This window comes from Marinobacter denitrificans, from assembly GCF_008795955.1.
Taxonomy (GTDB): domain Bacteria; phylum Pseudomonadota; class Gammaproteobacteria; order Pseudomonadales; family Oleiphilaceae; genus Marinobacter; species Marinobacter denitrificans.
The window spans coordinates 1-107,324 of sequence record NZ_VMHN01000012.1; the positions used below are offsets into that span (position 1 = coordinate 1).

General features: G+C 57.2%; 109 protein-coding genes and 1 pseudogene. 44 read left to right on the forward strand and 66 right to left on the reverse strand.

Going from position 1 to position 107,324, the window contains the following annotated elements; genetic code table 11:
- Positions 1 to 134: 134 nt before the first annotated feature.
- The 3 genes from FO268_RS20840 (at position 135) to FO268_RS20850 (ending at position 2,693) form a co-directional block, all read left to right on the forward strand.
- Entirely contained in the window at positions 135 to 1,100 is a 966-nt protein-coding gene (locus FO268_RS20840) for a helix-turn-helix transcriptional regulator (RefSeq protein WP_225316949.1), read from the forward strand.
- A 32-nt stretch (positions 1,101 to 1,132) separates the two neighbouring features.
- Positions 1,133 to 2,293, forward strand: a complete 1,161-nt coding sequence (locus FO268_RS20845) for an NAD(P)/FAD-dependent oxidoreductase (protein WP_041654924.1) — start codon at positions 1,133 to 1,135, stop codon at positions 2,291 to 2,293.
- A gap of 133 nt (positions 2,294 to 2,426) precedes the next feature.
- On the forward strand, positions 2,427 to 2,693 hold the full coding sequence (locus FO268_RS20850) for an EAL domain-containing protein (protein WP_081496573.1): 267 nt from the start codon (positions 2,427 to 2,429) through the stop codon (positions 2,691 to 2,693).
- A gap of 193 nt (positions 2,694 to 2,886) precedes the next feature.
- On the opposite strand, the gene FO268_RS20855 is transcribed toward FO268_RS20850, so the two are convergent.
- Positions 2,887 to 5,994 (reverse strand): P-loop NTPase, encoded by a 3,108-nt coding sequence (locus FO268_RS20855; RefSeq protein ID WP_150995140.1) that lies wholly within the window; start codon positions 5,992 to 5,994, stop codon positions 2,887 to 2,889.
- A 262-nt stretch (positions 5,995 to 6,256) separates the two neighbouring features.
- On the opposite strand from FO268_RS20855, the pseudogene FO268_RS20860 reads away from it, so the two are divergent.
- The 3 genes and pseudogenes from FO268_RS20860 to FO268_RS20870 all read left to right on the forward strand — a co-directional run.
- Positions 6,257 to 6,439 (forward strand): annotated as a pseudogene (locus tag FO268_RS20860) (NAD(P)/FAD-dependent oxidoreductase); the annotation flags it as partial.
- A 139-nt stretch (positions 6,440 to 6,578) separates the two neighbouring features.
- Positions 6,579 to 7,337 carry a glutaredoxin family protein gene (locus FO268_RS20865; protein WP_202336728.1) on the forward strand — a complete coding sequence of 253 codons (759 nt, stop codon included), beginning with the start codon at positions 6,579 to 6,581 and terminating at the stop codon, positions 7,335 to 7,337.
- Positions 7,338 to 7,462: 125 nt separating this feature from the next.
- Positions 7,463 to 8,008, forward strand: coding sequence for a PRC-barrel domain-containing protein (locus FO268_RS20870; RefSeq protein ID WP_150995141.1), 546 nt, complete (start codon positions 7,463 to 7,465; stop codon positions 8,006 to 8,008).
- Between the two features lie 41 nt (positions 8,009 to 8,049).
- On the opposite strand, the gene FO268_RS20875 is transcribed toward FO268_RS20870, so the two are convergent.
- From FO268_RS20875 to FO268_RS20890, 4 genes are all read right to left on the reverse strand, one after another.
- Positions 8,050 to 9,621, reverse strand: a complete 1,572-nt coding sequence (locus tag FO268_RS20875; protein WP_150995142.1) for a phospholipase D family protein — start codon at positions 9,619 to 9,621, stop codon at positions 8,050 to 8,052.
- Positions 9,621 to 10,547 (reverse strand): universal stress protein, encoded by a 927-nt coding sequence (locus FO268_RS20880; RefSeq protein ID WP_150995143.1) that lies wholly within the window; start codon positions 10,545 to 10,547, stop codon positions 9,621 to 9,623. Before FO268_RS20880 ends, FO268_RS20875 begins: the two co-directional genes overlap by 1 nt.
- A 1-nt stretch (position 10,548) precedes the next feature.
- Positions 10,549 to 12,036, reverse strand: coding sequence for a SulP family inorganic anion transporter (locus FO268_RS20885; RefSeq protein WP_150995144.1), 1,488 nt, complete (start codon positions 12,034 to 12,036; stop codon positions 10,549 to 10,551).
- Between the two features lie 310 nt (positions 12,037 to 12,346).
- Positions 12,347 to 12,967 carry a LysE/ArgO family amino acid transporter gene (locus FO268_RS20890; protein ID WP_150995145.1) on the reverse strand — a complete coding sequence of 207 codons (621 nt, stop codon included), beginning with the start codon at positions 12,965 to 12,967 and terminating at the stop codon, positions 12,347 to 12,349.
- A gap of 83 nt (positions 12,968 to 13,050) precedes the next feature.
- Here FO268_RS20890 and FO268_RS20895 point away from each other — a divergent pair, with 83 nt between their 5' ends.
- A complete protein-coding gene (locus tag FO268_RS20895; protein WP_150995146.1) occupies positions 13,051 to 13,941 on the forward strand; it encodes a LysR family transcriptional regulator ArgP in 891 nt (296 codons plus the stop codon).
- Positions 13,934 to 15,214 carry an MgtC/SapB family protein gene (locus FO268_RS20900; RefSeq protein WP_150995147.1) on the forward strand — a complete coding sequence of 427 codons (1,281 nt, stop codon included), beginning with the start codon at positions 13,934 to 13,936 and terminating at the stop codon, positions 15,212 to 15,214. Before FO268_RS20895 ends, FO268_RS20900 begins: the two co-directional genes overlap by 8 nt.
- A gap of 13 nt (positions 15,215 to 15,227) precedes the next feature.
- Here the strand turns inward: FO268_RS20900 and alkB are convergent, their stop codons facing one another.
- Positions 15,228 to 15,878, reverse strand: coding sequence for a DNA oxidative demethylase AlkB (gene alkB / locus FO268_RS20905; RefSeq protein ID WP_150995148.1), 651 nt, complete (start codon positions 15,876 to 15,878; stop codon positions 15,228 to 15,230).
- A gap of 57 nt (positions 15,879 to 15,935) precedes the next feature.
- Here alkB and djlA point away from each other — a divergent pair, with 57 nt between their 5' ends.
- A complete protein-coding gene (djlA, locus tag FO268_RS20910) occupies positions 15,936 to 16,706 on the forward strand; it encodes a co-chaperone DjlA (RefSeq protein ID WP_150995149.1) in 771 nt (256 codons plus the stop codon).
- Positions 16,707 to 16,726: 20 nt separating this feature from the next.
- Here the strand turns inward: djlA and FO268_RS20915 are convergent, their stop codons facing one another.
- Positions 16,727 to 17,353, reverse strand: a complete 627-nt coding sequence (locus FO268_RS20915; protein ID WP_150995150.1) for a methyltransferase family protein — start codon at positions 17,351 to 17,353, stop codon at positions 16,727 to 16,729.
- A 177-nt stretch (positions 17,354 to 17,530) separates the two neighbouring features.
- Between FO268_RS20915 and FO268_RS20920 the strand changes: the two genes are divergently transcribed.
- Positions 17,531 to 19,000: an amidase gene (locus FO268_RS20920; protein ID WP_227716591.1), complete on the forward strand. Its 1,470-nt coding sequence runs from the start codon at positions 17,531 to 17,533 to the stop codon at positions 18,998 to 19,000.
- Here FO268_RS20920 and FO268_RS20925 read toward each other — a convergent pair.
- A complete protein-coding gene (locus FO268_RS20925; protein WP_225316950.1) occupies positions 18,973 to 20,853 on the reverse strand; it encodes a sensor domain-containing diguanylate cyclase in 1,881 nt (626 codons plus the stop codon). The genes FO268_RS20920 and FO268_RS20925 overlap by 28 nt on opposite strands.
- A gap of 243 nt (positions 20,854 to 21,096) precedes the next feature.
- Here FO268_RS20925 and FO268_RS20930 point away from each other — a divergent pair, with 243 nt between their 5' ends.
- Positions 21,097 to 22,911: a putative bifunctional diguanylate cyclase/phosphodiesterase gene (locus FO268_RS20930; RefSeq protein WP_225316951.1), complete on the forward strand. Its 1,815-nt coding sequence runs from the start codon at positions 21,097 to 21,099 to the stop codon at positions 22,909 to 22,911.
- Here FO268_RS20930 and FO268_RS20935 read toward each other — a convergent pair.
- Both FO268_RS20935 and FO268_RS20940 read right to left on the reverse strand, forming a co-directional pair.
- Positions 22,878 to 25,973, reverse strand: coding sequence for an efflux RND transporter permease subunit (locus tag FO268_RS20935; protein WP_150995152.1), 3,096 nt, complete (start codon positions 25,971 to 25,973; stop codon positions 22,878 to 22,880). The two genes, FO268_RS20930 and FO268_RS20935, sit on opposite strands and share 34 nt — an antisense overlap.
- A gap of 5 nt (positions 25,974 to 25,978) precedes the next feature.
- Positions 25,979 to 27,061: an efflux RND transporter periplasmic adaptor subunit gene (locus FO268_RS20940; protein WP_150995153.1), complete on the reverse strand. Its 1,083-nt coding sequence runs from the start codon at positions 27,059 to 27,061 to the stop codon at positions 25,979 to 25,981.
- A 326-nt stretch (positions 27,062 to 27,387) separates the two neighbouring features.
- Between FO268_RS20940 and ilvG the strand changes: the two genes are divergently transcribed.
- Positions 27,388 to 29,088: an acetolactate synthase 2 catalytic subunit gene (gene ilvG / locus FO268_RS20945; RefSeq protein WP_150995154.1), complete on the forward strand. Its 1,701-nt coding sequence runs from the start codon at positions 27,388 to 27,390 to the stop codon at positions 29,086 to 29,088.
- Positions 29,085 to 29,363: an ACT domain-containing protein gene (locus FO268_RS20950; RefSeq protein WP_150995155.1), complete on the forward strand. Its 279-nt coding sequence runs from the start codon at positions 29,085 to 29,087 to the stop codon at positions 29,361 to 29,363. Before ilvG ends, FO268_RS20950 begins: the two co-directional genes overlap by 4 nt.
- Before the next feature lie 412 nt (positions 29,364 to 29,775).
- Here the strand turns inward: FO268_RS20950 and cynS are convergent, their stop codons facing one another.
- The 5 genes from cynS to FO268_RS20975 form a co-directional block, all read right to left on the reverse strand.
- Complete coding sequence (cynS, locus tag FO268_RS20955) at positions 29,776 to 30,219, reverse strand: cyanase (protein WP_150995156.1); 444 nt, start codon at positions 30,217 to 30,219, stop codon at positions 29,776 to 29,778.
- Positions 30,220 to 30,369: 150 nt separating this feature from the next.
- Entirely contained in the window at positions 30,370 to 31,713 is a 1,344-nt protein-coding gene (locus FO268_RS20960; protein WP_150995157.1) for a sodium-dependent transporter, read from the reverse strand.
- Positions 31,710 to 32,753, reverse strand: a complete 1,044-nt coding sequence (locus FO268_RS20965) for a proline racemase family protein (protein WP_150995238.1) — start codon at positions 32,751 to 32,753, stop codon at positions 31,710 to 31,712. Before FO268_RS20965 ends, FO268_RS20960 begins: the two co-directional genes overlap by 4 nt.
- Positions 32,753 to 33,901: a zinc-binding dehydrogenase gene (locus FO268_RS20970; RefSeq protein WP_150995158.1), complete on the reverse strand. Its 1,149-nt coding sequence runs from the start codon at positions 33,899 to 33,901 to the stop codon at positions 32,753 to 32,755. Before FO268_RS20970 ends, FO268_RS20965 begins: the two co-directional genes overlap by 1 nt.
- Positions 33,902 to 33,945: 44 nt before the next feature.
- Positions 33,946 to 35,058, reverse strand: coding sequence for an AI-2E family transporter (locus FO268_RS20975; protein WP_150995159.1), 1,113 nt, complete (start codon positions 35,056 to 35,058; stop codon positions 33,946 to 33,948).
- 139 nt (positions 35,059 to 35,197) lie between these two features.
- On the opposite strand from FO268_RS20975, the gene FO268_RS20980 reads away from it, so the two are divergent.
- Complete coding sequence (locus FO268_RS20980) at positions 35,198 to 35,626, forward strand: SRPBCC family protein (protein WP_150995160.1); 429 nt, start codon at positions 35,198 to 35,200, stop codon at positions 35,624 to 35,626.
- Positions 35,627 to 35,767: 141 nt separating this feature from the next.
- Complete coding sequence (locus FO268_RS20985; protein ID WP_150995161.1) at positions 35,768 to 36,574, forward strand: oxygen-binding di-iron domain-containing protein; 807 nt, start codon at positions 35,768 to 35,770, stop codon at positions 36,572 to 36,574.
- A gap of 4 nt (positions 36,575 to 36,578) precedes the next feature.
- Here FO268_RS20985 and FO268_RS20990 read toward each other — a convergent pair whose 3' ends face one another.
- Together FO268_RS20990 and FO268_RS20995 are read right to left on the reverse strand one after the other, a co-directional pair.
- Positions 36,579 to 37,127 (reverse strand): hypothetical protein, encoded by a 549-nt coding sequence (locus tag FO268_RS20990; RefSeq protein ID WP_202336730.1) that lies wholly within the window; start codon positions 37,125 to 37,127, stop codon positions 36,579 to 36,581.
- Positions 37,128 to 37,324: 197 nt separating this feature from the next.
- On the reverse strand, positions 37,325 to 37,747 hold the full coding sequence (locus FO268_RS20995) for a tetratricopeptide repeat protein (protein ID WP_150995163.1): 423 nt from the start codon (positions 37,745 to 37,747) through the stop codon (positions 37,325 to 37,327).
- A 180-nt stretch (positions 37,748 to 37,927) separates the two neighbouring features.
- On the opposite strand from FO268_RS20995, the gene FO268_RS21000 reads away from it, so the two are divergent.
- Both FO268_RS21000 and FO268_RS21005 read left to right on the forward strand, forming a co-directional pair.
- The gene (locus FO268_RS21000; RefSeq protein ID WP_150995164.1) at positions 37,928 to 38,662 is read left to right on the forward strand and encodes a YebC/PmpR family DNA-binding transcriptional regulator; all 735 of its coding nucleotides are present in this window, start codon (positions 37,928 to 37,930) and stop codon (positions 38,660 to 38,662) included.
- Position 38,663: 1 nt separating this feature from the next.
- On the forward strand, positions 38,664 to 39,377 hold the full coding sequence (locus FO268_RS21005) for a glutamine amidotransferase (protein WP_150995165.1): 714 nt from the start codon (positions 38,664 to 38,666) through the stop codon (positions 39,375 to 39,377).
- Between the two features lie 3 nt (positions 39,378 to 39,380).
- Here the strand turns inward: FO268_RS21005 and FO268_RS21010 are convergent, their stop codons facing one another.
- Genes FO268_RS21010 through FO268_RS21020 form a run of 3 tightly spaced genes read right to left on the reverse strand, consistent with a single transcriptional unit; the run spans position 39,381 to position 42,101 of the window.
- A complete protein-coding gene (locus FO268_RS21010; protein ID WP_150995166.1) occupies positions 39,381 to 39,731 on the reverse strand; it encodes an FHA domain-containing protein in 351 nt (116 codons plus the stop codon).
- A gap of 16 nt (positions 39,732 to 39,747) precedes the next feature.
- A complete protein-coding gene (locus FO268_RS21015; protein WP_150995239.1) occupies positions 39,748 to 40,488 on the reverse strand; it encodes a PP2C family protein-serine/threonine phosphatase in 741 nt (246 codons plus the stop codon).
- Positions 40,488 to 42,101: a serine/threonine-protein kinase gene (locus tag FO268_RS21020; RefSeq protein WP_225316955.1), complete on the reverse strand. Its 1,614-nt coding sequence runs from the start codon at positions 42,099 to 42,101 to the stop codon at positions 40,488 to 40,490. The genes FO268_RS21015 and FO268_RS21020 overlap by 1 nt, the downstream gene beginning before the upstream one ends.
- Positions 42,102 to 42,363: 262 nt before the next feature.
- On the opposite strand from FO268_RS21020, the gene FO268_RS21025 reads away from it, so the two are divergent.
- Genes FO268_RS21025 through FO268_RS21040 form a run of 4 tightly spaced genes read left to right on the forward strand, consistent with a single transcriptional unit; the run spans position 42,364 to position 46,344 of the window.
- Entirely contained in the window at positions 42,364 to 43,800 is a 1,437-nt protein-coding gene (locus FO268_RS21025; RefSeq protein ID WP_150995168.1) for a phospholipase D-like domain-containing protein, read from the forward strand.
- A 19-nt stretch (positions 43,801 to 43,819) separates the two neighbouring features.
- Positions 43,820 to 44,917 carry a carboxysome shell carbonic anhydrase domain-containg protein gene (locus FO268_RS21030; RefSeq protein ID WP_150995169.1) on the forward strand — a complete coding sequence of 366 codons (1,098 nt, stop codon included), beginning with the start codon at positions 43,820 to 43,822 and terminating at the stop codon, positions 44,915 to 44,917.
- Positions 44,918 to 44,937: 20 nt separating this feature from the next.
- Positions 44,938 to 45,339 (forward strand): PA2779 family protein, encoded by a 402-nt coding sequence (locus FO268_RS21035; protein ID WP_150995170.1) that lies wholly within the window; start codon positions 44,938 to 44,940, stop codon positions 45,337 to 45,339.
- A gap of 12 nt (positions 45,340 to 45,351) precedes the next feature.
- Positions 45,352 to 46,344, forward strand: coding sequence for a PA2778 family cysteine peptidase (locus FO268_RS21040; protein WP_150995171.1), 993 nt, complete (start codon positions 45,352 to 45,354; stop codon positions 46,342 to 46,344).
- Here the strand turns inward: FO268_RS21040 and FO268_RS21045 are convergent.
- Positions 46,341 to 46,979, reverse strand: coding sequence for a class I SAM-dependent methyltransferase (locus FO268_RS21045; RefSeq protein WP_225316952.1), 639 nt, complete (start codon positions 46,977 to 46,979; stop codon positions 46,341 to 46,343). The genes FO268_RS21040 and FO268_RS21045 overlap by 4 nt on opposite strands.
- Before the next feature lie 173 nt (positions 46,980 to 47,152).
- Here FO268_RS21045 and FO268_RS21050 point away from each other — a divergent pair, with 173 nt between their 5' ends.
- From FO268_RS21050 to FO268_RS21060, 3 genes are all read left to right on the forward strand, one after another.
- A complete protein-coding gene (locus FO268_RS21050; protein WP_191967015.1) occupies positions 47,153 to 48,187 on the forward strand; it encodes an AraC family transcriptional regulator in 1,035 nt (344 codons plus the stop codon).
- Between the two features lie 268 nt (positions 48,188 to 48,455).
- Positions 48,456 to 50,267: a choice-of-anchor D domain-containing protein gene (locus FO268_RS21055; protein WP_150995172.1), complete on the forward strand. Its 1,812-nt coding sequence runs from the start codon at positions 48,456 to 48,458 to the stop codon at positions 50,265 to 50,267.
- Positions 50,268 to 50,332: 65 nt separating this feature from the next.
- Entirely contained in the window at positions 50,333 to 51,157 is an 825-nt protein-coding gene (locus FO268_RS21060; RefSeq protein WP_150995173.1) for a DUF6160 family protein, read from the forward strand.
- A 55-nt stretch (positions 51,158 to 51,212) separates the two neighbouring features.
- Here FO268_RS21060 and FO268_RS21065 read toward each other — a convergent pair whose 3' ends face one another.
- Complete coding sequence (locus FO268_RS21065; protein WP_150995174.1) at positions 51,213 to 51,530, reverse strand: putative signal transducing protein; 318 nt, start codon at positions 51,528 to 51,530, stop codon at positions 51,213 to 51,215.
- Between the two features lie 76 nt (positions 51,531 to 51,606).
- Positions 51,607 to 51,984, reverse strand: a complete 378-nt coding sequence (locus tag FO268_RS21070) for a thiol-disulfide oxidoreductase DCC family protein (RefSeq protein ID WP_150995175.1) — start codon at positions 51,982 to 51,984, stop codon at positions 51,607 to 51,609.
- A 122-nt stretch (positions 51,985 to 52,106) separates the two neighbouring features.
- Between FO268_RS21070 and FO268_RS21075 the strand changes: the two genes are divergently transcribed.
- The 3 genes from FO268_RS21075 to FO268_RS21085 all read left to right on the forward strand — a co-directional run bounded on the left by FO268_RS21075 (position 52,107) and on the right by FO268_RS21085 (position 54,143).
- Positions 52,107 to 53,333: an RNA polymerase sigma factor gene (locus FO268_RS21075; RefSeq protein ID WP_150995176.1), complete on the forward strand. Its 1,227-nt coding sequence runs from the start codon at positions 52,107 to 52,109 to the stop codon at positions 53,331 to 53,333.
- An 80-nt stretch (positions 53,334 to 53,413) separates the two neighbouring features.
- Positions 53,414 to 53,773, forward strand: a complete 360-nt coding sequence (locus tag FO268_RS21080) for a YciI family protein (RefSeq protein WP_150995177.1) — start codon at positions 53,414 to 53,416, stop codon at positions 53,771 to 53,773.
- A 16-nt stretch (positions 53,774 to 53,789) separates the two neighbouring features.
- Complete coding sequence (locus tag FO268_RS21085; protein ID WP_150995178.1) at positions 53,790 to 54,143, forward strand: DUF1428 domain-containing protein; 354 nt, start codon at positions 53,790 to 53,792, stop codon at positions 54,141 to 54,143.
- Between the two features lie 18 nt (positions 54,144 to 54,161).
- Here FO268_RS21085 and FO268_RS21090 read toward each other — a convergent pair whose 3' ends face one another.
- Positions 54,162 to 54,389 carry a hypothetical protein gene (locus FO268_RS21090; RefSeq protein WP_150995179.1) on the reverse strand — a complete coding sequence of 76 codons (228 nt, stop codon included), beginning with the start codon at positions 54,387 to 54,389 and terminating at the stop codon, positions 54,162 to 54,164.
- A gap of 65 nt (positions 54,390 to 54,454) precedes the next feature.
- Between FO268_RS21090 and soxR the strand changes: the two genes are divergently transcribed.
- The gene (gene soxR / locus FO268_RS21095) at positions 54,455 to 54,916 is read left to right on the forward strand and encodes a redox-sensitive transcriptional activator SoxR (RefSeq protein WP_150995180.1); all 462 of its coding nucleotides are present in this window, start codon (positions 54,455 to 54,457) and stop codon (positions 54,914 to 54,916) included.
- Positions 54,917 to 54,999: 83 nt separating this feature from the next.
- Here the strand turns inward: soxR and FO268_RS21100 are convergent, their stop codons facing one another.
- The gene (locus FO268_RS21100; RefSeq protein ID WP_150995181.1) at positions 55,000 to 55,509 is read right to left on the reverse strand and encodes a cupin domain-containing protein; all 510 of its coding nucleotides are present in this window, start codon (positions 55,507 to 55,509) and stop codon (positions 55,000 to 55,002) included.
- A gap of 163 nt (positions 55,510 to 55,672) precedes the next feature.
- On the opposite strand from FO268_RS21100, the gene FO268_RS21105 reads away from it, so the two are divergent.
- The 3 genes from FO268_RS21105 to FO268_RS21115 are packed head-to-tail and all read left to right on the forward strand — an operon-like array spanning position 55,673 to position 57,817.
- Complete coding sequence (locus tag FO268_RS21105; protein WP_150995182.1) at positions 55,673 to 56,323, forward strand: RNA polymerase sigma factor; 651 nt, start codon at positions 55,673 to 55,675, stop codon at positions 56,321 to 56,323.
- Complete coding sequence (locus FO268_RS21110; protein WP_150995183.1) at positions 56,320 to 56,556, forward strand: anti-sigma factor family protein; 237 nt, start codon at positions 56,320 to 56,322, stop codon at positions 56,554 to 56,556. Before FO268_RS21105 ends, FO268_RS21110 begins: the two co-directional genes overlap by 4 nt.
- Positions 56,557 to 56,587: 31 nt before the next feature.
- The gene (locus FO268_RS21115; protein WP_150995184.1) at positions 56,588 to 57,817 is read left to right on the forward strand and encodes a MerC family mercury resistance protein; all 1,230 of its coding nucleotides are present in this window, start codon (positions 56,588 to 56,590) and stop codon (positions 57,815 to 57,817) included.
- Positions 57,818 to 57,828: 11 nt separating this feature from the next.
- On the opposite strand, the gene FO268_RS21120 is transcribed toward FO268_RS21115, so the two are convergent.
- On the reverse strand, positions 57,829 to 58,149 hold the full coding sequence (locus tag FO268_RS21120) for an ArsR/SmtB family transcription factor (protein ID WP_150995185.1): 321 nt from the start codon (positions 58,147 to 58,149) through the stop codon (positions 57,829 to 57,831).
- A gap of 102 nt (positions 58,150 to 58,251) precedes the next feature.
- On the opposite strand from FO268_RS21120, the gene FO268_RS21125 reads away from it, so the two are divergent.
- Positions 58,252 to 59,268, forward strand: coding sequence for a permease (locus FO268_RS21125; protein ID WP_150995186.1), 1,017 nt, complete (start codon positions 58,252 to 58,254; stop codon positions 59,266 to 59,268).
- A gap of 4 nt (positions 59,269 to 59,272) precedes the next feature.
- Here FO268_RS21125 and arfB read toward each other — a convergent pair whose 3' ends face one another.
- Together arfB and FO268_RS21135 are read right to left on the reverse strand one after the other, a co-directional pair.
- Positions 59,273 to 59,686 carry an alternative ribosome rescue aminoacyl-tRNA hydrolase ArfB gene (gene arfB, locus FO268_RS21130; protein WP_150995187.1) on the reverse strand — a complete coding sequence of 138 codons (414 nt, stop codon included), beginning with the start codon at positions 59,684 to 59,686 and terminating at the stop codon, positions 59,273 to 59,275.
- Positions 59,680 to 60,672, reverse strand: coding sequence for a CobW family GTP-binding protein (locus tag FO268_RS21135; protein WP_150995188.1), 993 nt, complete (start codon positions 60,670 to 60,672; stop codon positions 59,680 to 59,682). The genes arfB and FO268_RS21135 overlap by 7 nt, the downstream gene beginning before the upstream one ends.
- 140 nt (positions 60,673 to 60,812) lie before the next feature.
- Between FO268_RS21135 and FO268_RS21140 the strand changes: the two genes are divergently transcribed.
- The gene (locus FO268_RS21140; protein WP_150995189.1) at positions 60,813 to 61,382 is read left to right on the forward strand and encodes a DJ-1/PfpI family protein; all 570 of its coding nucleotides are present in this window, start codon (positions 60,813 to 60,815) and stop codon (positions 61,380 to 61,382) included.
- A gap of 47 nt (positions 61,383 to 61,429) precedes the next feature.
- Complete coding sequence (locus FO268_RS21145; RefSeq protein WP_150995190.1) at positions 61,430 to 61,798, forward strand: ribbon-helix-helix domain-containing protein; 369 nt, start codon at positions 61,430 to 61,432, stop codon at positions 61,796 to 61,798.
- 15 nt (positions 61,799 to 61,813) lie between these two features.
- Here FO268_RS21145 and FO268_RS21150 read toward each other — a convergent pair whose 3' ends face one another.
- A complete protein-coding gene (locus FO268_RS21150; RefSeq protein WP_150995191.1) occupies positions 61,814 to 62,506 on the reverse strand; it encodes an SDR family oxidoreductase in 693 nt (230 codons plus the stop codon).
- Positions 62,507 to 62,681: 175 nt separating this feature from the next.
- Between FO268_RS21150 and FO268_RS21155 the strand changes: the two genes are divergently transcribed.
- Positions 62,682 to 63,542, forward strand: coding sequence for a PA4780 family RIO1-like protein kinase (locus FO268_RS21155; protein WP_150995192.1), 861 nt, complete (start codon positions 62,682 to 62,684; stop codon positions 63,540 to 63,542).
- Here the strand turns inward: FO268_RS21155 and FO268_RS21160 are convergent.
- From FO268_RS21160 to FO268_RS21190, 7 genes are all read right to left on the reverse strand, one after another.
- Complete coding sequence (locus FO268_RS21160; RefSeq protein ID WP_150995193.1) at positions 63,539 to 63,934, reverse strand: hypothetical protein; 396 nt, start codon at positions 63,932 to 63,934, stop codon at positions 63,539 to 63,541. The two genes, FO268_RS21155 and FO268_RS21160, sit on opposite strands and share 4 nt — an antisense overlap.
- A gap of 23 nt (positions 63,935 to 63,957) precedes the next feature.
- The gene (locus tag FO268_RS21165; protein ID WP_150995194.1) at positions 63,958 to 64,491 is read right to left on the reverse strand and encodes a hypothetical protein; all 534 of its coding nucleotides are present in this window, start codon (positions 64,489 to 64,491) and stop codon (positions 63,958 to 63,960) included.
- 134 nt (positions 64,492 to 64,625) lie between these two features.
- Positions 64,626 to 65,300, reverse strand: a complete 675-nt coding sequence (locus tag FO268_RS21170) for a spermidine synthase (protein ID WP_150995195.1) — start codon at positions 65,298 to 65,300, stop codon at positions 64,626 to 64,628.
- A complete protein-coding gene (locus FO268_RS21175; RefSeq protein WP_150995196.1) occupies positions 65,301 to 65,645 on the reverse strand; it encodes a YdbL family protein in 345 nt (114 codons plus the stop codon).
- Positions 65,646 to 65,674: 29 nt separating this feature from the next.
- Positions 65,675 to 65,839, reverse strand: coding sequence for a YnbE family lipoprotein (locus FO268_RS21180; RefSeq protein ID WP_191967019.1), 165 nt, complete (start codon positions 65,837 to 65,839; stop codon positions 65,675 to 65,677).
- A 69-nt stretch (positions 65,840 to 65,908) separates the two neighbouring features.
- Positions 65,909 to 67,834 carry a YdbH domain-containing protein gene (locus FO268_RS21185; RefSeq protein WP_150995198.1) on the reverse strand — a complete coding sequence of 642 codons (1,926 nt, stop codon included), beginning with the start codon at positions 67,832 to 67,834 and terminating at the stop codon, positions 65,909 to 65,911.
- A 6-nt stretch (positions 67,835 to 67,840) separates the two neighbouring features.
- The gene (locus FO268_RS21190; RefSeq protein WP_150995199.1) at positions 67,841 to 69,409 is read right to left on the reverse strand and encodes a carbon-nitrogen hydrolase family protein; all 1,569 of its coding nucleotides are present in this window, start codon (positions 69,407 to 69,409) and stop codon (positions 67,841 to 67,843) included.
- Between the two features lie 177 nt (positions 69,410 to 69,586).
- Here FO268_RS21190 and FO268_RS21195 point away from each other — a divergent pair, with 177 nt between their 5' ends.
- Positions 69,587 to 70,078 (forward strand): C40 family peptidase, encoded by a 492-nt coding sequence (locus FO268_RS21195; RefSeq protein ID WP_150995242.1) that lies wholly within the window; start codon positions 69,587 to 69,589, stop codon positions 70,076 to 70,078.
- Here FO268_RS21195 and FO268_RS21200 read toward each other — a convergent pair.
- A complete protein-coding gene (locus tag FO268_RS21200) occupies positions 70,075 to 71,115 on the reverse strand; it encodes a sodium:calcium antiporter (protein ID WP_150995200.1) in 1,041 nt (346 codons plus the stop codon). The two genes, FO268_RS21195 and FO268_RS21200, sit on opposite strands and share 4 nt — an antisense overlap.
- 81 nt (positions 71,116 to 71,196) lie before the next feature.
- Here FO268_RS21200 and ftsH point away from each other — a divergent pair, with 81 nt between their 5' ends.
- The 4 genes from ftsH (at position 71,197) to FO268_RS21220 (ending at position 78,161) form a co-directional block, all read left to right on the forward strand.
- Positions 71,197 to 73,086 carry an ATP-dependent zinc metalloprotease FtsH gene (ftsH, locus tag FO268_RS21205; protein ID WP_150995201.1) on the forward strand — a complete coding sequence of 630 codons (1,890 nt, stop codon included), beginning with the start codon at positions 71,197 to 71,199 and terminating at the stop codon, positions 73,084 to 73,086.
- 147 nt (positions 73,087 to 73,233) lie between these two features.
- Positions 73,234 to 74,352 carry a GGDEF domain-containing protein gene (locus FO268_RS21210; RefSeq protein WP_191967016.1) on the forward strand — a complete coding sequence of 373 codons (1,119 nt, stop codon included), beginning with the start codon at positions 73,234 to 73,236 and terminating at the stop codon, positions 74,350 to 74,352.
- A 45-nt stretch (positions 74,353 to 74,397) separates the two neighbouring features.
- Positions 74,398 to 75,453, forward strand: a complete 1,056-nt coding sequence (locus FO268_RS21215; RefSeq protein ID WP_150995203.1) for an alpha/beta hydrolase — start codon at positions 74,398 to 74,400, stop codon at positions 75,451 to 75,453.
- Positions 75,454 to 75,590: 137 nt separating this feature from the next.
- Positions 75,591 to 78,161, forward strand: coding sequence for a GcvT family protein (locus tag FO268_RS21220; RefSeq protein ID WP_150995204.1), 2,571 nt, complete (start codon positions 75,591 to 75,593; stop codon positions 78,159 to 78,161).
- Positions 78,162 to 78,188: 27 nt separating this feature from the next.
- Here FO268_RS21220 and FO268_RS21225 read toward each other — a convergent pair whose 3' ends face one another.
- Positions 78,189 to 79,571, reverse strand: a complete 1,383-nt coding sequence (locus tag FO268_RS21225) for an L-serine ammonia-lyase (RefSeq protein WP_150995205.1) — start codon at positions 79,569 to 79,571, stop codon at positions 78,189 to 78,191.
- Positions 79,572 to 79,838: 267 nt separating this feature from the next.
- Here FO268_RS21225 and gbdR point away from each other — a divergent pair, with 267 nt between their 5' ends.
- Positions 79,839 to 80,963 carry a choline metabolism transcriptional regulator GbdR gene (gbdR, locus tag FO268_RS21230; protein ID WP_150995206.1) on the forward strand — a complete coding sequence of 375 codons (1,125 nt, stop codon included), beginning with the start codon at positions 79,839 to 79,841 and terminating at the stop codon, positions 80,961 to 80,963.
- On the opposite strand, the gene FO268_RS21235 is transcribed toward gbdR, so the two are convergent.
- The 4 genes from FO268_RS21235 to FO268_RS21250 all read right to left on the reverse strand — a co-directional run bounded on the left by FO268_RS21235 (position 80,955) and on the right by FO268_RS21250 (position 86,468).
- Complete coding sequence (locus tag FO268_RS21235; RefSeq protein WP_150995207.1) at positions 80,955 to 82,691, reverse strand: formate--tetrahydrofolate ligase; 1,737 nt, start codon at positions 82,689 to 82,691, stop codon at positions 80,955 to 80,957. The two genes, gbdR and FO268_RS21235, sit on opposite strands and share 9 nt — an antisense overlap.
- Entirely contained in the window at positions 82,672 to 83,601 is a 930-nt protein-coding gene (locus tag FO268_RS21240; protein ID WP_150995208.1) for a methylenetetrahydrofolate reductase, read from the reverse strand. The genes FO268_RS21235 and FO268_RS21240 overlap by 20 nt, the downstream gene beginning before the upstream one ends.
- 18 nt (positions 83,602 to 83,619) lie before the next feature.
- Positions 83,620 to 84,981 (reverse strand): glycine cleavage T C-terminal barrel domain-containing protein, encoded by a 1,362-nt coding sequence (locus FO268_RS21245; RefSeq protein ID WP_150995209.1) that lies wholly within the window; start codon positions 84,979 to 84,981, stop codon positions 83,620 to 83,622.
- A gap of 137 nt (positions 84,982 to 85,118) precedes the next feature.
- On the reverse strand, positions 85,119 to 86,468 hold the full coding sequence (locus tag FO268_RS21250) for a hypothetical protein (RefSeq protein ID WP_150995210.1): 1,350 nt from the start codon (positions 86,466 to 86,468) through the stop codon (positions 85,119 to 85,121).
- Positions 86,469 to 86,625: 157 nt separating this feature from the next.
- On the opposite strand from FO268_RS21250, the gene FO268_RS21255 reads away from it, so the two are divergent.
- Entirely contained in the window at positions 86,626 to 87,078 is a 453-nt protein-coding gene (locus FO268_RS21255; protein WP_227716594.1) for a DUF2721 domain-containing protein, read from the forward strand.
- Here the strand turns inward: FO268_RS21255 and FO268_RS21260 are convergent.
- The 19 genes from FO268_RS21260 to FO268_RS21350 form a co-directional block, all read right to left on the reverse strand.
- Complete coding sequence (locus FO268_RS21260) at positions 87,017 to 88,042, reverse strand: serine hydrolase domain-containing protein (protein WP_150995212.1); 1,026 nt, start codon at positions 88,040 to 88,042, stop codon at positions 87,017 to 87,019. The two genes, FO268_RS21255 and FO268_RS21260, sit on opposite strands and share 62 nt — an antisense overlap.
- A 42-nt stretch (positions 88,043 to 88,084) precedes the next feature.
- Positions 88,085 to 88,516: a PaaI family thioesterase gene (locus FO268_RS21265; RefSeq protein ID WP_150995213.1), complete on the reverse strand. Its 432-nt coding sequence runs from the start codon at positions 88,514 to 88,516 to the stop codon at positions 88,085 to 88,087.
- Between the two features lie 33 nt (positions 88,517 to 88,549).
- Positions 88,550 to 88,945 carry an acyl-CoA thioesterase gene (locus FO268_RS21270; RefSeq protein WP_150995214.1) on the reverse strand — a complete coding sequence of 132 codons (396 nt, stop codon included), beginning with the start codon at positions 88,943 to 88,945 and terminating at the stop codon, positions 88,550 to 88,552.
- 48 nt (positions 88,946 to 88,993) lie between these two features.
- Positions 88,994 to 89,617, reverse strand: a complete 624-nt coding sequence (locus FO268_RS21275; RefSeq protein WP_150995215.1) for a diguanylate cyclase domain-containing protein — start codon at positions 89,615 to 89,617, stop codon at positions 88,994 to 88,996.
- Between the two features lie 102 nt (positions 89,618 to 89,719).
- On the reverse strand, positions 89,720 to 90,352 hold the full coding sequence (locus FO268_RS21280; RefSeq protein WP_150995216.1) for a response regulator: 633 nt from the start codon (positions 90,350 to 90,352) through the stop codon (positions 89,720 to 89,722).
- Positions 90,345 to 92,108: a PAS domain-containing sensor histidine kinase gene (locus FO268_RS21285; RefSeq protein WP_150995217.1), complete on the reverse strand. Its 1,764-nt coding sequence runs from the start codon at positions 92,106 to 92,108 to the stop codon at positions 90,345 to 90,347. The genes FO268_RS21280 and FO268_RS21285 overlap by 8 nt, the downstream gene beginning before the upstream one ends.
- Before the next feature lie 86 nt (positions 92,109 to 92,194).
- Positions 92,195 to 93,262 (reverse strand): protein-glutamate methylesterase/protein-glutamine glutaminase, encoded by a 1,068-nt coding sequence (locus FO268_RS21290; RefSeq protein ID WP_150995218.1) that lies wholly within the window; start codon positions 93,260 to 93,262, stop codon positions 92,195 to 92,197.
- Positions 93,259 to 93,777 (reverse strand): chemotaxis protein CheD, encoded by a 519-nt coding sequence (locus FO268_RS21295; protein WP_150995219.1) that lies wholly within the window; start codon positions 93,775 to 93,777, stop codon positions 93,259 to 93,261. The genes FO268_RS21290 and FO268_RS21295 overlap by 4 nt, the downstream gene beginning before the upstream one ends.
- Complete coding sequence (locus FO268_RS21300; RefSeq protein WP_150995220.1) at positions 93,774 to 94,616, reverse strand: CheR family methyltransferase; 843 nt, start codon at positions 94,614 to 94,616, stop codon at positions 93,774 to 93,776. Before FO268_RS21300 ends, FO268_RS21295 begins: the two co-directional genes overlap by 4 nt.
- Positions 94,600 to 95,154: a chemotaxis protein CheW gene (locus FO268_RS21305; RefSeq protein WP_150995221.1), complete on the reverse strand. Its 555-nt coding sequence runs from the start codon at positions 95,152 to 95,154 to the stop codon at positions 94,600 to 94,602. Before FO268_RS21305 ends, FO268_RS21300 begins: the two co-directional genes overlap by 17 nt.
- An 11-nt stretch (positions 95,155 to 95,165) precedes the next feature.
- Complete coding sequence (locus FO268_RS21310) at positions 95,166 to 96,788, reverse strand: methyl-accepting chemotaxis protein (RefSeq protein ID WP_150995222.1); 1,623 nt, start codon at positions 96,786 to 96,788, stop codon at positions 95,166 to 95,168.
- 16 nt (positions 96,789 to 96,804) lie between these two features.
- Positions 96,805 to 98,856, reverse strand: a complete 2,052-nt coding sequence (locus FO268_RS21315; protein ID WP_150995223.1) for a chemotaxis protein CheA — start codon at positions 98,854 to 98,856, stop codon at positions 96,805 to 96,807.
- Entirely contained in the window at positions 98,853 to 99,143 is a 291-nt protein-coding gene (locus tag FO268_RS21320; RefSeq protein ID WP_150995224.1) for an STAS domain-containing protein, read from the reverse strand. Before FO268_RS21320 ends, FO268_RS21315 begins: the two co-directional genes overlap by 4 nt.
- Entirely contained in the window at positions 99,140 to 99,508 is a 369-nt protein-coding gene (locus FO268_RS21325; protein WP_150995225.1) for a response regulator, read from the reverse strand. The genes FO268_RS21320 and FO268_RS21325 overlap by 4 nt, the downstream gene beginning before the upstream one ends.
- 83 nt (positions 99,509 to 99,591) lie before the next feature.
- Positions 99,592 to 100,770, reverse strand: coding sequence for a methyl-accepting chemotaxis protein (locus FO268_RS21330; RefSeq protein WP_225316953.1), 1,179 nt, complete (start codon positions 100,768 to 100,770; stop codon positions 99,592 to 99,594).
- 162 nt (positions 100,771 to 100,932) lie between these two features.
- Entirely contained in the window at positions 100,933 to 101,484 is a 552-nt protein-coding gene (gene thpR, locus FO268_RS21335) for an RNA 2',3'-cyclic phosphodiesterase (protein ID WP_150995226.1), read from the reverse strand.
- Positions 101,477 to 102,058: a CPBP family intramembrane glutamic endopeptidase gene (locus FO268_RS21340; RefSeq protein WP_191967018.1), complete on the reverse strand. Its 582-nt coding sequence runs from the start codon at positions 102,056 to 102,058 to the stop codon at positions 101,477 to 101,479. The genes thpR and FO268_RS21340 overlap by 8 nt, the downstream gene beginning before the upstream one ends.
- Positions 102,059 to 102,382 (reverse strand): antibiotic biosynthesis monooxygenase family protein, encoded by a 324-nt coding sequence (locus FO268_RS21345; protein WP_150995227.1) that lies wholly within the window; start codon positions 102,380 to 102,382, stop codon positions 102,059 to 102,061. It lies immediately after the preceding gene.
- Positions 102,382 to 103,317 (reverse strand): M23 family metallopeptidase, encoded by a 936-nt coding sequence (locus tag FO268_RS21350; protein ID WP_150995228.1) that lies wholly within the window; start codon positions 103,315 to 103,317, stop codon positions 102,382 to 102,384. The genes FO268_RS21345 and FO268_RS21350 overlap by 1 nt, the downstream gene beginning before the upstream one ends.
- A 234-nt stretch (positions 103,318 to 103,551) precedes the next feature.
- Here FO268_RS21350 and FO268_RS21355 point away from each other — a divergent pair, with 234 nt between their 5' ends.
- Complete coding sequence (locus FO268_RS21355; RefSeq protein WP_027831301.1) at positions 103,552 to 103,758, forward strand: cold-shock protein; 207 nt, start codon at positions 103,552 to 103,554, stop codon at positions 103,756 to 103,758.
- Positions 103,759 to 103,827: 69 nt separating this feature from the next.
- On the opposite strand, the gene FO268_RS21360 is transcribed toward FO268_RS21355, so the two are convergent.
- From FO268_RS21360 to FO268_RS21370, 3 genes are all read right to left on the reverse strand, one after another.
- Positions 103,828 to 104,022: a hypothetical protein gene (locus tag FO268_RS21360; protein WP_150995229.1), complete on the reverse strand. Its 195-nt coding sequence runs from the start codon at positions 104,020 to 104,022 to the stop codon at positions 103,828 to 103,830.
- Positions 104,023 to 104,118: 96 nt separating this feature from the next.
- Positions 104,119 to 104,790 carry an SDR family oxidoreductase gene (locus FO268_RS21365; protein WP_150995230.1) on the reverse strand — a complete coding sequence of 224 codons (672 nt, stop codon included), beginning with the start codon at positions 104,788 to 104,790 and terminating at the stop codon, positions 104,119 to 104,121.
- Between the two features lie 31 nt (positions 104,791 to 104,821).
- Entirely contained in the window at positions 104,822 to 105,277 is a 456-nt protein-coding gene (locus FO268_RS21370; protein WP_150995231.1) for an MgtC/SapB family protein, read from the reverse strand.
- Between the two features lie 214 nt (positions 105,278 to 105,491).
- Here FO268_RS21370 and FO268_RS21375 point away from each other — a divergent pair, with 214 nt between their 5' ends.
- Complete coding sequence (locus FO268_RS21375) at positions 105,492 to 106,322, forward strand: M90 family metallopeptidase (protein ID WP_150995232.1); 831 nt, start codon at positions 105,492 to 105,494, stop codon at positions 106,320 to 106,322.
- 16 nt (positions 106,323 to 106,338) lie between these two features.
- Here FO268_RS21375 and FO268_RS21380 read toward each other — a convergent pair whose 3' ends face one another.
- Both FO268_RS21380 and FO268_RS21385 read right to left on the reverse strand, forming a co-directional pair.
- Positions 106,339 to 106,797, reverse strand: a complete 459-nt coding sequence (locus FO268_RS21380; RefSeq protein ID WP_150995233.1) for an ion channel — start codon at positions 106,795 to 106,797, stop codon at positions 106,339 to 106,341.
- 42 nt (positions 106,798 to 106,839) lie between these two features.
- A complete protein-coding gene (locus FO268_RS21385) occupies positions 106,840 to 107,064 on the reverse strand; it encodes a hypothetical protein (protein WP_225316954.1) in 225 nt (74 codons plus the stop codon).
- Positions 107,065 to 107,324 lie beyond the last annotated feature (260 nt).

A 107,324-nucleotide genomic window follows, 5' to 3' on the forward strand; every position in this document is an offset into this window, starting at 1 on the left:
TCGGCTTGCTTGAGGATCGACAGGATCTGGCTGTCGGAAAAACGTGACTTCTTCATGCAGAATCTCCCTGCGTCTAGCTTACGGAAAATTCTACTTTTGATCACCGCTGTTTTTCGGGGGGATTACCGATTCAGGTGCCAAAAACTTTTTTAAATAAAATGTTTGGCACCCTTGAGTTACAAATCCTGCACGAACAGAACCATCACCTGGTTACCCAGGAATCTGCACAGGCTTCGTTCGATTTCGCTTTGAACTATGGCGTTACAGATATTCTGTGGGGGTGTACACAGGCCTACAGCCGTTTTCTGTACCACCAAGGGTTCCGAGATAGAGCCATGGCCTTGTTGGAACAATCCCGCTTAGCCTCCTGCGAGCGAGAGCTCTCTCGTCTAAATATCCTGACTAAAGTTCAGTTAGCTGAGTTTACTCTCCTGAACAACGAGGAATTGGGTCCACCCATACTCCCCGATGAATGTGAGCTGACGTTCCTGCCAAATCAAAACCAGGCCATTCAAGCACGTATGGCCCTGGTAACCTCAATGTATAGACTACGGCTTGGGAAACAGTTTGGTGTCGCCGAAAAATATGCCAAACAAGCACTACAAAGCGCCAGCGCAATTTCAGACGCTAGAACCAGGATCGCCGCCCACTATTGTCAGGCCCTGGCAGCGTTTGCCCTCGGCTCATCAAAATCGGCGAAGCGCATGATTCTTGATGCAAACCTACTTTCGGAACATTTGAACTGTCACTTCACACGGCTCTGGATCAAAGAAGCGCTACTTTCTCTTAGCCCCCTTGCTCAGGATCTTTTTAACGATCTGCCAGACGACTCTGAAGCTAAAGCTACGAAGGATCCCGATGTCAGAATAGAAGACTCCAGCGTGCCACCTGTGCCCGGCAATGCCCACTCAACTATCACGATAAAGCAGATTTCTCTGTTGAAATGCGTAAGCAACGGAATGACCAACAGAGAGATCGCTGAACGGCTTCTCGTGACGGAGGATACCGTCAAATGGCATATGAAGAAGATTTTCAGCGAACTTAAAGTAACCAACCGGGTTCAGGCAGTCACTGAAGCTCGACTGCGCGGACTTTTATAGTGCTACAAAAACAAAAGAGGAATCGAGCGAATATGCAAAAAATAGTTATCATTGGCGCTGGAATAGCCAGCCTGACCGCCGCAGAGGCTCTCCGCCAGAATGGATTCGACGGAACGATTACCATTTTGGGCGAGGAAAACACGCTGCCTTACCAGCGTCCCCCGTTGTCCAAAGCCTATTTGACCTCAGATGAGTTGCCCTCGCCAACTCCGATCCGTTCTCCTAATTTCTTTCGGGACAACAAAGTTGAATTTGAACAAGGCGGTAAAGTAATAGCGCTTGAACGATCGGCAAAGCAAGTAGTGATTCAAGGCGGCAGGAAAATTAAATACGACACGCTGATTTTGGCAACAGGAGCGAGGCCACGTCCTATTGATTTACCTGGTGAGAGCGCAAAAAATGTTTTCTATCTCAGGAATCTTGACCACTCCGCCGCATTACGTAATGCCCTGTTAGCCCCGGAATGCGAGAAGGTGGCCATTCTCGGCGCGGGTGTTATCGGGCTTGAAGTCGCCTCCGCTGCCAATCTACAGGGAAAACAAGTCTCTGTGTTTGAGGCCAACAGCCGAGCGATGTGTCGAGTAGCGTCACCATTAACAAGTAATTTTGTCAGAAACCGCATGGCCTCCGCCGGCGTAATGTTCTACTTCAATGCTAGCGTCAACCAGATTCTCACTGAGGGAGACCGAGTTTCCGGTATCCGTTTGTCCGACGGCACTACGAAACCCGCAGACGTCGTTGTTATCGGTATAGGAGCCATCCCCAATGCTGAACTTGCGCAAGACGCAAACCTGGATTGCGACGGTGGTATTATAGTAGACAGCGGCATGCGTAGCTCTGACCCTGACATATTTGCGATCGGAGATTGCGCTAAAGCCGTCAACGTTTCCACCAATACACCCATCCGAATAGAAACTATTCACAATGCCATGCTTCAAGCACAAATTGCGGCGGCTCATATTTGTGGTAAACCGTCTCCGCCTGCCTCTCCTCCTCGTTTTTGGTCAGATCTCAACGGCATGAAAGTCCAGTGTATTGGAATCGCCACTGGATACGACCGAATTCAGCGGCGTCCCACAGAGAGTGACAATGCCTGTGAATTCTGGCTCTTTTCCGGAGACCGGATGATCGCAGCTGAAACGGTCAATCTTCCCACCCGGCAAGCCAAGCTATCTAAAGCTCTCTCCGGGTAAGTGTAAGCGAGATGGGATGCAACTCATTCTCATCTCTGAGATTTCTATGTGTCGAGCCTCGTGACTGAGCATATCCAGCTGCAGGGGGATTCTGGCCCTCCCACAAGCTCTGCTGTAGAGCAGGAGATACAGAATCGCCCAGCCCAGCTGTGATGGCCACAGTGACCAGTCATTCACCCGGGGCTTACCTAACGACCAGGAAAGTGGAGCAATTGCCAAAGCGATTATTCAGATGGGACATAGCCTAGGACTCGATGTACTGGCCGAGGGAATTGAGACCAAAGAGCAAGAAAACCATCTCCGAATCCTTGGCTGTGATGCGGGACAAGGCTATCTATATGCTAAGCCGCTCTCAGTCAAAAGGTGCGAGGAGTACCTACAAGTTACTGACTGGGTTTAATTGGCCCGATGGTGGTCATCGAATCAATTTGGGATCACCGAACGCTTAGTGTGCGCCGGCGTTATCGCACCATCTGAACGTTCGCTTTGCGACCGAACCGTGAAATGCAGGACGGTGTAAGTGTCGGCCATTTAACTGCCATAACTGTCTCTATGCACAATCTAACCTTTAGAATAAAAGCAAACCAAACGGGCTATTCACAACGTATTTGACATGCAACCGGACCGTTAAAGCTGTAACCGAGATTAAACGAGACCCGGTCATCTTCGATAATTGCATCCCATAAGTCGTCTCGGACAGAGGAAACGGGAAAAAACACCTCATCACCCCGTCCATCCACTCGCACAAAACCGTAAGATGACCTCTTTGTCTTTATGGCGCCCGTGAAAATCTTCCGCTCAGGGCCCTCAAAATCAAAGTCGCGAATTTCAACCTTTGCATCATGAGATACCCTGGCCTTCCGAAGAGCACCGAAAATGCCTTTTGCGTCTCGCACCACCTTGCCGTCGGTAGAATTCAGCGCATACCTAGCATACCAAAACTGGGCTTGATAATTGCCGTCGCCAGGTGTGAAGGCTCGTCTGTAGAAGTACATTAGTTCTTCATGTGAAGAATCTGAATTACATCGTAAGAATTCTGCGAAATGAAAATTTAGCTTATGATCCGCGCGACGCCTATCAAGCGCCTGCCTGAAGACCTCTTCGGCTTTCTCCTTTTCGCCTTCTTTCAATAAACGACTGGCCAAACGTATAGCAAGGTGTGGCTCTCTGTCGCTCTCTTCAAAAGACTTTTCTAGCGCTGCTAATGCTCTTCCGTGATCATCTATTAGTTCAGAGAATTTTGCTTCAAGAACATGGATTTGAGACTCAGTAGGAAACTTTCTTTTATTGTCGGTAATCTCTTGCTGAACTGATCGAATGGCTTCTCTAATACTAAATTGCGTTGCTGCCTCATCATTCAATAGGTCATTCAAAGCTTCGATCGAAAGTTCAATTAATGAGGATGAGGTATATCCATCAATTCCCCATTTAGCGACCATCTGGTTAAGGTAACCTCTGGCCTCTCCTCTATATACCCTTCGCAACCTAGGATCTTGCTCGGAAATAGACTTGTCACGCCAAACAACTGACAAGCTATGGAGAATGCTGGAATCATATGGAGCTAGTTCTTTAGCTTGCTGTAACAGGTCCAAAGCTGCGTCTAAGCTTCCGTTCGGCCTAATTCGCTCGTAGTTTGCTTTCTGCTGTAGTATGTATGGGTCTTTTCCGTTCGATTCAATGGCATGCGAATATATAGCGCTGACATCTTCATACTCTGGAAATAGGTCGTGAAGTGATTTAGCCCTCAACAGTAAACGTTGCGAAGAGCGATCAGTGCTAAAAGAAACATTCAGCTTTTTCACAATATTTATGTATTCTTGGTAACGATCTTCAGCGTTGGATAAAGCCCGACGAAATACAATCTCCGCAATTTCAGAGTGTCTCGCCTGATAGTGAATGTCCTGTTCTCCATTTCCACTTACTATTACGACTCGCTCAAGGGGCTTATAGAACTGCTCCTGAAACCCAGAAAAGGAGATTTGATGAATTCTCGAAATGAGGCCCGCCCTCACAGGTATTCTCAGTCGATTGAGTACGCAGACCGTAAGATAAATTCTTTTTGCTGACTCTGGATAAATATTTTCATACTCATTGAATATTATATCCTCGAACGGCTCTCCCATTGTGGCTTCATGCAAAGCTACGAGGAGTTGGCGCCCATATATTTCGCGCAACTCGTGGCAGCGTTGGTCGTGGCTCTTATCCTTCAAGTTAGGTCCAAGTGAAGAGTGTGCCTCAAGTTGATGAACTAGGCCGTCAATCTCATTCTCGGATAGGTATCTCAACTCAAAGGTATCTGTAATTAATTCATCGAGATCTTCGCAGCGTACGTTCCATTCGTTATAACGTTCAGCAGTGAAAACAGAAACCGGCAAGTCTTTCTTTTTTAGCTTCTGTATAAATCTATTCAATTCAATCGAGTTTATGGCAGCGTCGTCCCAGAATAAATAAACGTGCTCATCCGTTTTTTCGACAATCTCTTCAATAATGTCCAAATCTGCAAAGCATCCGGGTTTTACCCATAGCGAAACACCCAGTGCAGACATGCCTATATCCCAAGCAATTTGACGGAGTAGGACTGTCTTTCCTGAACCTGCCTCTCCTTTGATTACGTAGAATTCAGATTTCTCCTCTTGCTCAACGTCTGTACTCTCTATTGCCCGCTCATTAATGTGTCGCTGTAGATTTCGAGGAATAGCGATATTTTGCGCGACCGGACTCCAACCTTGGTCGACACCCTTGAAAAATTCTGCGGGATCAGCATCAGAGACCGGAGTATCCGCATTCACCCAATCGACTTGGTTTGTTAAGAAGTCGATGAGCTCTTCTGACGGGGAAACATGTTTACTAAAAATTGCTTGGATAGGATGTGTTGACGGCGGTGTTACAATTGAGAGAAGTCTGTCAGATCTTGATACTTGAGTGTCTATATCATCAAGAAAGTCTGAAAACGTCATGTCCAAAGCAGTTATTTTCTTCTCACCCCAAAATTCTTTTTCTATATCATCAACTTTAGGCTTTAATAAGTAATGTCTCTGCCCACCTTTGCACTCTTTTTCAAGGCTTAGTAAAACAGCTCGGACATTGTGATCAAGCAAGCTATGGCCAACAAATACGATTGAGTTGTCATAGGCCAACTCGTATAAATGGTTAAAGAGTCTCTTTCTTACGTCAAAGCTTTCATTGTATTGATCAGTGGTCAGCACCAGGGGCAAATAGGAATCGTGAGTTCTTGTTACGCATCCATGCAGTTTTACATATGGCAGTAGATCATTTGTGACTCGAGTTTCATCGAAATTATCTTCATTGCTGACAATTAGAGAGAGCTTCTGCATCGGCTCCTTATTTATTGTGTAACATCGCTCAACCAACAAGTCGTAATTTGTTGTGAATATGGCCCTCCACTTAAAGCTTGGAATCTTAATGTGAAAGGCGGCCGGCTCCAGCTCCGAAAAGTAATCTCGTATATAATCCTGAACTTCAAAAATACCAGCTTGGGAAATTGCCATGGCTGCGACATGTGCAAGATCTGCTTCCTTAAAGCTGTCATTTAAAAATCGTTCACAAATAATATCCCTAAGATCATTGCCAAGAGGGATTTTTTTATTTGGTAAATTGGCGCCATAAAGTGCGCCTGAACCCAGAAACAAGACAATCTTCCCTTTTCTCACCTTATCGATTAGTGTCGGGCTGAGCGCCATTTGGATCTTTCCTTATTAGAATAGGTGCATTCTGCATATTTAGTTCGCATTCTGACTTAATAGTCGAGAGTAGAATATGTGGACCGTAATATAAAGGGTGGCCTTAGCATGACGCCCTTCCCGCCTGATTGATACTACTCGAAAGAACTGGGGCTATTCTGATGCTACCCTCGCCCTGCCAGCTTGAATTGTGCCCTAAAACTTAAGACAGCACTGGATGAGCAATCAGCGGGAAAATTGACAACATTAGGAATGTGTTCGGAAAACTGCAGAAGTGACATTGGGGGGCGTGGAGACCCGCCAGCTGTCATCCAAAACCATGGCAGTGCTGGACAGGCCTGACCTGTATTTCATTGGCGAAGTAGTGGATGTGACGGGACATCTCGGCGGACACAACTTTCAATGGGCATGGGCATCGGGAGTTGCGGCCGGGAGCTACGCCTGATATTTCACGAGCCTTATTACCACCATGTAACCTCTGTTCTCATTGTAGTCTTCCTGAACTAGTCTGATGGTTAATCCCCCCGGATCCTGTTTGTGAGCGTTATCAGGACGACCGTTCCCAAATCAAGGAGGGCAGCACTATGGCTGACAATGCCCAGGGCAAGACCGCCGAGCTTTACCGCATGGTCATGTCGGAACACCTGTGTCCGTTTGGCCTGAAGAGCAAATTTCTGCTCAAGCGCAAGGGCTACCAGGTAGAGGACCACCACCTGACGACCCGGGAAGAAACCGATGCGTTCCAGGAAAAGCACAACGTGGATACCACCCCACAGGCGTTTATCGATGGCCAGCGCATCGGCGGTTACGATGACCTTCGTGAGCATTTCGGGCTCGATGACCCGGATGACGAAACCAGTTACCAGCCGGTGATCGCCATTTTCGGCACCGCCCTGCTGATGGCCATCGCCATAATGTGGTTCTTCAACAGTTCGGTGTTCTCTCTGATGACCGTCGAGAAGTTCGTGGCCATTGCCATGATCCTGCTCGGGCTGCAGAAGCTGCAGGATGTGGAAAGCTTCAGCACCATGTTCCTCAACTATGATCTGCTCGCCCAGAAGCAGGTGGGTTACGGCTACCTCTACCCTTTCGGTGAAACCTTCGCGGGTATTCTGATGCTGGCTGGTGCGCTGATATGGCTGGCAGCTCCGGTGTCGCTGTTTATTGGCACCGTCGGCGCCATATCGGTTTTCAAGGCGGTGTACATTGACCGCCGGGAACTCAAATGTGCCTGTGTGGGGGGCAACAGCAACGTCCCCCTTGGCTTTGTATCACTCACGGAGAACCTGATCATGATGGCTATGGGGCTCTGGATGCCCTTTCGGGTATACATCATGGGGTGATTTCTATTGCAATACCGTAAGTAGATGAACAGCCCCGGCCTTGATAGCGTTATCAGTAACGTGATCGCCGTTACATCGCGTGCACACATCCACTCACAGGAGTTCAGCCAATACAGGAGTTCACTATGATGCGCACACGTTTGATAAAGGCAATGAGCACTTCTCTCCTGGCCGGTTCCATGGCCTTCAGCATATCGGCAAATGCGGCCCAGGGTCTTTATTCATCCAGCGACTTGATGGATGCGGACGTCTACGACAGTAACGGAGAAGAGATCGGCGAGGTGGAGAACATCCTCATGGACGACAATATGTCGCTCCATTCCCTGGTGATCAAGACCGGTGACGTGCTGGGCCTGGGTGGTCGCGATGTTGTTGCCGAGCGCGGCACTTTTACGTTGCGCCTGGAAGAAAATGCCGACCAGGAGTTTGACGACCACGATTACGCGGTGCATATGGAAGCAACCGGGGATGAAATCAAAGCACTGCCGGAATACGACGAAAGCTGGTGGAACCAGACCAGCAACTCCATGCGCCAGGCCTGGGAAACCACCAAGGAAACCAGCCGCAGCGCCTGGGAAGACACCAAGGAGGCCACGTCCTCTGCCTGGCAGAACGTAAAGCAGGGCGCAGAACGTTTGTCCAATGACGCCGAGGAGGAAGTCGAACAGTGACCCTCGGGGGGAGCTCAGCTCCCCCCTGCTCTTCTCCGGTACTAGAGGTACTTCTCGATCGGCAACCAAGAAAGAAAACGGGACTGTGCACGGCGCCACCAGCCAACCGTTGGTTCGCTTTCAAAGACTTCCCCGCCACTACGCCATTGCGTGTCGCCGCTTTCATCCAGAGAGACTTCCCAGCTGTTTTGCGGCTCCATAACTGACTGAATGTCTCCGGCCACCCGCTCTGCCAGCTCGGGGCTATGAATAATCAGCACCGTTTCGCCGTTCAGGTAGATTGAGCGGAGGTTGACGTTGAAGGACCCCACCACGAGAGTGCTGCGATCAAACACCACGGACTTGGAGTGCAGGCTTACCTGGCCTGTGGCGCAGAATCCGTCTGTTGCCAGCCATTGCTCACAGGCCTCAGCATCTGGTTTGAGTTCATAGATGCGAATGCCCTGCTCCAGCATATAATCACGCCAGCGCGCGTAGCCTGCGTGATTGGTCACCAGATCATTGGTTGCCAGCGAATTGGTCAGGGCCGCAACCACTAGCCCCTCGCGTTCACCAACATCCAGTAATTCCAGCTGTTCCTCGGCAAGGATCAGGTAGGCGGACTCAATCAGAATTTCCTGGTCAGTCGCCTGGACCAGCTGCTGAAGCATTCTGGCGCTCCGCCTGGGGGTTTCAGCCGGCTCGTCCATGGTTTCAAAAGGCAGATCAAACACCACTTCGCCGTTGGCAACCGTCAGTTGTTCCAACAGCCCGGTCAGCGCTGTCCTTCCCTGCGTGCGGCCGGCCGGTGCAGGCGCCGGGATGTCAGCCTGCGTTGTGGCCTGGTGGCGAAGCTCCTCAAGCGCCGCGGCCACGTCCGATTCAGCGGGAACGTCCGGATACAGGGCAGATACCGGATAGGCCCAGGGGCTGTTCCAGTAGGCCTGGAAGTTATCCGTCATTCCATCAACAACGGGACCTATTGCGAGCACATCACGGTCCCGGAAATAGCGCCCTGAATCAAACCCGAAATACTCATCACCAATGTTGCGGCCACCAACAATGCCCGCCGCCCTATCCACCACGAAGGTCTTGTTGTGCATGCGCCGGTTAATCCGGTCGAAATCCATCAGGAACGACACCCAGCGCCCCCATCCACTGCGGCTTCTGGCAGGATTAAAAATGCGGATCTGAATATTGGCGTGAGTGCCCAGCGCAGCAAAGAGTTCACCAATGCTCTCGGCATTGAAATCATCCAGTAGCAACCTGACCTGCACACCACTGTCTGCGGCGAGGAGTAGCCGGCCAGCGAGATAGCGCCCGGAGCCATCATTGCCCCAGATGTAATACTGGGCGTCGATGCTCTGTTCCGCAGACTCAATCAGAGCCGCACGGGAGAGGAACGCTTCCTGTCCGGAATTCAGAAGGTAAAAGCCGGACTGTCCGTTCGAACCGGCCAATCTCTGCCTGGACTGTCTGAATAGAAAGCTGTCATTGTTGGGCACGGCTTCCTCGACTCCGGAATGTACGACCGGTTGCAAGCCGCCCGTACAACCGGCCAACAACGTTACCAACACCAGGATCCACCCGCCTGAGGCTGAGAGCGCAAGCGGGAAAAACCGGCGCAGTGGCATTAACGCAGTATCACCAGCGGTTTCCGGGCAGTTTTCAGCATCGTCGTTGTGGTGCTGCCCACCAGGAACTGGCGGATTCGCGAATGCCCATAGGCACCCATCACCAGGATGTCGATACCATGCTCTTCCTGGTACGCATGGAGAGTAGGTTCCACATCACCGGCGCGAATGGCCAGGGTGATCTCGGAACCAAGGTCACCCAGTATCCTCTCGGCTTTCTTGAGCTGCTCCCAGCGGTCATTGGTGTCAGCCCCGATCATCACCAGGTGAATCGGCATGCCTTTAAGTACCGGGCTTCCCGCAAGCAACTCCACACCTTTGAAGGCGGTGGCGCTGCCATCGAAGGCCAGCATCGCGCTCGTCGGCTGCCGGTATTCATCCGGTACCAACAGTATCGGGCGGTGGACGCTGCGGATCACGGTTTCCAGCTGGCTGCCCACATGCACGTTCCGGTCGGAGCTGCTCTCGCCGTGAAGCCCCATCACCAGCAAACGGGTCTGGTTTTCCAGAGCCAGAAGAGATTCGGTGAGGTCGCCATGGCGCTGACGCTTGAGGACATCGTCGACGCCCAATGTCTTCACCCGGTCCTCGGCTTCATCCAGCATATGGTGGCCATGCTCCAGGGCCAGCTTCGAGCGCCTCCGGTCCAGCTCGGCCAGCTCGTCCATCAGCTGTTCGCGGCTGCCTAGCCCAATGTTACCGGCCAGGTCCGGCTCCGTCGGGTAGCGCTCTTCGTCCAACACGTGCAGCAGTGTCACAGGTGTTTCCATGTACTTGCTGGCCCAGGCGGCGTAATCACACACCGCCGGCGCAGCCCTGGAGCCGTCGATACAGGCAACTACTCGTAGCATCTCAACCTCGCCTTGGTGATTGTTATGGTTGTTATTCTGACCGGGATCGTTGTTGAATTCCTTGGCTTGCGTCATATCAGTGCCCCATCAGCTGGTCAACGGCATCGGGTTTGTCGTGCACGCCGAAACGGTCGACGATGGTGGCACTGGCTTCGTTCAGGCCAATGATCTCAACCTCGGCGCCCTCGCGGCGGAACTTGATGACCGCCTTGTCTAGAGCACCCACCGCCGTAATATCCCAGAAATGCGCCCGGGTCAGATCTATCACCACATTATCCACTGCTTCCTTGAAATCAAAGGATTCCGTGAACTTTTCCGAGGAACTGAAAAAGACCTGGCCCACCACATTGTAGGTACGGGTATCGGTGGCGTCATCAAACTCGGAGGTCACCAGCATGTAATGGCCAACCTTATTGGCGAAGAACAGCGCCGCCAGCAACACACCTGCCAGAACACCAAACGCCAGATTGTGGGTTGCGACAACCACAACAACGGTTACCACCATCACAATGTTGGTGGACAACGGGTGCTCCTTGAGGTTTTTGATAGACGCCCAACTGAAGGTACCAATCGACACCATGATCATCACAGCCACGAGCGCGGCCATGGGAATCTGCACCAGCCACTGATCCAGAACCAGTACGAGCACCAGGAGGAAAACACCTGCCGTCAGTGTTGACAGCCGGGTCCGGCCTCCGGATTTGATGTTGATGATGGACTGGCCAATCATTGCGCACCCCGCCATGCCACCTAGCAGGCCGGAACCGATGTTGGCAATCCCCTGCCCCTTGCATTCCCGGTCACGATCACTGGTGGTGTCAGTCAGATCATCAACAATCGTAGCGGTCATCATCGATTCCAGTAAGCCAACAATAGCGAGGCCCACGGAATAAGGCAGGATAATCATCAGGGTTTCCAGGTTCAGCGGCACGTCCGGCCACAGGAAAATCGGGAGCGTATCCGGTAATTGTCCCATATCACCGACAGTGCGGATGTCGATGTTGTAGATCATCGCGATGGCGGTCAGAACGACGATGCAGATCAGGGGCGACGGCAGAATGCGGCCGATCACCGGAAGCAGCGGGAACAGATAGATGATACCCAACCCTGCGGCGGTCATGGCATAGACATGCCATGTCACATTGGTCAGCTCCGGTAATTGGGCCATGAAAATCAGGATGGCCAGCGCGTTCACAAACCCGGTCACCACCGAGCGGGAGACAAACCGCATAAGGCCGCCGAGCTTCAGGTAGCCGGCGCCTATCTGCAACAGGCCAGTAAGCAGTGTGGCTGCCAGCAGGTATTCCAGCCCATGTTCCTTTACCAGGGTAACCATCAGCAGCGCCATGGCGCCGGTGGCGGCCGAGATCATACCGGGGCGGCCGCCCACAAAAGCAATCACCACAGCAATACAGAACGAGGCGTAAAGGCCCACTTTCGGGTCTACGCCGGCAATAATGGAAAAGGCGATGGCTTCGGGAATCAGCGCCAGCGCCACCACAATACCGGCGAGCAGATCGCCCCGTATGTTAGAGAGCCAGTCGGCTTTGAGCTTGTTTACCATAGTTGATATCCAGTCAATTCATTGGAAGGGTGAACACTGCAGGCAAAGCCTGAAATAACTGATTTGGGCATTGGGAACCGAACGACTTGAGACGAAAACTCAGAGGCAATAGAACCCGCGGTACTCGCCGGAAGCGAATACAGGCTATTGGCTCAAGGAATTAACCTGGAGGGTGCGCCGAGCGCTAGGGTGGAGTGATCGTCGGGAATGTCGTGGAGACGTTCATTGAAGTCAGTTCATAGGCTGTGAAATTAAGGCGGCGAAGTCTACCAGAATGACGCCGGGAAAGTAACCGACCGCACCCCGCGTTTCACATGACTGGCCCTGACAAACCATTACTGGCCAGATGGAAAGCAAGCACGGCCATCATCGAACCGATGGCCCCGTCAATGAATCGCCATGCCATGGGACTGGCCAGCCAGGGCGACAGTGCAGCTCCACCGAAGGCCAACAGACCGAACCACAGCACCGAAGCACTGCTGGCTCCGGCCACAAACACGGCCGGACTCTCCTGCTGGGCCCCGATGGCGGGAATCAGCAGCAGTGTATCCAGGTAGACCTGAGGGTTGAGCAAGGTGACCGCCAGAGTGGTCAGTACCACCACTCGCACGCTGGTTGCCGCTGACGCATTGGCGCCCAGGCCCTTTCGCCCCACCGCCACCTTGTAGAAAGCTACCAACGCCAGCCATCCCAGGAACAATACTCCGAGCCAGCGAAGAACATCCAGCGCCTCCGGTACCGCCATCAACGCCGCATTTACCCCGAACATACCGGCGGTGAAGAGCAGTATATCGGCGGTCATACAGATGCCCGCACAATACCAGTGATGCTCCCGCCGGATCGCCTGGCCGAGAATGTAAGCATTCTGGGCACCGATGGCGATGATAATCCCGCCACAAACGATCAGCCCTGTCAGGTAACTTGTCAGCATTCTTCCCTCCCGATTTGCTGGAAGCTTACCCGGAGACCGCTATACTTAAAAATCATAAACCTTATATCCCATGAATTTTTCTTATGCTGGATTACAAGCTGCTTCAGGCCCTGGCAGCCGTTATCGAAAACGGTGGGTTCGAACGTGCGGGCGAAATACTCGGGCTTACCCAATCAGCGGTTTCGCAACGTATCAAGTCACTGGAGGTGCGCCTGGGCCAACCGGTACTGGTGAGGCACCCCGAGCTCCAGGCAACGCCGGCGGGTAACAAACTGCTCAACCACTTCCAACAGGTGCAGTTGCTGGAAAGAGACCTTCGCAAAACCATACCCGCTCTTGCCGAGGACACCACGCGCCTGCGGATCGCCATCAACGCCGACAGCCTTGCCACCTGGTGGGCTTCTGTAGTTGGCAACTTTTGTAGCCGCGAGGGCGTGCTGCTGGACCTGGTCATTGAGGACCAGGATGTAGGCCTGAAACGAATGCGTGATGGCGATGTTGCCGCCTGCCTGTGCAGCAGCAGCCAGCCTGTTGCCGGCGGGCGATGCGTGGCACTCGGTGAGATGGTCTATATGCCATTGGCGACGCCACAATACGTCCGCCGTTTTTTCGCCGGCGGTATTACCCCGGAGGCCTTTGCCAACTCCCCGGCCATCGTTTTCGGACCCAATGACCAGTTACAGCACCGGTTCATGGCTGGTTGCGGCTACCATGGCCGATTTCCCTATCACCTGTGCCCCTCATCGGAAGGATTCGTTCAGCTTGCCAGGGCCGGTATGGGCTACGGTATGATCCCCGGTATTCAGGCCCGCAAATGGCTGGAGGATGGCAGCCTCATCAATCTGGCGCCGGGCCACGAGCTGGCCGTTCCTCTCTACTGGCATTTCTGGCGCCACAGCGGAACCCTGCTCCAACGGCTGACCACCACCCTCGAAGAGGCCACCAAACCCGATAATGGAATACTCCATGGATGACGTAACCGGCCAGTTGATCGCCAACAACCAGACCACACTGAACCTGGCGATTGCCTTGCTGCTGGGGGCGATCATCGGCCTGGAGCGTGGCTGGGACGCAAGAAGCCAGGCGTCCGGGGAGCGTATCGCCGGCATCCGGACGTTTGCCCTGATTGGCCTGCTGGGCGGGGTCGCGGCGCTGCTGGCGCAAGAGGTTACCGAATGGGCGTTTCCGGTGCTCCTGATCAGCGTGGTGGCCATTGCCCTGGTAGCTTTCAGCGAACGCCTTTCCCATATCCGCAACTTCAGCATCACCGGCACCATCGGCATGGTGCTCACCTTCTGCTATGGCGCCATTGCCGTGGCGGTGGACCCGGCCATCGCCACCGGCGCGGCCGTGATTACCGCTCTGATCCTGGACAACAAGAAGGAAATTCACGGACTGGTCGAAAAACTTCAGGAACATGAGCTGGACGCAGCACTGAAACTGCTGGTTATTTCGGTTGTCATGCTGCCACTGTTGCCCGATCAGGATCTGGGGCCCGGTGGCGTGCTGAATCCCCGTGAAATCTGGTGGATGGTGGTGCTGATCGCCTCGGTTTCTTTCGTAGGCTATTTTGCCATCCGGCTGGCCGGCACCAGCAAAGGCATCCTGTTTACCAGTCTGTTCGCCGGGCTGAGCTCATCTACCGCCCTCACCCTGCATTACGCCAGGCAGTCAACGATCTCGCCCGAGGTCAGCCCCCAGTTTGCCAGTGGTATCCTGATCGCCTGCGGCACCATGTTCCCGCGTATCCTGATCTACTGCGCCCTGATCAACCCGGCACTGTTGCCACAACTGGCATGGCCTGTGGCAGTGATGACCCTGCTGCTGTATTTGCCAGCGCTCATTATCTGGCAGCGTAATCGGGGGCGCCTGGAAGTAAGCCGGCCCGAACTCACCCAGAACCCGCTGGATCTGAAATCCGCCCTTGTCTTCGGCGTGTTACTGGTGGCTATCCTCCTGCTGGGGGAATTCCTGCAGGAATGGCTGGGCGACCTGGGTATCTATGTACTGGCGGCCAGCTCCGGCATTGCGGACGTAGACGCCATAACCCTGTCCCTGACACGAATGTCCCAGGACACGCTTGCAGGGCAGACGGCTGTCATCGGTATTGTTATTGCGGCGGCCACCAATAACCTGGTGAAGGCAGGCATAGCCGGGGCCATCGGCCGACGCGAGCTGGGAGTTCGCGTCGCCGGTCCCATGATGGTGTCCCTGCTCGCAGGACTGACCGTTGCCTGGCTGCAATAAGGCTGGTCACTGGCTACCAAGCCCGGCGGAAGGTCAGGTTGTAGCGGTAGATTCCGGTCAAAGGGTGGTCACTCGTTTTTAGCGTTAACACACCGTGGTAGCGCAGCCGCGCGGGGCCACCCCATACCACCACATCACCATGCGCAAGCGGCACTCGCTGCGGCCGCTCGCTGCGCAGCAGACCGCCGAACTGAAAGGTCGCCGGAACCCCCAGAGATACAGAGACAATGGGCTGATCAAAATCATCCTCGTCCTTGTCCTGGTGAAGCCCCATTTTTGCGCCCGGCGAATAGCGGTTGATCAGGCAGGAGTCCGGCTCAAAACCGGCATAGCCTGCCGTCTCGGCGGCGTCCACGGCCAGAGCGTTGAACACCTCTGGCATAGCTGGCCAAGGCTCCCCGGAAACCGGATCCTGAGGCTGATATCGATAACCCCGCCTGTCCGTTACCCAGCCCCAGTCACCACAACAGGTCATGGCGACGGACATGGTGTGGCCGCCAGGGGTTTGCATCTGCCGGAACGGCACCTGCTTCGCGACCCGTTCAATACCGTCCAGCAGTTCGGCGTCCGTGGCAACGGCGAATCGACGAAGCACAACGGCTCCCTCGCATAGCGCCTCGGCCCAGGGTGCTGGTGGCGCTTGCTCGAAAAGGTCCATGGTCATGACGTTATCACCCCCGTATACTTTGCCCAGTTTTTAACACTTGAAAAGGACACTGTCATGTTCGGCCTGTTTATCGGCGGCTTAATCGGTTATCTGTTTGGCCGTTTTCCAGGATTACTGATTGGTGCTGTTGCGGGGGCGCTGCTTACCCGTTATATCAAGAGCCGCCTGTTTCAGAAATTGCGCAACGTACAGACGGATTTTCTGGAGTCTGTGTTTGCTGTGATGGGCGCGCTGTGTAAAGCCGATGGCGTGGTCACCCGCGATGAAATCCAGGTTGCTGAGAGCCTGTTCGCGCGTTTCCGGCTTTCGGGCGAGCACCGGGAGCGTGCCAAGGCAGCCTTCAACCGCGGCAAGGCCGACGATTTTGATCTGGACGCAGAGCTGCAGCACTTCCTGCGAGTGAGCGGTCGCCAGCCCGCATTACTACAGATGTTCCTTCAGGTACAGGTATCCGCCGTGGCCGCCGATGGCGTGGTGCACCCCGCCGAACACGAGATGCTGTTGCGCATTGCCCGCGGCCTGGGGCTGCCTGAGGCCCAGGTGGACCAACTGGAAGCCATGCTACGTGGCGCGCACACAGGCAGAGCCGGCGCTTCAGGCCAGTCCTCCTCGGCCAGCCAGCTCGACGATGCCTACAAAGTGCTGGGCGTGTCGTCGGCGGCCAGTGATGCTGAGCTCAAGAAAGCCTATCGCAAACTGATGAGTGAAAATCACCCTGACAAACTGGCGGGCCGCGGCCTGCCGGAAAGCATGCGGGAAATGGCAGAAGAGCGAACCCGGGAAATCAGTCACGCCTACGATGTGATCAAAGAAGCCCGCAAGTAGCCTGGCGCCAAACAGTTGGGTCAGAGCCAGCGAGGCACTCGCCTGCGATACGCTTCGTAGGGGTCTCCGAAGAGATCGGCGAGCGCCTTTTCCTCCACTTTCGCCTGCCGTATCAGTACGGTAACGCCGGCAATAAGGCACACCAGAGAGAATATTGAAGGTAGCGCCAGGAAAAAGCCCAACTGGCCCAGCATGACAGACAGGAACACCGGGTTTCGGCTGCGGCTGAAGGGCCCCTCGGTGATCAAATGGCGACCCTGCTTGGGGTCCACGCCCGAACGCCACTCCTCATGCATGTATGCCTGCAGATAGTTGACCAGGCTAAATGAAAACAGCAGGAACACCATCCCCGTCACCAGTACCGGCCCGTAATACAGTGCATCCAACACACCCAGCCAGGGGTCGATATCCACGAAGATACGTGCCACAACGGCCGCCAGAATCAGTGCGCGAAACACATTAAAGATATGCCGGTGCCACCACCCGGCAGATGCCTGCCTGCCATAATGGATAAACGAATAGCCCATCCGTGCGTAAAGACCGAGGCTGCGACTGGTGAACTGCAGGCCGATCATCAGGAAGAAAATTCCGAGGAAATAACGCACCAATGGCTCGGCAAATGTGTCTAAACTATCCAGAAATACCATTAGATTCACTGTTTGCGGTGACTGTGCCTGGAAACAAGCTTATAGCCTGTCACGGCACGTGGAAACCGGATTCTTATCTTTCGTACCCGGTGATGCAATTTCCTGATATGACATATCGTCACGTTTAAACCTCGTATAGAGTAGACGCAGTTCCGGAATTGACATGGAGTATCCGCCTTGACCGCACAACAACGCCCGCAATCGATGCATACATTCAGTGATGACCTGCTCGGCAGCCACGATGCCACCTCGCTGGCAGCCCTGATTCGCCGTGGTGAAGTCTCTGCGGAAGAGGTACTCCAGGCAACTCTTGCCCGGGCCCGGAAAGCCGAATCCGGCATTCATGGCCTGGTGACGCCCATTCCAGATGACCGCGAACCTGATGCACGGGTAATCCCCCCAGCTCAGGCAGGTCCCGGTATTTTTTCCGGCATTCCCACGGTGGTTAAAGACAACACCGATGTAAAAGGCTTTCCCACTACCCACGGCACCGCTGCCATTCGCCCGCTACCGGCAACCCATACCAGCCCTTTCGCCCGGCAACTGCTGGCACAGGGGTTGGTTTGTATTGGCAAAAGTACCCTGCCCGAGTTCGGGTTCAATGCCACCACCGAGCCGGCCCACGCTGAGCCCACCCGCAACCCATGGAACCTGGAATACTCCACTGGCGCCTCCTCGGGTGGCTCAGCGGCGCTGGTGGCCGCCGGCGTTGTCCCCATCGCCCATGCAAACGATGGCGGTGGTTCCATTCGCATTCCCGCAGCCTGCTGCGGGCTGGTGGGGTTGAAGCCCACGAGGGGCCGCCTTGTCGATAATGACGCTGCAAAATCGCTACCCATCAATATCGTCAGCGACGGGGTGGTTACACGCAGCGTGAGGGACACGGCAAACTTTTATTCCGGGGCCGAGCATTATTTCCGCAACCCGAAACTGCCGCCTGTCGGGTGCGTGGAAGGGCCCTCCACACGCTCACTGAAGGTCGGACTGGTGATGGACTCCATTAACGGCCACCCCACAGACGCAACTACCCGGAAGGCGGTTGAAAGCACCGCGCGGGTTCTGGAAAAGCTGGGGCACACGATAGTGCCCATGGACGTTCCCGTAGCTTCATCCTTTCCGCAGGACTTTGCCCTCTACTGGGGAATGCTGGCATTTGGTGTGCGCTCGAACGGCAAGCGGTTGATTCATCCGAATTTTGATAAAACACGCCTGGATGGCCTGACGCTGGGGCTGGACAAGGCCTTCAGAAAGCAGTTCTACAAACTGCCGGCGACACTCTGGCGACTGCACCGGTCGTATCATGAATATGCGAAAACCATGGTAGCTTACGACGCGGTGCTCACCCCGGTTCTTGGCCACACCACACCGGAAATCGGTTACCTGTCCCCGGGGGTGGATTTTGATACCCTGTTTGACCGCCTGACCCGCTACGTAAGTTTTACCCCGCTGGCCAACGCCACTGGCGCCCCTGCGATCTCACTGCCAGCCACCCTGGACCAGCACAACCTGCCGGTTTCCATCCAGCTTATGGGCCGGCATGGCGGGGAGCGTACACTATTGGAACTGGCCTTTGCCCTGGAAGAAACCATGGAGTGGCCGGAAATTGCTCTCAACCACGGTCAGACGATGGCAGGCCTGGCATCCTGAACGGGCGGGGGCTCACTGACCACAACCTGATTCCGCCCCCGACCCTTGGCCTCGTAGAGCGCTTCATCCGCCCAGCAGAAAATGGCCTTGGTGGCGTCGGCCTCGTGAGGACAGACGGCACACACGCCAATGCTCACCGTCAGATGTAATACTTCCTCGGATACCCGGAATCCTGTCCTCTCAATCTCCTGACGGATCTTTTCTGCAACCCGCAAGGCACCCTCTTCCGGCGTATCCGGTAGAAGCACCACAAATTCCTCGCCGCCGTATCGGGCCGCCAGGTCTTCTGGGCGAGTCACGTACTGGCGGATACAGTTGGCAACCATCTGCAGGCAATCGTCCCCTACCAGGTGACCGTAGGTGTCGTTGAACTTCTTGAAATGGTCGATATCCAGCAGTAGCAGTGAGAGGGGCTGTCCAAAACGGTACGCCTTCACGACTGCAGAACTGAACGCCCGGTCAAAGTGGCCTCTGTTCTTGAGACCGGTAAGTGCATCGGTAGAGCTGAGCTCCCGCAACTGATCGTTGACGACCTCAAGATCCTGGGTACGCTCGTGCACTCTCTGCTCCAGCAGCGTGTTAGCCTCCCGCTGGATCCGAAGGGACTTTTCCTGCGCCAGGCGCGCTTTGCGTTCTTCCTGAAGCAACCGCTGTTGAGCTTCAAAGGAACGCTTTTTCTCCTTGTTGAGCCTGTCCGCCAGGGCCACCGACAACAGGATAACGCCGATGGCGGAGCCCACCTGGGTGGCATTTTCCGTCAACAGATTGCGGGGCAGCATGGTGAACTTGCTGAGAGCGAGGACTATTCCGCCAAACAGCATGAAAAACCAGGCAAGCGTGTAATACCGGGCGGCCAGATCTTTCTTTATCCAGCGCACAATGCTCAGCAGCAGCATCCCTGTACACCCCAGGAAGGCCACCACGATGGTTGGCAGAATCATCAGGCGGTAAGGCACCAGAATACCGGCAAGGGCCATCAGCCCGGCAACAACCATCAGAGATAGAGTCAGCCGGTTCATTATCGGATGGTTAGTGCGGGAAACGTTGATAAAACGGATGCTGAAGGCACCTCCGAAGAGGATCACCAGATTGAGAAATACGATGATTGCCTGATCATTCCAACGGGTCGCCTCTGGCCATAGATACTGGAAGCTGACGCCATGCAGACTCGCCAGAAACAGCGGCATGGCTGAAATATAGCCCACGTAGTAGAGGAAGCTACGCTCACCTACCGCAATATAGACGAACAGGTTGTAAAGGATCATTACCAGCACGATGCCGTAATAGAGACCCTCAAACATGCTGCGGGATTGCTCAGCCACGTAATAGTCGGCCTGATCCCAGAGCGTGAGCGGCACCTGCATGGAGCTGCTGGTATCGACACGTACGTAAACGGAGATGTTATCGCCGGATGACAGCGTCAGTGGAACAAGAAAATTACGGTGATCAACGAGGCGGTCGTGAAACGGCTGTTTATCACCCAGGATGTGTTGCTCGGTGAGTTCGCCATTATTAACCAGGTAGATTTCGACGTGGTCCAGTACCGGGTAGCCGATTTCGAGGAACAGGGGGTCGGAGGTCTCCCCCTGATTGCCGATGCGAACCCGGAACCAGTACACCTCGTCGCCGTACCCGAGGCTTACACTGTCTTTCCCGTTAGGCTGCCATTGATTTTCGCGGAGGTTCCGCACCGTTTCCAGGGTGGCGGGGCCGGAAGGTTCGGCCCAGTATTCAACAAACCGCGATAGCTCCATACGCCCGGATTGACTGTCCCACGTCGCCGGCTGGGCTGAAGCCCACCCCGGCCACACAGCAGCAAGAATCAACATTAGTTGTACGATGGCTTTGTTCAAGAGCGACTCCGGCGTAAAAAACCTGATTACAACCCCGTCGTTCCATTATGAACCAGAAACCGCAACTTCTTTGTACACACAATAAAATGACGCAATCAGACAACAAATCTTCACAAACCCCGTTTACCATGGAGCGTTGGACAGCGCCTGCAGCCAATGCCAATATAGAGCCGAGATGACATGGACGAGGCACCCGCCACTCACAACTGAAAGCCAGAGCCTATGAAGGATATGGATACCTTTGTGAACTTTCACAAGGCGCTGATGGAACTGAGTCACAGCCCGGCGTTTATCAACAGGGAGCGCCAACACAAACTCGCGGCACTGACAGCGCTGTGTGCAAAACAGCTGGAGGTTGCACGAGTCAGTGTCTGGCGGTTTCCGGAACAACGGGACCATATTGAATCGGAATGGCTGCATACGCCGGATGGGGCGACATCGCAGGCCGCCAGTTTCCACCAGACCGCTAACCCCGAGTATTTTTGTGCCCTGGAGAGCGAACGGGTGCTCTCTGTTCCCGATGCACAGAAAGATCCACGAACCAGTGCCTTTGCACCTGATTACCTCGTGCCCAGGGGCATTTGTTCCATACTGGACGCGCCCATTTTTGATGGCGCGCGGCTCAGCGGTGTGGTCTGCCTGGAATCGACAACTCACCGCCAGTGGACCCTCCCGGAAATATCATTCGTTATCGCCATCGCCGATACCATCAGTCTGATGAATACCCATGAAGACTGGCTCGACTCGAAACAGGCGCTGGAATATGCCACCCGCTATGACTCACTGACAGGGCTGCTGAACATCAAATCCCTGCGGGATCGAATCGGTTACCTGATCGATAAGCTCGAGCGCCGCGGGCTCGGCAGCCTGGCGCTGATATGGGTGGATGTGGACAGGCTGAAGACAATCAATGACGGGCTCGGGGCGCAAGTAGGCGACAATGTCATTGAAGAAATCGGCCAGCGGTTGAAACAGATCAACGTTCCCGGCAAGGATCTGCTCGCGCGGATTGGTGGTGATGAGTACGCCCTTATTATTCGCAACCGTACCCAGCCGGACACACTGGAACAGACTGCTGCAAAAATCCGGCACGAGGTCAGCAAACCCATCCGTCTGAACGGACATGCCCTCACGGTAGGGGTCAGCCTCGGCATCTGCCACCTGCCGGGAGACTGCGATAATACAGAAGAGCTGCTCCGCGGCGCGGAAGCGGCCATGTACAACGCCAAGCACCAGGGCCGGGGCCGGGCCTGCTTCTTTGATTCCAGTATCCAGGTGAGCGCACGCTCCCGCTTTGAGCTGGAAAATGACCTGCGGGTGGCCATAAAAGAACAGAAACTTGATGTGTTCTATCAGCCGATAACCGACGCCTCCGGGGCCAGTGTGGAATCTGTCGAGGCTCTGGTGCGCTGGCACCACCCTGACCGGGGTTGGTTGGCACCCATCGAGTTTCTCGACATTGCCAGAGGCGGGGGCCTGATGTATGCCCTTGGGGAATGTGTGCTGCGCCGGGTATGTGAGCAGTGGAGGTGGGCGAACAAACGTCAGATCACCCTGCCCGAGGTCTCGGTGAACCTGGCCCCGGAGCAAGTCCTGGTTGCGGAGCTGCCGGGCAGCATAAAGAGAATCTGCGCCGAACACGCTGTCCCCGTCAAGATGCTGCATTTCGAAGTGACCGAGGACGCTCTGCAGGGTGATCTCAGCACCATCTCGAGCCTTCTCGAGGAACTGGTTGATGCTGGCGCGCAACTGTCCATTGACGACTTCGGCACCGGGTACTCGTCGCTGTCGCGGCTCAAGGGCCTGCCATTTGCCCGCATCAAGATTGACCGCTCGTTCATCAGCGACCTTCCCGATGACGAGGATGACTGCGCCATCATTCTGTCTATTCTCGGGCTTGCGAGAGGCCTGGGGCTGTCCGTCGTGGCCGAAGGTGTGGAAACCGACGCCCACGAAAAATGGCTTCGCGGGCAGGGTTGTGACTACCTCCAGGGTTACCTGTACAGCAGACCATTATCCTTCGATCAGTTGATCGAACGTTTTTTCACCAGCCAGTAGGATAGCTGTTTCAGTTTACGCCCCGATTTGTCACCAAGCACCAGTAACGCCGGGGTGAGCAACAGGGTCAGTATGGTGGCAAACGCCAGCCCACCGGCGATGGCACTGGACAGCTGCGTCCACCACTGGGTTGAAGGGGCGCCAAAACCCAACGACGGCGAGACAAGGTCCACATTCACCGCCAGCACCATTGGCATCAATCCCAGAATGGTGGTGATTGCCGTCAATAGCACCGGGCGAAGACGCAGGCAGCCGGTTTCCAGCGCTGCCTCAAAGGCTTCCATCCCCTGTTTTCGCATCTGGTTGTAGGTATCAATAAGAATAATGTTGTTGTTCACCACAATACCCGCCAAAGCGATGATACCCATCCCCACCATCACGATGCCAAAGGACTGTCCATTCAGAAGAAGCCCGAGCAGAACCCCGGCCGTGGACAGCACAATAGCAGACAGAATCAACAGCGTCTGGTAGAGGGAGTTGAACTGGGTTACCAGAATCAGCAGCATCAGGGCAATGGCCACCATAAAGGCGGAGGCCAGGAAGTTGGACGCCTGCTCCTGGTCCTCGTTTTCACCGGCAAAGCGGACAGACACTCCTTCCGGGGTTTCGGGCATGTTTTCCTGCAGGGCTTTCAGCAACTCGTCTACCCTGCGCCCCGGCTTGACATCTGACTTGATAGTCACCGTTCGCTGACCATCTACCCGTACAATGGTCCCGGTCTTATCGCCCGGTTCCAGTTCCACAAATTCGGACAGGGGCACCTGGCCCCGGCCGGTATTGATTGTCTGGCGCTGGAACTGATCCAGTTCCCGCCAGTTGTTGGGTACCCGCACGGCAATGTCCACCTCGTCACGGACATCCTCCGGGCGGTACGTGGCCAGCACCAGGCCGTTGGTAATCAGTCGCACTGCGCTACCCACACTGAGCACATCGGAACCAAAGCGGGCGGCCGAGGCCCGGTCCACGTTCAGGCGCCACTCGATCCCCGGCAGGCTGCGGTCGTCCTCAATATCCACGAAGCCGTCGATGTTGGCCATACGCTGCTGAATCACGCCGACATAGTCGTCCAGTTTGTTGCTGTCCAGAGTGCTGACCATAAGCTCTATCGGCTTGCCGTCAGCCGGGCCGCCCTCCTGTTTACGAAACTCCAGCCGGATACCCGGAATGTCCGCCGTGCGCTCGCGGAACTCCTCCAGAATTTTTGTAGCGGAACGGCGCTCGAACCAGTCGATAAACTGGAACTGCAGTACACCAATGACATCCGGCGCCACCTGAGTGTCGGGGCTGACCATTGAACGGGCGTAAAGCGCCTTCACTTCCGGCAATCCCTGCAACCGCTGCTCAACTTCCCGTACGATGGCGTCCCGTTCTTCCACAGAGAGGTCGCCTCTTGCCCGCACCTGGACCTGCGCCGAGTCAGGTTCGACACTGGGAAAGAATTCCACACCGTAATTGAACTTGCCGTAGGCCACGTAGATCACCACAACCACTGCCAGCACACCCAGTAGGGTGAAGCCCGGTACCGCCAGCAGGCGACCCAGTAGCTTCCGGTACAAGGCGGTCATTCGCCCATCCGGTGGCGCCTGGCGCTTGCGCCGGCCGCCACTGATACTGCCGAGAACCGGCAAGAACACCAGCGCCATCGCCAGGGAGGCGCTAAGGCAGATAATGACGGTCAGGGGCAGGAATTTCATGAACTCCCCCACCACGCCCGGCCAGAACAGCAACGGAATAAAGACCGCCAGAGTGGTCGCGGTCGAGGCAATAATGGGCCAGGCCATTCGACTGGCAGCCTCTCCCCATGCCAACCGCACACTTTGTCCTTCGGAGAGGTTCCTGTCGGCCAGTTCGGACACCACAATTGCACCGTCCACCAGCATGCCCGCCACCAGGATCAGACTGAACAGGACAACAATGTTAAGCGTCAGGCCCATACCCCAGATCACCAGAATCCCGGTCAGAAAGGCTCCGGGTATAGTCAGGCCCACCAGCAGCGCGGAACGGGGGCCCATGGCGGCTATAATCAGGATAATCACCAGTACAATGGCGGTGAGCACGTTGTTGAGCAGGTCACTGAGGATGTCACGCACTTCAGTGGACTGATCCATGATGTAACGGACCTCCAGCTCATCCGGTAACTCTGGCCCCGCGGCCTCAATCAACTCCTTGACCTCGCCAACGGTCTCAATAATGTTGGCGCCGGTACGCTTGGAAATCTCCAGCACCAGCGCCGGCTCTCCGTTGATCCGGGCGTAACCGGTAGGGTCTTTGAACGTGCGCTGCAGCATGGCAACGTCGCCAAAAGTAACCACGGTGTCGCCGTCCACCTTGATGGGCATGGACATCACGTCCTCGACCGACTCGATCACACCCGGAACCTTCATGGCCATGCGACCGGCGCCGGTGTCCAGACTGCCGGCGGCTACCAGCTGATTATTACGGGTAACCAGCGAGGCCAACTGGTCAAAATCAATGCCGTAGCTTTCCAATACCTGGGGGTCGACGACGATTTCAAGCAAATCCTCCCGGTCGCCACCGATATCCACTTCCAGCACTTCCGGAATACCTTCGATGGCGTCCTGCAATCGCCGCGCAACGGTGACCAGCTCACGCTCGGATAACGGGCCGGACAGGCCAACCGACATCACTGGGAAGAGCGCCACATTGATCTCGTTTACCCTGGGCTCGTCCGCCTCCTGGGGAAGTTTGCTACGGGCGGTGTCTACTTTTTCCCGCACATCCTGGAGCGCCACATCCGGGTCGAACCCGGCGTCAAACTCCAGCATCACCGAGGCGTGGCCCTCGGAGGCTGTACCACGCATTTCCTTGATTCCTTCAAGGGAGCGCAGCTCCTGCTCCATGGGCCGGATAAGCAAGCGTTCGGCGTCTTCCGGGCTGATGCCTTCCAGCGTCATGGACACATAGATCATGGGAATGGTGACGTCCGGGTTGGCCTCCTTGGGAATGGCCTGGAACGCGGCGATCCCGCCCAGTATCAGGAACACCAGGGTTAAAAGCGTCGTACGACTGCGGTCAAGCGCTGCAAAGATAAGGGTTCGCATACCGGTCAGCCCCGGTCCGAATCACGGCTCACCGGGCGAACCTGCTGCCCGATGGACACGAACCCGGCGCCTCGGGTGATCAACTGGATTTCCTCCGGCAAACCGGTTACCCAGGCGCCTTCTGTTGTGACGTTGAGCAGTTTGACCGTGGTAAACACGACTTCATTGTTCTCGCCCACATAGCGGACACCAGGGCGGCCGTCCTCACCCAGGCTGAGGTAGGCGGGTGAAATAAACATGGCCCTGACCTCAGGCAGTAAAATACGCAGCGTGGCGCTACCGCCTGCCACTCGTTTGCGCTCAGGGTTTTCCACCGTCACTTCTACGGCAAAGCTACGGGTTTGCCGGTCAGCCGCACTGGCCACAAAGCTCACCTGGCCTTCCAGTGTTTCGCCGTCCAGGGTGCGGATCGTCACTTTCTGGCCATCCTTCACATTGCTAACGGACTGCTGGGGAATCTGGCCTGTTGCTTTCAGTCGGTCGATACGGACCAGTTCCAGCAAAGGCGATCCCACCTGAACCAGGTCACCCAGATCCACATCGCGACGGTTAACGGTGCCATCGAACGGCGCTCGCGGGGTCAGGTTGTCCATTGCCAGGCGCGCCTGCGCCAGCTCCGCCCGGGCTGCTGACAGTTCACTTTGCAGGGTCAGCACTTCAGATTCAGAGCTGAGATCACGGGCACGGAGCCGCCTGGCGGCCGAGAGGTCTGCCTCCAGCTTCCGCAGCCGGGCCTGCCACTGTTCCACGGCTGTGCCGCGACCATCCTCGGACAGCCGTAACAGAGCGTCCCCTTCAGCGATCCGGTCGCCCTGCTCCACCATCAACTCTTCCACGGTTCCGGCCACCCGGGCACCGATCGCCACCGACCGCCAGGGCTCAAGTTGCCCCTGCACCATCAGAGCCGGCTCATAGGGTCTGTCCCGCAGCATGTCGACCTGTACCGAAGGCACCCCTTTTTCCTGTTCAGGCGGCGCTTCCGGCGCTTCATCGCGAGCCTCCCTGACGTTGCCCGTTGCCATCCAGACAACCAGTAACGCCAGTACCAGAAAGGACAGGCCGATGGATCCCAGTTTTGCTTTTGTCATTGATTGCTCACAGGTGAAACAGATGATTTCAGTAAAGACTGCGATTGGTGCACGGAAAAACTGCCAGAAAACGGTTGCATCCAGTTATTTCTGTGGGGTAGATTCTACACATAAATTTTTTACAAATTCAGAGCAGATCCTGATTTTATGAATCTCAACTCAGTGATTGTCCTTGTGAAGCTAGTCCTGGTGGTCGTGGTACCGTCCGGGGGACTTTGCGTGGACAAGAGGGTGAGATAGCCAGAACCTGACAAGACACGAAAAGCCCCCGGCACCGAAAGGTCCCGGGGGCTTTTTTTGCAGCAAGAAAAAAGGGAAAAACGACCATGAACGGCGCACAGCACATTCTTGAAGCGTTCCACCGCCACGACATCAGCACGGTTTTCGGTTACCCGGGCGGCTGCATCATGCCGCTCTACGACGCGCTGGTGGACGATGTGGACGTGGAACATGTGCTGTGCCGCCACGAACAGGGCTGCGCCCTCGCCGCCGACGGCTATGCCCGGGCCAGCGGCAAGCTCGGCGTATGCATTGCCACCTCCGGCCCCGGTGCTACCAACCTGATTACCGGTGTTGCCAATGCTCACCGGGATTCCATCCCCATGCTGGTGATCACAGGCCAGGTACCGTCCGGCCTGATCGGCACCGACGCCTTCCAGGAAACCGACGTACTGGGCATGACCCTGGGTATCGTCAAACACAGCTACCTCATTGACGACGCGGACACCCTGCCGGTCATTATGGAAGAAGCGATGGAACTGGCCCAAAGCGGTCGACCGGGCCCGGTATGGATTGATATTCCCAAGGACCTTCTGCTCGCCGAGGTTGCCGCGGCGCCCCTGCCCGCCCCTGAGCCACGTGAAAACACCTGCCCGAACCTGACCCAGGCGCTGGCCATGCTGCGCACCGCTCGCAAGCCATTGCTCTACAGCGGGGGTGGTGTCAGCCTGGCCAAGGCCGAGGCCCCGTTCCGGATATTTGCCGAGTCCTCCGCATTGCCGGCAGTGGTAACCCTCAAGGGCATCGGCAACCCCGGCAAACACAACCCTTACAACCTCGGCATGCTGGGCATGCACGGTTCCCGCGCCGCCAACAGGGCGGTGGACGAATGTGATCTGTTACTGGTCATTGGTGCCCGTCTGGACGACCGCGCCACCGGCAAACTCGACGGCTTCGCTCCCAATGCGAAAATGATTCATATCGATGCCGACGCGGCCGAGATCAACAAACTTCGCCCGGCTGACCTGTCCATCCGCGGGGATCTGAATGACATCCTGGCGGCGCTGACCGATGCCTTGGAAAACACACCACTGGCCATCGGAGACTGGCAGAAGCAGTGCCGCACCTGGTACACCACTGGTGGCTTCCAGGCTGCGGACAATGAAGAACCCCTGGCTCCCATCACCGGCCCGGCGTTTATCCGCCAACTGTCCCGGATAGCCCCGGATGACACCGTCATTGCCTGCGATGTAGGCCAGCACCAGATGTGGGTCGCCCAGCACTACGAATTCGACCACCCGCGCCACCATCTCACCAGCGGCGGCCTGGGCACCATGGGATTCGGTTTGCCTGCCGCCATCGGCGCTCAGTTCGCCGACCGTAACAGTACCGTCATCAACGTAACCGGCGACGGCTCGTTCATGATGAACGCCCAGGAACTGGCCACCATCCGCCGCTACAACCTGCCGGTAAAACTCATCGTCATGGATAACCAGTGCCTGGGCATGGTGCGCCAGCAGCAGGAGCTGTTCTACAACAACCGGGAAAGCCAGATAAATCTGGACGACAACCCGGATTTCGTTGCCATGGCGCGCGCCTTCGACATTCCGGCGTTATACATCGAACGCACCGACCAGATCCGCCGCGGCATCGAAACCATTCTGGCTTTCAACGGCCCGATGCTGCTGCACGTGGCCATTAGCCGCGAGGAAAACGTCTGGCCCATCGTCAAACCCGGCGCCAGCAACCGCGAGATGATCGACGAAACCCGACGCACCAGCACCGCCAACAAGGAGCAAGTAGCATGACCCCGCAAACGGATAGCCCAATGCCCAGCTACACCCTGAACTGCCGCATGTCCCGGGAAGCCGCCGCCCTGGAGCGCCTGTGCCAGGTGGTCCGCATCCGCGGTTTCCGCATAGCCACCATGGCGGTCGAATCCGCCGGAGACCATCTCGATATCGCCCTGACCCTGGAAGGCACCCGCCCGATCACCATGCTCCAGTCGCAACTGGAAAAACTGCATACGGTCGCAGAGGTTGCCCTTGGTCAGGGTTCTAGTGTTCGGGTTCAGTCGGCCTGATACGTTCGGAGTTGCCTGCCTTTTGTAGCCTGCCGGTTCGGGGGCGGGCTTGCGGGGTGGCATCTGTATTTTTTTTGAAAAAGAACTCGCTTTGCTCAGACATCTTTTTCTGGCAAAAAATCCAGATACCACCCCGCGCCGAGCTGACCACGGCGGGATCGCAAAGAAAAGAAAATACGAATGGAAAGGCTGGCCTGGGGTTGTCGGGAATTCCGTGAACGTGAATACCTACTCGACCTGAGTATCCCTGTACTGCACGTCGATAGGGGGGTGGGGGTATTTTTTCTGGCAAGGAAAAAGATGTCTGAGCGAAGCGAGTTCTTTTTCCAGAAGAAAAAATACTCCCACCCCCCGTATCCGCCCGCAAAACCTCAGGCTACGAACAAGCAGGCAACTCCCAGACTAAACGAGATCACCAGGCCTTATAGGGCAGGAACTTGCCATTCATGGTGACCACTACGCGGTCGCCCTTGGGGTTCTCCTCCTTCTCGATGTCCATCGTGAAATCGATCGCACTCATGATGCCGTCGCCGAATTTTTCGTGGATCAGCGCTTTCATGGTGTCGCCGTACACGCCGACCACCTCGTAAAGACGATAGATCAGCGGGTCCTGGGGAACGCCGCCGTCCCAGGATTTCTTCGGGAATTCCTGCAGGGCAAAGGCTACGTCCTTGTCGAGGCCAAGAGTCTCACAGAGGGCGAAGGCCTTGTCTTCGGAGAAGCTGTTCATACCGAAACACACTGAGGTAGTAAACACCGGCGACATGCCGATGGACTCGGCGATGGCTTCCCAGGTCATGCCTTTGCTGACTTTGGCTTCCAGGATTCTTGCGGTCATCAATTCTTTGTTCATCATGATCCTCTCCTCTTATGACAAGCCCACTCTCACCAAAATGGACCAATGTCAGTGCTTGTTGCACCTTTCTGGCGCACAAATACTCCCCAGTGCCTTCTGGCTACCGGCAATTACAAACATTGGTCATAGGAGCAGGGTTCATGCCATGTTTCAGGCGGAATTGGGGGCGATCCCTAGCTGGGTCAGGGCATAGGTCAGTACAATCCAGAGCACCATCACCAGGGGCAGGTAACGGCCCACCAGGTAAATCCGCCATTCCCACCAGCGGCTCTCTGTGCCCAGCACGGTACGAATTTTCTGTGGCGGTATGAACCAGCAGAACAGGGCCGCCCCCAGCACCCCAGAGAAGATGATGACATTGCCGCCGGCAACCCGGTCAACCACGTCGAGCACAGGTTCACCGGCGATGGTCCATTCCATCGGGGTAAAGCTGAGCGCAGAGGCGGTGCCCAGTACCAGCATCACAACGGTGACAATGGATACAGCGGCGGTATTGCTCAGCCGGAATTCCTCCCCCACGGCCGCGATCATGACTTTCAGCCCCGCCAGGCTCGAGCTGAAAGCAGCCGCGAAGAACAGACCGAAAAACAGAATGCCCACCCAGTAACCGCCGGCCATATCCTCGAATACCCGGGGCAAGGTCACAAACGCCAGTTGGCTGCCTTCGGTAGGCTCCAGCCCGAAGCTGAACACGAACGGGAAGATCATCCACCCTGCCAGCAAGGCAACACTGGTCTCGGTGCCGGCAACCACCATGCAGGCCCTGGGAACGTGGGTCTGGCGAGGAATAAAGCTGCCATAGGTAACCAGGTAGCCCTGCCCGATCGCCAGGGTGTAGAAGGCCTGCCCGAAGGCGAACGCCCAAAGCTTGCCATCGGCCATGCGGGTCCAGTCTACCTGGAAGAAGAAATCCTTCGTCTGTTCCCACCCGGGCGTTGAGCTGGCAAAGATAACCAGCCCCACGATGACCACAAGCAGTACCGGCATGAGGATCTTTGACATCAGCTCAATGGCTTTGACATCCCTCGCCAGAACAAGGGCCGCCAACAGAGTAACGGCAATGAAATACCACAGGGAATTGAACCCCCCCGCGAACCCGTCAAACACCCGCAGATCGTCACGTACCGCATCCACGGCGTAGCCCAGGGTCCACCCCGTGATCACCAGGTAATAGCTGGTGATTGCCATGGTGATCAGCACCACAAACCAGCCGTAGAAAGCGCCGAACCGGTTCACCTGGCGGAAGGTCTGCACGGCACTGCCTTTCGATAACCGGCCAGCGGACACCTCCAGAACCATAATGGGGAGCACCACGAGGATAAGTGCGATCAGATAGGCAACGACAAATGCCCCGCCGCCGTTCTCCCCCACCATGTAAGGGAAGCGCCACAGATTCCCCAGACCGACTGCGGCTGCGGCCATGGAGGCAACAAAGGCCGGCTCGGAACTCCACTGTTTTCGGGATTCTTCAATGAATTCGTGCTTTCTGGTCATTCCGGATGCGCGCTGGTCAGAATATGTGTAAGCCCTCCGCAGTCTATCATCGGGTCTTCACAGTTTATGACGATGTCAGACCTGTTCAGCACGTAGCTCTTGCCGGTGATAGTATTCTCGACCACCTGGTGGGAACCCTCCTGACGCATACCCGTGAACTCACCAATAAAGCCGGTCTCCCTCAGGGAAACAGTTTCCAGCCGGTCGCCGGGGCTGATGATCCCCTCGTAGTGCATCAGTGCAAGGCGTGCCGAGGTTCCGGTCCCCGTGGTGCTGCGGCAGATCACGCCGGGATGTACATAGGTTGCCGAACGGGAACGGTAGGAGTGGTCAGACAACTGCTCCACCGGCCCCATGAAATGGAGAAAAGGCAAGGGTCCCACATCGCCGAGCGTATAATGGGAAAATCCCCGCTCTGCCTGGATCGCTTCGGTAATGTGATAGGCGCACTCGCTAAGCCTGCGCTCTTCGGACAGAGTCAGGGAAAAGCCCAGACTGGTGGCGTCCACCAGCGCGTAAAACCCGCCACTGTAGGCAACCGTGTAGGTAACGTTGCCGATGGAAGGAACGTGAATGGTCTCCCTGTATGTATCAATATAGCTGGGGAGACCCTCACAGGTGATGGCTTCAACTACATTGTCCCGCACCAGGGCGTCAATATGGACAAGCCCTGCCGGTGCTTCCAGTGCGAAGCTCTGCCAGCCCTCCCGCTTTGGCACAATACCGGTCTCCAGAACGGCTGTGGCGGTGCAGATAGTGTTGGAACCGGAGTATATCGGATACCCCATCACCTCCATGATGATGTAGCCGGCAACAGCCTCAGGGTCGCTCGGTGCCACCAGCAGATCGACAGACATTTCGGGAATACCGTGGGGCTCGTGCAGAAGCAGCCTGCGCAGGCCGTCTGCCTCGTCCCTCAGGTATTCCATCTGGGCACGCACTGTTGCTCCCGGAAGCTGCATGATTCCGCCCGTCACGATCCGGCTCACATCGCCGCCTGCGTGGGTATCCATCAGTTGCAGGTTAAGCTCAGGGTGCATCATTTCTTCTCCAGGGCAAAAGGGGCGCCGTGTTCGGCCCACTGGGCGTCCGGAACAATCACAATTTTGCCAAGGTAATTACTGTTACGGTTGACGAAGTAGCGTTCTGCCTCGCGCAAATCCGAGAGCTTGAAGGCAGCGTGCAGCACCGGCTTTAACTGGCCGCTGCGGATCCACGCAACCAATTGTGCGGCTTCTTCCCGGGTGCCGTGTGAAACGCCGAAAATCTGTACCTGGTACAGGTAGATCCGGGTCCACATGATTTCGCTGAGGTTGCCCGCACTGGCCCCCGCTATGCTGAGGCGGGGATAGTCACCGCGGCTGTTCATGTCGAAAATCATGGTGTCGATGAATTTGTCGGTCATCTCACCACCGGCCAGATCCATCACCGCGTCAATAGGCCGCCCGCCGGTAACGGCGCGAACCTTATCCGTGAAGCTGCTCATATCCGAGCGATCCAGTACTGCAGCGGCGCCGAGTTTCACCAGTGCTTCTGCTTTGTCCTGTTGGCTCAGGGCATAGGGAATGGCGCCCATGACACGGCACAGCTGGATAAGTGCAGTGCCGACACCACCGCTGGCGCCGGTGACCAGTATATGTTCACCCGCCTTTACCCTGGCAGAGGTCAGCATGTGCAACGCAGTCTGATAGGAGCACATACCCATCGATGCGAGTTCGGCATCGGCCAGGTCAGTTTTTTCCACGTGATGGAACTGATCAGACGGCACTGCGATGTATTCGGCGAACCCACCATCGGCGCCGTGGCCGTAATAGTCCGGAGTGAGGTTGAGATCCGGACGGTCATCCGCATACAGGTTGAAATCCAGCAAACCGCGCTGGCCTATCCGTGACTCATCCACACCCTCCCCCACAGCGACGACATGGCCCACAACGTCTGCGCCCTGGATTCTTGGGAAGGTCAGGGTTGGCGAGCCGCCCATCTGGAAAGACGTGACTTCGCCTTTATCCTTGGTCGGGTACAGGCCCTCACGGGCCTTGCGGTCGGTGTTGTTCTTGGCCGTAGCGGTTACCTGAACCAGTACTTCGCCCCGCTTCGGGCTGGGGGTAGGTACACCTTCCGTGTATTCCAGTTTTTCAATGCCACCGTGGCCGGTGAGCAGCATGGCTTTCATGGTCTTGGGGATCATGGGCGTTCTGCTCCTGTTTTGCTGGGTGTTAAGTCAGGATAGCACTAGCGCGCGATGATCTTGTAGATCGGACGCAGCTTCGGGATCTGTTTGAGGACAACCTGAATGACAGTCATCAGGGGCACGGCCAACAGCACACCCACCGGGCCCCATAGCCAGCCCCAGAAGAAGATGGATACGAAGATAATGACGGGGTTGATGGCCATGCGGAAACCGTGGATCCAGGGTTCAATAAAGAAGCCAACCATGGAAGTGAGAGCCAGGTAGCCAACCGGTGCAATAGCCATCATCCAGAAGGTGTCCAGACTGGTGGCCGATACCACCGCGAGGAGGCTTATGGTGAGAATCACACCGAGATAGGGAATGAAACGCGCCAGGCCGGCTACCAGGCCCCAGACCACGGGGTCAGGCAGACCGACACCCCAGCATATGAAACCGGTTATGGTGCCGACGAGCATGTTACTGAGGCTCAGCACGCCCAGGTATTGGGCGATCTCCTGCTGGGAGTCGCGGGCGATGTGGAGGACGTTCCGTCGCTGCCTCCTGGGTAGCTGGCGCACAAAGTTCTGGATGATGCGGTCGCCCCCTACCAGCAGGAAATAAGTCAGCGCCAATGCCAGGGCCAGGCCGGCGACGCCGTTGCGGGCTTTGGTCATTAACTGGTTGCGCCAGGAGTCTGTTTGCAGCACTACGGTCTTGGTAGAGCTTTGGTCACCCTCTTCTTCCCCAAGCTCCTCCATTGACTCTTCCACTTTCTTGGCGGATTCGTTGACCTTGTCGATCTGGGTTTTCAGGCCGCTCTCTCCCACCACTAAACGGGAAATGCCCTCCGGCGCCTTTTGTGCCCACTCAAGCGCAGGCGTGGCAACCGCAAAGCCAACACCAACGAGCCCTGCAAGCACCATAAGAACCAGTACCAGAGCACTGATCACCCGTGGAATACCGACTTTTTCATAGGCTTTCCTGACCAGCGGAAACAGCAAAAGGCTGGCCAGTATCGCCAGCACGATCGGCAGAATAATCTGATGGGCCAGATAGAGGGTATAGAGGATACCCAGTGCAAACAGGCCGTTAAGTGGTGTCGCAAGGTCGGACCGGACCGTTTTCTCCGTGTCCGGTTCGCCGTTCTGTTGGGTGTTCTGGTTCTCGTCGTCCATGCAGATCAGAATGCCTTTGCTGTCTGGGTTGGTTTGAAATAGCCCTTTCGGGCCAGAGCCCGGTCATCGGTGCCCTACGACTTTTGTTGTAGCACATAACCCGATACTCTGTCTGAAACAGTCCCTAAAGAGTGCAGTTATGGCTACCTACACCATTGAAATTGATGAAACCTTTGATGTGCCACGGGACAAGGTCTTTGCCCTGTTTGCCGACCATGAACGCTTTGGTAAATTGGTGGGCGCACCGGTAAAGCGAATCCGCGACAGCGATCAGGCCGACCCCAACGGCGTCGGGTCTATCCGCAAGATCGGGATTGGTCCCATCGGGCTCAAGGAAACGGTGATTACCTTTGAGCCGGGCACCCTGATCGAATACACCATTTCCAGCATAAGCCCCATCCGCAATCATCTCGGCAGGATCCGCTTCGAAGACGCCGCCGATGGCAGAACCCGCGTTCAGTACACCATTTCCTTCGACGACATCGTACCCTACACAGGCAAACTGGTGAGTTCAGCACTGGACCAGGGTATTCGTAAGGGAATCCGGCGCGTTCCCAGGCTCGCCTGAACGCAGTTGCAAAACATTACTTGATGGATATCAGTTTATTGACCTGACGCAATAGGTCGCATTAACCAATTTTGTACCCTCCCGGAAAATTTGCAGTACCCGGCCACCCAGGCCAGGTAACCAGCCTACCGGGAGACAAGCATGGCAGCGGAACCCATCGTTCTGTTTGATAACGGGCAACACAAATGCCTGATGTTCGATTCACTGGTAACCGGCGAGGGCGTGCAGTCCAACCAGTTCCTTATCGTTGATGGCAAGCACGAAGCCCTGATCGACCCCGGTGGAGATCTCACTTACACCCCACTGTCGGTTGCTGCGTCGCGATACATGAATATCCGCGAACTGGACTATGTGTTTGCGTCCCATCAGGACCCGGATATTATCGGCGCGATCGACCGATGGATCGTTCACACCAGTGCTAAAATCGTCACCTCCCGCCTCTGGGCCCGCTTCCTCCCGCATCTGGTGTCCGGCTACGTGACCGGTCAGCTTAGCGGAAGTGTTTATGACCGCATCGTCAGCGTGCCGGACGGCGGTATTAACGTGCCTTTCGGCGAGTCCTGTATCCAGTGTCTGCCCGCCCACTTCATGCACTCGGTGGGCAACCTGCAGTTCTATGACCCGGTTTCGAAAATCCTGTTCTCAGGGGATCTCGGGGCCTCCATCGGTGGGGAGGACGACCACAAGCCGGTGTCAGACTTCGACAGACACATCCCCCACATGATCGGTTTCCACCGGCGTTACATTGCCTCACGAAAGGTGTGTGAGTTATGGGCCAATATGGTACGGCAGATGGAGGTCAGCGCTATTGTGCCGCAGCACGGCAAACGCTTTGAAGGCCCGGCAATGGTGGATCAGTTCCTGAACTGGGTATCCAGCGTTGACTGCGGCATTGACCTGGTCAACCAGGAAAATTACCGCCAGCCGGTGGACTATCTTTCAGCGTAGCTGACTAACGGACGCCGCCGGCACGATCCTGCTGTCCCGGTACCGGTTGCTGTGGGCCGCGGCCCGTTCCGGTTGCCGGGTTCCTGTTCACACCGACTCCCGGGCCAGGCGCACTGGCAGGGCCCTGAGGTGCGCCACTCGGCTGCCCCCGAATCTGGCGGCTACGGGGATCATCACCAGAAGAGGAGGGCAAACCTTCAATGCTCTCGGGGTTCATGCCCTGGGCCCGGGCACGGTCTGCCATTTTCAGGCGCTGCTCGTCCAGAATGGCCTTGCGTTCTTCCTGACTGCCGGCGGAGCGTATACGCTCCTGTAACTGCTCCTGTTCTTCCGGCGTCATAAGCCCGGAGCCTGCCATGGGCTGACGACCCTGGCCACGCATCTGATTCTGTCCCTGGTTCTGGTTCTGCATCTGGGCCTGCCCTTGCGCCTGCCCGGCGCTCGGGCCCTGCATCTGACCCTGCTGGGGAGAAGATTGCTGTGCTGCGACCATGCCCGGCAGGGCCAGTAGCAGGGTGAGATTCATGAATAGAACTGCTGAACGTCTCATCATTCCGCTCCCGGTCCGTAAATCGCCGGCGTAGGCCCGACGATCAGATCAGTTAACTATTGGCCAGAGCATACTTACCTTTACCCGGTGAATAAATGGCTCACCGCGTTCCTCGCGGATCAATGACCACATGGTAATAACCCGGCAACGGAGCGTCGGACCTGGCTGGCACTTTCCACGTCAGAGCACATCTTTCCCGGTCAGGGCCCATCGGCTACCTTCGCTTGCCAGTAATCCGCCCTGGCCGGGTCTGGCTCAGTACCGATACCCCCGGCATAGGCCCTTGCAACTTCCGCCATGCTCAGTCTGTCGCCAGCTTCTGCCGCTTTCAGATACCACTCAAATGCTTTGTCATCACTTTGCTCCACACCCTGGCCAGCTGCGTACATATTTGCGAGGTTGTACATCCCCTGCTGACTCCCCGCTTCGGCCAGCGCCTGGTAACGCTCGAAAGCCAGATCATACTGGCCCATCTTGTATACCGCGTAGGCCTCCAGAACCCTGACCATCTCGCGCGCCACCCCCATCTGCTGGTCGGCTTCATCGCTTTGGGCCGTGGGGGGAAACAGCACCAGAAAACTCACGACCACGGCTATACGGCTTGAGGTGTATCGACGTGTCATGAAAGCCTCCGGGGAATAAGGAACAATCCCACGCTATCACCCGGAGCGCACAGCGTCTTTGACTCTAAAGTGGCGAAGGTTTACAACTTTGGAAGAAGCAGACAGCCCGGAAATAACTCTGTCACCGGTCTGTTTTGTCGAGTAAAATTCGCACTTTTGAAACAACATTGAGGCAGCGAAATGGGCAGAGCCTACCAGAACCGCAAAGACTCCATGGCCAAAACGGCCGCCGCCAAAACCAAGGTCTACAGCAAATACGGTCGCGAAATCTACGTGTGTGCGAAGTCCGGTGGCCCGGACCCTGAAAGCAACCTGTCACTGCGTGGGCTGATTGACCGTGCCAAAAAAGATCAGGTACCGGCGCACGTTATCGAGAAAGCCATCGAGAAGGCCCAGGGGGGAACCGGTGAAGATTTCTCCCCTGCCCGCTACGAGGGCTTCGGCCCGGGTAATTGCATGGCCATAGTCGATTGCCTGACAGACAACCCCAACCGTACCTTTGGTGACGTTCGCCTGGCCTTCACCAAAACCAAATGCAAAATAGGCACCCAGGGCAGTGTCAGCCATATGTTCGATCACTGCGCCATATTCGGTTTCAGGGGCGATGATGAAGAAGCTGCACTGGAAGCACTGGTGATGGCCGACGTGGATGTCACCGACATTGAACACGAAGACGGTATGATTACCGTGTTCGCGCCCCACACCGAATACGCCAAGGCCCGCCAGGCACTGCAGGAAGCCTTTGAGGGCCTGGAGTTCGAGGTTGACGAGATCCAGTTCCTGCCCCAGACCACCACAACCATTGAAGGCGACGACATCGAGCTGTTCGAAAAATTCATGGACATGCTGAACGATCTGGATGACGTGCAGAACGTCTACCATAACGCTGTGATTGCCGATCAACAGGAGCAGTAAGTTGCCAAAGGTCGTCATACTGAAAACCGGCACCACTTACCCGGCCCTCCGTGAGGCGTTCGGGGATTTTGACACCTGGTTTGCGGCCCGGTTGGCGCCGGAGCTCAATGTCAGTGTGGTAGATGTGACGGTAGACGACCTCCCGGGCCAACCGGGTGACTGGGACGGTATCGTAGTCACTGGCTCACCGGCCATGGTCAGTGACCGCGAACCATGGAGCGAGCACACTGGAAGCTGGCTTGCCGCTGCGGTAAGCGCCGAAATTCCGTTACTGGGCGTGTGCTATGGCCATCAGTTGCTGGCCCACGCTCTGGGGGGTGAGGCAGGCTTTCATCCCCGGGGTAGGGAAACCGGCACCCATCAGGTCGAGCTGTTGGACAGTGCACTGGATGACCCTCTGTTCAAAGGGCTTCCCCGTCAATTCCCGGCCCAGCTCACTCACCGGCAGTCGGTTCTGCGGCTACCTCGTAACGCTGTCCTGCTGGCCCGCAATGAGTTCGAGCCCCACCAGGCTTTCCGGTTGGGGCCCTGCGCCTGGGGTGTTCAGTTCCACCCGGAATTTTCGCTGGACGTGATGCGTGCTTACCTTGAAGTCCAGGCACCGGATCTGAAAAAGGAAGGTCTTGATGCCGACGCCCTGCTCGCAGGAGCGAGAAACGCGCCCGAGGCCTCGTCCCTGTTGGACCGCTTTTCCCGGATAGTGATGAACCGTTAGCGGCTAGTCGAGAATATAGGCGGTTTTTTCCATCGCATTTTCGTCTTCGTCCTCAAACCGGAACTCGTTCCAGCCAATCCGCACCAGGTCATTGCTGTTCAGGCGCTGGCGCCCGCTGACGCGAATATCGTTTACGAACGTACCGTTCGTGCTGTTGCTATCGGTGATGTAGAAATCGACGGTGTCTTCAAGGTAGGCGTTCGGGATCGCCTCGATAATCGCATGGTGACCACTCACGGAAATTTCATCAATGCGAATGTCATTGTCTCCGCCCCGGCCGACACGAATCTCGGGCTGGTCCAGTTCGAATGTAGTCACTACAACGTTGTCCACCAGTTGGGAAAGCGACGCCATATCAGGGCTCCTTATTCTAATCGAGTGTCAAAAGCACAACGGACACGTTATCCGCCGCTTCATTGGCCAGGCTTGTATCGATCAACGCCCGTACCTTGTCTTCGGGAGATCCATGGCCTGTTATCACTGGCAACCAGTCGGCTTCCGGTAACGCCCCGGTGAGGCCGTCTGAGCAGAGCAGCAGGGAGTCACCCTGCTCCAGTGCCAGTCGCGTAAAACTGGCCAGGGCTGACGAGGCACCCAGGGCACGGGTAAGAACATTGCGAAACGGCACATGGGGAACGTCGTCTGGCTGAATGCTGCCATCCTCCAGCATGTTCTGAACCACGGTATCGTCACGGGTCAGGCACTGCAGTTCCCGCTCGTGAACAAGGTAACAGCGGGAATCCCCCAGGTGGGCTATATAGGCCTCGCCGTCTATTATCCACGCGATGACCAGCGTCGTGCCCATCTTTGAAAGCTCCGTATCCGTGGCCCTGCGCTCCTGTATCCGTTCATTGGCAAGGTTGATCGCAGCCTGCATGGCGTCCTGAGGTTCGTCCGCCCCGGTTCCGGGCACCAGATGCCCGGCCAGAGACCCCATCACCGTATCTACCGCAATCTGGCTGGCAATTTCTCCACCCTGATAGCCACCCATGCCATCCGCGACTACCAGTAACACCTGTCGGTTATCATCACTCACCTGCCAGTCGATGGCATCCTGGTTGGCTGCTCGCACAGCCCCGACATCTGTGAGGCCGGCTACCCGGGGAGCCATCACGATGCTTCCTCCTTCGCCTCGCGGGTGGCCTGCCGCCGTAATGCTTCGGCCATGGTGGCAGCGCTCAGGAAACGTTTGTCCGGCTCCCGCTGTATGGCTTTATTAATAAGGCGAACAACGCCATTGGGCAGTTCCGGATTGAACTCACGGACACTCTTCGGGCGTTTGTTCAGAATCTGGTACGTCAGGTTAGCCAGCGTATCCCCCTGGTAAGGCGTTTCTCCGCAGACCAGCTTGTAAAGCGTCACCCCAAGGCTATAGGTGTCAGAAGCGCCGGTAACCTTCTGGCCCTTGAGCTGCTCAGGGGACATATAGAGTGGGCTTCCCATGACATTTCCCGTACGCGTTCGTGAATCGTCCGAGATCTTGGCAATTCCGAAGTCGGTGATTTTTACGTCGCCATTGTCCGGGTTGAAGATAATGTTAGCCGGTTTAATGTCCCGGTGAATGATCTTCTGGCGGTGGGCATAATCCAGGGCATCAGCCACCCTGGCGACGATGTCCAGCACCGTTGCCAGGGGTAGCAACCGGCCCGGTTTCCCAAACTCGCTGAGGGGGCGCCCCCTGGCGTAGTCCATGGCAATAAATGCCAGGTCCGCTTCCTCTCCCACATCGTAGACAGTAACAATGGCCGGATGGCTCAGGCGCCCCGCAGCTTCCGCTTCCCGGAAGAACCGGGATTTCAGGTCCCGCAGTTCATTATCGTCGAAAGCCTGGTAGCTGAGTGTCTTGATTGCCACGGTACGTGCGATTTTCGGGTCCTTGCCCAGATAGACCACGCCCATGGCGCCCCGCCCGATCTCCCGTTCAATCTCATATCGGCCCAGGGTTGGCCGGCTCACACTCTGCTGCGGCAACACCAGGGTCCGTGTGCTGTCGAAGTTTCCTGCCACCGTTGCGGCGCCTTCCGCATTCAGGTTTTCCAGGGCCGCCAGGCGCTTGTCGGCATCCCGGTATTTCCGCTTCTGGTCAAGAATCTGCCTATAGGTAGCACAAGCCTTGTCATACTGCCGTTTGCGTTCCTGCTGGATTGCAATATCGTACTGCAGACCAAGGGTATCCTCGCTGGGAGGGCAGTCAGACAGAACTTCCAGCGCTTCATCCGGCTGGCCCTGTTGCAGCAACAGCCTGCCCAGACGGGTGCGGGCGACCTGCACGTTCTCGGACAGAGCGTCAATATCCCGCCGGGGTTGCAACCAGAACAGCATGACAAGATACCCGGCCACCAGCAGCGTTACGACTTCCCCGAGCGGCAGCCAGGCATTACGGTAAAACATGAAGCCAGCCTGCAGAACCACCAGCGACCCGGCCGCCAGCAGAATGATCGGCAGGGCCACCCCGGCGCCCATGCGGGGAACCGCAAGCACGAGAAACAGAGCAGACACCATGAGGCCGGCACGAATGGCCACCGCAGACCAGGGGGGCTCGGACAACCCGCGCCCCTCCATGGCAGAGGCGAACACCTCCGGCGACATCGCCATCATCGCGCCGGCGTCGCCAATATCGGAAGGGTTGCCCAGAGAACCGAAAAGGATACGATCGGCCCAGCCCAGCATCGGGATTGCGTCGCCGATGAAGACACAGACAAGCGCCAGCACAACGATGAGCACGCGCAAGCTGAAAATGCGAGAGAATACAAATACCAGTGAGTTCACAGGAGCCGTTATTGTAAAGGGACAGTCCCGCAAGTTTAGAAAGTGAGCTCGTCCAGCGATAGGTTACCAGGGGCTGTTTTTTGTAAAGGTTTGTTTACCTGGGATAACGATCACGCGTCTGCCAGAATTATCCACTGATGACAGTGGTGTAAAGGACGCCACCAGAGCATCTGCCGTATAGTCCACCCCATGGACGTCTCCGCCGGGAAGCATAGCAATGACATTCAAGTTACTGATTGGCCTGATTGTTCTGGCCATCACCACAACCAGCCTTTACCACTCTTTGAAATCCCTGCCCCAGGGGCTCGACTACCATGGTGATGAGCAGCCACTGAGCAACCCACGGTTACTCACCGATCGAACCCTGCACTTTGGCAATGAAGAGCCGCGGCTGGACCACGAGATCTTCGACGAAATTTTCGACATGATCGCCAAAGCGCAGCGATTTGTGCTGGTAGACATGTTCCTATTCAACGACTCCCGCGCTGACGGCAGCCGCCAGAGACCGCTGGCCCGTGAACTGACCGATGCCCTGATTGCCCGTAAGCAGGCCCACCCCGACATGGATATTGTCGTGATATCCGATCCCATCAATACGTTCTATGGCGGCACCACCTCGCCCCATTTCCAGCAATTGCGAGAGGCCGGCATACCGGTCGTGGAAACGCGCCTTGAGCGCCTGCGGGACAGCAACCCCATCTGGTCCGGGCTATGGCGTGTCGGTTTTCAGTGGATGGGCAATTCAGCGTCGGCCGGCTGGCTACCCAATGCACTGGGCGAGCAGCCTGTCACCCTGCGCAGCTATCTGGCCCTGCCCAACTTCAAAGCCAATCATCGCAAAACCGTTGTAACAGACAGTGGTGAAGGGTTAATTGCACTGGTCACTTCAGCAAACCCCCATGATGGCAGCAGCCACCACAGTAACATCGGCCTGCGGTTCGGGGGGCCGGCCGTGGCTGATCTGCTAAGGACGGAACGGGCCGTGCTGGTGATGTCCGGTGCCGATACCTCCGCGGTGGACACTGCGCTGGCTAGCCTGCCTGACGCTGAGTCTGATTCACAGGAGACGATCAGAATTGTCACCGAAACCGCCATTCTCTCGTCAGCCATGGCCATTATTGGCACGGCAGCGCCGGGAGACCGCCTGGATCTGACGATTTTCTACCTCTCCCATCGCGCACTGTTGCAAGCATTGAAACAGGCCCACGCACGAGGCGTGAAAGTGCGGGTTCTTCTGGACGCCAACAACGACGCTTTCGGGATTGCAAAGAGCGGCATTCCCAATCGACAGGCGGCAATGGAACTCAACAACGCTGGTATAGCTGTACGCTGGTGCCATACTGAGGGGGAGCAATGCCACACCAAGCTACTGGTCAGGCGGGATTACAATGGTAATGCCCAACTGTTGCTGGGGTCCGCCAATTTCACCCGCAGGAACCTGGACGGTCTGAATCTTGAGACCAGTGTTCACATAGGTTCAACAACGCATTCGGAAACGGTACTCAAAGCGGCGGGCTTCTTTGATGAGCAGTGGAATTACGGCCCAGGCGACACGCCGGTAATGAGCCTGCCCTACGAGGCGTGGGCGGATGAATCCCGGTTACGATACTGGCAATACAGGTTGATGGAGGCGACGGGACTGTCTACGTTTTAAATTTAAAGAGGTGATTTCAATGAATACACCCGACCATTCCCGGCCGATCAACGAGCGGATTGACTGGCTGATGGAACTGAGCCGAAAGCATTCGGCCAGCTTCTGCAGCGCCGAGAACCACCTGGCACGCCAACGTTACCTTGCCGAACACAATACGCTGATTATTGCCATGAAGTGCATGGACGGGCGCATTCACCTGCCCTATGTGACTCAGACGCCGCTGGGGATTATCCATCCCTTTCGCAACCTGGGCGGTATTTTTGACCTGGGCTGGCCCTATCTCGGAGATATGCTTGCTGATACCGTGCAGGACGCCGTCAGCGCGGGCCGGCGAGTGCTCATCATCATCACCTACCACTATTCCAAAGGCGCTAAAGAACGTGGCTGCGCCGGTTTCAACTGTGACCGCGATGCGGCCCGCGCGCACGCCTTCAGCATTCGCCGCCAGGTGGAGGTGCTGTTTGGCAGCGGCCACCAGACGGTATATCCCCTGGTTTGCGGCTTCGAAACCGATGAAGACGCCCTGATTCTCCACGGCCGCGACGACCAGAGCCTCGACCTGTCCACACTCTCGCCCGCCGAGGCTGAAGGGATCAGTTCACGGCTGGCCGCGCTCTATCCCGACATGCCGATTCCGGTGCAACGGGACCTGTTGCCGCTGGTGCATGGCAACATCCAGCACATCACGGAGATCAGAAAGAGCGACCGGGAACTGAATATAGAACACCGCGAGTGGGTCATCTGTGTCGGACGGGGGTTCGACTTTCTCCATGTCCCGAATGTGGCCCTGATCATCGGCCCCTACAGCCCCGACCTGTCTCACCCCATCCGCCAGGCCGCCGGCATCATCAGAGCCAATATGGAGAGTGGCCGGATACCGGAGGACGGGTTTCTTTTACTCTCTTCTGCTCCTTATCTGGAACCTGGAACCCAGAAAGCACGTGCTACTCTTAAGTCCGCGTTTCTATCGGAATTTGCGGCCAATGTTATTGAACAGGATTTTCCCGAGCTGGCAGAGCGTATGGTCACCCGTTCAGCTATCCTGAACTGGCCGGAAAGACGCCTTGAGGTACAGCCAGAAAAATCGAAGCCGGAACCCGGGGAACGTGGTTCATAAACGAAAGCAAGGAGAACAGAATGCAGACTATAAGAAAGCACCTGCGGTACGTATCGTTTTGTATGGCCATCATGATGGCTTTTGGCACGGTCTGGGCATCGTCTGCATCGGCAGGGATGGTTGGCACTGGCGAACTGCTGACCGAGCAACGCGCCGATCTAGATCGCCAGTCGCTGCTGGACATGCTTGAGCGCGACGAAGTGAAAGAGAAGCTTGCAGATATGGGCGTCAGCCAGGAACAGGTGGAGCAACGCATCCAGAACCTGACACCAGCGGAGCTGTCCACCTTCGAGCAACAACTGGCGGAAGCCCCGGTTGGTGAAGATGTCGTGGGGATTATCGTTCTTTTCCTGCTGGTCTTTATCATCACCGACATGTTGTGTGCTACCAATATCTATCCCTTCATTAACTGCATCCGGTAGCGCGCCGACTTCGTGACTATTTCCACCCATCCTGGCCTGCTGCGAATCGTTGTCAGTGTTGCACTGGTAACGATTCTGGCGGGCTGCGCCAGCCGCCCCGAGTGGCCGGAAACAGACCCCCTGAATCAAGCTGCCGGCGTTGATCAACGTCGAGTGCTCGAACATGTCCCTTTCTACGCACAGGAACGCTATCAGTGTGGCCCTGCCTCACTGGCCATGATGCTCAACAGTCAGGGCCTGGACACCCATCCGGACGTGCTCAGGGAACTGGTTTATTTGCCGGGTCGCAAGGGCAGCCTGAAAGTGGAACTGGTGGCGGCCGCTCGCGCTCACGGGCAGCTGGTGTATCCGCTGGACGGTTCACTGGAAAGCCTGCTGGAAGAAGTGGCCGCCGGTAACCCCGTGCTGGTAATGCAGAATCTGAGGTTTGGCTGGTGGCCCCAATGGCATTTTGCCGTAGTGATAGGGTTCGATGCCGAAGAGCGGAACATTGTTCTTCATACCGACACACGTGAACGTCATGAGGAAACCCTGGAAGTGTTCACCGCCACCTGGAACCGCGCAGAAAACTGGGCCGCTGTCATGTTGCCGCCTGACCGGTTGCCGGCAACCGCCGACCCCCTGCGCTACCTGATGTCGGCCAATGACCTGGAGACAACAGGCCGAACCCTGGCAGCAACCACTGCCTATCAGACGGCAGAACAGACCTGGCCAGACCAGCCAGCCGCTATCATGGGACAGGGGAATATCGCCTGGGGCCAGGGAGACCCCAAGCTCGCCACGCAGCACTACCTGCGTTTGACGCGAAAGTTTCCCGGTGTGGCCGCCGGCTGGAACAATCTGGCTTATTCATTGGCCGCCCAGGGCTGTGCCTCCGCTGCTGAAACCGCATCCAGCTGTGCGGCGGCTATCTCACCTGACCGCTTCGACGGGGCGCCCCCGGAAGTACCGGACCACCACAGCCAGAGCGCCTGCCCGGTACTGGAATGCCCCTCTTCCGATTAAGCCTTCTGGAAAATTGCCACATCCTTGGCCGGAATCTCCAGTAACCAGCCATAGGCGTTAGCCAGCCACTGCATGGTCGTTTGGCGGTAAAATACGATATGAGTCGGGTCACGCCGGTAATGCCAGTTAGCGAATCGCTCATCGTCAGTCTGGAAACAGGTCATCACTCCCAGCAAGCCGCCGGGCACCAGCAGCCTGTCCAACTGACGAAAAATCTCCGCCGGGCTATGCAGATGCTCCACCACTTCCGTGCAGGTAATAAAATCATACTGCTGCGCCAGTGTGGACGTATCCGGATAGTAAAACGGATCGTAGAGCGCCACCTCCAAACCCGCTTCTCGCAGCATGACCGCCAGCGCAGGCCCGGGGCCGCAACCAAAGTCCAGGCCCTTGGCTCCGGTCTCCAGTCGTTCGAGTAACGGTCCGGTCAGCTTCGACAGAAAACGGCGATAGCCTTCGTCCCCGGGATCATTGTGATGCAGATCGTAGACTGCCCTCTCCGCTTGCTCGTCCAGCCAGGCTGACTCATCCATAACCCTTGCCTCACACGTTTCGCAACGGTGATAGGGAGTGTCATTGATGGTCTGGAAGGGCACCAGTGCGGGTGTCTCACAAACCGGGCAGCGCGCAGTCAATGGGGGCTTCTCCTGCAAAAATTAACGATTGTTTCATTGTCATTTCCGGCCATGAAACCAGAACCGTGAACGATGAGCAAAATCCGCTTCCGAAACCCTGCTTATACTGACGCCATCACAGTGAACAACTGTACGCCGAAAGCGACAGTTCCATTAACAGAAGGGTCCCTATCATGGAACGAATGGTGGAAACTTCCAGCCGTATGGCTCTCGAAGTCCCCATTATCTCCGCTCGTTATGCCCGGCAGTTTATACGGTTTATGGAGCGACGGGGCGTCAAGCGCCACGCCATACTTGGCGATACCGGTATAACCAGCGAACTGCTGGACAACCCGGATGCGTGCCTGTCCATGAGCCAGGTGCTCCAGTTACTGGGCAAGGCCGAATGGTTGATGGGTGACGAACGGGCTGCTTTTCAGTTCGGCCAGCAACTGGACCTCCCGGCCCACGGGCTACTGGGCTTCGCCGTGTTGGGTCAGGAGAACCCGCGTAGGCTGATCAGCATGATTGTGCAGTACCTCCGGGTTGGCCTGCCACTGATGGATATGGACCTCAGCTCTACCGGTTCCACTTTCCGTATCCGACTGCACGACAACTGGGGCCTGGAAGAGCTTCGCCCCTGCCTGACCAAGATCTACATGGGCAGTATCCACCGCATATCGTCCCAGGTCTGCACGCATTTCTGTTTCGAGTTCGATTTTGAAACCGGGCTGAGCACCGAACAATGGAACACCGTTGCCAGCGATTGCGAATTCCGCTTCAACGCCCCTGCCAGCCAGGTCACCATGCCCCTTTCCGGGCGACCGATACGAAACGACGAAACCGGGCTGGAGTTCATTCTCGCCAACGCCCGCTCCCGCGAACGGGAACCCTCCGAACAAGCCGATGAAACCGTTATGCAGGTTCGGGAAATGATCATGAGCCAGCCCGGCCGACCGTGCACTATGGATAACCTCGCCCGCCGCCTCGACATGAGCCCTCGCACTCTGCGCCAGCACCTTGCCACTGCGGGAACGTCATTCAGAGAACTGCGGAACGAGATTCGCCAGAACTTTGCCACCCTGTACCTGACCGACACCGCCGTTCCACTGGACTCCATTGCCGAAAAGCTGGGGTTCAGCGACCAGGCGGGATTCACCAAGGCTTACCGTTCCTGGACCGGGCACACCCCGGGTGACATTCGCCGGCAGTCGCGAGACCGGAAATAATCCCTTACCCGTGCCCCCTACCCGGCCAACGAGGATTTGAAGAGCGTCACGAAAACAGAAATTCCCCCGTTTTCTCTCCGCTTTGGACAAAAACCCTGCCGGCCATAGCAATGACCCTGTCCGGCCTCCGGCGGCCTAATACAACGGCGTAGGGGATTAACCTGCTGCGCTTTCATAAAGGGAATGATTGCAAGACCGATACCGCAGTCCTCATCGGTGATTTCTGCATACCCATACAACAAAGACTGAAACCCTAGAGGACGAACTCATGAAACTCAGGAAACCCAACAAAAGCGTCCGCACGCTCGGTACTGCAATAGCAGCCGCGGCGCTGATGACCGGTGGCGGCAATGCCTTTGCCGAACCCGTGTCACTGGAACTGGAATTCACCTGCCCTTTCCCACTGATCGGTGACCAGCCGATTCGCGCCCAGATCAGCGCCGATGTACCCACCCAGGCAACGGTGGGTGAGCCGACTCCGGAGTTCACGGTCGATGCGCTGACAACGGTTAACGAAGATTCGCGCCTGGGCCTCAAACTGGTGGGCTCTGCCACCATTGAGGGCACCGCCACCAATGAAACCACCGTGGTCACACCAAACCGGGAAATTGACCTGACGGTACCGCTGACCATTCCCCAGTCACCGATTCCCGACGAAACCGGCGAATTTACCGTACCGGCACAGGGCACCTCCCCCGCTATCACATTTAACGAGGACGATGTTGGCGAAGCTGTCATTTCCATTGGTGGCCTTACTCTCGACATGATTGCCCGTGTTGAGAACGGTGACATTGCGCCGGCACCCATTGGTGAATTCACCTCGGCATGTGTACAGAACCCGGGGCAGGACAATATCCTGCAAACCCTGCAAGTGGTGCCCGACGAGCAGTTTGAGCCACGCATTGCCGTCAGCCCGGAGAATATCGACTTCGGCAACGTTCAGGCCGGCACCACTGCAGAGGAAGTGGTTACCATTTCCAACACTGGCCAGGCTGAACTTGGCATCAACAGCATCAGCCTCGGTGGCGGCGACGCCTCGGCCTATACCCAGACCAACAGCTGCACAACCGTTGCCGCGGGCGAGAGCTGTGATGTCGCCGTTACCTATATCCCCGATGGCGAAGGAGACCAGAATGCGGTCCTGACCATTGAATCCGGTGATACCGAGAACCCGGTTGTGGACGTACCACTAACGGGTACCAGCGTACTGGCCCCAGTACCGGAAATCGTTGTAACTCCCGAAGACATCAGCTTCGGCACCGTGAAGCTGGGTGAAACTGCGTCTGCGGAAGTCACTATTTCCAATGAAGGCAATGAATCGCTGATGATCAACGGTATCGATCTCAGTGGCACCAACAGCGGTGATTTCATTCAGACCAACGACTGCACCACCGTCGCGCCTGACGAAAGCTGCACCGTCGCCATCAGCTTTACACCCTCTGCGGCGGGTGGCCGAACCGCTACGCTGGACATTACCTCCGATGACCCGGCCACCCCGGACGTTTCAGTACCACTGAGTGGTCAGGGCGACGATGGCAGCGGTGAAACCCTCGAGGTTCTCCTGGACCTGGCAGGACAAACCGACATCAAGGCCTCCGGCAGTTCACTACCGCTGTCAGGCAGCATCGCAACACAGCTGGAGCTGGCTACCGGCATGTTCGAGGCGGACCTTGCACTGGATCCCACACAGGGACAGTTCAAGATTCCACTGCTGTTCAAGAGCCTCACGGCCAATGCCAGGGTGGAGTTCGAACAGGCCGATGTCACCACCGGCACGCTGGTGGACGGCAACCTGACCGCCAACTCTTCACTCTATGTGAAAGTTCCGAAAGTTACGGTTCGCCTCTTCGGCCTGAAAATTCCAGTAGGTGGCGGCAACGACTGCCGCACGGCCGACCCGGTAAGTATCGGCCTGGAATCAGTGGAAGGCACCAACTTCTCGCTGTCTGAAGGTGGTGATGTAACCGGCAACTACGACCTGCCACCGCTCGCGAACTGCGGTCCGCTGACCGACGTTCTGAACCAGTTCCTCGCCGGTCCGGACAATGGCATTGATCTGACATTGACCCCGAACCTCTGAGGAAAGTCCGGGAGGTCGTGAAACGGCCTCCCGGAACAATAACAACACCAGGAAGGATGATAACAATGACAAGCCTGAAGAAATCAGCGTTAGTGTTAGCCATAGCCGGCCTGCCCCTGAGCGGGCATGCCGAACTCAAACCACTGCATGACTCCGATATGGGACAGATCACCGGTCAGGCCGGTGTCACCATCGAACTCGAAACCCGGGTCACCATGGACGAGTTCACCTATACCGATGAAGGTACGCTGGGCATCAGTGATATCTTTGTTGGGGGTGCTGACCGTATCGACATGTTCGAGGAATTCACCTCGGGGCGGGATGCCATATTTGGCACCAGCAGCACGGACCTGATCGACAACATCAAGATTGATTTTGATATTGCCGACGACGGCGATGCCATCATCAACGTATTTCCCATTACTGCACGCCCAGTGGATTTTGCCGTCCGTACCGGTGCGTGGGAACTGCGAGGCAACGGGGGTGAAAGCACGTTGCTGGCGGATAACTTCTCGGCAGAAGGCCTCATTCTCCAGGCCCGGGCAACAGTGGACACCGATACCGACACGCTGAACCTGACCACCCGTTTCGCCATTGACGAACTGGAAATGGATGTGCCGTTCCTGGCCATGGGAATTCGTGACATGCGCATCACCGGCGCCGGTTACGACCCGGACAACCCGTCGTTACTGCCGCTGTTTACCCTTGTGGACATGGATATCTATAAAGATGCCAACGCAGCCGGGGTCGACAGTCTCGCGATCGACATCAACACCTTCGAAGCCGACATGTCTATTGGCCAGGTACTGGTTGGTGGAACATCCATCGGATCGGTGGCACTGGATGACCTGTCCATCCGCAACACATCCATGCGGGTGTACGGCCACTGATGGCCCAAGCTCTCCGGGCGCGGGTCCGGGGAGCCAACCTGCACAGCAAGCCGGTTTACAACGCGCCGAACAGGACCACCATTACCACCGCCAGGAACAACAAAAACCAGGTCGCGTAGCGATTGGCCCGGTCTTCAACCTCGTCTGAAGGGGTCGCCGGGGGTGTAGCAGCTTCGTATTCGGCGACGAGGGCGCGAGCCTGCACGTAGTCTTCATCCTCCACATGAACATTGGTAAAACCGGCAGCTCCGATCTCCCCCATGGCACCTTGCAGATAGTGCCCGCCCACGTGGGTCTCGATGCCCCTTGATTGCAGCAGGCCTGCGACAATATGGGCTTCCGCAAGGTCGCGGGCTCGATAGGCTATTTGCATTGCAGGCTCCGCAGGTTCAGGGACATCCTTGACTGAACCCTAGCCTGAATGCTGCTATTCGTCGACCTTCACCGGTTTACTTCGGCATGCGGCCGGTTCTTTCCAGCCGCTCACCTACCCATTTATGGTAAAGGTGGGCCAGTGCAGGCCTGATGACCGGCAGACCGATCAGCCAGGCGAGCGGTTTCAAAAGCCACACCCTAGACATCAGCAGGATATAGGCATCCAGCTCACGATGAATATTGCCGCGACTGTCTTCCACGTGCAGTTCCTGAAGTGCGGCTTCCGGATCTATTCCCCGCTGCCGGAGCTCATCGTCCCGGCCGGTGATATCAACCCACTCTACTGATTCGCCGGTCTTACCCGCCAGTCGCTCGTAGATCTTGCGGTCCTTGACGCAGCTTGGACAGGCGCCATCATAAAACACTCGAAGCTGATCTTCTGAGGCGGTCATAGCGCTCTCCATTTTCTGAATGGTATTTCTTGCATTGCATTCACTTGAATACACAATAAAACAATGATTATTGTTATCAAAATGGCCAAGGCACTCGCCACAAGGAACCAGGTGTAGCCACCATGAACACAAGCAGGCATATCAACGACATTTACAAACAGCATTCCCGCCGGGTGCAGGCCACCCTGATACGCTTGCTTGGCGATTTCGACCTCGCAGAGGAGGCCACCCAGGAAGCCTTCACTGCAGCGCTCAAACAGTGGCCGGACCAGGGAGTTCCGGAGAACCCGTCAGCCTGGCTCATAACAGCCGGCCACCGGCGGGGCATCGACCTTATCCGCCGACGCCAGACAGCGAGGCAAAATCAGCCCCTGCTCGCTGAGGATGAGCATGCCACACCTGAGGCAGACACCGACCGCATCGATGACGACATGCTGCGGCTGATCTTCACCTGTTGCCACCCCGGCCTGGCCACAGAGGCTCAACTGGCGTTGACCCTACGGGAAGTATGCGGGCTGACCACGGAGCAGGTCGCAAGTGCCCTGCTGCAGAAACCCGCCACGACTGCCCAGCGGATCGTCCGCGCCAAACGCAAGATAAAGGAAGCCAAAATCCCCTACGAGGTGCCGGAACGCCGGGAATTACCTGAACGTGTCCAGAGTGTTCTGAAAGTCATCTACCTGATATTTAACGAGGGGTATTCTTCCAGTTCAGGCGATGGGATCGTAAACCTCAACCTGGCCAGAGAGGCAATCCGTCTCACCAGCCTGCTGGCCGAATTGCTGCCAGAGGGGGAAGTCTTTGGTCTGCTTGCGCTGATGCTGCTTCACGATTCACGCCGCAGCGCCAGACAGGATGAAAACGGTGATCTGATTACCCTGGAAGAACAGAATCGGGATCTGTGGGACCGCGAGCAGATCCATTCAGGCCTGGCAGCGCTGACACAAGCCCTGCAACTGACCCCGACCGCCCCCTATACCCTTCAGGCCTCGATCGCAGCGGCTCATGCGCAAGCCGGTGGTACCGAAGACACCGACTGGTCGCGCATCGCACGGCTTTACGAGGTGCTCTATCAGGAAGTCCCTTCCCCGGTCATCGCCCTGAACCGTGCTGTGGCCGTCGCCATGCGGGACACCCCGGAAGATGGCCTCAAGCTCATTGACGAGCTTGCCAGCCACAAGGCCATCCAGAACTACTACCTGTTCCATGCCGCCCGAGCCGATCTCTATCGCCGGTCAGGAGATCTGTCATCGGCACGAGCGGCCTACCAGCGAGCACTCGCCCTTACCCAACAGGGCCCGGAACAGCGATTCCTGAACCAGAGACTGACGCAACTGGACAGCGCCTGATAAAAAATTTCCGCAGTTGTCGATCTGCCGGTCTCGCAGACGACTTACTGATACACCCCCAGACAGACAGGCTGAACACTATGAAATACGTAGCACTGGTTTATTACCAGGAAAGCATTATCAACCGCATGAGTGAACAGGAGTGGCATGACCTCAACCAGGAGTGCATTGCGGGTGTGGAAAGGCTCACCGAGCAGGGCAAGTACGTGACTGGGCAGCCACTGCAACCGATTGAGACGGCTACTACGGTGAGGGTAAGGGACGACGAAGTACTGATTTCAGACGGCCCGTTTGCCGAAACCAAGGAACAATTGGCCGGCTTCTACCTGCTGGATGCCAACGACCTGAACGAGGCGTTGCAACTGGCCAGCCGTATTCCTCCAGCGCGCTTCGGTAGCATTGAAGTCAGGCCGGTGCGGGAACTTCCCCCGAAAGACTGAAGAAAGGAGAAACCCGATGACTTATGTCGACGGATTTGTAGCAGCGGTGCCGACCGCCAACAAGGAAAAATACATCAAACACGCCAGCGACGCGGCTGCAGTTTTCAAGGATCACGGTGCCCTCAAACTGGTGGAATGCTGGGGCGACGATGTCCCCGATGGCGAAGTCACCTCCTTCCCCATGGCTGTTCAGTGCAAGCCGGATGAGACCGTGGTGTTCTCCTGGATCCTTTGGCCCTCCCGGGAAGCCAGGAACAGGGGCATGGCGAAAGTCATGGAAGACCCCCGCATTCAGCCCAATGTAAACCCCATGCCGTTCGATGGCAAGCGGCTGATTTATGGTGGTTTTGAGACGGTAGTGGAGGAGTAGAAGGCTGTGAAAGTACCGTCAACCGGGGGGAATTCTGCCCCCCCCGGTTGAGAGAACATCACAGTGTGGAAAGTGCTTTATCCACGTACCCAGCCCAGGCACCCTGGCCCCCTCCATGAAACCGGAGGGACCGAGAAAAGCACTGGAGATCACCACATCCGGCTCCAGAGCTCCCAGTATCACCAGGCTGGAACGCAACTCCTCCCGGTCAGTGACACCCTTGATATACTCCTCTTGTTGCACCATGTTCGACAGAACCCTAAAACCTCAAGTAAACTTCAGGTCAATAACAGAAAAGATTGGGGATTGCTATGGCGAGCATAGGCAAAGGTGAGATCAGGGCTGCACTGAGCGTGGGGGAAGTCGCGGAGCGCAGCGGGGTTGCCGTTTCAGCCATACATTTTTATGAGAAAAAGGGGCTGATCGACAGTTGGCGCAACGCCGGCAACCAGCGACGCTTCCACCGGGACGTATTACGGCGCATTGCCATCATCAAGGTAGCTCAACGGCTCGGAATTCCACTCTCGGAGATTGGCGAGGCACTGGCGACCCTTCCAACCGGCCGAACGGTTACCGCGAAAGACTGGGAAAAACTGTCAGAAGACTGGAAGGCCGATCTGAACCGGCGGATCGAGATGCTCGTCGGGCTGAGGGACCAGCTGAGCAGTTGTATCGGCTGTGGATGCCTCTCAATAGACGCCTGCAGACTGCGAAACCCGTGGGACGAACTCGGCGACGACGGGCCGGGAGCAAGGTTGCTGGAAAAAAGCTGAAACCTGACCTCCGCGCCGGCACACTGTCGGTAGAACCAGTATGGAAGTCAGTGGCACCGCAAACCGGCACCACTGACGACCGGTCAGTTCCGGGGGTCGTCTTCCGGATTCAGGTACTCGATACCCCAGGGGCCCCTGCCATGCAGCTGTATGACAACCTCTTCCTCTGTGAAGCCAAACATCGGGTCACCAGGTGACATGATGGCAACGCTGCCCTCAGGGAGGGCCGTGGCCTTGGTCAGATCAACCTCTTTGCCCTGGGCAAAATGGAAGGTACCGGACAGCACTGTCACCCGCTCGTAGGCGGGGTGTATGTGTGGCGCTATCACGTAGTCCGCAGGTAATTTCAGCCGCATGGTAAACGGCTCTTCCTCTGCGAGATCCCCTTCAATAATCGTGATCTGAGCACCGGGAGCCATTGAACCAACTGGCCCCCACTCCAGGTCCGACGGGGTCACCATGGTGTGTCCCTCGCCGTTATACGGCGTAGCTGCCAGTGTGAACGGGGCCGCGATCAATAGTACAGCCACGGCAAGGCAGCGACTGTTGATGTCGAGCCCGCGGGATGAACGAATGCTTGTCTTGCCAGCCATGGGTTCTATCCTCCTTATTAGGGGTGTTGTTGTAGGCCGGGAAGAGTCCCGGTCGGCCACAAGGACGCAGGTGCTAGCGGATTTGTTCCCGCCATCGGCACCCACAGCTGGCGGGAACTATCTCATCGTCGGGCGCGTCCTTGTGGCAAAAACAGGAGAGCGCATGGCAACCAGCACCCGGGAAACCGTTCCTGTGGCCAGCCACCAGGAATGCAGAGATCAGTTCGAGCAACAGGTAACGCTCCTGATGGATCGCCTGTACGGAACCGCCCTGCGTCTGACAAGACATCCGGACGACGCGGAAGATGTGGTGGCGGAAGCGATATCAACGGCCTGGAACAAGCTGGACCAGCTGGAGGATCTCGCTCACATGGAAGGCTGGCTGTTCAGGATTCTTCATCACACGTTTATATCCCACTGGCGCCGCCGGCAGTGTCGACAGGACAGGGAGGTAGAACTCGAACCCGAAAACGGCGATACCCGGTTTTCGCTGTTCGAGAAACTGCACCAACCTTTCCTGCTCTGGTGGGGTACACCCGAAAGGGAGTTTATCAACGCCATGCTGCAGGAGGACATCAACAAAGCCATCGATAATCTACCTGATGCCTATCGAGTTGTGACCGTGCTGGTCGAGGTGGAGGGCTACAGCTACGAGCAGGCAGCCCGCCTGCTCGACCTGCCGCTGGGGACCATACGTTCCCGACTGTGCCGGGCCCGGGGCCGTTTGCAGAAAGCGCTATGGCAGCAGGGCCGTGAGGCGGGGCTGTCAACCTGTGGCGGAGAGCGCTCCGGAGCGAGTGGAGGTGGTGCATGAACGAATCCCGGATTTCCTGCGAAGAGGTTGTCCAGCGCCTGTTCGACTATCTGCACCAGGAGCTGGACATTGATGCCAGCGCTGAAATAGAACGGCACCTGCACAGGTGCCACGACTGCTTCAGCCGGGCAGAATTTGAGCAAAAACTCAGGGATCGGCTCACAGAAAGCGGCCAGCAGGAAGCACCGGAAAGGCTGCGCCGCCGGATCAGGGAAATGATAGAACGCTTCTGATCTGGCAGAACTGAACCAGGAGGGAAGATCAATGGTCGCCGTTCTTGGATACTCACCACAGCAGATCACCGATGCGGTGCAGGATATGTACACGGCTGTGGCAGACAGGCCGGATACCCACTTCCATTTTCCCGTTGGCAGGCAGGCCCTTCGTTTTCTTGACTACTCCGCCAGCGATGCGGACTTGCTGCCTGAAGGGGTCGCAGAGTCATTTGCCGGTGTTGGCAATCCCTTCATGGCCCAGGCTTTAAACCGGGGAGACACTTCCCTGGACATAGGGGCCGGTGCGGGCAACGACTCGCTCATTGCCGCTTCCAGAGTTGGCTCTGATGGTCAGGTGATTGCGCTGGACCTGACCGCTGCCATGACGAGAAAACTCCAGTATCACGCTGAGGGGCGGTACCCCAATGTAAAGGTCATTCAGGCATCCGCTGAACATCTGCCTCTGGCAAACGAAAGTATTGATAGCATCACCAGCAACGGCGCCCTGAACCTTGTGCCGGATAAACGTCTGGCCATCCGGGAGATGTTCCGGGTGTTGCGACCTGGTGGACGGCTGCAACTGGCGGATGTGGTCATAAACCGTCCGGTCAATGTTAACTGCGATTCCGATCCCCGCCTATGGGTGGAGTGCGTGGTTGGCGCCACGGTAGAGGACAGCCTGCTGGCCATGCTGGGTGATGCCGGCTTTGAAAATGTCCGTATTGTGCGGCGGCTGGATTACTTCGCCCAAAGCCCCAGCAAGCAAACCCGCGAAATTGCGCAAAGCTTTGGTGCCCATTCGATTGAGCTGAGCGCACGAAGGGCTGGCCAGGCACCGCCGTGGTGGCAACGCTGGCTAAGGCGCTGTCACCCCAGACGCTGGGTGGCGGACCTCCATCGCCGGGGGTTTCTCGGTGTAGCGACCCTGATACTGGCTCTGGTCAGTTGCTATGGGGCCCTGATTGCCGTGGGCATACTCGCTGCCCTGGGCGCTGGCATGTCGCTCCACCCGGGCCTGTGGGCCGGGACCATAGCCATGTTCACCCTCCTCGCAACGGTGTTCATAGCTACCGGATTTCGGCGTCACCGTTCAGCCCTGCCAGCTGTTCTGGGTGCCATCGGCTCGACACTGGTACTTTACGCACTGTTTATCGACTACAACGTTATCACTGAGTTCACTGGATTTGTTTTTCTGGCAGGCGCCGCAGGCCGGGATCTTTACCTGCGCCGGCGGGAGGAAGCGGCGCGGCTTGGACTGGGCGGCCGAAGCCAGCCCTGAAAACAGGTGGGCTATGACCGAGCGTCGGTGGTCTCGCTGCCAGCCTCATGCCCCATGCAGCATTCATCCCGCAGAAACCCCGTCAACTCTTCCAGCAATTCAAAGTTTGGCAGGCACGTAATAACACGGCTTCGCTTTACCTGTCGGATGAGGCCGGCGTTGGCCATGCGCGACAAGTGATGGGAAAGGGTTGACCCGGGGATATCGAGCTGGCGCTGCACCTCACCAACCGACGCCCCATCATGGCCCGCCTTCACGAGATACCTGAAAATCGACAGTCGGTGGATGTTTCCGAGCTCGGCAAGACATACTGCCGCTTCTTCGTTTGTCATTACCATTGCCTTTAATTCGATAATTCTAGAAATGTACTTGACATGAAACCACAGCGCAATTTAACTTTATATTTCCATATATCTAGAAATATCGAGGTTATCATGTCACAGGAAATACAAGACACCCTGGGTATGTTCGCTTTTCTCGCCATAGAGTTATCCGTTCTCTTCCTGTTGGTCAGCTTGCTGGTTGGCGTATTGCAGCGGTATGTGCCCCAGGAAAAAATCGCCGCGCTGCTCAGCGCCCGGCGTGGGCGCAGCTATCTCCTTGCTGCGTTACTGGGTGCCATTACACCCTTTTGCAGTTGCTCGACAATCCCGCTACTCAAAGGCCTCATCCGGGCCCGTGCCGGGTTCGGTCCAATGATGGTTTTCCTGTTTGCCTCCCCGCTGCTGAACCCAATCATTGTGGCACTGCTTGCAGCAACCTTCGGCCTGAAACTCACGAGTATCTACGTTACCGTTGCCTTCCTAGTGTCCGTCATTGCGGGGTGGTCGCTACAACGGCTTGGATTCGAACGCTACGTTCTGGATGTCGGCTTCGTTAAAGGTGGCTGTGGGGCCGCACCCGTTAAAACCGAGGCACCTGCTGATACCGGGCCTTCGTCGTCCCGGGAAAACCATGGCGGAAGTGGTTCGGCCGTTGCCTATAGCCAAGCCTATGCTGAACCGGTGGTGTCGTATTACGATTCGTTCCTTGCAGATATCCGGGCGGGTAGATTCGAGGGGCTCTGGCAAGATACCTGGTCGGATTTCCAGAAAGTGCTCCCGTACCTGATCATTGGAATTACCATAGGAAGCGTCATCTATGGGTTCGTCCCCACGGGTTTGCTCACTGATTACGCCGGTTCAGACAATCCTTTTGCCATACCGGTAGCGGCCGTGATCGGTATTCCGCTCTATATCCGTGCTGAAGCCGTTATACCGCTCGCCGCCGCGCTGTTGGGCAAGGGCGTCAGCGCGGGGGCAGTTATGGCCCTGATTATCGGCAGTGCGGGCGCAAGCCTGACAGAACTGATACTGCTGAAGTCCCTGTTCCGTCCTGTGCTTCTGGCCGTGTTCCTGTTCGTGGTCCTGGGTATGGCAGTGGGCGCAGGTTATGCAACGTACCTGCTGTAGAACGCTATAAGGGAACCTTACCCCGCAAGGCCTTGGTTTTGCCTTTTTTGGTTTTTTTATCGACACGCCGGCGTTGTGAGCCCTTGGTAGGGCGAGTGGGCCGGCGTGCTTTCTGCAGCTTTACCGCTTCCTGAATCAGTTCTTTCAGGCGCTCCAGGGCGTCTTCCTTGTTAAGCTCCAGGGTGCGATATTTTTGCGCCTTGATAACAATGATGCCTTCCTTGCTGATGCGCTGGTCAGAGATCGCCATCAACCGCTCCTTGTAGAACGGCGGCAGACTGGAGTTGAGGATATCGAAACGCAGGTGGACCGCCGAGGCCACCTTGTTGACGTTCTGGCCTCCGGCCCCCTGGGCCCGGATCTGGGTAAGCTCAATCTCCCAGTCACCCAATTCAACAGTGTTGGAAATCTTCAGCATGACGGCACCGATTGCGCGATGGATTCCCGCAGGCTGGCGTCCAGTTCATCGCCATCCAGACTCTGCTCACTGATGAGCTCGATGCGGGACAAATCCCTGGGCTCACATTCAGACACCGACAGGGCACCGTCGGCCATATTGATGGTCCGCCAGCCGTCACTGGTATGAACCACCGCTTTGAACCGGATAAAACGACTATCCATGGAAAACGCCAGCAACGCCGTTTCGGAAAACACCGTCTCTGGATGTACCCGCCAGCCCAGACTGAAATGGCCCTGCCCCTGATTACTGACACGTTGCCAGGGTTCATCCCGGATATCCGGGATGGGCGCGGGCTCTGCCGAATTATGGTGGTGGTGAGCGTGGGGTGACCCGACCTCTGACAGCGTAGTTTCGCCATCAAGCCAACCAAGGTTCATACGGCCCTGCCGGGTATGGAACACGGCGGATTTGGTCGGTTGCAGGCTGGCCACCCAGTGATCAAAGTGAGCAATCTGCTCCGGCTGGCACAGGTCGGTCTTGTTGGCCACCACAATATCCGCAGCAGCAACCTGGTCCCGGAACTGTACATTTTCCAGCACCCTGGGTTCCTCCAGCCTCCGTGGGTCGACCAGGCACACCACCGGCCCCAGTGTCAGCACATCCCGGTAATGCTCCCCCGTCAGGGTTTCGAGAATCTGTGAAGGATGACCAAGTCCGGTAGGCTCAATCAGCAACCTGTCCGGCCTGGCCTTGTGGATCAGTTGATTGAGGCCAATCTGCATCGGCAATCCGGCCACACAACACATGCAACCGCCGGGGACTTCCCGCACGAAGGCCCCCTCGGTTTCCAGCATGGCACCATCAATTCCCACCTCACCAAATTCGTTCACCAGAACGGCCCACACTTCTCCGTCAGGCTTTTTCTTGAGCAGGTCCAATATGGCAGTGGTCTTGCCCACGCCCAGAAAACCAAGCACCAGGTTGGTGGGTATTGGTGAAGTCATAGAGTGTCCGTGTCGGTAAATGAAAGAGTCAGCACAGCCAAGTGTTATAACATAACACTGTAGTATTCCCCTAATACCCGCTGCCGCGCGGCCCTTGTTAATGTACTCAGGCTACCACCAACAAGCACAAGGAGAAGGGTATGAGCGGTAAAAAAATACTGATGATTACCGGTGATTTCACCGAGGACTACGAAACCATGGTGCCATTCCAGGCACTGCAGGCCGTAGGCCACACGGTTCATGCAGTCTGCCCGGACAAGAAATCCGGAGACACGGTGGCCACGGCTATCCACGATTTCGAAGGTGACCAGACCTATACCGAGAAGCCTGGCCACCGGTTTGCCCTGAATGCGGACTTTGCCGGGCTCAACCCCGCCGATTACGATGCTCTGGTCGTGCCCGGTGGCCGCGCGCCGGAATATCTGCGCCTGAACGAGGACGTAAAGAGCCTGGTACGCCACTTCTTCGAGGCCGATAAACCGGTGGCGGCCATCTGCCATGGCGCTCAGTTACTCGCTGCTGCGGGCGTACTTGAAGGCCGCGAGTGTTCCGCCTACCCGGCCTGCCAGCCGGAAGTGGAACTTGCCGGAGGGCGATTTGCCGCCATCGACGTTGACGCGGCAGTGACCGATGGTAATCTGGTGACAGCACCGGCATGGCCGGCCCATCCTCAATGGCTGGCACAGTTTTTCAAACTGCTGGACAAGTGACCGGAGCGGGGCCGTTACCGCGGCCCCGGATTCATGAGGAAAACGCCATGTGCAAACTCTTCGTCCACGCGGATTCCGACCTCTGGGTCAGCCGCACCCACTCCCTGCGTATCGACGGTATGGTTACCAGCATTCGTATGGAAAACGCCTTCTGGAACGCCCTCACGGAGATCGCCGCCCGGGATGGTATGAATCTGCCCCAGATGATCACCAGGCTCTATCACGAATCCATCGACGCAGGGCACGATCTTGGCAACTTCACGTCATTTCTGCGGGTATGTGCCATGCGTTACGTTGCCCTCCAGCTCAGTGGCGATATTCCCCGGGATACCCAGGTACCTATCGCGTCACTGGATGCCGACAAGATACTCGCCAGAAATATGGACCAGAAGCCACCCAGCGAAGCGACTCACTGAGCGGCAACTGCAGCTTTATTCCAGCGGAGGCGTTGGTCGCACCAGAATTTCGTTAACATCCACGTGTGGTGGCTGGGACACCGCGTACATCACCGCCTGGGCGATGTCGTCTGGTTTGAGGGCGTTCGCCGGGCTCTCATCAAAGAACGGTGTATCCACCATCCCCGGCTCGACCAGAGTGACACGAATACCGGAGCCCCGAAGCTCCTCCCTGACGCCATAACCAATGGCAGAGACCGCCCACTTGGTAGCGCTGTACATAGAGCCCGGTATGGTTACCCGGCCGGCGGCAGAGCCGGTCAGCAGCAGGTGCCCCCGGCTTTTCCGAAGGGCAGGCAGACAGCACTGGACGGTCAGCCCGGCACCGTAGATATTGGTCAGGATCATGTCCTTCCAGACCTCTGGATCGGCGCCACTGAACCCACCGGGTTCACCACCACGACCAGCATTCACAAACACCGCATCAATCCGCCCGAACGTCGCCAGGGCGTTGTCTACTACAGACTGCTGGTCCTCCATGCTCTGGACATCACAGCGGGCGATCATTACCCGTTCGCTCCCGCCCAGGTCCGTTTGCAGCTGTTTCAGTTTGTCTTGAGAGCGGGCTGACAGAACCAGGCGGTAACCTGCCTTTTGCGCTGCCCGCGCAGTTGCCTCACCAATTCCGGATGAAGCGCCAGTGATCAGCATGACCGGATCATTGCTCATAGACTCTCTCCTGCGTCAGGTGTTTCTACCAGTGTTGCAGATTGACTACGCAATCTGAAGCAGCTGCAGATCACTTCGGGCATGAGGGTTCCGGCACCAATTTCAGGTAGTATACGCCCAGAGATGCCGGCCAGAACGATTTGCCGGCCAGGCGAACCAGGCAACCGACGGATTTATGAAGATACCGAAACGATTACAGCCCCTTGTCGACGACGGCATGGTGGATGAAGTGTTGTACCAGCTGATGAGTGGCAAAGAAGCACAGGTGTTTGTGGTGCGCTGTGGCGATAGTGTGCGCTGCGCCAAGGTTTACAAGGAAGCCCAGAAACGCAGCTTCAAACAGGCCGTGCAATACCAGGAAGGGCGCAAGGTTCGTAACAGCCGCCGTGCCCGGGCCATGGGCAAGAAAACCCGCTACGGCCAGAAGGAACAGGAAGATGCCTGGCTGAACGCTGAAGTAGATGCCCTGTACCGGCTAGCCGCTGCCGGTGTACGGGTACCGGAACCTTTCGGGTTCGTGGATGGCGTGCTGTTGATGGAAATGATCGCCGATGAAGACGGTAAGGCCGCGCCACGGCTGGATGACGTCACACTGACGCCGGAGCAGGCCCGGGATTATCACGGCAAGGTGATCGCTGATGTGGTGCGCATGCTCAGCGCCGGGCTTATTCACGGAGACCTGTCCGAATTCAATGTACTGGTAGACGCCACCGGCCCGGTCATTATCGACCTGCCCCAGGCGGTGAATGCATCGGGAAATAACAGCGCCGAACAGATGCTGGAGCGGGACGTGGACAACATGCGCCGGTATTTCGGTCGTTTCGCCCCGGAGTTACTGAACACCGATTATGGCAAGGAAATCTGGGCGCTCTACGAGTCCGGCGACCTGCACCCAGACAGCCGACTGACTGGCTGCTTCGAACACGACACCGAAAGCGCCGATGTCGACGAACTGATGGCGGTTATCGACGCTGCCAAGGAAGAAGAGCGCGAGCGCCAGGAGCGCATACGGGACGCCGAGGCAGGCGACGACTAGCCAGGCTCGGCGACAAACTTGCCCACGACGCGATCAGACAGCATCAGGTGGGCAAGTGCCGGATACGGCAGGTAATGGCTGAGCAGAAATATCACTGCCCCGAGGTTCAGTCCGGAAGACAGCCCGACGTAGGCGGCCCAGGCCACAAACAGCGCGCCGAGAAATCCGCCATACGACCACAGCACCCGCGCACGCTCTTCACTGCTCGGTACCCGCTTCAATACACGGGCCACCGACCAGCTGATATAGGCCGCAATTAACGCCGCGACAATCACTGAAACCAATACGCCTGTCAGTCCGAACAGGAACCGCGCCAGATAATTGGTAAGAAAAAACAGAACAATAGCGCTGACGGCAATTATGGTTATCCGCGAGCGTTTCAGATCTCCCATAGACAGAATCCCGGCTGGTTAAATCAGATGGTTTGCACTGTTTTAACATTCCGGGAATCAAGAAGCGACTTTGCTTCCTGAAGTTGCTCTGTGCTGGAAGCGTGAACCGTCAGTACGTATTTGCCTTTGCTTAACGCGGACTGTGCCTTCATCAGATAGGGTGTGTGATCCGGACGAATCGTCACCGCCCCTGCGAGTAGCAGCCCTACCATTAGCCCTAACGCGGCAAGCACTGAGGCGGCCACCACCGAGTTCTGGGATATAAATCCGATGCCAAGGGCACTCAGCACCAGAAACACGATAAAACCCGTCACCGCACCACCGGCACCCAACCCGACATGGGAACGTACAAGCGTGTTCCAGATGCCCTGATCCTCAGGCTCCAGCTGTTTGCCCGGATGCCGGTCACGCGGGCTCAGAACGGATACCTGATCGTCCGCCAGACTGGTTCCTTCACACAGGGCTTTGGCAGTTCCCCTTGCGTCGCTCTCGGTGTCGAAAACTGCGGCTACTTTATGGCTCTCTTGCTCGCCGGTCAGACTCATTGAGGATTTCATGAAATACCTCCTGAGTATCTCAGAAAATAATCGAGGCTCTTCCTACAAGCGTTGCCTCTTACCTCTAAAAATACAACCCACGTGCATGTATTGCGAGTGACCATTAGGCAATAGGTCGTACAGGTTAATGCTGCCTACCAGGCCAGCCAGATGACATGCCGTGCGCCCTTACCCGGACGCAAGGCCCTCACTGTGACGGGCTCGACAGAAAACCCGGCGCGGCGCAGCCTCTCGGTAAACGCGTACTCCGGCCCGGCGGACCAGTACGCAAGGATGCCATCGGGGCTGAGAGATTTCTGGGCCGCAGCAATACCCTCAGGGGAGTAAATCCAGTTATTTTCCTTACGGGTGAGCCCCTCAGGACCGTTGTCCACGTCCAGCAGGATGGCATCCCAGTTGCCATCGCCTTCCCTCAAAAGTTCCGCTACATCACCGATATGGACGTTCGCTCTGGCGTCGTTCAACGGATAGCCGGCTGCGGCCCCCAACGGGCCCCGGTTCCACACCTCGACTTCCGGAACCAGTTCAGCCACAGTCACCCGGGCGGTGTCCGGCAGGGCCCCCAGAGCGGCGGCCAGTGTGTATCCCATACCCAGCCCGCCAATCAAAACGCGGGGCCCGGGCAGCTCTGCAATGCGCTCGCAGGCAAGCGTGGCCAGGGCATCTTCCGAGCCGTGTAGCCGGCTATTCATCAGCTCACCGGTGGTGCCGGCAATCTTGATCGAAAATTCATCATTGCGCTGCAGCAGGCGCAACCGGGTGCCGTTGCCGGGAATGGTTGCCGTGCCGATTTCCTCAAAACGAGCCATCTATTTTTGGACCCACTCGCCGTCCACCAGGATGTACTGCCCAGCCGGAGTTTTCTCAAGGGCCTTCTTGCCGGCCACTGTTTCCACCTGGGTCACGGGAATATCGTGTTTCTCGGCGATACGGGCGTACTCGTCCCGCCGCGCCTTGTTGATGGCTTCAACAATACCGCGGGCGTTGCCGTCTGCCTTGACCACTTCCAGGTAACCGGTTGGCGTTTCGCCCACCAATCCCTGCTGTTTGGCGGCATCCAGCTGGCTTTTCGCTTCTTCCAGCCCCATCGAAAATGCGGGCATTGCCAGGCAAAGTACGAGGATGACTGCACCGAGTTGAACAAAACGTTTCATGAGTGACTCCCTGGATTCAGAATTGACCATCAGAACAAACCCTTTTCGCCGAAGAGTTCATCCACGTCTTTATCCACCTTCACGTAGATCTCGTGCTGGATTTTGACGTTAAGATTTACCGTGATGGGCTCCTTGGGTGCCTCCATCTGCACCGTGGGCGTGCATGCTGCGGCACCCAGGGCCAGCGCCACCATCCCCAGCGTGTTTCGAATTTTCACAGGCAAAACGCCCGAGCTGTATCCGTTCATCTGCCTTACTCCTGATTAGTTTTCCGATCCGCCTGGCTGGCTTTGTTCATCCCGTTTCTGCATCAGGTTGCGCACCTTCTCTGTCACCGCTTCATTGACCCGGCCACTGAGCTGGAGGCTGGTCAGCAACGCCGGAATGTCTTCTTCCAGATTAATGTTGAGTACGATCGGGTGTCCGTCGCGCACCTCTGGGCTGCTGCCTTCGAGGCGCAACCCCAGAAACAGTTTGCCATCCTCGTCATAGTCTACCGTGCTGTTGAGAACGGTGTAGTGAAAGTTTTCCATCGCCTGCACCACCAGAGCCATGGCCTCGTTATTCTGGGCCATGCCTTTCAACCGCTCTGCTGGCAGCTTCAGCGTGCCACCCGGGGGCTCCGCTTCAACCTTCCCGGCCTCGATAATGACACCCTGTTCGCCGATCAGCACCGGCACAGTGCCCCGGAGTATACCGCTACCTGCAAGGCCTTCTGAGGGGTAGACTTCCATCAGTTGCGATAATTCAATGTCGCTCAGCTCCAGCAAAATCTTCAGGGGCGTTTCCGTTAATTGCCACTCTCCGGGTTCAATGCGGAGATTGCCCCCCAGGAGCCCCGCAGTCCCCTGCTCCAGCACTAGCGTACCGGCAGCAAGCTGTTCAGTCGTCGAACGATAACGGACGGCCAGCTGGATGTTACTGAAAGGGATGCCCGGATTAACGGAGGCCACCGACAAACCAGAGCTGTGGGCCTCCAGCCGGTCATCTGAAATCTCGATGGCCACCTTGCCCGCCAGCCCGGCCCAGGCGGTTCGGCCAAACAGTCCACCCAGGTCTTCAAAGCCGATCTCTCCCTGTATCTGAATGCCGTCGGACGGAAAACGCAGCCCCAGGCTCATGTGGATGCTGCCCTCCCCGATCTCAAGTTCCTCCGGCAAGGCAGTGAAGGTATCGGCCAGGGCACGGTGCCCCCGTGCACCGGTGGCGGTCATTTCGGCATCCAGATCCGGAATGCCATCGAACGGGAAACGGAAGGCAATATCAGCGCTGGCCCCTGCGTCTGAGGAAAGCCTGCCGTCGAGCCTGAGGGCTTTAAGATTACCCCCCAGCCAACCATCGAGGCGCCACGGCTGCGTGTTTAGGTGCGGATGATGGAAAGCGGATGCCGTGGCCACTACTGGACCCTCAAAAGCGAGCGTCTCAAGGACCATTGGCTGCAGGCTATGCTTCGTGTTCAGTTTCGTGCCCGCCAGGTTGAGCCTCACGTTGTCCAATTGCGCGGCATTGGCCGGAGCATTCACCCGGGCGAGTTCCAGGCGCGTTTCATCGTTGAACTCCAGGGTAGCGGATTGCCCGTCAGCCTTGCCGGCAAACACCAGCTTCGCCTGCCCTTTGTGGAGTTGCCACCCGGCCAGGGTCATTGCTGGAGTCGCCCCCTCCACACTCATGGCTTTGGTGACAAGTTCACGCTGGTCGGGCCGCGAAAGTTTTGAGACGGCCAGATCGCCCTCGGCACGTATATCGTCGGGGAGAGTAAGAACGAGCCGATCAATCATAATCTCTTCAGGCAACCAGAGCGGCAGATCAGCGGGAATACCGTCAGACGCACCGGCCTGTTGTTCAGAGCCTGGCCACACCGGGATATCGACTCTCAACAGGCCCACCCGTAATACGTTGAGCACCGGACCATGCCAGTCCCAGCTCCAGCCCAGCGACAGGTCCCCACCTTCCAGTGAATACGGTTGACCGTCCCGCACCTGGCTTGCAGAAAAATCCTGCAGCCGAACCCCGCCCAGAGATACCTCTATCCCCTGCCATTCGAGACTGTGTAGATTGTTCGCCTGCCGCCAGTCCTCCCAGGCAACGCGGGCGTACCACCCCCCTGCGATCACGAGCAGCACAAAGAGGACCAGCCCCCAAAGCAGTAACCGACGTAGTGTCCTGAACAACGTCACCGAACGGGCCACGAGGGTTTACTGCCCACGCCAGTTCACTGTGTAGAGGTCGTGCCGGCGGTCCTTGAGGTTCTTGACCGTACCGCTGTTGCGAGCAGTAAGCAGCGTTTCCGGCCTCAGGTCGGCGAAGGCGACAGTCTCCGCATTAGGGGTGGTGTCGGCCGCGATGCCATCCCTGGCAAACGGGAAGTCACAGGGCGTCAGAATGCAACTTTGGCCATATTGCAGCTCCATGTTGGGAACCTTGGGCAGGTTGCCCACATTGCCGGACATGACCACAAACAGCTGGTTTTCCACCGCACGGGCCTGGCAACAGTAACGGACCCTGAGGTAACTCTGGCGCTCATCGGTGCAGAAGGGCACAAACAGGATCTGGATACCCTGGTCCACCAGGTGCCTGGTCAGCTCGGGGAACTCGGCGTCATAACAGACCAGCACGCCAATGGGCCCACAATCGGTTTCAATGGCGGTAACACGGCTGCCACCGGTGATATTCCACCAGTAGGCCTCGTTCGGGGTGGGGTGGATCTTCGGTTGTGAAAACACCTGCCCGTCCCGAAGGAACACGTAGGCGACATTGCGAACGCGGCCGTCGTCTTCTTTGACCGGCGTTGAGCCGCCGATAATATTGATGTTGTGCCGAAGGGCCAGATCCCGCATCAGGTTCCGGAAGGGTTCCGCGTATTCGGTCACCGCCTCGATGGCTTCTGCAGGCGTGCCCTCGCGGCTTTCAATGGACAGCAACTGCAACGTAAACAGCTCCGGGAAGACCACGAAATCGCCCTTGTAGGTAGCCACTACGTCGACGAAGTATCTGACGATCTCGCTGAATTCCTCGAACGACGCCACCCGGCGCTGCTGATACTGAACCGTACCTATCCGTACGGTGTCCGGAACCCGCCGGCCATAGCGTTTACGCTTGCCGTTATCGTCACTACGGACCACCTTCGGGTTGCGCCAGACCAGGTGAATGCCGTAGCCAAGGGAGGCATGATCTGCATCCAGGTAGTGAGGAATAATGCCATGGACCTCAAAGCCGTTATGCAACTGGAATGACAGCACCGGATCGCGCTGTTTTTTGGCCTTTACCGCCTCGACATAAGCCTCGACCGAGTCAAACTTTTTCAGCCGTTTGGCCAGCGTAGGCAACCTGCCCGCAAACACCACCCCCTGTAATTCCAGCGCCTGACACAGGCTCTTGCGCTCATTGTACAGGCGCTCGCCAATCCGGTAGCCGCGGCAGTCCGGGTCCACACAGACCTCCATGCCATACAGCCAATCCCCTTCCGGGTCATGCCGGGAAGCGTAGCCGTTACCAGTGATTTCGGTCCAGTCGTGGGGCGTCAGCGCCACATCCTCGCCGATGCGAAAGGTGGCACAGTAGCCCACCACGCGGTCACCAAGCATGGCGACAAACTGCCCTTCCGGAAAGGTATTGATCTGCCCGGTCAGTGGCCCGGCCGTGTATCCATACATGCCGGTGCCTTCGTACACCCTGCGGCTCAGGGCAATGATTCCGGAAATATCGCTGATGGCGGCGTTTCTAACGTAAAGGCGCTGGGTCTTGTCAGAGAATGGCGGACTCATTGAAACCTCGGGGGCAGAAAGCGTACATCCATAGTTCGTGAATCAACCTCAAGCCGTCAAGTGGCGTTTTCACGAACACAAATCGAAGCAAACTTTAACCTGACAAAGGATTGCTCAGGCCTTTAAAGTAGCAAAATGCCGAATAGTCCGAGGTTACATGCAGTGAATCGATGCCAGATGCTTCCGCTTCTCACAGCCCTGATCGCACTGACCCTGGCTGGCTGCGCCAGCAACCAGAACCTTCGTTCCACCAACGAGACAACGTGGCAGCCTTCCGGTGAACCTGCCACAGCCAGTGAATCCGCGAAGGCAGATCGGTTATGGCAGGTATTCGAGCGCTACGAAGGCACTCCCTATCGCTACGGAGGCACTTCTGCCAACGGGTTCGATTGCTCCGGGTTCATCGCCACGGCCTTCGACGAAGCCCTGGGGCGTCAGTTACCCCGCACCACATCACAGATGCTTTCAGCAGGCCATGCCGTGGAGAAGGAAGAGCTCCAGGCTGGCGATCTGGTGTTTTTCCGCATCAAGGGCAAAGATCAGCATGCAGGCATTTACATGGGTGGTGACAGTTTCATTCACTCGTCCACGTCCATCGGCGTGACCCACTCGTCCCTGAACGGTTACTACTGGCGGGACCGTTTCAGCCAGGCCAGGCGGTTTGACTAACCGCCTGCCAGCAGCAACACCACACCCAGCACGTAGAGCAACGTAATCACCACGCTTTCCGTGCCGATCTGGCCAATGCCGTGGCGCTCGCGGCGAATCAATCCCATCATCAGCACACCGGACATCAGCAGGGTGAGAACCGCCCAGAACTTCGAATCCTCCGGCATGGCATGGTAAATCGAGCCTTCCCGGTAGGCGATGTCAGAAGCTGCGGTGAACAGTGTATCGAAGGCATTACCGCCGATGATGCCGCCGACAGCCAGCGTCAGCGCACCCCGCCGAACAGCCGCGATGGATGTAACCAGCTCGGGAATCGACGTACTGATGGCCGTCAGCATGACCCCGACCACGGTCTGCGACAGATTGGTCTTGTCAGCGATCACCGTCGCCGCAGGCTCCAGTGCCCAGCCCGCTATACCCAGTATAGACATCAGAACCAGAAACTCCGCCCATAACCGGATCAGTGGCGGCATGGTCGTCAGGTCGTCCGGTGTGTCCTCCCGCGTGTCTCTGGTAACGGAGGGCCGCCACATGGGAGACTCGTTTGCACCACGGACCAGATAAATACCGTAGATATAGACGCCCAACAGCACCGGGGTCACCGGATGGACACCTGCAATCGTGTACTGTGGCAGATAGGGAGCAAAGAGGATCAGCGACAACAGGCAGATGAGCAATCCGTTCTGCATCATGTTTGGCACAGAGGCGGCAGCATGCTCAAGATTGGCGCGGCGGTATACCATGTCCGCTACGGCCAGGAAGAATGTTTGCACGGCAATGCCGCCCAGCGCGTTGCTCACCGCCAGTTCAGCATGGCCGTTCCAGGCGGCTGTAACCGAGAGCACGGAACCACCCAGAGACGTCGAGGCCCCCAACAACACCGCACCTGCCGCAGCCTCCCCTATGCCGGTGCGATCAGCCAGCTGGTCGACAATCCGGGTAATGCGAGTGCCGGCCACTGCAATAACCGCAGCGCATACGCAAAATACGATGCCGCCCTGCAGCAGGCTCCAGTTTTCCGGGTCCATTGGAATCATGGTTCTATCCCTTGCTACCTGACCAGTCGCGGTGTAAAACACCATTGGCAGGAGATTTTACAGCCATAAAGACGGAACACCATGACCGAGATACAAAAACCTCAGCAGTCCCAGCAACCGCAGTCCCCACAAGTTCCGGCTCAATACTCGTTTCTATGGCTCAGTGCTGCAATCATCCTGATGTTTTTCTGGCTCCAGGAAGGTGGTCAGCCAACGGTTGCAGAATTGCCCTACTCTCAGTTCAAGGAAGCCGTCACCAACAACCATGTGGAAGAAGTCACCCTGAGGGCCGATCATATTGACGGCCAGCTGTCCGAAGATGGGGGCAGAGCCCTGGCAAGCGACAGCAGTTCGCTCCGCTTCCATAGCATTCGCCCCCCGATTGACGACCCCGACCTGCTTCCGGTTCTGGAGTCCCATGCTGTCACTATCAGCGCCACGCCGGCAGAACCTCCGGTGTGGCAACAGGTACTGACCAGCGTCCTGCCCTGGCTTATGTTTCTTGCGCTGATGTTCTGGTTCTGGTCCTACGCCCAGCGCCGCATGATGCAAGGTGGTGGCGGTGCTTTGGGCTTCAACCGTTCCAAGGCTCGCAGGGTCGAGAAGCAGTTCTCCAAAACCCGGCTGTCTGATGTGGCAGGCATCGAATCCGCTAAGCGCGACATTACGGAAATCATCGATTTCCTGACTTCCCCGGAGAAATACAAAGCCCTGGGGGCCGACATGCCCACCGGTATCCTGCTGGTGGGCCCGCCAGGCACCGGCAAAACCCTGTTAGCCAAGGCCATCGCCGGCGAGGCGGATGTACCCTTTTTCAGTATCAGTGCCTCCGAGTTTATCGAGATGTTCGTTGGCGTTGGCGCAGCAAGGGTCCGCGACATGTTCGACACGGCCCGTAAAGAAGCGCCTGCACTGATCTTTATTGATGAACTGGATGCCATCGGGCGGTCCCGCGGCGCTGGTTTTGGTGGGGGGCACGATGAACGTGAACAGACTCTCAACCAGATCCTGACCGAAATGGACGGCTTTGAAGGCCATGAGAACGTCGTGGTTCTTGCGGCGACAAACCGCCCGGATGTTCTCGACAGCGCCCTGCTACGCCCTGGCCGTTTTGACCGCAAGGTGACGCTGGACAGGCCGCACAAGGAAGCTCGCAAGGCTATTCTTGAAGTTCACGTCAGAAAAGTCCCGTTGGACAGCGATGTTGAGCTGGGAGAAATCGCCGCCCGCACCATCGGCTTCTCCGGTGCCGACCTGAAGAATCTGGTCAATGAGGCAGCGCTGACGGCGGCAAGGATGAACCTGAAAAAGGTCAATAATGATTGCTTCGAGCATGCCCGCGACCGGATTGTGCTCGGCGAAGAGCGCGACGCTGAACTGACTCAGGAAGAAAAGCAGGTCGTGGCTTACCATGAATGCGGGCATGCCATCATGGCCTATTTCATGCCCAAGGCCGATCCGCTTACCCGGGTTACCATTATCCCCCACGGTATGGCGATGGGGGTTACCGAACAGACCCCAAAAGAAGACCGTTACAACTACACCGAAAGCTATCTCACAGACCGGATCAAAGTCATGCTGGGAGGCCGTTCCTCGGAGAAGCTTATTTATGGCGAGGTAAGTACCGGTGCCCAGAATGACCTCAAGGAAGCGACCAAGCTGTTGCGGCGTATGTTCGGGCAATGGGGCATGAGCGAGAAAATTGGACCGCTGGGCCTGGGCATTGGTGAAGAGCATGTGTTTCTGGGCCGTGAAATGGGGCAGCCACGGGAATACAGCGAGCACATGGCGGAGCTGATCGACATCGAGGTTCAGGCCAAACTGATCGAGCTTGAGAAAACGACGGTGAACTTCCTTTCAGAACACCGCCAGCAACTGGAAGCCCTGGCCGAAGCCGTTCTGGCAAAAGAAACACTCACAGCCACAGAAATTCGCGAGATTCTGGAAGGAAGTGAACAGCCGCGCGCCTGAGCCTGTCAAGAGAGCGCAGTGGGCCGTTTTGCAGTCGTAGACTCGAGTGGGGATTGCGCGATAATATCTGTAGTGTGCATGTACTATTTGTGTTGTTCTCATGCAGGTAGCACAAGGGATTCCACATTAAACGGATTTACAGGCGCTATGGACTCAGCACCGGCGAACCACCTTCACGCCATTCAGACAGAACTGGACCGTCTTGAGACCTACCGGCGGCGCATCTATCTGGGTGTACTCATCCTCACCATTGCCATCATTATGCTCAGCTGGGCATTTCGGGAAAACGGAGATGCTTTCATTGCAATAGCCTATCCGGTATTTGCATTGGTGCTGGCCGGGCTTTGCGTTGCGGTTTGGCGCAGAGCCAACTCCCTAAGAACCATGGAGATCATTCTGGTAGCCACCGTGGGCGCCATGATACTGAGCCGTCTTGCCTGGCATTTCGCGTTCAGCGACCCCCTCAATGAACATCTTCTCTTGTTGGCCGGCGGCCATTACTGGGCCGTGGGGATACTGATTGTTGGTGGCTTCATCACCCTTGGTTACCGGGGAGGCATGATGACCGGGGTAGGCACGTTCCTGTTCTCGGCGGCTCTGGCAACTCAGGAGGTCCTTGGCTGTTTCCTGGCAGCGGGTGAGTTCTGCCACAACTGGGTCTATCTTGCACGCATCCACCTTTTTCTGGCCGTGCTGCTGGCACTGACCAGCGCGGGAACCTTTATTCGCGAGCGCACCTGGAGCGCCTTCACCCGAGCTGAGACCCTGCATCACTGGGCCAATACCGACCCCCTGTGCGGCCTCTCAAACCGTCGCGGCGCAGACCGCTTCCTGACTACCGAGGCCGCGCTGGCAGACCGTTACCAACGCCCCCTGACCATCATTCTCATTGATATAGACGAGTTCAAAAACATTAATGATGCTCACGGTCATAAGGTCGGCGATTCGGTGATCCGCGGGTTTGCCGATATTCTCTCCAGCACCATACGGGAGGTCGACCTGGCCGCCCGCTGGGGTGGCGATGAGTTCCTGGTGGCGACACCCGGCGTCGATCTCCGCGCCGCCCGCCATGCTGCCGAGCGCTGCCGCAGGGCGATTGAACGGGCGCCCATTGCCGGCGTACCTGTTACCGTGACCGTCGGTATTGCCGAATATCTCCCCGGACAAGGGACCGATGATGCCATCAACCGCGCTGACGCCATGCTCTATCGGGCCAAGGCCGCCGGCCGCAACCGGGTCATCACCGAAGCCTGCGAACTGGCCTGACCCTGACCGGTTATTACAAGACATCGCTTGCCAAAAGGCTGATTCATGATCTGGTTTGTAGTGGCGTTACTGTTATTAATTGTGCTGATCACGGTTCTGGTGCTTCGTGGTGAAAACCTCGCGCACCTGGACCGGGACGATTTTCCGAAACAGGACTACACCCCCAGCCCGGGCCACAACCAGGTGCTGGAGACCATCAGGGACATGAGCCGCTCTGCCAGGGGCCTGAGGGGCAGAGCCCGGCTGATGGCCCTGCGCAAGCACATGGAGGGCCTGAGCGAGGGGCGGGAATTTGTTTCAGAATTCCGTCCATCCGGCCCCAATGCGCCCAAAGGGGAGTGGGTGTTGGCCCCTGGTGTCAATCCCCGACGCCGGATCCTCTATATTCACGGCGGGGCATGGGTCGCTGGCAGCCCCCGTAGCCATCGCGCTATCACTGACCGGTTGTCGAAAGTCGCCAATGCGGCCGTGTTTGCAGTGGATTACCGGCTACTGCCGGAGCATCGTTACCGGGAAGGGTTGCGGGACTGCCAGGAAGCCTACCAGTGGATGCTGGAACATGGCCCCGACGGTCGGGAGCCTGCGGAATTCGTGGTGGTGGCCGGGGATTCCGCCGGAGGCAGCCACACTCTGGTCCTGATTGCCTGGATTCGGGACCAGGGCCTGCGCCAGGCGGATGCTGCGGTGGCTCTGTCGCCATCAACCGACCTGACACTGACGGCGCCGAGCAACCGCCTCAACATCAAAACCGACCCGTTGCTTGGCCCCACCTTTGGCAGCCTGATGCGGGTGCCACTACCGGTACTCTGGTGGCTGAGTTTTTTTGGCATGCGCCTGTCACCCGCCAGCCCGCTGGCATCCCCCTTGCGAGGCAGTCTCGAAAAGCTGCCACCGGTGCTGATCCATGCCAGCGACTCGGAAATGCTTCTGGACAACGCCCGCCGCTATGCCAACAAGGCAAAAGACGCCGGCTCACCGGTAGAGCTGAAAACCTGGCCCGGTATGGTTCACGTGTGGCACATGTTTCCCGATATTCTGCCGGAGGCTGAAGAAGCCTTTGATAATATAGGGGATTTCCTGAGAAAAGTTGAACAGGATTGACCCCTCCCCGCCCTTTGCCGTTTTTGGACGGCTTGGTGTCGTATTGGATTTACCTTCCCTGATCAATCAGGGCCACATTGAATCAAGGCCGTGCCGCGACCTACGCGGGCATTCAATGCGGGGAAAGGGGAATCAAGATGGCACAACTACCGAAACGTGCAAAGGTCGTCATCATCGGTCAGGGCGGTATTGTCGGCTCCTCGGTAGCCCACCACCTGATTGAGCAGGGCTGGGATGACATTGTCGGGCTGGAGAAATCCGCCATCCCCTCAGACATCGGGTCCACATCCCACGCCTCCGATTTCTGCTTCACCACCTCACACGACAAGCTGAACATCTACACCACCAAATACAGCCAGGCCTTTTATGAAAAGCGTGGCAATTATGTGAAATGCGGAGGCATGGAAGTCGCTCGGGTGGATGACGACGAACGCATGGATGAGCTACGTCGCAAGGTGGGCTCCGGCAAGGCCTTCGGCACCAATGTCAGTATGATCTCGCCGCAACAGGCGAAAGAGCTGTTCCCGATGGTGGACGAAAGCCAGATCCAGGGGGCCATGTGGGACCCGGACGCCGGGCTGGTAGTTCCCCGCTCCCAGACAGTAGCCGGCGACCTGGTGGAGGAGGCAGTCGCCAGTGGAAAACTCCAGGCCTTTGCCTACACACCGGCCATCCGCATCGATGTCCAGGACGGCCAGGTGCGTGGCGTGGAAACTCACAAAGGCTACATTGAAACCGAATACGTGGTGCTCTCCATGGGCATCTGGGGGCCGTTGATGGCCAACACCGCCAACGCCCCCCTGCCGCTGATGCCACTGGAACACCCCTTGCTGTTCTTCGGACCCTACGAAGAACTGGCCGGCACCGGCAAGCAGATCGTCTATCCCCTGTTCCGCGACCAGGGCAACTCCGCCTATGTACGAGACACCGGAGACCCCACTACTACCGAAGGTGGCCGTATCGAATGGGGCTATTACGAGGCAGAGAACCCGCGGCTGGTCTACCCCGGCGCCATTGCCGAGCCGGGCGAGGCACGGATGTCGCCGTCGATGCGGGACCTTTCGCTGGACCAGGTCATGCACGCTTACGAAAAAGCGATCGAAATGACCCCGATCCTCGGCGAGCTCGGCTGGGAGGAAAAGCACTCTTTCAACGGCCTGCTGTCAGTCACCCCGGATGGCGGCTCATTGATGGGAGAAGCGCCGGAAGTGCGCAACCTGTGGTTCTGCGAAGCGGTCTGGGTCAAGGACGGCCCCGGGGCGGGCAAGATACTGGCGGACTGGATGACCCACGGGGCTCCGGACATGGACCCTCACAGCATCGATATTGCTCGCCATTATCCGCTGCAGAAAACGCCGGAGTATGTTTACAACCGCTGCTACGAGACCGCCAAGAAGATCTATACACCTGCGGTTCATCCCCGTGAGCCCTACCTCACCGGCCGCAGAATGCGAACCAGCCCGTTCTACCTGCGGGAAGTGGAACTGGGGGCCTACTTCATGGAAGCCGCCGGCTGGGAACGGGCCCACGGATACGCCGCCAATGAGTCTACCCTCCTGGCCAAATACCGCGACCGCATCCCGGTGCGTGAACACGAGTGGGACGCCCGGCATTTCTGGGATGTGTCCAACGCAGAGCAGTTGGAGATGAGCGAGTCAGTGGGCATGATCAACCTCTCCCATTTCGCCATCTTCGACATCTCCGGCAACGACGCGGAAGCACTGCTGGAATACCTGTCGGTGGCCAAGGTCGGCGGCAACACGCCCCATGGCAAAGGCGTGTACACCCACTTCCTCGACGGCCGCGGTGGCGTACGCTCCGACCTGACCATTATCCGGCGCGGCGAGAAAGACTTTCGTGTGGTCTGCGGCGGCGACACCGGCCACCGGGACTATTGCTGGATTACCCGCATGGCCCGGGAGAAAGGCCTCGAAAAAATCCAGCTGCGCGACCGCACGGACGAGCTCGCCACCCTGGGGCTCTGGGGCCCGAAAGCCCGGGAAACCCTGGCGCAGTTCGTCACCGACCCGGACCAACTGTCTGCAGAGAACTTTCCGTTTGCCACAGCGCAGGAACTCAACATCAAGGGCGTTCCGGTATGGGCTTTCCGGATCTCGTACGTGGGCGAGCAGGGCTGGGAACTCTACTTCCCGTTCAGCTATGGTCTGCGGATATGGGACCTGCTGTTTGAGGCAGGCGTTACCCCGGTGGGCATCGAAACCTACGCCAATACCCGGCGCCTGGAGAAAAGCCTGCGCCTGCAGAACGTGGACCTGGAAACCGAATACAACCTGTACGAAGCCGGCTTGCAGCGGCCCAAAGTCAAGGAGGCGGATTTCCATGGCAAGGCGGCCTATGTGGAACAGCGGGAACAACCCAGCCAGGCGGCCTACCTGTGCACCATGACCATGACCGACCACAGGGACGCCAATGGTGTGCTGCGATACCCGGTTGGCCAGTGGCCGATTCTGGACCCGCAGACAGGGGAGGTACTGGTGGACAGCCACGGCCGCCGTTCCTACAACACCAGCGTGGCCTGGGGGCCGTCAGTGGGCAAGATCATCCTGCTCGGGTACATTCCGGTGGAGTATGCCCAGGAAGGACGGGAACTGACCCTTGAGTACTACCAGGAACACTATCCCGTCCGCATCGAGGCAGTGGGTTACCGGGCTCTGTTTGATCCGGAGAATGACCGGGTCAAGTCGTGACCGGTTTCCGGTAGCTGGGCCTGGCGGTCAGCATTCAATGATGTTGACCGCCAGCCCTCCCCTTGCCGTTTCCTTGTACTTGTCCAGCATATCGCGGCCGGTTTCCCTCATGGTATGCAACACCTTGTCCAGCGAAACGTAATGCTTGCCGTCGCCCCGCAAGGCCATGATGGCGGCGTCGATGGCTTTGACAGAGGCCATGGCATTGCGCTCGATACAGGGAATCTGCACCAGCCCGCCAATGGGGTCGCAGGTCATGCCCAGATGGTGCTCCATGCCAATTTCGGCGGCGTTTTCCACCTGCTCCGGTGAGCCGCCAGTCGCCGCAGCCAGACCGGCCGCCGCCATGGCACAGGCGGAACCAACTTCGCCCTGGCACCCCACCTCGGCCCCGGAGATCGACGCATTTTCCTTGAACAGCACGCCAATCGCCGCGGCGGTCAACATGAAGCGCACAATCCCGTCTTCGTCCGCCTGGGGGCAGAACTCCCAGTAATAGTGAAGTACAGCCGGAATAATGCCCGCTGCGCCATTCGTTGGCGCAGTTACAATACGGCCCCCGGCGGCGTTTTCCTCGTTGACGGCCAGGGCGTAGAGATTGACCCAGTCCAGGGCGCTCAGGGACGGTGAAATCAGATCCACCCGCTGCTTGTCCATCAGCGAACGGAACAGCGACGCGGCCCGGCGGCGCACCTTGAGGCCACCCGGCAACTCTCCTTCATGGGCAATACCGTTCTGTACGCACTCACGCATCACCCGCCAGAGCTCCAGGATACCGACGCGAATCTCATCCTGTGTTCGCCAGGCCTGTTCATTGGCGTACATGATATCGGCAATTGTCAGTTCCCCTTCCCGGCACAGACTCAGCAGCGCCTTGCCGCTGCCGAAAGGGTATGGTTGTGGAGTGTCGTCTTCACGAATTGCCGGGGTCCCTTCGGCGGTGGCATCCACAACGAATCCACCGCCAACCGAGTAATAGGTTTTTTCATACAGGCACTGCCCCTTACCGTCGAACGCCTGGCAGGTCATGCCATTGGGATGTTCAGGCAGAGACTTACGGCGGTAATAGACCAGGTCGGTATTCTCGCGGAATCGAATGGCGTGGTGCCCCGCCATCAACAGGGTTTCGCTGCTCCGAATCCGTTCCAGGCAAGCCGGCATTTCCTCCGGGTCGATACGGTCAGGCCGTTCACCCTGCAGCCCCATCATCACCGCCGGGCCGGTGCCATGGCCCTTGCCGGTCGCCCCGAGCGAGCCGTACAGGGAAACCCTCACCCTACACACAGGCTCCATCAGCCCTTCTGTTACCAGCGCCCCGGCGAACCGCCGTGCTGCCTCCATGGGACCCACAGTATGTGAGCTGGAAGGACCAATGCCTACCTTGAACAGTTCAAAAAGACTGATGGCCAATGTGTTCCCTCCTTCCGTGGGATGTACCTGAAGAGTAGCGCCTCCTGGCCCCGTTCGCATGCTTGCTGGCGACACCGGAACGATAATTTACGACAGCAGGACAAGTCGCTTGGAGACCATCACGCACCCTGGAATGTCGCATTTGGACCAGTGACATTCCGATTACAGCTTTAGACTGAAGCCAGACTGGAGTTGATCACTTATTGCACTATCGCAGTGCAACAACTAGTGTTGAGGTTGTGCCCAGGCGGGGCAAGGGGGTTACACATGACCACGGACACAGGCTCGCCCACAAACAGGCCCACTCAAGCGCCCTACCGGGTAGGCTTTCTGCTGATCGAAAACTTCACCCTCATTGCCCTTGCAACCGCTGTTGAGCCCTTGCGCGTAGCCAATCAGTTGGCAGGCACCGAGCTCTATTCCTGGAAACTCCTCACCGCAACCGGCGACTATGCCCGCGCCAGTGATGGCATCACCATGGTACCGGACGCATCCATTCAGGAAGAACACAGCTTCGACCTGGTTATTGTTGTGGCGGGCATTGACGTTACCCGGAGTTTCTCGCGCCAGGAAACCACCTGGCTGAAACAGATGGCCCGGCGGCATGTCCTGCTGGGGGCAGTCTGTACCGGACCCTACGTTCTGGCCAGCGCTGGCCTGCTGGATGGCTACGCCTGCAGTGCCCACTGGGAATGCCTGGAAGCCATGCAGGAGGGCTTTCCCCGGGTACAGACCAACAACCATCTGTTTACCGTTGAGCGGGAGCGCATGACGTGCACCGGCGGCACCGTGCCGATGCACATGATGCTTGCCTTTCTGACCAGGCGGCATGGGCAGGAACTCAGCAATGCCGTCTCCCACATGTTTGTCTGCGACCGGGTACGGGAAGACAGTGAACAACAACCCATGCCCATGCATCCGAAACTGGCCTGCGCCCAACCCAAGCTGGCAGAAGCCGCCCAGTTGATGGAAGCCAATATTGAAGAGCCCATCGAGTTGCAGGAACTGGCGACCCTGGCCGGAATATCACGCCGGCAACTGGAACGGCTGTTCCTCAAACACATGGGTTGCACGCCATCGCGGTACTACCTGCGGGTAAGGCTGAACCGCGCCCGCCGCCTTCTCAAGCAGACCTCCTGTTCCATTGTGGAGATTGCGTCCATGTGCGGCTTTGTGTCTGCCACTCACTTCAGCCGCTGCTACCGCAAGACCATGGGGCGAGCTCCCAAATACGAACGGATGGAATTCTTCACTCCGGCCAGGGCCGACGGCGCCCTGACCGATACGATGGCCAGCTTGTCGTCTTCCTCCCTGCAAGCGCTGAAGCGGGCCCGTGCGGAACCGACCTACGGCACCTTTGAAAGCCGGCGTGAGGATACCCTCTCAGGTTAACCCCACTACAAGGCCATCGTCATCCAGGGCAATATCCAGCGCAGCAGGGCGCCGGGGTAGCCCCGGCATAGTCATGATGTCGCCACACACTGCCACCACAAAACCGGCGCCGGCGGCCAGGCGCACTTCCCGCACCGGCAGCATATGCCCCGAGGGTGCCCCCTTTACCGACGAATCCGCAGAGAAGCTGTATTGGGTCTTGGCGATGCACACCGGCAGGTGGCCAAAGCCCAGGCTCTCATACTCTTCCAGTTGCCGCTTGGCCGCGGTTGTAAATTCCACGCTTCCCGCGTGATAGATGCGGGTGGCAATGGTGCGGATCTTGTCCGCCAGTGGCAGGCTGTCCTCGTAGAGAAACTTCACATCAGGCGTGCCCTCATCCATCTGGTCGAGCACCGCCTGGGCCAGTTCAGTAGCCCCTTCGCCTCCGGTTGCCCAGTGGTCGGCAGGCACCGCCCTTACCCCCAGCTCTTCACTGATGGCCTCCACCAGTAACAGCTCTTCCTCGGTGTCGTCAGGGAAACGGTTAATGCACACCACAGGCGTCAGGCCAAACTGCTGAAGGTTCCGGATGTGTCGCTCAAGATTAGCCGCGCCCTCCCGCAACGCGACCAGGTCAGAAATAGCCAGTTTGCTGCGGGGGACTCCTCCCTGCATCTTGAGAGCCCGAATGGTGCAAACGATCACTGCAGCATCAGGACGCAGGCCCGTGTGCCGGCATTTGATATCAATAAACTTTTCCGCACCCAGGTCAGCTCCAAAGCCAGCCTCGGTCACCACGACATCGTTGAGAGCCAGCGCGGCCCGGGTTGCTGTCACGGAGTTGCAGCCATGGGCAATGTTGGCAAACGGCCCGCCATGGATAAACACCGGATTGTGCTCCAGACTCTGCACCAGGTTTGGCTGCAGTGCTTCTTTGAGCAGAACCGTAAGCGAGCCTTCCACGCCAAGGTCACGGACAGTGACCGGGGTCATGTCGGAACGCCTCCCAATGATGATATTGCCCAATCGCTGTTTCAGGTCTGCGCGCCCGTCAGCCAGACAAAGAATCGCCATGATCTCGGACGAAACCGTGATATCAAACCCGGTTTCCCGGGGCACTCCATGGGCTGCACCACCCAGGCCACACACCATGTTGCGCAGGGAACGGTCGGTCAGGTCCATTACCCTTCGCCAGCTTATGTAACGCGGATCCAGCCCGGCTTCATTACCCCAGTGGATATGGTTATCGATCAAGGATGCCAGCAGGTTGTGGGCGGTGGTAATGGCATGGAAGTCGCCGTTAAAGTGAAGGTTGATGTCTTCCATGGGAATGACCTGGGCACGGCCACCGCCAGCGGCTCCACCTTTCATGCCGAAACAGGGGCCAAGGGACGGCTCCCGCAGGCATACGGAAGAGCGGACTCCCAGCCTGTTGAGGCCATCGTTCAGCCCCACACTGGTGGTGGTCTTGCCCTCTCCGGCCGGGGTCGGTGTAATGGCGGTGACCAACACCAGTTTGCCCCGGGGTGCGGTAGCAGAGGTATCCACATAAGCCATATCCAGCTTGGCTTTGTAGTGCCCGAAAGGCACCAGGCTCTCCCCCGGCAGGCCGAAGCGCCGTTGCGCCAGCAGCAGGATCGATTGAGGCTGGACCGAGCGGGCAATCTCGATATCTGGTGTGCCTGGCGGCAGGAACTCCGCGGGGGCCGGTGTGGCTGATGTCAGATTACTGTACTGAAGACTCATGGAAATGCCCCCTCTGGTCCTTTGCGGACCCGCTATGCTCTTGGATCCATTGCGCCGACTGGCGCAGACCTCCGAATGGAAACAGATGGATACCCCGCAGCAGGGTATCCGGGTTGTCCAGGCAATACCGGACCAGGGCACGCACCATGCCGTCTGGCGTCCAGGCCCGAAGCAGTCTGGTGCTCCCCGGGCGGCGTAACATCGCCCTGGCAGAGGCCCCTACCCCACACTGGGCGGCGTAGGCGATAAGGGTTTTCACCCGTGTAGGTCCCGCCATGCCGATGTAGACCGGCACCTCTTCCAGGATATCGCCCAGGCTTTGTAGCCAGTCGATAACTACATCGGCGTCAAACGTAAATTGGGTCACCACCCAGAGCCGGGTGGCCGTAGCGCGGGCGTATTCACGCTTGATACCAAGGGCCTGGACCAGCGTGGCCCGATCCGCCATGGGGTGCCCGCCCGGATGGGCAGCCACTCCAACCCCGTGAAACCGGAACTGGGCCAGCAGACCAGACTCAAGCACTGCTAACGTATCCGGGAATGGGCCGGCGACTGCATCGCTGTCGCCGGCAATCAGCAACAGACGATCCACCCTGTTCTCTTCCAGTTGAACCAACCAGTCCCGCAGTTGCCCACGACTCTCTGCCATGCGTGCTGGCACGTGGGGGATTGGCTGCATGCCGGTATCCAGAAGATGCCGGCAGGCAGCCAATGTGTCGGTGAACTGTCCCTTCGGCAGAAACGGCACGTAAACACAGGTGCCCCGAGGCAGTAGGGCCGGCAGATTCTCTGCTGTCAGTATCTGGCGCGGTGTCGCCTCAATGGAAGCGGAGCGTGCCAGACTACGCAGCTTTGCGGCTGCCTCCTCATCGCGGGGACCGGCTGCCTGTTTTTCACTCACCAGTTTCATAGCCAACGCATCCTGTTGCTAATCCGCGAAGTCGATGCCCTTCGCCCGGGCCCGCTCGCGGGCATTGGGATTCACCGATGGACGGAAGGGAACCTCAACCACTTCCGCCTCCACATCCGTGGTGCCGTCCGCGGCGGCATATTCCACCGGCAGGTGGACCGTCAACCTGGTGCCGATACTGCGCAGATCATAGGGTACATACGCCAGCGCGATGTTCGTCTCCAGTTCCGGCGAGTACCAGGGCGACGTGACATAGCCTTCAGGCTGGCCACCGTTCTCACCGCTGATCAGCCAGAAGTCGTTGGCATAGTCGGTTACCGGGCTGCCGCCAAAACGGATGCCCACCATGATGTGACTAAACGGAGGACGACCGGCATCGATCTGCTCACGAACTTTCTCAAGCTTCTGTTTGCCGATGTAGTCCGCGTCCTTGTTGCGCGGTACCTGGTACGCCAGTGCGCACTGGAACGGCAGTGTTTCCTGGTCGACGTCCTGGCCCCAGGAAAGAATGCCCGCGGCAATCCGTCGGTGGTGCGCAGGGGCAATAACCCGAAGGTTGTGGGGCTCACCCGCTGCAAGCACGGTGTACCATAGATCTTCGGCGTATTTGGTGGCTTCCTTGAGGTATATCTCGTAGCCCTTTTCGCCCGTGAAACCGGTCTGGGAAACGATCACGTCGTGGCCGGCAACCTGGCCTTCCATCAGCCCGTAGAAGGGAATCTCCCTCACCGCTTCACCAAACAGATCCGCCATGAGCGCCTCAGACTTGGGCCCCTGAATCTGAACCGGCGCCACATCGATTTCCGCGATGCTGACATTGAAACCCATACCGATGTTTACGCCCCGCATCCAGAGTTCCAGATCACTGTCGGAAAGTGAAAACCAGAATTCATCCTCGGCGACCCGCAGCAACACAGGGTCATTGATGATGCCGCCCTCCTCGTTGCACAGGATGACGTACTTGCCCCGCATGGGTTTGATCCTCGTGGCATCCCGGGTGATCACGTAGTTTACAAAGCGCTCCGCATCCGGACCCTTGACCTGGATCTGGCGCTCTACCGCCACGTTCCACATGGTGACGTCATTGATCAGGGAATCGTATTCCACCATGGCACCACCGTCTTCCGGGCGAACGTAACCCCTGGGGTGGTACATGCGGTTGTAAACCGTGGCCCGCCAGCAGCCGGCTTCATAGGCAAGGTGCCAATAGGGCGACTTGCGGACCCGTGTGGAAATCAGCATTTCCACCGGCGTTGGACCGGACTGGCGCAGGTTGACAGGAACGCGACGATCAGACTGGTCGACGCTGTCAGGCTGGCGCGCTGCACCTGCCCGTTGTTGTGGATAATCCAGTAATGCGTGTTCGAATTTAACGGCCATTGCTATCTCCCCCTTACCGGGTTGTTGATAGCTCTAATGTGGCCCTGTTTGCTTTTATCGGGTTGAACCAATACGACACTGGCGCAACCAAAAGCGTCAGAGGGGTGGCCAGGCCCACCCCTCTGCTTTTCAGCCTGTCAGTCGTGGGGTATCGGGTCCGGGCTTCGATCCCAGCCCACCATGGCCAGAGTCGCTACCACACCAATCAGCAGACCGATCCAGGGTTCGAAGAACGCCAGCGCGGCACCGATCAGCACGACGGTACCCCTGGAGGCATTATCCCTGGGGATGGACATGGCGATATAGGCGCAGGCAAAACCGGTGAGCACCAGAGTAAGTGAGAGGGCAATGCCCAGCAGAGGCTTCAGGCCTGTCAGCAATGGCAGGAGGAAGTAAATAAACGGCAGGCCCATCAGGTAGTAGGAAGCCATACCACTGTGCAGGCTGCCCATGGCCTTTGGCCCCTGCTTCCAGCGCTGCACCACAATCACGTGGACACCCGTCCAGACCGCCCCCTGGGTTGGGAAGAACGGGGCGAAAATCCCCATCAACGCATTGCGGATCGACAGCGAGAAGTGGGTTCGGTTGAGGTTGATATCAATGTGCTCATCGGTTCGTGTTTTCATGCCATCCCGCAGCACCTCGTTGCCAGTGACGATATCACCGAACAGAATAATGTAGGCAATCAGCGCTAGCGGAATGCTCTGGGCAATCATTTCGATGCTGGGCCAGCCATTGACCAGCGGCGACGCCTTGGCAAACGCATCTGCCAGCGGCGGCACAATAAAGCCCCACTGGATATCGAAACTCACCTCACCCACGAACGGCCCTACCATGGCGGCAATGAGAAAGCCTGGCAGCAGCCCCAGCGCACCCAGCATGAAGAAGAAGCGGCTACGGGCCTTCAACTTCTGCATCGGCACGGAAAAAGTGAAGATCAGGCAGATGGCGCAAGCCAGGGTTGTCGCTATGGGCTGCTCCAACAGGAAGCGCTCCGCGTCATCAATGAAAACCCGCTTGAGTGCGGCAATGGACGCACCGAGAATTATTCCTGCTTTGAGCGTATCGGGCAGCCAGATCACGAATCGTCGCCCCAGCCCGGTGATACCGAGGATAAACACCAGCGACGCAAAGACCAGCGAGAGTGCCGTCATGGCCTGGAAGCGACTCGACGGGTCCTCATAGCCGCCAATTACAAAAGCGAGGATCAATGGCAACGCAGGCGTTATCCAGCCGCCGGCATAGGGCTCACCAAAAATGATGACCGCAGAGGCAATCAGGAAAGCATGAACCATCGACAGTGCCACAGCTTCTTCGAAGCTCAGGCCGAAGTAGGCAGTCATCACCGGAATGAGCGCCAACCCGGTAGCAGCTGATACCAGTAGCCCCTGTAGAAATTCCGACCAACACAATCTGGTGTGGTAAAACGGTACACGAAAGGTAAACGGGCCCCAACGCCAGCCCGCCAGCTCTTGTCTTTCTGCCATATCAGATTACCCGCTTGTCGTTATATTTGTCGTGATCTGAGTATGCGAAGGGTTAGGGTATTCCGCGAATGAATTTTTCTGATTGGCATCGATAAACACCACTGATAACCGGCACCACCGAATGGCTGGCTAACACCCCGGACCAACGATAGACTGAATGGCTTCCCCACGGACGCGATTCACCGAGGAGCAAACGTTGACACTGACCACGCCCGCCCTGCTGTTCCCAGCCATTTCATTGCTGCTACTGGCCTATACCAATCGCTTTCTTGTACTCGCCCAACTGATCCGCCAGCTCAAGCAGATGGACACTGAAGAGGACCACGCCCTTATCGCCAGGCAGATCAGCATGCTGCGCAAGCGCATTGTGCTGACCAAGCGCATGCAGGCTTACGGCGTGCTCAGCTTTTTCCTCTGCACCATGTCCATGTTCGTGCTATTCCTGGGAGCCCAGCTTGCCGGTGCCATAGCATTCGGAATCAGCCTGATACTGCTTTCCATATCATTGCTGTATTCGCTTTACGAAATCGTGATTTCAACCAATGCCATCAACGTTGAACTTGAGAGCTTTGAGGCGAGGAAGCAGGGGCAAGCGGAAAAGCAGGAATAACGAAGTCTTCCAGCAGCGCATTCTGCTTCTGCATGAAATAGGGCGATGCCGGTGGTTGCGGATCAGACGTCATGACAACAGTCATTTCCAGGTCGGGGACAACATACAGCATCTGCCCACCGTATCCCCGGCCGTAATAGGCGCGGTGCCCTGCCAGGTCGGTCACGAACCAGCCATAGCCATATCGGTCGTCGGTATACCGGGACATGCCTCGCTGTGTCCATGACGTGTCGATCCACTCCGGCGAAAGCAACTGTTCACCCGCATGCACACCGTCATTACGATACAGCTCGCCGATTTTGAGCAACGCCATGGGCGACAGACGCATGTCGTTACCACCGAAATAGATTCCCTGGGGGTCCCTTAACCATGGGCGTATCTCTATGCCCAATGGCTCACCCAGCCAGTCACGGGCAATAGCGAGAGTGCTGCGCCCTGTGGCTTCGGTGAGTGCTGCGGAAAGCAGGTGATAGCTCCCCGTGGAATAGAGCATTTCAGCACCAGGTTCCGCGACAAACGGACGGCTGAGAGCATAATCTACCCAGTTATCACTGTTGACCCATTCGCCGTAATAGCGGCCGGAAGTGCGCTGCAGGCCAGCCTGCATGGACAGAAGATGGCTGATGGTGATCTCACTGATTCGGGCGCTGGCGTCTTCAGGCACATCCAGGATGTCCGTGATGGGCTGATCCACACTCGCGATGACTCCACGGTCTATACCCATCCCCACCAGGGCCGAAAGTACTGTCTTGGAAAGGGATTTAATATTGGCGGCTTCATCAATTCCGGGGCCCCGGAACGCCTGCGCGAAGACCGGCTCACCATCGACGGCAATCACCAGGCTGTGCAGGCGGTCAAGCCCCGCAGCCTGTTTGGCCAGGCCGGGAAATAAAGAACCAGATCTGTCCGCGTGAGCGGCAGCTGCGAAGATCACCAGAGGTGCTGCAAGTACAGCTACCGTCATAACGCGCAGGAACCTGTTCAACCCTCCCCCTTATTCAACTCTTTAACTGTCACTACGAGGGCTCACGACGGCCAACGTAACCGTTGCTTTGGAAACAAGCCGCATGTCATCGACTGTGCCGCAATACACTTCGGACTCTACCACCGTCAGGGAGGAACCAGCCTTGAGCACCGTGGCAATGCATTCAAGGTGCGTGCCCTTTGCGGACCTCAACAGTTTCAGGGAGAAATCCGAGGTAAGTACAATCTGCCCGGGCTTTGCCATGGATGCGCCTGCCGCCCCGGCAGTATGGTCTGCCATAGTGGCCTGCACCCCGAAGTGAACAAAGCCATCCTGCTGCAGGTGCCGATTAGCCAGCACAAGCCTGGAGCGACATTCTCCGGATTCGATGGATACCGGCTCAAGGCCCAGGTCTGCAATGAACGGTGCTGAGGAGAAAACCCGCTCCACTTCGTCTTTATTAAAGCTGCCCATGACACCTCCTGACTCTGTTAACTGACGACCCGCCTATTCCTCGAAAACGTGTGCAGCAAGCTGGTCACGAATGTCGTCGGGAACACGAACGGACTTTTGAGTCTTATAGTCAAAATGGATCAGCACTGTTACGCCGCGGGCAACCAGAGCCCCGTTTTGCCACGCTTCCTGAATAATCTCGAACGAGGAGTTGCCGATCTTGCCGATACCAGTGCGCACCTCCACCGGAGTCGCCCAGTAGCACTGTGCCTTCAGGTCTATTTCCATCCTGGCGAGGATGAGTGGCCAGCCTTCTGGTGTCAGGGAGGGGTGGAAAATCCGGAAAACCGGGGTTCTGGCCTGCTCGAACCAGACCGGGTAAACGGTATTGTTGATGTGGCCAAGCGCATCGGTATCGCTGAATCGTGGCTCAACTTCGTAGTAGAACATTCGGAGCACCTTTTTTGTCCAGAGGGCGCAATTCTACCGAAATTCACCTCAGAGGTATGTCACATTCCGGCATCGAACCGGTTCCGGTTCTCGCACCGGCATTGTCTGACCATACAGAACAACCTGCATTTGGTTGCAGCCCAGTTCCACACCAACCTTGTCCCTGCACTCAGGCTGGTATAATGCAAACCCGCCCCGCATCGCACTACCGAGGGCCAGTTCCCCATTGCTCAACAGTTCTCTTGCATCTTGTTTATCCTGCAGCGCAACACTTGCACCGATGGAGCAGCTGACATACACCTCTCCCGTTGATAGCTTGATCGGCAGGGATATATCGGCCAGCAACCGTTCAATGCTGGCACTTAATTTGTCTGCGTTTTTCTGAGCATGTGCAACTGCAAGAAAACGACCGCCACCAAGCCTGCCAACAAACTGAACATTCTCCACCCCGGCGTTGATCCGGTGCACGAGTTCGCGGCTAGCTGTAACCCCGGAGTCATATCCCTTCGAATGAATGATCCGCCCCATGCCACTGACTTCAATAACAAGCACGGCCAGTCCCCCGCCAAATAACAGCTTTTTTTCCAAAACCTTGCAAAGACGAGTTCTTGCAGCCAACCCGACCATTACGGGAAACTCAGGAGTCATTGCCTGGTTTTCAGTTGCCTTCATCGCTGTTTCCTGAAATGTATAGTATGCCCTGAGATTGCACCGCCCCTAGTAAAAGTGCTATCGGGAGTCGCTGAAATTGAATAAGGGATGCCTTACCACCAATCACAAAAGGTCCTGTTCCAGGGCATAACGGACCAGGTCAGAGATACTGGTCGCATCAAGCTTTTCCATCAGGCGGGCCTTATGGGTACTGACTGTCTTCGAGCTCACATTCAGTTTGACGGCAATATCACCCACGGTAATACCCCGGGCAAGATCCAGGAATATTTCATACTCTCGCTTTGTCATCCGGGCATGAGGGTTTTCATCCCCCCGCCCGGTAAGGGCGTCCATCGCCAGTTTGTTCGCAAGCTCGGTGGTGATGTAGACCTGCCCCCTGGCCACCTTTCGCAGCGCGTCCAGTATTTCCGCGGGGGGCTGGGTCTTGGTGATGAATCCATGAGCCCCGGCCCGAATGGTTCGGGTGGCATAAAGGTCTTCCCGATGCATGCTCAGCACCAGTATCCGGGTATCGGGGGCACGCCGCCGCACCTTCTCGATCAGCTCCAGGCCGGAACAGCCCGGCATACTCATATCCATCAGAAATACCGCAGGACAGAACTTGGGCAACTCTTTCAGAGCCTGGTCCCCGTCGATGGCCTCCCCGACAACGTCCATATCCGCTGCAGAGGCGATCAATGAACGCATACCCTCCCGAACGATACTGTGATCATCTGCGATATAAACGCTAATCATCTACTTCCATCTCCAGCGGCAGTTCGACACTGACACGGACACCCCTGCCAATGGCCGACTCAACGGTAAGGTCACCACGGAGCATGGCAACACGTTCACGGATTCCAACAAGCCCCAAACCAGACTTTCGGACTTTGCCGGGATCAAACCCCCTACCATCGTCCCTAATCTCAAGTGACGCGTGTCTGTCTGACTCCAAGTAGTCAATTATGACGGTCGAAGCATTTGAATGACGGCTTATATTGGTCATACATTCCTGCAGAATACGGAACAGTGCTGTCGCCACTTCGCCCCTGGCCCGGCCGTCACCGGTCGGGTCAGCATGCCAGTGCACCTCAAGATCATCGCGGCCGGCGCATTTCTCCAGGAACCACTCGGCGGCAGCTTCGAATCCCAGGTCATCCAGCATCGCCGGGCGCAGATGGGATGAAATCTCCCGCACCTTTTCAACGGCTCCATCCACCGAGCCAATCAAGCTTTCAAGGCGACGGGCATAGGCGGGGGACACTTCCCGGAACTCGTTGACCGCTACGCCCATGTTCAGTTTGAGAGCTGTCAGCGTTTGTCCCAGTTCATCATGCAGATCCCGGGCAATGCGTCGCCGTTCATGCTCAAGAATACTTTCCTGGGCCCGGTTCAGCCGTCTGAGCTCTTCCTGTGAACGGCGCAGCTCAGCCTCTCGTTGCTTGGTCCGGGTAATGTCCCGCTGTACAGCTGCAAAATAGGATTTCTCTCCGGTTCGCCTGGAGGGAATGGGAACAATCTCGATCTCGTTCCAGAAGGGCTGCCCATCCTTGCAATAGTTCACAATCACTTCCTTGATGGGCTCGTGCGCCTCCAGGGCTCTCCTGATCCTGCCAAGTGCCTCCTTATCGGTATCCGGGCCCTGGAACATACGCGGTGTTTTTCCGAGCACCTCCTGTGGCCGATACCCCGTCATCCGCTCCACACCCTCGTTCACATAGATAATACGTGGGCCCGGTTCATCAAGAGGGGTTGTTTCAGTAATGACGATGACATCCTGAATCTGGGCCATGCAGGATTGCAGCAACCGGCGGCTCTCCTCCAGCCGGTAGCGTGCAGTTTTATCCCGGCCGACGCCGAAAACACCGACCACCTGATCACCCACAATGATTGGGATGTAAGTCACCTGAACCACCGACTTCTGCCCGGTCCGGTTTGTTACCTTGCATAGGTAGCTGCAGGGGTTGCCGGCCAGCGCTGCCTCAAAACTCTCCCTTGCCGCCTGCCTGTCAGAATGGTCGACAATCGACTCCCAGTGATAACTGCACAATTGGTCCCTGGGATAGCCTGTCAGGTCTTCGGTGGCATGGTTGGTCTCAACAAGGCGACCTTCCCGGTCCAGGCTGCACACCGCGTCCGGATTCTGGGAAAACAGAGAGCGATAGCGCTGCTCACTCACCGCAAGGCGTTCCGACAGGGCCCGGTACTCGGTAATATCAGTAACCTGAATAAACCGGGAACGATCAGCACAGGGTTTTTCCGCCACCGTTAACCGGAAGCGGCGGCTGTCGATGCAAGCTTCGAACTCCCCAGAGGTTTCCCGGAACTGGGTATCCGGATAAAGGCAGGATTCCAGCTTTGTCTGTCCGGACTGGTCAATCAGGTCAAAGAGGTTTTCTCTTGGAGCGAAGCGCCTATCCAGCAGCCGGCCGGCCTCGTTGAGGTCGCATATCCGGCCCGCCAGATCGACCCGGAGCACCGCTCCGGGTAGCGTATCAATTTGCGGAGCCATTGCTCACCTTTAAAGATTTATTGCATTTCCAGATTTTACTGTAGCACGCTTTCGGCATACCCAAAGATCTGCCCCGACACCGCCTCTCAACAGGCGCTTTGCCTTCCGGCAACCCTGCCAATAATAGTGCCCGCGATGGCAGACAGGGGCAGAATCTCAACCGCTGCTCCCCGCTCAATGGCTTCCCGTGGCATCCCGAATACCACGCAGCTCTCGCGGTCCTGGGCGATGGTGTGGGCACCGGCCTGGCGCATGGCCAGCAGCCCACTGGCACCATCGTCACCCATACCAGTCATGATGATCCCCAGGGCATTACGGCCCGCCACATTGGCCACAGAGCGGAACAGCACATCCACGGAAGGCTTGTGCCGGTTAACCGGAGGCCCGTCGGCAACGCTTACCCGGTACTGGGCGCCGCTGCGACGAAGTTGCATATGCCGACCACCTGGAGCAATCAGCACCAGCCCGGGAATAACACGGTCCCCATCTACTGCCTCACGCACCTCGCAACGACAAAGTTGATTCAATCGATGGGCGAATGCCGCGGTAAATTTTTCTGGCATATGCTGCACCACCACGATACCCGGGCAATCTCCCGGCATCTGTGTCAGCACCGCTTCCAGCGCGTGGGTGCCACCGGTTGATGTACCCAGCGCCACCACTTGGTCAGTGGTATGGCTCATTGCCAAAGGGAGCGCGGGCCTGCGCTCTGTCGGTTGCGTTACCTTGGGAGTTCGAACCGGGCCAAGCCTCGCACGCGCGGCTGCCTTGACCACCTGCAACATTTGCTGGCTCCCCGATTGCAGGAAGTCTTTCAGCCCGACCTTGGGTTTGGTAATAATATCCACCGCTCCGGCAGAGAGGGCCTGCAGCGTCGTATCCGCACCCTTTTCAGTGAGAGTGGAACAGATAACCACCGGCGTAGGATGTTCATGCATCAACTTCCGCAGAAAGGTAATACCATCCATTCGGGGCATTTCAACATCAAGTACGATCACATCCGGCCAGTCCCGCTGCATCTTCTGCAAGGCAAAGATAGGGTCTGGGGCGGCACCTGCGACACGGACACCGGGGTCCGCCCCCAGCATCTGCGTCAGCACTTGTCTGACCACGGCCGAGTCATCAATAATGAACACACTTATAGAGTTGGTCATGCGGCTCCTCCTGATTCAGGAGAGCGCGCGACTCCTTCCCTGCCCTCACCCTGACGCAACCAGACATCGCCGTTGGCAATATCGAAAACCAGCTGCCGGTAACCGGTTCCGCCCATACTGCGGGCGACCACGGTCAGGTTGTGTTGCTGCATCAGCTTTTCCGCTTCCCTTATATTCCGGCGCGCCACTGAACTCCCTCCCGGGCCGACATCAAACATGCTGGCGCCACCGAACAGCTTCGCTTCAAAGCTCTCCGGGCACCTGCGTAACCGTCGCACCTCGATCATCAGCAGCTCCAGTGCATCGTTACCATAGCGGGCATTCAGTGTATCGCCGGGGTGATCTGTACCCGGCAGCATGTAGTGACACATGCCTCCCCGCCTAAGCTCCGGATGCCAGAGCGTAACCGCAATACAGGACCCGAGCGTGGTATGAATGCGCGTATCCCAATCACCGAAATACCATTCCCCCGGGTGCAGAAAAATGTCGATGCCCGATCCCAGTGCTGTTGTCATTTTGCCGCCTGGTAGATAGATGGCGTAACCGCCTCAAGCCCATTGTGGTATCCATTCAGGGTTTCGGAATGGCCGATGATCAGGTAGCCACCGGGCCGCAGGCAGGCCTGCAGGCGGGCGACAATCTGTTGCTTGGTTTCGCCGTTGAAATAGATCATGACATTACGCAGGAAGATGACATCGAAAAGCCCCACATCTGGCAGCCTGGTATTCAGGTTGATCTGCCGGAAATCCACCCGGGCCCGCAGGGCCGGATCCACCATCAGGCTTCCCTCTGCACTTCCGGTACCCCGCAGGCAGTGGCGTTTCAGGCATTCCCGGGGGATTTTATCCGTCCGCGTCATCGGATAACGGCCGCTTCTGGCCCTGTCCAGAACCTGGGTGCTGATGTCGGAAGCGAGAATCTCCCAGCCCGTCTTGCCCAGCGTATCCGACAGCACCATGGCAGCGCTGTATGCCTCTTCACCGCTGGAGCAGGCGGCGCTCCATAGCCGGAAAGGGTGCCGGCGGGAGTGAGCCGGCAGGATTTTGCTGCTGAGGAATTCGAAATGCCGTGGCTCACGGAAGAAATAGGTTTCATTGGTGGTCAACAGGTCCACCGCTGTCTGTTTCTCCGCGGCATCACGCCTGAGATGCTGCCAGTAGGCGCCATAACTGCTCATCTGCAGCGCCTTGAGCCGTTTGGACAGGCGCCCGGCCACCATGGTCTTCTTGCTGGCCGGCATATGGATACCCGCCACCGCAAAGATCATTTGCTGGAAGGCGCTGAACTCCGCATCAGTGAACACCTGTGCGCCGTTGGCAGCAACCGGTGACTTTGCTTCAGTAGTCGCGGGCATCTTTGGGGGCATCCACAATGGCAGCCAGCTCGGCCATTTCACGGGTGTTGAGGGCCTGCTGCACGTTCAGAAGAATGACAAAGTTGCCCTGAACCTTGCCCATACCAGCAATAAAGTCAGCCCTGATCCGGGCCCCGAAGCTCGGTGGCGGCTCAATTTCACCCGGAGGAATTTCCAGCACTTCCGAGACAGCATCCACAATCACACCAATCTCCTGAAGTTGCTCTTCATCGCCGTTGATTCCCTCCACCTCAAGGATGACCACGCAGCTGCGGCGGTTAATCGCACTTTCACCGCGACCAAAGCGCGCAGACAGGTCGATCACCGGTACCACACTGCCCCGTAGATTGATTACGCCCCGCACGAACTCGGGCATCATGGGGACGGTGGTGAGGCTCCCATACTCAATGATTTCTCGAATATACAGGATACCCACCGCAAACATTTCCCGGCCGATCTGAAACGTAAGGTACTGGTTCTGATCTCCGGAGGTGTCCGCTATGCGGACAGCCTCTTCCTTTCTTTGTGGCTGATTCATAAAACCTCCTGTCAGAATCGTACGTATGCGGAGGCGTCGAACTCTTCGCTGTCACGCACAGGCCGGGCCACCTCTCTTCCCTTGTGGGAAACAGTCGATTGGCTGGTTCTGACGGGCGCCTGAGCAACGGGCCCTTCGTTGACCTTGAAGAAGCCCATGGCCTGCTGCAATTGCTCTGCCTGGGACGACATTTCTTCCGAAGTGGCTGCCAGTTCTTCAGAAGCGGACGCGTTCTGCTGGGTAATCTGATTCAGCTGCTCCATGGCACCGTTGATCTGCTCTACACCGGCAGACTGCTCGCTGGAGGCGGCTGCTATTTCCTGCACCAGATCGGATGTCTTCTGGATTGACGGGACCATTTCCGTCAGCAGGCGGCCCGCTCTTTCCGCCAGTTCAACGGACGAGCCCGCAACTTCACCAATTTCCTGCGCCGCAACCTGGCTGCGCTCCGCCAGCTTACGCACTTCGGCAGCGACCACCGCGAAGCCTTTACCATGCTCGCCGGCACGGGCCGCTTCGATGGCAGCGTTCAGTGCCAGAAGGTTGGTCTGATAGGCAATGTCATCGATGATGGAAATTTTCTCGGCAATACTCTTCATCGCTGTGACTGTCTGGGAGACGGCCTCACCGCCTTCAACCGCTTCTTTCGCAGCCTTGCTGGCCATGCCATCGGTAATCGAAGCATTTTCAGTATTCTGGCTGATGGAAGCCGTCATCTGCTCCATGGAAGCACTGGTTTCCTCAACACTGGACGCCTGCTCGCTGGACGCCTGGGACAGGGACTGGCTGGTGGCATTCACCTCCTCAGAGGCTGACGCCAGATTGTCGGCACCGGAGCGAACTTCACTGATGACCTGGGAAAGCTTCTTGACCATGTCATTCATGGCTCCCAGCAGCTGACCGGTTTCGTCTCGGCTGTTAGCGTCGATGCGAACAGTCATGTCGCCATCGGCAAGCTGGCGTGCGGCACCAACCGCAACGTTCAGGGGTCGGGTAATGCCGATGGTGATCAGCCACGCACACACAAGGCCAACAACTACAGCAATGAGTGACGCAATCGCAATTATGGTGATTGCGGCCTCAACCAGGCCTGCCGTAGCAACACCGGCTTCTTCAACCATTCCATCCTGGTAGTTCAGGTAATGCTGGATTGAGTCCACATATCGATCCAGAATCGGGGCTGTTTCGGCAATCCACTGTCGCCCCGCCTCTTCACGATTTCCTGAATCGAGAATGGAAAATACATTCCTTCGGCTATTGGCGTATTCGCTACGGACCTTCTGGATAGCATCAAACCGTGCCTGCCCTTCACCGTCCGCAATCAGGCCATTGAGCTGCTCGTAGGCTGCACTCATTCGCGATGACCGCTCGGAGATCTGGTTATTGAGCCGCGCAATTTCTTTCTCGTTTGTTGTCAGCAACAGGTTGAGTGAGGCGCGGGCATTATTCTGGTTCATGCGCAGCAGGTGATTACCCAGTTGCAGGCGTTCTGCCTGCGGGCCTGTCAGATTATCCACCTGACCATCAACGGTGATAAAACGCTCAGTAGACACACCGGCAACAACGGCCAAAAGCAGCAGCACGAGCCCGAAGGCAAGCCCCAAACGGGTGCCGATTTTCAGATTTTTAAGCATGAGATTTCTCCGGAAACTACGAGTAAGACGCCGACAGCCGTGGCCGGGCGTTGGGATGAATGCCGCGGTTAGCGACGTCTTCGTGCTGGGCGACCTGGTGCATCAGCGCCGGTACATCCAGGATAAGTGCAACCTGTCCGCTGCCAAGAATGGTGGAGCCGGACAGGCCCTTAAGGTGAGAAAATATCCCGCTCAGGGGTTTGATAACGGTCTGGTGCTCGCCGAGCAGCTCGTCCACAATCAGGCCGGCCTTCTGGCCACCGTGCCGAACTACGATAATGTTCTGGCGACGTGAACGTTCGCCGCCATGGCTGAAATGCTCTCGCAGGCGGATCAGTGGCAGGACTTCGTGACGCAGCTTGATATAGTGCTGCTCGTTGCTCACGGCCTGTTGCTCCGCACTCAACTCGGTACATTCCACGACCATCTCGAGCGGGACCACATAAGTGGCTTCACCCACCCGGGCCAGGAAGCCGTCAATAATCGCCAGCGTAAGCGGCAGCCGGATACGGAACGTTGTGCCACCGGCCACTCCCGGCGATACCAGTTCAACGGCACCGCGCAGAGCTTCGATATTCCGGCGTACCACGTCCATACCAACGCCACGGCCGGAAAGGTTGGTTACCTGCTCGACGGTTGAGAACCCGGGCTCGAAAATCAGATTAAATGCCTCCCGGTCCGAGAGCTCCGCATCTGCCCTCACCAGTTCCCGCTCGACGGCCTTGGCGATGATACGGTCACGGTTCAGGCCACTGCCGTCGTCGCTGACTTCGATCACAATGGCGCCGGATTCGTGGTAGGCATTCAGGTGCACCCGGCCCAGGGCCGGCTTGCCCTTCTGGCTGCGCTCGGCAGGGCTCTCAATACCGTGGTCGCAGGCATTGCGCACCAGATGGGTCAGCGGATCGCCGATTTTCTCCACCACGGTTTTGTCCAGCTCGGTATCGGCACCGGTTATCACCAGCTCGATATCCTTGCTGAGCTCCGAGGAAACGTCCCGCACAACCCGCTGGAATTTCTGGAACGTCTCACCGATAGGCACCATCCGCAGATCCAGAGAACTGTCGCGAATTTCCTCTACCAGCAGGTTGAGGTTGGCGGCGGACTCCCGAGCGGTGGAGTTCCCAGATCGATCTGCGTCCAGCGATACCGCGGCGGAAGCGATAACCAGCTCACCGACCAGGTTGATCAGGTGGTCGAGTTTGTCAGCCTGTACGCGAAAATGCTGAACCGGTTTACGACGGCGGCCCCGCTGGGCGTCCGCTTGATCAGCCGGCTGCATCTTGCCCTCGCGGCTGCCGGCCTCCACGATATCCATGTCTGTGGTTGCTGGCGCAGCGACTGCCTCCGGCGCACTGCCCGGCTCCTGGAGCTGCAACTGATAGAGGTCGCCGGCAAACTCGAAAACGTCTTCAATGGCGGCGCGGTTGGCGGTGGTCCGAAGCTCTATCTCAAAGGCGAGATAGCAGGCCTCCGGGTCCAGCTGGTCAAGGCGTGGCAGGCCATCATCCAGGGTATTGACTGAAACCAGTTCACCCAGGGTCCCCAGGAAGCGAATAAAACCCAGCGGGTCCATACCGTGGCGCAGGGCGTCGGCCTGTATGCGCATGCCAATGCGCCAAAGATCGCCTTTTCCGTGCTCAGAGTTCTGAGGTTGTGGGGTTTGGCCGTTGCCGCTCGCCGGCAGTGACTGGAACGGTTCCAGCTCCACCAGCAGCGCATTACCCGCCGGTTGCAGATCAACGGCTTCTGCCGGCTCTGGCACCTCCACCAACAGGCTGATATGGTCCCTGCAACGCAACAGGAGATTGGCGAGTGCTTTACTCAGTTTAATCTCGCCAGCGCGCAACCGGTCCAGCACGTTCTCAACCACGTGGGTAAAGTCCACCACATGATCCAGGCCAAACATGCCTGCAGAGCCCTTGACCGTATGGACGCAGCGAAACAGGGCATTCTGTAACTCGGACTCACCCGGCTGTGACTCCAGATCCAGCAGAATTTGCTCCATATCCGACAACAGTTCCCGGCTTTCGTCCAGGAATGTCTGTAACGCCAGTTCAATATTCATGATGGAGCTCCCACACCCAATACCTCCAGCACCTCCCGCACCGGCTGGCTGTGATTGACCAGCTCAACGGGATCTTCTCCATGGGCGGAGAGACGTTCTGCCATCAACAGCAACTGCAGGCCAGCGGTATCCAGCTCGGTCACTCCAGCCAGATCAATGCGCCTGAGGCTCCCGGAGGCGAATGCGCTGCGCAGGCTCTCCGCTGCGGCGTTGGCCTGGTAGATGGTCAGTTCACCGGCAACCGTAATGCAGCCGGTATCGGCGTCGAATTGCAGTGCGCTACTCATGGCCCCACCAACTTGTTAACCGCCGCCAGCATTTGCTGGGGCTGGAACGGCTTGACCATCCAGGCCTTGGCTCCACCGGCCTGGCCCTGCATTTTTTTGTCTTCGGCGGATTCAGTGGTGAGCATGATCACGGGCGTAAATTTGTACTCCGGGCGTGACTTCACCTCCCGCAGAAACGTTAGGCCGTCCATGTTCGGCATGTTCACGTCAGAGATCATCAGGTGAACCCGCTGGCCGGTGAGTTTGCTCAGGGCATCGCGGCCATCACAGGCCTCGATCACCTCAAAACCCGCCCCTTTTAGAGTCATCGACACCACCTGTCGAATGGAGGCCGAATCGTCAACGATCAGAATGCTTTTACCCATAACTTCAAAACCCGTTACCTATATGTCTCTACCCTCCCCCGCAGGAAAGGATCCGTTGCCCGCTTACTGCTGTCGGTACACAATCAGAAAAAAGTGATATCACCCGTCGCCACCGGCACAGCCGCTTGCTGCTTACCATTTCCGTGGTTGGTGCGCTCTTCTGCCATGGCGTATGAGGCTTCCATGTCACGCATGATTCCCTGCACATCAAGTGCCGTGGCATCACCGGAACTCATGCGCTCGCCAACTCCTTCCATGCTGGCGCTAACGTGGCTCAGCATTTGACTGGTACGATCCTGGAACTGAAGCTGAACCAGCGAGCCTTCAACTTCCGACTGGATGCCCGCATTGGTCCGCCGCAGGGATTCTGCAGACTCCACCAGCCGCGTGCCCAGTCCCCTGAATTCGGAAAGAACCTGCCCGATAGCCACTTCGGAAGTCTCGACAGCCTTACTGTCTCTACCCCTGGAATCCTGAGCTGCACCGACGGCGGCGCGAATGGCATCGCCGATGTAGTTCACTTTGGTGCTGATGCGTTCACCGGTTTCCGCGGAGAGGCGGGAAAGCTTGCGCACTTCGTCAGCCACCACGGCAAATCCACGCCCGTGCTCGCCGGCGCGGGCTGCCTCAATGGCAGCATTCAATGCCAACAGGTTGGTCTGGCCGGCGATGGTGGCAACGTCTTTGGCCATGTTGTCCAGCTCGTCCACAAACGTATCCAGGCCATTGATCTGTTTCAGCAGTCCATCCCGTTCCTGGAGGGCAGTTTTCAGGCTGTTCACAACCGCCTGTAGATCATCCTCTGCTTTACCAAAAGTGCTGCCCATACCGCCTTCCAACGAATTGGCAACAGCGGCTGACATTTCAGTAGCCAGCTTTAATTCGGTCGCGAGGTTGCTGAAGCATCCGCTAAGGTCGACTACTGCTCGTTCGGTCTGGTATCGGGCCGTTTCTACATGCTGGGCCCAGAGCGGGAGGAGTTGTTCTCCAAGGTCCACATGGGCCTCACGAAAGGGCTCGGATGTCCGTGCCTGAAGGTCGGAGTCTTTTAGCTGCTGGCCCACTAAATTCACGATGTGCCGGCGCACCAGTCTCTGAGTTGAAATGGCGAATACAGTGTTTAAGGCTGCCAGGGCCAGGAAAACAGCGATAGCAGTCGACAGGGAGGACAGTGGAAAAAGCGCAAAAACCATCGCTACCACAGTTGGTGCGAAGCTGAATGCGAACAGCAGTCGATAAGGAAAAGATTGATCGTTACTCACGGATAGCCCCTTTTTGCCAAGGCTATCTTCACGCCACCAAGGTGCTTACAACAATTGGCTCGATCCCGATATTTCGATGGGCCCGACACACCCCCGCAGTAGGGCGAGGACTACAAGGGAATGGCTGATCGCCTACTACGGCAAGCTGACTGCAGCAGCCAACTACCTGAAAAGAAAACGATCCAGAACCGTATAGGCGGAGCCATGAGCTTTCTGAATGCTGCGAAACAGGGCAACACTCTCAACCAGAAAAGTGCCGGCCTGGATTTCCCGATGCATCCGCAGCGCCTCTCCAACGGAACCCGCTTGCTTCCTGTTGAACCGGGCCAGCGTGATATGCGGCCGGAAAGCTCGCCTCTCCTGTGCGAACCCGGCAAATATCAATCTATGACTAAGCGCCCTCTGCAATCCGGCCAGCTTATCCACCGGCTGAACCCCGGCCCAGAGATTTTTCGGGCGATCAGGGTGACCGAAACAACCAATCCCGGTCACGGTGAGGTCAAACGGTTCCACCGGCAGATTCCGGGCAGCATCGCGAACATCCGGAAGCCGATGTGCTTCTACACTGCCCAGAAATGCGAGGGTCAGGTGCAACTGGTCCGCCCGCTGCCACCGCGCCCCGGTGACCGGCTGCTGGACAGTCAACAACCGTTGTTTGACCGGGTCCGGAATCTCCAGCCCGAAGAACAGGCGAAGTCTTTCTGGCTTATCCAATCCGCACCCCAAACCATTCCGGAAACCGGCGCAGGCAATACAAGGCAATCATGTCGTATACCGCGTGCCACACCATCACCAGTACGAGGCTGTCTGTCAGTGCATAGACTGCCCCCAGTACCAGCCCCAGCCCGGTTGCCAATACAAAGTAGGTAAAGGACAGGTAGTGCACCAACCCGAAGACCAGCGAAGCCAACACTATGGCTGTTGCATCAGGCACATGCTGTGTCAGCCAGCCCTGGATCGCCCCGCGGAACAGCAACTCCTCCCCAACGCCGGCAAAGACCGAGAGGGCAATCAGAACCGTCCAGGAATAATCACAGGCGAACCGGTGCAGCTGCCCCAACTGGGACTCCAGCGACTCCCGGAGCAGGCCAGGGAGCCGGGTGAGCATCATGATCACGGCGTAGGTGGCCACACTGCCTGCCACACCCCAGAACACAGCGATACCGGGGCTCACTCCGTCGTAAAAGACGGGAATGCCAAACACCAAGATAAGCAACAGGCCAACCACCCCGATGCCCCCCTGAAACAACAACGCCGCAAGGGCAGAAATCTGAGGACGCCTGGCCACTCAGCCACCCCGCCTGTCGGGGGGCATCACCACCCACTCGGGGTCTGCAAATTCACCAATCGGCGTGATATCGCAAAACGGGGCGGCACTGCGAATGATGCTGGCAACCTCCGGGTTGTGCTGCCCTTCCATGGCATCCCGCGCTTCCTTACTGTCCCAACTGGCAATGGCAATCAACACATTCGGGTCGTCGATCTTGCGGTGCAGCTCCGTTCCTCTTGCCCCGGGCGCCTGCTGAATAATCTCGCTGGCGCGGACCCAGGCATCCGCGTATTCCTCAGCGGTATGCCCTTCCCGGATACGAACCTCAAAGATGTATTTCATCAATCAATCCTCCTTCCGACCACATCATTGCGAACAAGATAACGGCCCTCGAAACTCATGGGCAGCCCCCTGGCCTCCCACATAAGGCGATCGTGATCTGAAACCCTGCCTTGCACCGCGTGCATGTGCAGGTGGGGCTCACTGGTATTGCCGGAATTACCCACTCGCCCTACCAGATCCCCGGGCACTACCTTATCGCCCGCCTTTAACGAAACCGACCCCTGGCGCATGTGAGCCATTACCACCGTCACATTGCCACAATAGATGGCAACGTAGTTACCGGCGGGATTGTCCGGGTCGCTCCGGGGCGGATTCTGGTCAGGCGCGCTCGCAGCAACGTTGGTGACCTCGCCGGCACAGGGGGCTGTTACAGGAGCGTTCCAGATATGGTAGTCCTCGAGGACACCCGGGGCGATCTTACGGGTACGCAGACCAAAGCGGCCAATGCGCACCACATCAAGGGCATGATGTTGAGCCTCGATACCATGGTGATGGTTCATTACATGGGAGTTGCCTCCCTGCCCCACACGGTATTGCCCCTGTTCCAGTGGCCATCGCAATTCAATCGGCTCGGCACCGGCCTCTCTGGCGCTCAGAGAAGACCATGCAGGCACCGAGAGCGCAGCCAATATGCCGATATTGAAACCCAGCGACAGTATCGTTCCCGGCCGCCAAGCCGGCCACACCGGTAGTGCCGGCAGGCGGCGCACAAAACACCAGACCGTAGTGGCTACCAGGCCGGCCCAGAACAGCCAGGGCCAGTATCCACCAAGCCATATCCAGGCCCCTGCGCGCTGAATCAGCAGCAAATACACAACCGCCAACGCCAGGTAGCTCAGCCAGTGGATTCGTGATGCGGCCCTGCTGAAACCCACGGCAACAATGAACACCAATGGAACCAGAATGTGGGACACAATGAGAAGAAAAAGCGCCATGCGTTGAAGGTCCTGTGAAAATATACTTGCCAATCAGGGGAACATAAGAGTAGAGTGCCGTTCGTAGGAAAGATTTAGCAAAGCATTTCACGAATAAGACGCATCTCTGTTGTTTTCGGTAGTTTTCCGTCCTGTTTTTGATTCCGCGCGTTTTTTGTTTCCGCACAACGCTGATCAGTCATCACTTCAGATGGTCTGGCGGCACATTAAATTATCGATTTCAGGATTATGATTATGTCTACAACTACCGGTACTGTTAAGTTTTTCAACGAAGCAAAAGGTTTCGGCTTTATCACTCGCGAAAGCGGCCCGGACGTCTTCGTTCACTACAGCGCTATTCAAGGTGGCGGTTTCAAGACTCTGGCTGAAGGCCAGCAGGTCGACTTCACCGTTACTGAAGGCCAGAAAGGTCCTCAGGCAGAAAACGTAGTTGCTGTTTAAATAACAGCCAGCACGTTTGAAAAAGGCAGCTTCGGCTGCCTTTTTTATGCCTGTCACTGAGGTAATTACCTAATACGTCACGCCGTGGCGATCGAATATTTCCTCTATCTCTCTGCGTTCTTCCGTAGGAATCATGACCCTGATCACCCGCGCTTCTTCCTCTATGTAAATGTTTTCCTGAGGAATTCCTGACCCGATCAGATCATCACGAACATTCCGGGCCTGGTCTTTTGACGTGAAATTTCCATTCAGCGCCTTGCTCATCAGTTCACCCCCCTTTAGCTCAGGTACTCACTCTTTACATTAGAAGAGGATTGAAAGCCTGTAAAACACTGAAAAAAAGCTCACGATAATCTGTACTTACCAGGGTAATTCCTCACCGTTGCTGTGCCAGAACGAGCCGGTGTTTTCCCGGTTCAATCCTTCTATCCTGGCAGCAAGCCCCTTTGCCGACTCCGCAGGGGTAATCAGCCCACCAAAGTTCACCATTCGGGTTTGCACATAGCCAGGATGAAGTTGCGCCACCGCAATGCCCTTTGGCTTCAGGTCCATGGCCAGGGACTTGCCAAACGCATTCAGCGCTGCCTTGGAAGCCCGGTAACCGTATCGGCCGCCGGAATCATTATCGGCAATGGAGCCCATACGGCTGGTGATATTCGCAATCTTTCCCCCGGAAGGAATCTGTGACACCAGCGCCTCGGCCACCCGAAGTGGCGCATAAGCATTTATCTCCATCTGGGTGCGAATGGAGTCGAAGTCGATGCTGCCCAGCTTTTCGTCCTGCAACATGCCGGCATTATTGATCAGCAGGTCGATCGACTGCCCCTTCAATTCGCCCGTGAGTTTCCGGATACCGTCCTCGGTGGTCACATCCACCCCCTCAACGATCCGCGCAGCAATTTCTGTCAGCTCCGGGGACGTTTCACGGCACACACCAATAACATCACACCCTTCATTAGCGTAATGGCGAGCGAGCTCCAGCCCAATGCCACGATTGGCGCCGGTAATCACTACGGTTTTTCTGTCAGGCATGGAAGCCTCCTGATCTGTGGAAAGGAATCATTTACTTACCTTCGGGAATCAGCTCATGTTCGAACCGGCCAAGAACGACCATAATCACCAGTGCAAGGCCAGTTACCATCCCCGCCAGGTAGAAATTATTGATGCCGGCGGCAACGCCGATAGCACCTGCAAGCCAAATGGATGCGCCCGTGGTGATGCCCTGAATCTGCCCGCCACTGCGGATAATGCTACCAGCGCCCAGGAAACCGATACCGCCAACCACGCCCTCGACCACCCGGGTAGGATCTATGCGGGCGGACGGATCACCCTCCGCCGTGGCAAACAGCACACTCATGCCGATGATAATGAAGGCTGCCGAACCCAGCGAAACAAGCATGTGCGAGCGCAACCCGGCAGGTTTACCTCGCAGCTCCCGCTCAAGGCCCAGAAACAGTGCCAGGCCAGCGGCAACAGAGAGGCGGAGTAGCATGTCCAACGGAGCGATTTCAGTTTCCATGTTAGCCCTCGACAGTATCGTGCTTAGTAACCAATTTTAGTTCAGTCAGAGCATAGCATCCCCCGTCTGCATCCTTTCAAACCATGCAGCTACAAGGAATTCCGATGCTTGAGCGTGAAACTGCCCTCTGGAGAAAACGGGAAGGACAGGCTTGGTAGTGGTGACAGATTCCAATTACACTGTCAGGCCATTAACAGGCCCCGGAGCCACGCCATTGCTGATCTACACCCTCTGCGCTTTGGCCCTTATTGGCGCCTCCGTTTTCTACCTGTTCTTCTATCGCACCTGGCGGCGTGAAAGGCAGCTCCAGCAGCCCTTCCCTGAGCAGTGGCAAAAAACACTCAGGGCCCAGGTGCCGGTTTACGAAAAGCTGCCCCGGGAACTGAGGAACAGGCTGGAGCAACATGTGCAGTTGTTCCTGGCCGAAAAATCCTTCTATGGCTGCGATGGATTTGAAGTAAACGAGACCGTACGCCTCACCATTGCCGGGCATGCCTGCCTGTTGATCGTTGCCCGTAACTTTTCTGATTTCGACGAGGTAAGCAGCATTCTGGTCTATCCAGACGCTTATCATGTCAGGGAGGTTGAAAGCGATGGAATCATAGTGAGCGAGAGTAACCAGATCCGCGCTGGCGAAGCGTCCAGCCGGGGCCAGGTGGTGCTGGCATGGGCAGAATGCGAAGAAGGCGCGGTCAATCCGTCAGGGCATCACAATGTGATCCTCCACGAGTTTGCCCACCAGCTTGATTATCTGGACGGTACTGCCGACGGCGCCCCGCCCCTCAGTGGTGAACAGGCGCAGCACTGGCAGGAAACCATGACCCGTGCCTACGAACATCTGCGGCAATCACTCCGCCACCACAGGAAGCCCTGGCTCGACCCCTATGGCGCCACGGAGCCGGCCGAGTTTTTTGCCGTGCTGACGGAAGCCTTTTTTCAGCAGCCCGACCATCTCAAAGAAGAACAGCCAGAGGTATTCGAGGCGCTTCAAGGGTTCTACAGGTTGGATCCTGTCACTTTCACTGCGGTGAATTCATCCGGCTAGCCGCTGGCGACCCTGTTCACCTGCCATTTTTACCCCAGGTACGGCCCATTATCAGATAGCTGAAGGATGCGGACCAGGTAATCATCATGAAACCCACCAGCGCCTCTGTACCGGCCAGAAACCGGACATGCCCTGTTGCCGCCAGATCTCCCCACCCCACCGTGGTGTAAGTTGCTGCAGAAAAATAAACGCTGTCCAGCAGGCTGAGATGGGCATAGCCGTTAATGGCGCCCAGGCCATCCTGATCCAGCAAATACCAGAAAGCCACCCCAAATAACCAGATCTCGACCACGTGGGCAATAAGCAGCGCGAACATGTTTGCAAGTATGATTGGCCGGTTGCGAAACTCCCCTCGCGACTGAGGTTGCCGTTCAGGGCAAAAACGGTTCAGCAACTGAATGACCTCGAAATGAAAGACGACTACCAGACTAACCACCAGCGCGGTGACTGACACAACAACCAGTTCACCTCCCACAAAGTACTCCTTTATTATTTACACTCTGCTTTCGCCACATGTTTACCCCCGCACGCCCAACCGGTCCAGATAAACGTGAAGCTCGGCCTCGCTGATATTAACGTGCTCCACCACCCTGCCATACAGCATAACCGTGGGTACATTACGCCCGTCCAACTCGCGCTGGGTTTCGTGCAATACATACAGAATGATCCGCTCGGTGCGGGTCAGGCCATCCCGCGCATCGGGGATGGTTTCCAGTAGGGTTTCAAGCTCTTGCGTGCTCAAAGTCAATTTCTCGCACTCCATTCGTTTACAGCGCACCCGGATATCGGTAGGTCTACGCCTGTTCTAGTATATAAGAGTTTATAGAAACAACTTGTGCTATACCTTCATTGGCCGAAGACTGCGTCGATGGCTGGGTAATCCCCCCGAAAAACAGCGGTGATCAAAAGTAGAATTTTCCGTAAGCTAGACGCAGGGAGATTCTGCATGAAGAAGTCACGTTTTTCCGACAGCCAGATCCTGTCGATCCTCAAGCAAGCCGA

Excerpts from the sequence above, each read along its gene's own strand:
- FO268_RS20845 (WP_041654924.1), top strand. The coding sequence starts at position 1,133 with ATGCAAAAAATAGTTATCATTGGCGCTGGAATAGCCAGCCTGACCGCC.
- FO268_RS20855 (WP_150995140.1), bottom strand. The coding sequence starts at position 5,994 with ATGGCGCTCAGCCCGACACTAATCGATAAGGTGAGAAAAGGGAAGATT.
- FO268_RS20865 (WP_202336728.1), top strand. The coding sequence starts at position 6,579 with ATGGCTGACAATGCCCAGGGCAAGACCGCCGAGCTTTACCGCATGGTC.
- FO268_RS20870 (WP_150995141.1), top strand. The coding sequence starts at position 7,463 with ATGATGCGCACACGTTTGATAAAGGCAATGAGCACTTCTCTCCTGGCC.
- FO268_RS20875 (WP_150995142.1), bottom strand. The coding sequence starts at position 9,621 with ATGCCACTGCGCCGGTTTTTCCCGCTTGCGCTCTCAGCCTCAGGCGGG.
- FO268_RS20880 (WP_150995143.1), bottom strand. The coding sequence starts at position 10,547 with ATGACGCAAGCCAAGGAATTCAACAACGATCCCGGTCAGAATAACAAC.
- FO268_RS20885 (WP_150995144.1), bottom strand. The coding sequence starts at position 12,036 with ATGGTAAACAAGCTCAAAGCCGACTGGCTCTCTAACATACGGGGCGAT.
- FO268_RS20890 (WP_150995145.1), bottom strand. The coding sequence starts at position 12,967 with ATGCTGACAAGTTACCTGACAGGGCTGATCGTTTGTGGCGGGATTATC.
- FO268_RS20895 (WP_150995146.1), top strand. The coding sequence starts at position 13,051 with ATGCTGGATTACAAGCTGCTTCAGGCCCTGGCAGCCGTTATCGAAAAC.
- FO268_RS20900 (WP_150995147.1), top strand. The coding sequence starts at position 13,934 with ATGGATGACGTAACCGGCCAGTTGATCGCCAACAACCAGACCACACTG.
- alkB (WP_150995148.1), bottom strand. The coding sequence starts at position 15,878 with ATGACCATGGACCTTTTCGAGCAAGCGCCACCAGCACCCTGGGCCGAG.
- djlA (WP_150995149.1), top strand. The coding sequence starts at position 15,936 with ATGTTCGGCCTGTTTATCGGCGGCTTAATCGGTTATCTGTTTGGCCGT.
- FO268_RS20915 (WP_150995150.1), bottom strand. The coding sequence starts at position 17,353 with ATGGTATTTCTGGATAGTTTAGACACATTTGCCGAGCCATTGGTGCGT.
- FO268_RS20935 (WP_150995152.1), bottom strand. The coding sequence starts at position 25,973 with ATGCGAACCCTTATCTTTGCAGCGCTTGACCGCAGTCGTACGACGCTT.
- FO268_RS20940 (WP_150995153.1), bottom strand. The coding sequence starts at position 27,061 with ATGACAAAAGCAAAACTGGGATCCATCGGCCTGTCCTTTCTGGTACTG.
- ilvG (WP_150995154.1), top strand. The coding sequence starts at position 27,388 with ATGAACGGCGCACAGCACATTCTTGAAGCGTTCCACCGCCACGACATC.
- FO268_RS20950 (WP_150995155.1), top strand. The coding sequence starts at position 29,085 with ATGACCCCGCAAACGGATAGCCCAATGCCCAGCTACACCCTGAACTGC.
- cynS (WP_150995156.1), bottom strand. The coding sequence starts at position 30,219 with ATGATGAACAAAGAATTGATGACCGCAAGAATCCTGGAAGCCAAAGTC.
- FO268_RS20960 (WP_150995157.1), bottom strand. The coding sequence starts at position 31,713 with ATGACCAGAAAGCACGAATTCATTGAAGAATCCCGAAAACAGTGGAGT.
- FO268_RS20965 (WP_150995238.1), bottom strand. The coding sequence starts at position 32,753 with ATGCACCCTGAGCTTAACCTGCAACTGATGGATACCCACGCAGGCGGC.
- FO268_RS20970 (WP_150995158.1), bottom strand. The coding sequence starts at position 33,901 with ATGATCCCCAAGACCATGAAAGCCATGCTGCTCACCGGCCACGGTGGC.
- FO268_RS20975 (WP_150995159.1), bottom strand. The coding sequence starts at position 35,058 with ATGGACGACGAGAACCAGAACACCCAACAGAACGGCGAACCGGACACG.
- FO268_RS20980 (WP_150995160.1), top strand. The coding sequence starts at position 35,198 with ATGGCTACCTACACCATTGAAATTGATGAAACCTTTGATGTGCCACGG.
- FO268_RS20985 (WP_150995161.1), top strand. The coding sequence starts at position 35,768 with ATGGCAGCGGAACCCATCGTTCTGTTTGATAACGGGCAACACAAATGC.
- FO268_RS20990 (WP_202336730.1), bottom strand. The coding sequence starts at position 37,127 with ATGATGAGACGTTCAGCAGTTCTATTCATGAATCTCACCCTGCTACTG.
- FO268_RS20995 (WP_150995163.1), bottom strand. The coding sequence starts at position 37,747 with ATGACACGTCGATACACCTCAAGCCGTATAGCCGTGGTCGTGAGTTTT.
- FO268_RS21000 (WP_150995164.1), top strand. The coding sequence starts at position 37,928 with ATGGGCAGAGCCTACCAGAACCGCAAAGACTCCATGGCCAAAACGGCC.
- FO268_RS21010 (WP_150995166.1), bottom strand. The coding sequence starts at position 39,731 with ATGGCGTCGCTTTCCCAACTGGTGGACAACGTTGTAGTGACTACATTC.
- FO268_RS21015 (WP_150995239.1), bottom strand. The coding sequence starts at position 40,488 with ATGGCTCCCCGGGTAGCCGGCCTCACAGATGTCGGGGCTGTGCGAGCA.
- FO268_RS21025 (WP_150995168.1), top strand. The coding sequence starts at position 42,364 with ATGACATTCAAGTTACTGATTGGCCTGATTGTTCTGGCCATCACCACA.
- FO268_RS21030 (WP_150995169.1), top strand. The coding sequence starts at position 43,820 with ATGAATACACCCGACCATTCCCGGCCGATCAACGAGCGGATTGACTGG.
- FO268_RS21035 (WP_150995170.1), top strand. The coding sequence starts at position 44,938 with ATGCAGACTATAAGAAAGCACCTGCGGTACGTATCGTTTTGTATGGCC.
- FO268_RS21050 (WP_191967015.1), top strand. The coding sequence starts at position 47,153 with ATGGAACGAATGGTGGAAACTTCCAGCCGTATGGCTCTCGAAGTCCCC.
- FO268_RS21055 (WP_150995172.1), top strand. The coding sequence starts at position 48,456 with ATGAAACTCAGGAAACCCAACAAAAGCGTCCGCACGCTCGGTACTGCA.
- FO268_RS21060 (WP_150995173.1), top strand. The coding sequence starts at position 50,333 with ATGACAAGCCTGAAGAAATCAGCGTTAGTGTTAGCCATAGCCGGCCTG.
- FO268_RS21065 (WP_150995174.1), bottom strand. The coding sequence starts at position 51,530 with ATGCAAATAGCCTATCGAGCCCGCGACCTTGCGGAAGCCCATATTGTC.
- FO268_RS21070 (WP_150995175.1), bottom strand. The coding sequence starts at position 51,984 with ATGACCGCCTCAGAAGATCAGCTTCGAGTGTTTTATGATGGCGCCTGT.
- FO268_RS21075 (WP_150995176.1), top strand. The coding sequence starts at position 52,107 with ATGAACACAAGCAGGCATATCAACGACATTTACAAACAGCATTCCCGC.
- FO268_RS21080 (WP_150995177.1), top strand. The coding sequence starts at position 53,414 with ATGAAATACGTAGCACTGGTTTATTACCAGGAAAGCATTATCAACCGC.
- FO268_RS21085 (WP_150995178.1), top strand. The coding sequence starts at position 53,790 with ATGACTTATGTCGACGGATTTGTAGCAGCGGTGCCGACCGCCAACAAG.
- FO268_RS21090 (WP_150995179.1), bottom strand. The coding sequence starts at position 54,389 with ATGGTGCAACAAGAGGAGTATATCAAGGGTGTCACTGACCGGGAGGAG.
- soxR (WP_150995180.1), top strand. The coding sequence starts at position 54,455 with ATGGCGAGCATAGGCAAAGGTGAGATCAGGGCTGCACTGAGCGTGGGG.
- FO268_RS21100 (WP_150995181.1), bottom strand. The coding sequence starts at position 55,509 with ATGGCTGGCAAGACAAGCATTCGTTCATCCCGCGGGCTCGACATCAAC.
- FO268_RS21105 (WP_150995182.1), top strand. The coding sequence starts at position 55,673 with ATGGCAACCAGCACCCGGGAAACCGTTCCTGTGGCCAGCCACCAGGAA.
- FO268_RS21110 (WP_150995183.1), top strand. The coding sequence starts at position 56,320 with ATGAACGAATCCCGGATTTCCTGCGAAGAGGTTGTCCAGCGCCTGTTC.
- FO268_RS21115 (WP_150995184.1), top strand. The coding sequence starts at position 56,588 with ATGGTCGCCGTTCTTGGATACTCACCACAGCAGATCACCGATGCGGTG.
- FO268_RS21120 (WP_150995185.1), bottom strand. The coding sequence starts at position 58,149 with ATGACAAACGAAGAAGCGGCAGTATGTCTTGCCGAGCTCGGAAACATC.
- FO268_RS21125 (WP_150995186.1), top strand. The coding sequence starts at position 58,252 with ATGTCACAGGAAATACAAGACACCCTGGGTATGTTCGCTTTTCTCGCC.
- arfB (WP_150995187.1), bottom strand. The coding sequence starts at position 59,686 with ATGCTGAAGATTTCCAACACTGTTGAATTGGGTGACTGGGAGATTGAG.
- FO268_RS21135 (WP_150995188.1), bottom strand. The coding sequence starts at position 60,672 with ATGACTTCACCAATACCCACCAACCTGGTGCTTGGTTTTCTGGGCGTG.
- FO268_RS21140 (WP_150995189.1), top strand. The coding sequence starts at position 60,813 with ATGAGCGGTAAAAAAATACTGATGATTACCGGTGATTTCACCGAGGAC.
- FO268_RS21145 (WP_150995190.1), top strand. The coding sequence starts at position 61,430 with ATGTGCAAACTCTTCGTCCACGCGGATTCCGACCTCTGGGTCAGCCGC.
- FO268_RS21150 (WP_150995191.1), bottom strand. The coding sequence starts at position 62,506 with ATGAGCAATGATCCGGTCATGCTGATCACTGGCGCTTCATCCGGAATT.
- FO268_RS21155 (WP_150995192.1), top strand. The coding sequence starts at position 62,682 with ATGAAGATACCGAAACGATTACAGCCCCTTGTCGACGACGGCATGGTG.
- FO268_RS21160 (WP_150995193.1), bottom strand. The coding sequence starts at position 63,934 with ATGGGAGATCTGAAACGCTCGCGGATAACCATAATTGCCGTCAGCGCT.
- FO268_RS21165 (WP_150995194.1), bottom strand. The coding sequence starts at position 64,491 with ATGAAATCCTCAATGAGTCTGACCGGCGAGCAAGAGAGCCATAAAGTA.
- FO268_RS21170 (WP_150995195.1), bottom strand. The coding sequence starts at position 65,300 with ATGGCTCGTTTTGAGGAAATCGGCACGGCAACCATTCCCGGCAACGGC.
- FO268_RS21175 (WP_150995196.1), bottom strand. The coding sequence starts at position 65,645 with ATGAAACGTTTTGTTCAACTCGGTGCAGTCATCCTCGTACTTTGCCTG.
- FO268_RS21180 (WP_191967019.1), bottom strand. The coding sequence starts at position 65,839 with ATGGTGGCGCTGGCCCTGGGTGCCGCAGCATGCACGCCCACGGTGCAG.
- FO268_RS21190 (WP_150995199.1), bottom strand. The coding sequence starts at position 69,409 with ATGAGTCCGCCATTCTCTGACAAGACCCAGCGCCTTTACGTTAGAAAC.
- FO268_RS21195 (WP_150995242.1), top strand. The coding sequence starts at position 69,587 with ATGCTTCCGCTTCTCACAGCCCTGATCGCACTGACCCTGGCTGGCTGC.
- FO268_RS21200 (WP_150995200.1), bottom strand. The coding sequence starts at position 71,115 with ATGATTCCAATGGACCCGGAAAACTGGAGCCTGCTGCAGGGCGGCATC.
- ftsH (WP_150995201.1), top strand. The coding sequence starts at position 71,197 with ATGACCGAGATACAAAAACCTCAGCAGTCCCAGCAACCGCAGTCCCCA.
- FO268_RS21210 (WP_191967016.1), top strand. The coding sequence starts at position 73,234 with ATGGACTCAGCACCGGCGAACCACCTTCACGCCATTCAGACAGAACTG.
- FO268_RS21215 (WP_150995203.1), top strand. The coding sequence starts at position 74,398 with ATGATCTGGTTTGTAGTGGCGTTACTGTTATTAATTGTGCTGATCACG.
- FO268_RS21220 (WP_150995204.1), top strand. The coding sequence starts at position 75,591 with ATGGCACAACTACCGAAACGTGCAAAGGTCGTCATCATCGGTCAGGGC.
- gbdR (WP_150995206.1), top strand. The coding sequence starts at position 79,839 with ATGACCACGGACACAGGCTCGCCCACAAACAGGCCCACTCAAGCGCCC.
- FO268_RS21235 (WP_150995207.1), bottom strand. The coding sequence starts at position 82,691 with ATGAGTCTTCAGTACAGTAATCTGACATCAGCCACACCGGCCCCCGCG.
- FO268_RS21240 (WP_150995208.1), bottom strand. The coding sequence starts at position 83,601 with ATGAAACTGGTGAGTGAAAAACAGGCAGCCGGTCCCCGCGATGAGGAG.
- FO268_RS21245 (WP_150995209.1), bottom strand. The coding sequence starts at position 84,981 with ATGGCCGTTAAATTCGAACACGCATTACTGGATTATCCACAACAACGG.
- FO268_RS21250 (WP_150995210.1), bottom strand. The coding sequence starts at position 86,468 with ATGGCAGAAAGACAAGAGCTGGCGGGCTGGCGTTGGGGCCCGTTTACC.
- FO268_RS21255 (WP_227716594.1), top strand. The coding sequence starts at position 86,626 with ATGGCTTCCCCACGGACGCGATTCACCGAGGAGCAAACGTTGACACTG.
- FO268_RS21260 (WP_150995212.1), bottom strand. The coding sequence starts at position 88,042 with ATGACGGTAGCTGTACTTGCAGCACCTCTGGTGATCTTCGCAGCTGCC.
- FO268_RS21265 (WP_150995213.1), bottom strand. The coding sequence starts at position 88,516 with ATGGGCAGCTTTAATAAAGACGAAGTGGAGCGGGTTTTCTCCTCAGCA.
- FO268_RS21270 (WP_150995214.1), bottom strand. The coding sequence starts at position 88,945 with ATGTTCTACTACGAAGTTGAGCCACGATTCAGCGATACCGATGCGCTT.
- FO268_RS21275 (WP_150995215.1), bottom strand. The coding sequence starts at position 89,617 with ATGAAGGCAACTGAAAACCAGGCAATGACTCCTGAGTTTCCCGTAATG.
- FO268_RS21280 (WP_150995216.1), bottom strand. The coding sequence starts at position 90,352 with ATGATTAGCGTTTATATCGCAGATGATCACAGTATCGTTCGGGAGGGT.
- FO268_RS21285 (WP_150995217.1), bottom strand. The coding sequence starts at position 92,108 with ATGGCTCCGCAAATTGATACGCTACCCGGAGCGGTGCTCCGGGTCGAT.
- FO268_RS21290 (WP_150995218.1), bottom strand. The coding sequence starts at position 93,262 with ATGACCAACTCTATAAGTGTGTTCATTATTGATGACTCGGCCGTGGTC.
- FO268_RS21295 (WP_150995219.1), bottom strand. The coding sequence starts at position 93,777 with ATGACAACAGCACTGGGATCGGGCATCGACATTTTTCTGCACCCGGGG.
- FO268_RS21300 (WP_150995220.1), bottom strand. The coding sequence starts at position 94,616 with ATGCCCGCGACTACTGAAGCAAAGTCACCGGTTGCTGCCAACGGCGCA.
- FO268_RS21305 (WP_150995221.1), bottom strand. The coding sequence starts at position 95,154 with ATGAATCAGCCACAAAGAAAGGAAGAGGCTGTCCGCATAGCGGACACC.
- FO268_RS21310 (WP_150995222.1), bottom strand. The coding sequence starts at position 96,788 with ATGCTTAAAAATCTGAAAATCGGCACCCGTTTGGGGCTTGCCTTCGGG.
- FO268_RS21315 (WP_150995223.1), bottom strand. The coding sequence starts at position 98,856 with ATGAATATTGAACTGGCGTTACAGACATTCCTGGACGAAAGCCGGGAA.
- FO268_RS21320 (WP_150995224.1), bottom strand. The coding sequence starts at position 99,143 with ATGAGTAGCGCACTGCAATTCGACGCCGATACCGGCTGCATTACGGTT.
- FO268_RS21325 (WP_150995225.1), bottom strand. The coding sequence starts at position 99,508 with ATGGGTAAAAGCATTCTGATCGTTGACGATTCGGCCTCCATTCGACAG.
- FO268_RS21345 (WP_150995227.1), bottom strand. The coding sequence starts at position 102,382 with ATGAAATACATCTTTGAGGTTCGTATCCGGGAAGGGCATACCGCTGAG.
- FO268_RS21350 (WP_150995228.1), bottom strand. The coding sequence starts at position 103,317 with ATGGCGCTTTTTCTTCTCATTGTGTCCCACATTCTGGTTCCATTGGTG.
- FO268_RS21355 (WP_027831301.1), top strand. The coding sequence starts at position 103,552 with ATGTCTACAACTACCGGTACTGTTAAGTTTTTCAACGAAGCAAAAGGT.
- FO268_RS21360 (WP_150995229.1), bottom strand. The coding sequence starts at position 104,022 with ATGAGCAAGGCGCTGAATGGAAATTTCACGTCAAAAGACCAGGCCCGG.
- FO268_RS21365 (WP_150995230.1), bottom strand. The coding sequence starts at position 104,790 with ATGCCTGACAGAAAAACCGTAGTGATTACCGGCGCCAATCGTGGCATT.
- FO268_RS21370 (WP_150995231.1), bottom strand. The coding sequence starts at position 105,277 with ATGGAAACTGAAATCGCTCCGTTGGACATGCTACTCCGCCTCTCTGTT.